The 115,343-nt window shown below is 58.3% G+C and carries 96 protein-coding genes and 2 pseudogenes (2 of these 98 only partly in view); 67 read left to right on the top strand and 31 right to left on the bottom strand.

Translation table 11 applies throughout. The annotated features are described in order from the left end of the window. Both NAV33_RS02460 and NAV33_RS02455 read right to left on the bottom strand, forming a co-directional pair. Nucleotides 1–328 carry the 5' portion of a CopD family protein gene (locus NAV33_RS02460; protein ID WP_255976555.1) on the bottom strand. Its footprint begins 86 nt before the window's first position, so 328 of the gene's 414 nt are visible here — the first part of the coding sequence; it begins with the start codon at nucleotides 326–328; its stop codon lies beyond the left edge, outside the window. A gap of 152 nt (nucleotides 329–480) precedes the next feature. Then, complete coding sequence (locus NAV33_RS02455; protein ID WP_255976552.1) at nucleotides 481–1,332, bottom strand: ion transporter; 852 nt, start codon at nucleotides 1,330–1,332, stop codon at nucleotides 481–483. A 333-nt stretch (nucleotides 1,333–1,665) separates the two neighbouring features. Here NAV33_RS02455 and moaA point away from each other — a divergent pair, with 333 nt between their 5' ends. From moaA to fliT, 17 genes are all read left to right on the top strand, one after another. After that, nucleotides 1,666–2,661 (top strand): GTP 3',8-cyclase MoaA, encoded by a 996-nt coding sequence (gene moaA / locus NAV33_RS02450; protein WP_255976550.1) that lies wholly within the window; start codon nucleotides 1,666–1,668, stop codon nucleotides 2,659–2,661. A 363-nt stretch (nucleotides 2,662–3,024) separates the two neighbouring features. After that, entirely contained in the window at nucleotides 3,025–6,513 is a 3,489-nt protein-coding gene (gene smc, locus NAV33_RS02445; protein WP_255976548.1) for a chromosome segregation protein SMC, read from the top strand. Nucleotides 6,514–6,698: 185 nt separating this feature from the next. Further along, complete coding sequence (zipA, locus tag NAV33_RS02440) at nucleotides 6,699–7,520, top strand: cell division protein ZipA (protein WP_255976546.1); 822 nt, start codon at nucleotides 6,699–6,701, stop codon at nucleotides 7,518–7,520. A 461-nt stretch (nucleotides 7,521–7,981) separates the two neighbouring features. Beyond that, a complete protein-coding gene (ligA, locus tag NAV33_RS02435) occupies nucleotides 7,982–10,348 on the top strand; it encodes an NAD-dependent DNA ligase LigA (RefSeq protein ID WP_255976544.1) in 2,367 nt (788 codons plus the stop codon). Nucleotides 10,349–10,387: 39 nt separating this feature from the next. Next, nucleotides 10,388–11,005, top strand: coding sequence for a class I SAM-dependent methyltransferase (locus tag NAV33_RS02430; protein ID WP_255976542.1), 618 nt, complete (start codon nucleotides 10,388–10,390; stop codon nucleotides 11,003–11,005). A 143-nt stretch (nucleotides 11,006–11,148) separates the two neighbouring features. Beyond that, nucleotides 11,149–11,607 (top strand): adenylyltransferase/cytidyltransferase family protein, encoded by a 459-nt coding sequence (locus tag NAV33_RS02425; protein WP_255976540.1) that lies wholly within the window; start codon nucleotides 11,149–11,151, stop codon nucleotides 11,605–11,607. 5 nt (nucleotides 11,608–11,612) lie between these two features. Further along, nucleotides 11,613–13,145 (top strand): CDP-glycerol glycerophosphotransferase family protein, encoded by a 1,533-nt coding sequence (locus tag NAV33_RS02420; RefSeq protein ID WP_255976538.1) that lies wholly within the window; start codon nucleotides 11,613–11,615, stop codon nucleotides 13,143–13,145. Continuing rightward, entirely contained in the window at nucleotides 13,142–14,425 is a 1,284-nt protein-coding gene (locus NAV33_RS02415) for an ATP-grasp domain-containing protein (protein WP_255976536.1), read from the top strand. The genes NAV33_RS02420 and NAV33_RS02415 overlap by 4 nt, the downstream gene beginning before the upstream one ends. Then, nucleotides 14,422–15,933, top strand: coding sequence for a glycosyltransferase (locus tag NAV33_RS02410; RefSeq protein WP_255976534.1), 1,512 nt, complete (start codon nucleotides 14,422–14,424; stop codon nucleotides 15,931–15,933). The genes NAV33_RS02415 and NAV33_RS02410 overlap by 4 nt, the downstream gene beginning before the upstream one ends. Nucleotides 15,934–16,062: 129 nt before the next feature. Beyond that, nucleotides 16,063–17,241, top strand: a complete 1,179-nt coding sequence (locus tag NAV33_RS02405) for a DegT/DnrJ/EryC1/StrS family aminotransferase (protein ID WP_255976532.1) — start codon at nucleotides 16,063–16,065, stop codon at nucleotides 17,239–17,241. A 56-nt stretch (nucleotides 17,242–17,297) separates the two neighbouring features. After that, on the top strand, nucleotides 17,298–18,587 hold the full coding sequence (locus NAV33_RS02400; protein ID WP_255976530.1) for a CDP-glycerol glycerophosphotransferase family protein: 1,290 nt from the start codon (nucleotides 17,298–17,300) through the stop codon (nucleotides 18,585–18,587). A 2-nt stretch (nucleotides 18,588–18,589) separates the two neighbouring features. Continuing rightward, nucleotides 18,590–22,114: a glycosyltransferase gene (locus tag NAV33_RS02395; protein ID WP_255976528.1), complete on the top strand. Its 3,525-nt coding sequence runs from the start codon at nucleotides 18,590–18,592 to the stop codon at nucleotides 22,112–22,114. Nucleotides 22,115–22,405: 291 nt separating this feature from the next. Further along, the gene (locus tag NAV33_RS02390) at nucleotides 22,406–23,569 is read left to right on the top strand and encodes a flagellin (protein WP_255976526.1); all 1,164 of its coding nucleotides are present in this window, start codon (nucleotides 22,406–22,408) and stop codon (nucleotides 23,567–23,569) included. Between the two features lie 72 nt (nucleotides 23,570–23,641). Next, nucleotides 23,642–24,001, top strand: a complete 360-nt coding sequence (locus NAV33_RS02385) for a flagellar protein FlaG (RefSeq protein WP_255976524.1) — start codon at nucleotides 23,642–23,644, stop codon at nucleotides 23,999–24,001. Between the two features lie 56 nt (nucleotides 24,002–24,057). After that, complete coding sequence (gene fliD, locus NAV33_RS02380; RefSeq protein WP_255976522.1) at nucleotides 24,058–25,473, top strand: flagellar filament capping protein FliD; 1,416 nt, start codon at nucleotides 24,058–24,060, stop codon at nucleotides 25,471–25,473. Nucleotides 25,474–25,572: 99 nt separating this feature from the next. Continuing rightward, entirely contained in the window at nucleotides 25,573–25,959 is a 387-nt protein-coding gene (gene fliS, locus NAV33_RS02375) for a flagellar export chaperone FliS (protein ID WP_255976520.1), read from the top strand. An 80-nt stretch (nucleotides 25,960–26,039) separates the two neighbouring features. Beyond that, the gene (gene fliT, locus NAV33_RS02370) at nucleotides 26,040–26,333 is read left to right on the top strand and encodes a flagellar protein FliT (RefSeq protein WP_255976518.1); all 294 of its coding nucleotides are present in this window, start codon (nucleotides 26,040–26,042) and stop codon (nucleotides 26,331–26,333) included. Nucleotides 26,334–26,436: 103 nt separating this feature from the next. Here fliT and NAV33_RS02365 read toward each other — a convergent pair whose 3' ends face one another. Then, nucleotides 26,437–26,718 (bottom strand): pyrimidine/purine nucleoside phosphorylase, encoded by a 282-nt coding sequence (locus NAV33_RS02365; RefSeq protein WP_255976516.1) that lies wholly within the window; start codon nucleotides 26,716–26,718, stop codon nucleotides 26,437–26,439. Between the two features lie 198 nt (nucleotides 26,719–26,916). Between NAV33_RS02365 and NAV33_RS02360 the strand changes: the two genes are divergently transcribed. After that, nucleotides 26,917–27,168: a YkgJ family cysteine cluster protein gene (locus NAV33_RS02360; RefSeq protein ID WP_255976513.1), complete on the top strand. Its 252-nt coding sequence runs from the start codon at nucleotides 26,917–26,919 to the stop codon at nucleotides 27,166–27,168. Between the two features lie 293 nt (nucleotides 27,169–27,461). Here the strand turns inward: NAV33_RS02360 and gltA are convergent, their stop codons facing one another. After that, nucleotides 27,462–28,733 (bottom strand): citrate synthase, encoded by a 1,272-nt coding sequence (gltA, locus tag NAV33_RS02355; protein WP_255976511.1) that lies wholly within the window; start codon nucleotides 28,731–28,733, stop codon nucleotides 27,462–27,464. Between the two features lie 349 nt (nucleotides 28,734–29,082). Between gltA and sdhC the strand changes: the two genes are divergently transcribed. The 18 genes from sdhC (at nucleotide 29,083) to sstT (ending at nucleotide 51,719) form a co-directional block, all read left to right on the top strand. After that, complete coding sequence (gene sdhC / locus NAV33_RS02350) at nucleotides 29,083–29,469, top strand: succinate dehydrogenase, cytochrome b556 subunit (protein WP_255976509.1); 387 nt, start codon at nucleotides 29,083–29,085, stop codon at nucleotides 29,467–29,469. Further along, a complete protein-coding gene (gene sdhD, locus NAV33_RS02345; protein WP_255976507.1) occupies nucleotides 29,463–29,831 on the top strand; it encodes a succinate dehydrogenase, hydrophobic membrane anchor protein in 369 nt (122 codons plus the stop codon). Before sdhC ends, sdhD begins: the two co-directional genes overlap by 7 nt. Before the next feature lie 3 nt (nucleotides 29,832–29,834). After that, nucleotides 29,835–31,607 carry a succinate dehydrogenase flavoprotein subunit gene (gene sdhA, locus NAV33_RS02340; RefSeq protein ID WP_255976506.1) on the top strand — a complete coding sequence of 591 codons (1,773 nt, stop codon included), beginning with the start codon at nucleotides 29,835–29,837 and terminating at the stop codon, nucleotides 31,605–31,607. A 10-nt stretch (nucleotides 31,608–31,617) separates the two neighbouring features. Beyond that, nucleotides 31,618–32,322 (top strand): succinate dehydrogenase iron-sulfur subunit, encoded by a 705-nt coding sequence (locus NAV33_RS02335; RefSeq protein ID WP_255976504.1) that lies wholly within the window; start codon nucleotides 31,618–31,620, stop codon nucleotides 32,320–32,322. A gap of 290 nt (nucleotides 32,323–32,612) precedes the next feature. Then, nucleotides 32,613–35,444, top strand: coding sequence for a 2-oxoglutarate dehydrogenase E1 component (locus NAV33_RS02330; RefSeq protein WP_255976502.1), 2,832 nt, complete (start codon nucleotides 32,613–32,615; stop codon nucleotides 35,442–35,444). Nucleotides 35,445–35,513: 69 nt separating this feature from the next. Continuing rightward, nucleotides 35,514–36,734 (top strand): 2-oxoglutarate dehydrogenase complex dihydrolipoyllysine-residue succinyltransferase, encoded by a 1,221-nt coding sequence (odhB, locus tag NAV33_RS02325; RefSeq protein WP_255976500.1) that lies wholly within the window; start codon nucleotides 35,514–35,516, stop codon nucleotides 36,732–36,734. Between the two features lie 96 nt (nucleotides 36,735–36,830). Then, nucleotides 36,831–38,267, top strand: a complete 1,437-nt coding sequence (gene lpdA / locus NAV33_RS02320; protein WP_255976497.1) for a dihydrolipoyl dehydrogenase — start codon at nucleotides 36,831–36,833, stop codon at nucleotides 38,265–38,267. Between the two features lie 175 nt (nucleotides 38,268–38,442). After that, complete coding sequence (gene sucC, locus NAV33_RS02315; protein WP_131651543.1) at nucleotides 38,443–39,609, top strand: ADP-forming succinate--CoA ligase subunit beta; 1,167 nt, start codon at nucleotides 38,443–38,445, stop codon at nucleotides 39,607–39,609. After that, nucleotides 39,609–40,496: a succinate--CoA ligase subunit alpha gene (sucD, locus tag NAV33_RS02310; protein ID WP_255976495.1), complete on the top strand. Its 888-nt coding sequence runs from the start codon at nucleotides 39,609–39,611 to the stop codon at nucleotides 40,494–40,496. The genes sucC and sucD overlap by 1 nt, the downstream gene beginning before the upstream one ends. A 287-nt stretch (nucleotides 40,497–40,783) precedes the next feature. Further along, nucleotides 40,784–42,094 (top strand): branched-chain amino acid transport system II carrier protein, encoded by a 1,311-nt coding sequence (gene brnQ, locus NAV33_RS02305; protein ID WP_255976493.1) that lies wholly within the window; start codon nucleotides 40,784–40,786, stop codon nucleotides 42,092–42,094. A gap of 88 nt (nucleotides 42,095–42,182) precedes the next feature. After that, nucleotides 42,183–42,908 carry a DUF599 domain-containing protein gene (locus NAV33_RS02300; protein WP_255976491.1) on the top strand — a complete coding sequence of 242 codons (726 nt, stop codon included), beginning with the start codon at nucleotides 42,183–42,185 and terminating at the stop codon, nucleotides 42,906–42,908. A gap of 57 nt (nucleotides 42,909–42,965) precedes the next feature. Beyond that, complete coding sequence (locus tag NAV33_RS02295; RefSeq protein WP_255976489.1) at nucleotides 42,966–43,436, top strand: PaaI family thioesterase; 471 nt, start codon at nucleotides 42,966–42,968, stop codon at nucleotides 43,434–43,436. Next, nucleotides 43,433–43,879 carry a PaaI family thioesterase gene (locus NAV33_RS02290; protein ID WP_255976486.1) on the top strand — a complete coding sequence of 149 codons (447 nt, stop codon included), beginning with the start codon at nucleotides 43,433–43,435 and terminating at the stop codon, nucleotides 43,877–43,879. Before NAV33_RS02295 ends, NAV33_RS02290 begins: the two co-directional genes overlap by 4 nt. Nucleotides 43,880–43,921: 42 nt before the next feature. Beyond that, a complete protein-coding gene (locus NAV33_RS02285; protein WP_255976484.1) occupies nucleotides 43,922–45,169 on the top strand; it encodes an MFS transporter in 1,248 nt (415 codons plus the stop codon). 156 nt (nucleotides 45,170–45,325) lie between these two features. After that, nucleotides 45,326–47,248: a molecular chaperone HtpG gene (gene htpG / locus NAV33_RS02280; RefSeq protein WP_255976482.1), complete on the top strand. Its 1,923-nt coding sequence runs from the start codon at nucleotides 45,326–45,328 to the stop codon at nucleotides 47,246–47,248. A 206-nt stretch (nucleotides 47,249–47,454) separates the two neighbouring features. After that, a complete protein-coding gene (locus NAV33_RS02275) occupies nucleotides 47,455–48,501 on the top strand; it encodes an amidohydrolase family protein (protein WP_255976480.1) in 1,047 nt (348 codons plus the stop codon). 155 nt (nucleotides 48,502–48,656) lie between these two features. After that, nucleotides 48,657–50,282, top strand: a complete 1,626-nt coding sequence (locus tag NAV33_RS02270) for a methyl-accepting chemotaxis protein (protein WP_255976478.1) — start codon at nucleotides 48,657–48,659, stop codon at nucleotides 50,280–50,282. A 204-nt stretch (nucleotides 50,283–50,486) separates the two neighbouring features. Then, nucleotides 50,487–51,719 carry a serine/threonine transporter SstT gene (gene sstT / locus NAV33_RS02265; protein WP_255976476.1) on the top strand — a complete coding sequence of 411 codons (1,233 nt, stop codon included), beginning with the start codon at nucleotides 50,487–50,489 and terminating at the stop codon, nucleotides 51,717–51,719. Nucleotides 51,720–51,884: 165 nt separating this feature from the next. Here the strand turns inward: sstT and fabB are convergent, their stop codons facing one another. Both fabB and fabA read right to left on the bottom strand, forming a co-directional pair. Next, a complete protein-coding gene (fabB, locus tag NAV33_RS02260) occupies nucleotides 51,885–53,102 on the bottom strand; it encodes a beta-ketoacyl-ACP synthase I (protein ID WP_255976473.1) in 1,218 nt (405 codons plus the stop codon). Nucleotides 53,103–53,113: 11 nt separating this feature from the next. After that, complete coding sequence (gene fabA / locus NAV33_RS02255; RefSeq protein ID WP_045161538.1) at nucleotides 53,114–53,629, bottom strand: 3-hydroxyacyl-[acyl-carrier-protein] dehydratase FabA; 516 nt, start codon at nucleotides 53,627–53,629, stop codon at nucleotides 53,114–53,116. Nucleotides 53,630–54,042: 413 nt separating this feature from the next. Here fabA and NAV33_RS02250 point away from each other — a divergent pair, with 413 nt between their 5' ends. The 9 genes and pseudogenes from NAV33_RS02250 to NAV33_RS02210 all read left to right on the top strand — a co-directional run bounded on the left by NAV33_RS02250 (nucleotide 54,043) and on the right by NAV33_RS02210 (nucleotide 60,413). Next, nucleotides 54,043–55,065: an NAD(P)H-dependent glycerol-3-phosphate dehydrogenase gene (locus tag NAV33_RS02250; protein ID WP_255976471.1), complete on the top strand. Its 1,023-nt coding sequence runs from the start codon at nucleotides 54,043–54,045 to the stop codon at nucleotides 55,063–55,065. 19 nt (nucleotides 55,066–55,084) lie between these two features. Continuing rightward, nucleotides 55,085–55,423 (top strand): DUF4389 domain-containing protein, encoded by a 339-nt coding sequence (locus NAV33_RS02245; RefSeq protein ID WP_255976469.1) that lies wholly within the window; start codon nucleotides 55,085–55,087, stop codon nucleotides 55,421–55,423. Beyond that, nucleotides 55,420–55,878, top strand: coding sequence for a phosphohistidine phosphatase SixA (gene sixA, locus NAV33_RS02240; protein WP_255976467.1), 459 nt, complete (start codon nucleotides 55,420–55,422; stop codon nucleotides 55,876–55,878). Before NAV33_RS02245 ends, sixA begins: the two co-directional genes overlap by 4 nt. Nucleotides 55,879–55,954: 76 nt before the next feature. Next, a complete protein-coding gene (locus NAV33_RS02235) occupies nucleotides 55,955–56,398 on the top strand; it encodes a hotdog fold thioesterase (protein ID WP_255976465.1) in 444 nt (147 codons plus the stop codon). A 117-nt stretch (nucleotides 56,399–56,515) separates the two neighbouring features. Then, on the top strand, nucleotides 56,516–57,322 hold the full coding sequence (locus NAV33_RS02230; RefSeq protein ID WP_255976463.1) for an alpha/beta fold hydrolase: 807 nt from the start codon (nucleotides 56,516–56,518) through the stop codon (nucleotides 57,320–57,322). Beyond that, nucleotides 57,319–58,176 (top strand): alpha/beta hydrolase, encoded by an 858-nt coding sequence (locus NAV33_RS02225; protein WP_255976460.1) that lies wholly within the window; start codon nucleotides 57,319–57,321, stop codon nucleotides 58,174–58,176. Before NAV33_RS02230 ends, NAV33_RS02225 begins: the two co-directional genes overlap by 4 nt. A 106-nt stretch (nucleotides 58,177–58,282) precedes the next feature. Continuing rightward, nucleotides 58,283–58,381 (top strand): annotated as a pseudogene (locus NAV33_RS02220) (glutathione S-transferase); the annotation flags it as partial. Between the two features lie 71 nt (nucleotides 58,382–58,452). Beyond that, entirely contained in the window at nucleotides 58,453–59,256 is an 804-nt protein-coding gene (locus NAV33_RS02215) for a DUF4892 domain-containing protein (protein WP_255976458.1), read from the top strand. An 80-nt stretch (nucleotides 59,257–59,336) separates the two neighbouring features. After that, nucleotides 59,337–60,413 carry an AI-2E family transporter gene (locus NAV33_RS02210; RefSeq protein ID WP_255976456.1) on the top strand — a complete coding sequence of 359 codons (1,077 nt, stop codon included), beginning with the start codon at nucleotides 59,337–59,339 and terminating at the stop codon, nucleotides 60,411–60,413. A gap of 25 nt (nucleotides 60,414–60,438) precedes the next feature. On the opposite strand, the gene NAV33_RS02205 is transcribed toward NAV33_RS02210, so the two are convergent. Continuing rightward, entirely contained in the window at nucleotides 60,439–61,428 is a 990-nt protein-coding gene (locus tag NAV33_RS02205; RefSeq protein ID WP_255976454.1) for a patatin-like phospholipase family protein, read from the bottom strand. A 194-nt stretch (nucleotides 61,429–61,622) separates the two neighbouring features. On the opposite strand from NAV33_RS02205, the gene selD reads away from it, so the two are divergent. The 8 genes from selD (at nucleotide 61,623) to NAV33_RS02165 (ending at nucleotide 69,784) form a co-directional block, all read left to right on the top strand. Further along, entirely contained in the window at nucleotides 61,623–62,657 is a 1,035-nt protein-coding gene (selD, locus tag NAV33_RS02200; protein ID WP_255976452.1) for a selenide, water dikinase SelD, read from the top strand. Beyond that, entirely contained in the window at nucleotides 62,657–63,763 is a 1,107-nt protein-coding gene (gene mnmH / locus NAV33_RS02195) for a tRNA 2-selenouridine(34) synthase MnmH (RefSeq protein ID WP_255976450.1), read from the top strand. The genes selD and mnmH overlap by 1 nt, the downstream gene beginning before the upstream one ends. A gap of 28 nt (nucleotides 63,764–63,791) precedes the next feature. Beyond that, nucleotides 63,792–64,070 carry a hypothetical protein gene (locus tag NAV33_RS02190; RefSeq protein WP_255976448.1) on the top strand — a complete coding sequence of 93 codons (279 nt, stop codon included), beginning with the start codon at nucleotides 63,792–63,794 and terminating at the stop codon, nucleotides 64,068–64,070. 89 nt (nucleotides 64,071–64,159) lie between these two features. After that, nucleotides 64,160–64,762 (top strand): flavin reductase family protein, encoded by a 603-nt coding sequence (locus NAV33_RS02185; RefSeq protein ID WP_255976432.1) that lies wholly within the window; start codon nucleotides 64,160–64,162, stop codon nucleotides 64,760–64,762. A gap of 194 nt (nucleotides 64,763–64,956) precedes the next feature. After that, nucleotides 64,957–65,874: an AAA family ATPase gene (locus NAV33_RS02180; protein WP_255976430.1), complete on the top strand. Its 918-nt coding sequence runs from the start codon at nucleotides 64,957–64,959 to the stop codon at nucleotides 65,872–65,874. A gap of 33 nt (nucleotides 65,875–65,907) precedes the next feature. Further along, a complete protein-coding gene (locus NAV33_RS02175) occupies nucleotides 65,908–66,870 on the top strand; it encodes a DUF58 domain-containing protein (protein ID WP_255976428.1) in 963 nt (320 codons plus the stop codon). After that, entirely contained in the window at nucleotides 66,867–68,888 is a 2,022-nt protein-coding gene (locus NAV33_RS02170) for a transglutaminase TgpA family protein (RefSeq protein ID WP_255976426.1), read from the top strand. The genes NAV33_RS02175 and NAV33_RS02170 overlap by 4 nt, the downstream gene beginning before the upstream one ends. Nucleotides 68,889–68,986: 98 nt before the next feature. Beyond that, a complete protein-coding gene (locus NAV33_RS02165) occupies nucleotides 68,987–69,784 on the top strand; it encodes an acyl-CoA thioesterase (RefSeq protein WP_255976424.1) in 798 nt (265 codons plus the stop codon). A 124-nt stretch (nucleotides 69,785–69,908) separates the two neighbouring features. Here NAV33_RS02165 and NAV33_RS02160 read toward each other — a convergent pair whose 3' ends face one another. Further along, nucleotides 69,909–70,721, bottom strand: coding sequence for a TatD family hydrolase (locus NAV33_RS02160; RefSeq protein WP_255976422.1), 813 nt, complete (start codon nucleotides 70,719–70,721; stop codon nucleotides 69,909–69,911). Nucleotides 70,722–70,897: 176 nt separating this feature from the next. Here NAV33_RS02160 and NAV33_RS02155 point away from each other — a divergent pair, with 176 nt between their 5' ends. Then, a complete protein-coding gene (locus NAV33_RS02155; protein ID WP_255976419.1) occupies nucleotides 70,898–72,307 on the top strand; it encodes a transglycosylase SLT domain-containing protein in 1,410 nt (469 codons plus the stop codon). Between the two features lie 5 nt (nucleotides 72,308–72,312). Here NAV33_RS02155 and NAV33_RS02150 read toward each other — a convergent pair whose 3' ends face one another. The 5 genes from NAV33_RS02150 to NAV33_RS02130 all read right to left on the bottom strand — a co-directional run bounded on the left by NAV33_RS02150 (nucleotide 72,313) and on the right by NAV33_RS02130 (nucleotide 78,395). Further along, nucleotides 72,313–73,335, bottom strand: a complete 1,023-nt coding sequence (locus tag NAV33_RS02150) for a lipase secretion chaperone (RefSeq protein ID WP_255976417.1) — start codon at nucleotides 73,333–73,335, stop codon at nucleotides 72,313–72,315. 46 nt (nucleotides 73,336–73,381) lie between these two features. Further along, on the bottom strand, nucleotides 73,382–74,323 hold the full coding sequence (locus NAV33_RS02145; RefSeq protein ID WP_255976415.1) for a triacylglycerol lipase: 942 nt from the start codon (nucleotides 74,321–74,323) through the stop codon (nucleotides 73,382–73,384). 315 nt (nucleotides 74,324–74,638) lie between these two features. Beyond that, nucleotides 74,639–75,136 carry a transcription elongation factor GreB gene (gene greB, locus NAV33_RS02140; RefSeq protein WP_255976413.1) on the bottom strand — a complete coding sequence of 166 codons (498 nt, stop codon included), beginning with the start codon at nucleotides 75,134–75,136 and terminating at the stop codon, nucleotides 74,639–74,641. A gap of 74 nt (nucleotides 75,137–75,210) precedes the next feature. After that, on the bottom strand, nucleotides 75,211–77,712 hold the full coding sequence (locus tag NAV33_RS02135) for an ABC transporter permease (protein ID WP_255976411.1): 2,502 nt from the start codon (nucleotides 77,710–77,712) through the stop codon (nucleotides 75,211–75,213). Continuing rightward, nucleotides 77,709–78,395, bottom strand: a complete 687-nt coding sequence (locus tag NAV33_RS02130) for an ABC transporter ATP-binding protein (protein ID WP_255976409.1) — start codon at nucleotides 78,393–78,395, stop codon at nucleotides 77,709–77,711. Before NAV33_RS02130 ends, NAV33_RS02135 begins: the two co-directional genes overlap by 4 nt. 10 nt (nucleotides 78,396–78,405) lie before the next feature. Between NAV33_RS02130 and NAV33_RS02125 the strand changes: the two genes are divergently transcribed. Then, on the top strand, nucleotides 78,406–79,011 hold the full coding sequence (locus NAV33_RS02125) for an arylesterase (RefSeq protein WP_255976999.1): 606 nt from the start codon (nucleotides 78,406–78,408) through the stop codon (nucleotides 79,009–79,011). A 945-nt stretch (nucleotides 79,012–79,956) separates the two neighbouring features. On the opposite strand, the gene NAV33_RS02120 is transcribed toward NAV33_RS02125, so the two are convergent. From NAV33_RS02120 to NAV33_RS02095, 6 genes are all read right to left on the bottom strand, one after another. Continuing rightward, nucleotides 79,957–80,496: an HNH endonuclease gene (locus tag NAV33_RS02120; RefSeq protein WP_255976407.1), complete on the bottom strand. Its 540-nt coding sequence runs from the start codon at nucleotides 80,494–80,496 to the stop codon at nucleotides 79,957–79,959. Nucleotides 80,497–80,554: 58 nt separating this feature from the next. Beyond that, complete coding sequence (locus NAV33_RS02115; protein ID WP_255976405.1) at nucleotides 80,555–81,205, bottom strand: BRO-N domain-containing protein; 651 nt, start codon at nucleotides 81,203–81,205, stop codon at nucleotides 80,555–80,557. A gap of 279 nt (nucleotides 81,206–81,484) precedes the next feature. After that, nucleotides 81,485–85,444 carry a transglycosylase SLT domain-containing protein gene (locus NAV33_RS02110; RefSeq protein WP_255976403.1) on the bottom strand — a complete coding sequence of 1,320 codons (3,960 nt, stop codon included), beginning with the start codon at nucleotides 85,442–85,444 and terminating at the stop codon, nucleotides 81,485–81,487. Between the two features lie 93 nt (nucleotides 85,445–85,537). After that, nucleotides 85,538–85,804 carry a hypothetical protein gene (locus NAV33_RS02105; protein WP_255976401.1) on the bottom strand — a complete coding sequence of 89 codons (267 nt, stop codon included), beginning with the start codon at nucleotides 85,802–85,804 and terminating at the stop codon, nucleotides 85,538–85,540. A 765-nt stretch (nucleotides 85,805–86,569) separates the two neighbouring features. Beyond that, entirely contained in the window at nucleotides 86,570–86,947 is a 378-nt protein-coding gene (locus NAV33_RS02100; RefSeq protein ID WP_255976399.1) for a hypothetical protein, read from the bottom strand. A gap of 88 nt (nucleotides 86,948–87,035) precedes the next feature. Further along, nucleotides 87,036–88,340, bottom strand: coding sequence for a tyrosine-type recombinase/integrase (locus NAV33_RS02095; protein WP_255976397.1), 1,305 nt, complete (start codon nucleotides 88,338–88,340; stop codon nucleotides 87,036–87,038). Nucleotides 88,341–88,549: 209 nt separating this feature from the next. On the opposite strand from NAV33_RS02095, the pseudogene NAV33_RS02090 reads away from it, so the two are divergent. From NAV33_RS02090 to NAV33_RS02080, 3 genes and pseudogenes are all read left to right on the top strand, one after another. Continuing rightward, nucleotides 88,550–88,840, top strand: a pseudogene (locus tag NAV33_RS02090) (arylesterase); the annotation flags it as partial. A gap of 44 nt (nucleotides 88,841–88,884) precedes the next feature. Further along, a complete protein-coding gene (locus NAV33_RS02085) occupies nucleotides 88,885–89,166 on the top strand; it encodes a hypothetical protein (RefSeq protein ID WP_255976395.1) in 282 nt (93 codons plus the stop codon). Nucleotides 89,167–89,236: 70 nt separating this feature from the next. Beyond that, nucleotides 89,237–90,202 (top strand): L,D-transpeptidase family protein, encoded by a 966-nt coding sequence (locus tag NAV33_RS02080; protein WP_255976393.1) that lies wholly within the window; start codon nucleotides 89,237–89,239, stop codon nucleotides 90,200–90,202. 85 nt (nucleotides 90,203–90,287) lie between these two features. On the opposite strand, the gene NAV33_RS02075 is transcribed toward NAV33_RS02080, so the two are convergent. Beyond that, nucleotides 90,288–90,542 carry an Lpp/OprI family alanine-zipper lipoprotein gene (locus tag NAV33_RS02075; protein WP_025241419.1) on the bottom strand — a complete coding sequence of 85 codons (255 nt, stop codon included), beginning with the start codon at nucleotides 90,540–90,542 and terminating at the stop codon, nucleotides 90,288–90,290. Nucleotides 90,543–90,968: 426 nt separating this feature from the next. On the opposite strand from NAV33_RS02075, the gene NAV33_RS02070 reads away from it, so the two are divergent. Further along, entirely contained in the window at nucleotides 90,969–91,259 is a 291-nt protein-coding gene (locus tag NAV33_RS02070) for a GNAT family N-acetyltransferase (RefSeq protein ID WP_255976391.1), read from the top strand. A 27-nt stretch (nucleotides 91,260–91,286) separates the two neighbouring features. On the opposite strand, the gene NAV33_RS02065 is transcribed toward NAV33_RS02070, so the two are convergent. Beyond that, nucleotides 91,287–92,363, bottom strand: coding sequence for a 3-deoxy-7-phosphoheptulonate synthase (locus NAV33_RS02065; protein ID WP_255976389.1), 1,077 nt, complete (start codon nucleotides 92,361–92,363; stop codon nucleotides 91,287–91,289). Between the two features lie 270 nt (nucleotides 92,364–92,633). Here NAV33_RS02065 and NAV33_RS02060 point away from each other — a divergent pair, with 270 nt between their 5' ends. Further along, entirely contained in the window at nucleotides 92,634–93,602 is a 969-nt protein-coding gene (locus NAV33_RS02060; protein ID WP_255976387.1) for a putative 2-dehydropantoate 2-reductase, read from the top strand. Nucleotides 93,603–93,918: 316 nt separating this feature from the next. After that, a complete protein-coding gene (cysB, locus tag NAV33_RS02055) occupies nucleotides 93,919–94,893 on the top strand; it encodes an HTH-type transcriptional regulator CysB (protein WP_255976385.1) in 975 nt (324 codons plus the stop codon). 215 nt (nucleotides 94,894–95,108) lie between these two features. On the opposite strand, the gene NAV33_RS02050 is transcribed toward cysB, so the two are convergent. Further along, nucleotides 95,109–95,843 (bottom strand): phosphoadenylyl-sulfate reductase, encoded by a 735-nt coding sequence (locus NAV33_RS02050; RefSeq protein ID WP_255976383.1) that lies wholly within the window; start codon nucleotides 95,841–95,843, stop codon nucleotides 95,109–95,111. A 185-nt stretch (nucleotides 95,844–96,028) separates the two neighbouring features. Here NAV33_RS02050 and thrH point away from each other — a divergent pair, with 185 nt between their 5' ends. Beyond that, nucleotides 96,029–96,646, top strand: a complete 618-nt coding sequence (thrH, locus tag NAV33_RS02045; RefSeq protein WP_255976381.1) for a bifunctional phosphoserine phosphatase/homoserine phosphotransferase ThrH — start codon at nucleotides 96,029–96,031, stop codon at nucleotides 96,644–96,646. Nucleotides 96,647–96,718: 72 nt separating this feature from the next. On the opposite strand, the gene NAV33_RS02040 is transcribed toward thrH, so the two are convergent. The 8 genes from NAV33_RS02040 to NAV33_RS02005 form a co-directional block, all read right to left on the bottom strand. After that, complete coding sequence (locus tag NAV33_RS02040) at nucleotides 96,719–97,564, bottom strand: DUF7281 domain-containing protein (RefSeq protein WP_255976379.1); 846 nt, start codon at nucleotides 97,562–97,564, stop codon at nucleotides 96,719–96,721. After that, nucleotides 97,561–98,781, bottom strand: coding sequence for a phosphoenolpyruvate carboxylase (locus NAV33_RS02035; protein ID WP_255976377.1), 1,221 nt, complete (start codon nucleotides 98,779–98,781; stop codon nucleotides 97,561–97,563). Before NAV33_RS02035 ends, NAV33_RS02040 begins: the two co-directional genes overlap by 4 nt. Continuing rightward, nucleotides 98,778–99,419: a hypothetical protein gene (locus NAV33_RS02030; protein WP_255976375.1), complete on the bottom strand. Its 642-nt coding sequence runs from the start codon at nucleotides 99,417–99,419 to the stop codon at nucleotides 98,778–98,780. Before NAV33_RS02030 ends, NAV33_RS02035 begins: the two co-directional genes overlap by 4 nt. Next, the gene (locus tag NAV33_RS02025) at nucleotides 99,420–103,094 is read right to left on the bottom strand and encodes an ATP-binding protein (protein ID WP_255976373.1); all 3,675 of its coding nucleotides are present in this window, start codon (nucleotides 103,092–103,094) and stop codon (nucleotides 99,420–99,422) included. It abuts the gene before it with no gap. A 120-nt stretch (nucleotides 103,095–103,214) separates the two neighbouring features. After that, nucleotides 103,215–104,570, bottom strand: coding sequence for an aminodeoxychorismate synthase component I (gene pabB / locus NAV33_RS02020; protein WP_255976371.1), 1,356 nt, complete (start codon nucleotides 104,568–104,570; stop codon nucleotides 103,215–103,217). Between the two features lie 48 nt (nucleotides 104,571–104,618). Continuing rightward, nucleotides 104,619–105,602: an alpha-L-glutamate ligase-like protein gene (locus NAV33_RS02015; RefSeq protein ID WP_255976369.1), complete on the bottom strand. Its 984-nt coding sequence runs from the start codon at nucleotides 105,600–105,602 to the stop codon at nucleotides 104,619–104,621. 3 nt (nucleotides 105,603–105,605) lie between these two features. After that, complete coding sequence (locus NAV33_RS02010; protein ID WP_255976367.1) at nucleotides 105,606–107,132, bottom strand: inactive transglutaminase family protein; 1,527 nt, start codon at nucleotides 107,130–107,132, stop codon at nucleotides 105,606–105,608. A 3-nt stretch (nucleotides 107,133–107,135) separates the two neighbouring features. Beyond that, the gene (locus NAV33_RS02005; RefSeq protein ID WP_255976996.1) at nucleotides 107,136–107,672 is read right to left on the bottom strand and encodes an ATP-dependent zinc protease; all 537 of its coding nucleotides are present in this window, start codon (nucleotides 107,670–107,672) and stop codon (nucleotides 107,136–107,138) included. Nucleotides 107,673–107,952: 280 nt separating this feature from the next. Between NAV33_RS02005 and NAV33_RS02000 the strand changes: the two genes are divergently transcribed. The 5 genes from NAV33_RS02000 to prpF all read left to right on the top strand — a co-directional run bounded on the left by NAV33_RS02000 (nucleotide 107,953) and on the right by prpF (nucleotide 114,740). Beyond that, nucleotides 107,953–108,675, top strand: coding sequence for a GntR family transcriptional regulator (locus NAV33_RS02000; protein ID WP_255976365.1), 723 nt, complete (start codon nucleotides 107,953–107,955; stop codon nucleotides 108,673–108,675). Beyond that, nucleotides 108,672–109,559, top strand: a complete 888-nt coding sequence (prpB, locus tag NAV33_RS01995) for a methylisocitrate lyase (protein ID WP_255976363.1) — start codon at nucleotides 108,672–108,674, stop codon at nucleotides 109,557–109,559. The genes NAV33_RS02000 and prpB overlap by 4 nt, the downstream gene beginning before the upstream one ends. A 77-nt stretch (nucleotides 109,560–109,636) precedes the next feature. Next, on the top strand, nucleotides 109,637–110,764 hold the full coding sequence (gene prpC, locus NAV33_RS01990) for a bifunctional 2-methylcitrate synthase/citrate synthase (protein WP_255976361.1): 1,128 nt from the start codon (nucleotides 109,637–109,639) through the stop codon (nucleotides 110,762–110,764). 75 nt (nucleotides 110,765–110,839) lie between these two features. Further along, nucleotides 110,840–113,437 (top strand): Fe/S-dependent 2-methylisocitrate dehydratase AcnD, encoded by a 2,598-nt coding sequence (gene acnD / locus NAV33_RS01985; protein ID WP_255976359.1) that lies wholly within the window; start codon nucleotides 110,840–110,842, stop codon nucleotides 113,435–113,437. A gap of 109 nt (nucleotides 113,438–113,546) precedes the next feature. Further along, nucleotides 113,547–114,740: a 2-methylaconitate cis-trans isomerase PrpF gene (gene prpF / locus NAV33_RS01980; protein ID WP_255976356.1), complete on the top strand. Its 1,194-nt coding sequence runs from the start codon at nucleotides 113,547–113,549 to the stop codon at nucleotides 114,738–114,740. Between the two features lie 301 nt (nucleotides 114,741–115,041). On the opposite strand, the gene ppsR is transcribed toward prpF, so the two are convergent. Further along, nucleotides 115,042–115,343, bottom strand: partial view of a posphoenolpyruvate synthetase regulatory kinase/phosphorylase PpsR gene (gene ppsR, locus NAV33_RS01975; RefSeq protein WP_255976354.1) — the 3' portion only. It continues 517 nt past the right edge of the window; the window shows 302 of its 819 coding nt (coding positions 518–819); its start codon lies beyond the right edge, outside the window — the gene reads right to left on this strand; its stop codon occupies nucleotides 115,042–115,044.

Below are 115,343 nucleotides of genomic sequence, written 5' to 3'. Positions count from 1 at the left end.
CGCTCTGTTCCGGCGAGCGTTCGATATGCAGTACAAGCACGCCGCACAGAGCGTGGCACAGCACCATACCGGCGACCGTGCTGAGTTTGACGATCAGCCAGCCGGCCATGATTCCGTCGCGTAGAAACAGGGCGGTTCCCGATCCGATAGCAATCAGTGCGGCCGGGGTACCTATGAGGTTGAAAACCATGCGGGTCAGGTGGGCATGGTCTCGATAAAAAAGCGCATCACTGCGTTTGGTACCGGCCGCGATGAGTGCAGGCAGATATAAGAGGGTGCCGCACCAGCACAGCAGGCCTGCGAAATGCAGCAGTTTGAGCAAGGGCATTCGCGTCTCCATCCGGCCCGCGGCAAGTCAGAGGTTGTGACAACCCTGTACCGAGGCGGTTCGGATGAAAGATTCTGGGCGACTGTCGATGGGCTTTGGCTTTATGAGAAGGCTTGCTCAACGCTGTTGAATGATCAGGTCGGTCAAGGAGATCAGCTTTCGGCGTCGCGTTCTGCTCGATTGAAAAGCTGGCTCCCACAGCGACTGCAAAAAGCCGCATTAGGCTCGTGGCTGAGCTTTTCACATGTGGGGCAGCGGTGTTGCAAGCTGTCGGCACGCATCGCGGTAGCCAGTTCCGCTGTAAAAATGCCGGTGGGGACGGCGATGATCGAGTAACCGGTGATCATCACCAATGTAGAAACCGCTTTGCCCAGCGCCGTATGCGGGACGATATCGCCGAAGCCCACCGTGGTGATGGTCACCACTGCCCAATAAATGCTCATCGGAATACTGGTGAAGCCGTTCTCAGGACCTTCAATCACATACATCAACGTGCCGTACACCAGCACCATCGTAGTGACGCTGAGCAAGAAGACGACGATTTTCTGCTTGCTGCCACGCAGCGCGACCAGCAGAAAGTTGGCCTGGCTCAGGTATTGCGTCAGCTTGAGGACGCGGAACACGCGTAGCATGCGAATGGTGCGCACCACCAACAGGTACTGTGCGTCCGGCAGAAACAGCGCGATAAATGCCGGCAAAACGGACAGCAGATCGATGGCGCCGTAGAAGCTGAAGATGTATTTGCGCGGCTCTGGGTGGCAATAGATCCGAACCAGGTATTCGATGGCGAAAATAGCCGTGAAACACCACTCCAGCCCAGTCAACAGCATTCCGTGCTGCTCCCGGTAGGAGGCAACGCTGTCGAACATCACCACGACCAGGCTCGCGAAGATAACGCCAAGCAGCCAGGTATCGAAGCGTTTGCCGGCGGGCGTATTGGTGAAGAAGATGATGATGTAGAGGCGCTCGCGCCAGCCCATCGATCGGAGGGCGTCGTTATCCATCTGCAAAAGCTCCGGTGAATCGGCGAAGGCGAATTATCCTAGAGTTCGAGTCGTGCCAACAAAGTATCGTTGCGCGTTCGCCGAAGGTTCATGCAGCCAGTGTTGCCGGTGCCGGACTTTGCCTTCGGGCGGGCCGCATCGGGTGTGTCGTGAACCGCGTCGCATGACGGCCGGCCCCCTTGTAGGCGCAACCCATCAAAACGTTCAGCTCGCGTTTGACGGATGCCCGTTGCGTAATGGCGTGCTGTTGCATGCCATTCGCCTCGCCACCTTTGCCTCACGTCACGTTCCGGCATAGTCTTGTCCGTGCGCATCAAGCCGTTGGAGAGCGACATGCCAGATTCTCAGTTGGTCGACCCGTTCGGCCGGCGCATCACTTACCTTAGATTGTCGGTTACCGACCGCTGTGACTTCAGATGCACGTATTGCATGAGTGAAGACATGGTATTCGCACCGCGTGCGCAGATTCTCACGCTCGAAGAGCTCTACGCGGTCGCCGACGCCTTTATCAGCCTAGGCGTCAAGCGCATCCGCGTGACCGGCGGCGAGCCGCTGGTGCGCAAGGGTCTGCCTAGTTTGCTGGCTCGCCTGGGTGCGCGTGAAGAGCTGGAAGACCTGGCGATCACCACCAACGGCTCGCAACTGCCAACGCTGGCGCCGGTAATACGCGATGCCGGCGTCAAACGCCTGAATATCAGCCTGGACTCGCTCAAGCGTGATCGTTTCGCCGAGCTCACCCGTCGTGACAAGCTCGATCAGGTGCTAGAAGGAATTGAGGCGGCGCGCAATGCCGGGTTCCGCCGAATCAAGCTCAATAGCGTGATTCAGAAAGGTCGAAATGATGACGAGGTACTCGACCTGGTGAATTTTGCCGTCGAGCGCGGGCTGGATATCAGCTTCATCGAAGAAATGCCGTTGGGCACCGTGTCCAGCCACGAGCGCCAGATCACCTTCTGCTCCAGCGAGGAAGTGCGCGAACGCATCGAAGTCGGCCATCAGCTGATACGCAGCAGCCACGCCACCGGCGGTCCATCGCGCTACTGGCAGGTGGCTGGTAGCGAAACTCAGGTTGGCTTCATTTCGCCGCATAGCAACAACTTCTGCGGCAGCTGCAACCGCGTGCGTGTCACGGCAGAGGGCAAGCTGGTGCTTTGCCTAGGGCATGAAGGCGCGCTGGACCTCAAGAGCCTGATGCGTCGCTACCCAGGCGACAGCGAGCGATTGCGCCACGCGCTGGTCGACGCGCTGCAGCTCAAGCCGGAAAAGCACGAATTCCGTACCGATGAGCAGGTTCAGGTAGTGCGCTTCATGAGCATGACGGGCGGATGAAGCCGGGCGGCGTAGGGTGGGCTAGACGGGGCTGGGCATCAGTAGGGCGGGCTTCAGCCCACCAGATGCAATTCCAAACCAGGCCGAAACGGAGCTAGCGTCGTTCACGCTTGGTGAGCGTCACTCCCGCCGCGATTTGTCGCCAGTTGCCACGTAAGCATCGCCGCGATTGGTGGGCTGAAGCGGAGCGCCGCCCGGCCGACCCTACATCGGTATCGCATGGGACCAGTAGGGTGGGCTTCAGCCCACCAGACGCCGTGATAAACTCCGCCGTTTCGCGTCAGCACCCCACTCGATGCCAGGAATTCCGATGCGGCGACCCTGCTTGTTCATTCTCCCGCTGATCGCCATGGATAGGCCCGCATGCGACTGAAAAGCATCAAACTCGCCGGCTTCAAATCATTCGTCGACCCGACCACCGTCAGCTTTCCGAGCAACATGGCAGCAGTGGTCGGCCCGAACGGTTGCGGCAAATCGAACATCATCGATGCCGTGCGCTGGGTGATGGGCGAAAGCTCGGCGAAGAACCTGCGTGGCGAGTCGATGACGGATGTCATCTTCAACGGCTCGAACACCCGCAAGCCAGTGACCCAGGCCAGCATCGAGCTGATCTTCGACAATTCCGACGGCACCCTCACCGGCGAATACGCTGCCTTCGCCGAGATATCCATCCGCCGCCGGGTCACGCGCGATTCGCAGAACACTTATTTCCTCAACGGTGTGAAATGCCGACGGCGGGATATCACCGACATCTTTCTTGGTACCGGTCTGGGGCCGCGCAGCTATTCGATCATCGAGCAGGGCATGATATCCAAGCTGATCGAGGCCAAGCCTGAAGACCTGCGTAATTTCATCGAAGAGGCGGCGGGCATCTCCAAGTACAAGGAGCGCCGTCGCGAAACCGAGAACCGTATTCGCCGCACCCATGAAAACCTGGCGCGCCTGACCGATCTGCGCGAAGAGCTGGAGCGGCAGCTGGAACGCTTGCATCGCCAGGCCCAGTCGGCTGAAAAATATCAGGAGTACAAGGCCGAAGAGCGCCAGCTGAAGGCGCAACTATCGGCATTGCGCTGGCAGGCCCTGAATGATCAGGTCGGTCAGCGTGAGCAAGTGATTGGCGATCAGGAGGTCGGTTTCGAGGCACTGGTCGCCGAACAGCGCAATGCGGACGCTAGCATCGAACGTCTGCGCGACGGTCATCACGAGCTATCCGAGCGTTTTAATCTGGTTCAAGGCCGCTTTTATTCCGTTGGCGGTGATATCGCACGGGTAGAGCAGAGCATTCAGCATGGCCAGCAGCGGCTTCGGCAGCTACAGAACGACTTGCGCGAGGCCGAGCAGGCGCGGCTGGAAACCGAATCGCATCTGGAGCATGACCGCACCTTGCTCGCCACCCTTGGCGAAGAACTGGCGATGCTCGAGCCTGAGCAGGACATAGCTGGTGCGGCAGCCGAGGAAACCGCGGCGCAACTCGAAGAAGCCGAAACCGCGATGCAGCTCTGGCAAGAGCAGTGGGAACGTTTCAACCAGCAGAGCGCCGAACCGCGCCGTGCGGCCGAGGTGCAGCAGTCCCGTATCCAGCAGCTGGAACAGAGCCTGGAACGCCTGGCCGAGCGCCAGCGTCGTCTGGATGAGGAACGCGCCTCGCTTGCAGGCGATCCGGAAGATGCCGCGGTAGCAGAGCTGAGCGAGCAGCTGGCCGTCAGCGAGGTGAGTCTGGAAGAACTGGTCGCCGAGCAGGAGCAGACCGATCGGCAACTTGAACAATTACGCGAACAGCTGCAGCAAGCCGGCCAGGCCGAGCAACAGGCGCAGGGCGAACTGCAGCGGCTGAATGGTCGTATCGCTTCGCTGGAAGCTTTGCAGCAGGCTGCGATGGACCCAGGCAAGGGCGTCTCCGAATGGTTGCGTGAGCAGAGACTCGATGAGCGTCCTCGCCTCGCCGAAGGGCTACGTGTCGAGCCGGGCTGGGAGCTGGCAGTTGAAACCGTGCTGGGCGCCGACCTGCAGGCGGTGTTGTTGGATGGATTCGACGGCCTCGATGTAAGCGGCTTCGAGCAGGGCGACTTGCGTCTGGTCACTCCGACACAGGGCGGTGCTCGCATGGCCGGCAGCTTGCTGGACAAAATCGAGTCAGCCGCCGATCTGTCGCCATGGTTGGGCCGGGTGCGACCGGTGGATGATCTTGATCAGGCGTTGGCTGCACGTGGCTCGCTTGGCGATGGCGAAAGCCTGATCAGCCGTGACGGTTACTGGGTTGGTCGGCATTTTCTGCGCGCGCGGAGCGCGGGTGATGCCGAGTCCGGGTTGCTGGCACGCGGTCAGGAGCTGGAGCGGTTACAGACCGAGCGTGACGAGCATGAGGCCAGTCTGGAGCTGCTAAGCGAGAGCCTAGACCAGCTCCGCGAGGCGCAACGCCAGCAGGAAGAAAACCGAGAGCAGCAGCGTCGCCGTCATCAGGACATGTCTCGGCAGCAGGGCGAACTGAAGGCTCGGCTATCAGCCAGCCACGCCAAGCTGGAGCAACTGAGCCTGCGTCGTCGTCGGCTGGAAGAAGAACTGGCCGAGCAATCCGAGCAGCGCGCGCTGGAAACCGAACAGTTGGGCGAGGCACGGCTGCAATTGCAGGACGCGCTCGATGCCATGGCGATGGATACCGAACAACGCGAGTCGCTGCTGGCGAACCGCGACGGCATTCGCGAAAAGCTCGATCGTATTCGCCAAGAGGCCCGCCAGCATAAGGATCACGCACACCAACTGGCTGTGCGAGTGGGTTCGCTGAAGGCGCAGCACGACTCGACCCGCCAGGCTCTTGAACGGCTTGAACAGCAGTTCGAGCGTGCCGTGGAGCGGCGCGAGCAACTCAACCTGAATCTGGAGGAAGGCGAGGCGCCGCTCGAAGAGCTGCGCATGAAACTCGAGGAACTGCTCGAGCGGCGCATGGGCGTGGAAGATGAACTCAAGCTCGCTCGGTTGGCGCTCGAAGACGCCGATCGAGAATTGCGTGATGCAGAGAAACGCCGCACACAGGCCGAGCAGCAAGCGCAACTGCTGCGCGGCCAGCTCGAACAACAGCGAATGGAATGGCAGGCGCTGAGTGTTCGTCGCAAGGCGCTGCAGGATCAGCTGCACGAGGATGGCTTTGACCTGCACGGCGTACTGGCGACATTGCCTGCCGGGGCGAGTGAAGGGGAGTGGGAGGCGGAGCTGGAGCGCTTGAGCGCTCGGATCCAGCGGCTCGGTCCGATCAACCTCGCTGCAATCGATGAGTATCAGCAACAGTCGGAACGCAAACGCTATCTCGACGCCCAGAACGACGATCTCACCGAGGCGCTGGAAACGCTGGAAAACGTTATCCGCAAGATCGATAAGGAAACCCGTAATCGCTTCAAGGAGACCTTCGACCAGATCAACGGCGGCTTGCAGGCGCTTTTCCCCAAGGTTTTCGGTGGCGGCAGCGCTTATCTGGAACTTACCGGGGAAGATTTACTCGATACCGGGGTGGCGATCATGGCGCGCCCGCCAGGCAAGAAGAACAGCACCATTCATCTTCTATCAGGGGGAGAGAAGGCGTTGACTGCTCTGGCGCTTGTGTTTGCGATTTTTCAGCTCAACCCGGCACCGTTCTGCATGCTGGATGAGGTGGATGCGCCATTGGACGATGCGAACGTTGGGCGCTATGCGCGTCTGGTCAAGGAAATGTCGGAGAAGGTGCAGTTTATCTACATCACGCATAACAAAATTGCGATGGAAATGGCTGACCAGCTAATGGGCGTGACCATGCATGAGCCGGGTTGCTCAAGATTGGTTGCGGTCGATGTGGAACAGGCAGTTGCACTTGTGGAGGCTTGAGCCGCGGCTTTGCCTGCCACGGGTTGTGGGTAGACAGGAGACCTATAAAAGAGCAGCGCCGGGCGGTGCAAATCTACCGTTCGTCGTGCTAGTTTAGAGCGCAAATTTTTTACGATGCGCAGAGGAGCCTGTTCAGCGGCTGTGAATCTGCGTCTTTATCATCGATTTCAGGGGTTCAAGCATTAATGGATATCGGTCTGCGCGAGTGGCTGATCGTCATCGGCATCATTGTTATTGCCGGCATTCTTTTTGACGGCTGGCGGCGGATGCGCGGCAGCAAAGGCAAATTGAAGTTCAAGCTGGACCGCAACATCGCCGACAGTTTCCCCGATGACGGCGAGTCCAACGAGCTACTGGGGCCGCCACGAGTCGTAAACCGCAACAACGAGCCCTCACTGGACGAAACTGATCTTCCCTCGATGAGCGCCCGCGAGACCGGAAAGCGTCGCGCCACCGCACCCCAGCAAGGCGATCTGCATTTTTCAAGCGATGAACCTGTCCCGACGCTGCTGAACCCTGTAGCCGGTGATGACGAGGAAGCTGAAACGAGCGAGTTCGGTCAGGACCTGCCGCCGGTTGAGGAGGTCCTGGTAATCAACGTCATCTCTCGCGATGCGTCCGGTTTCCGCGGCCCGGCGCTGCTGCAGAACATTCTCGAAAGCGGTTTGCGGTTCGGTGAGATGGATATATTTCACCGTCACGAAAGCATGGCGGGAAATGGCGAAGTTCTGTTCTCCATGGCCAACGCGGTCAAGCCCGGGACGTTCGACCTGGACGATATCGACCATTTCACCACGCCAGCCGTCAGTTTTTTCCTCGGCCTGCCTGGGCCGCGCCATCCGAAGCAAGCGTTCGACGTAATGGTCGCCGCCGCTCGCAAGCTCTCGCAGGAATTGAACGGTGAGCTGAAAGATGACCAGCGCAGCGTGCTGACTGCCCAGACCATCGAGCACTACCGCCAGCGCATCGTTGAATACGAGCGCCGGCAGATGACTATCAAACGTTGATCCCCGAAACCGCTCTCAGGAGCGGTTTTTTTTGGCCAGTACGCGGCCAAAAACATCACCCCGGGTCGGCCTCGTACAAGTGCAGCGGGCCACGAATCCTGTTCGAGATGCACCCCCAGAATCACTAGACGCACACACTAAACCGCGCTGATGGACGCCAACCGCGATGCGGCCGCAAGTCGAGCCGAGCGCGGTAAGCGCAACGGAGAGGCACACAATCGTAGGGTGGGCTTCAGCCCACCACAGGCGACGCTCGATGAAGCCCCCCGGTGGGCTGAAGCCCACCCTACGGAGCTTTCGCCTGCTCAACGCCGTGCAACACGCTGTCGATGCCATGAACAGCCTCAAAGCCAGCGCAAACCTGCCGCCAATTGCAGGATCGGCTAAAATCCCGCGCCTGATATCAACCAAGGCGCGCTGAGGCTGTCTGATCAGCATTGCCATAGCTACGGCTCCGTCATATGCCTTCCGCCCAAACCGCTGCAGAGCGCATCGCCGAACTGCGCAGCGAAATCGACGCCCACAACTACCGTTACTACGTACTCGACGAGCCCAGTGTCCCTGACGCTGAATATGATCGTCTGTTCAACGAGCTGAAAGCGCTTGAGGCCGAACATCCTGAGCTAATAACGGCCGAATCGCCGACCCAGCGTGTCGGCGGTGAGGCGCTGGCGGCCTTCGGCCAGGTCCGCCATGAAGTTCCGATGCTCAGCCTCGGCAATGCGTTTGAAGAGCAAAACTTGCTCGATTTCGATCGTCGCGTACGTGAGGGGTTGGATATTCCAGCCGGCGACCTGTTCGGTAGCGGCGCTGAAGTCGAGTACAGCTGTGAGCCGAAGCTTGATGGTCTAGCGGTCAGCCTGCTCTACGAAAATGGCCACCTGGTACGTGGCGCCACTCGTGGTGACGGCAGCACTGGCGAGGACATCAGCGCCAACGTGCGCACGATCCGCAATATCCCCTTGAAGCTGCACGGCAGTAGTTGGCCAGCAATTCTCGAAGTGCGCGGCGAGATCTATATGCCCAAGTCCGGTTTCGAGGCACTCAACGCCCGCCAGGTTGAAAGTGGCGGCAAGCCCTTCGCCAACCCGCGTAATGCGGCGGCAGGAAGCTTGCGCCAACTGGACTCGAAAATTACCGCGAGCCGCCCCCTGGAGCTGTGCGCCTATGGCATTGGCCGCAGCGACGATGGGTTGCCCGATACCCATATCGGTATTCTCAATGCTTTGAAGGGTTGGGGCCTGCCCATTAGCCGTGAGCTGAAGCTGGCCAAGGGCGTCGCCGAATGCCGTGCCTATTACCAGTCCATCGGTGAAAAGCGCGACGCATTGCCCTACGAGATCGACGGTGTGGTGTTCAAGGTGAATTCCGTGCGACAGCAGCGTGAACTGGGCTTCCGCGCCCGCGAGCCGCGCTGGGCCATCGCGCACAAGTTTCCGGCCCGAGAGGAAATCACCGAACTGCTCGATGTGGAGTTTCAGGTTGGCCGCACAGGCGCTATCACGCCCGTCGCACGCTTGAAGCCCGTGCAGGTCGCGGGCGTGACGGTCTCCAACGCCACGTTGCACAACATGGATGAAGTTGCGCGTCTGGGCGTGATGATCGGCGACACCGTAATCGTGCGTCGTGCGGGCGACGTGATCCCTCAAATCCTTGGCGTGATCGCAGAACGCAGACCTGAAAATGCGCGTGCGGTCCATGTACCCGAGCAATGTCCTGTCTGCGGCTCGGCTGTTGAACGCACCCAGCTGATCAAGCGCAGCAAGGGCAGGGAGTCGGTCAGCGAGGGCTCCATCTACCGCTGCGTCGGCCGCCTGGCCTGTCAGGCCCAGCTCAAACAGGCGATTATCCACTTCGTCTCGCGCCGTGCGATGGACATTGACGGTCTGGGCGACAAGATCGTCGAGCAATTGGTCGACACCGGCCTAGTGCACTCGCCAGCCGATCTCTATTGCCTGACGTATGACCAGGTTCTGGCATTGGAAGGTTTTGCCGATGTATCGAGCCGCAACTTGCTCAAATCCATCGACGCAAGTCGTGCGCCATCTCTGGCGCGTTTTATCTATGCCTTGGGGATTCCGGATGTTGGGGAAGGCACCGCCAAGCTGCTGGCGCGGGCTTTGGGCTCGCTCGATCGCATCAGCCGGGCGATGCCGGATGTGCTGGTCTATCTGCCCGATATCGGGCTGGAAGTCGCCCATGAAATCCATAGCTTCTTTGAGGACGAGCATAACCAGCTCGTTATCAAGCAGTTGCATGAGCGTGGCGTTCGGCTGCAAGAAGAAGGCGACGTGCATCCCGAATTCGCCGCCTGCGCGACGCTGGCTGGGCTGCTCGACAAGCTGAATATCCCTTTCATCGCTACAACCGGCGCTCAACGTTTATCGGATCGCTTCGGCAGCCTTGAGGGCATCATTGGTGCCGACTGGCTGGACCTGCGTCAGGTCGAGCGTCTCAATGAAAAGGCCGCCCGCGCGTTGCGCGACTACTTCGACGACCCTGGCAACGCCGAGCGCGCTCGTAGCATTGAAGCTCAACTGCGTGAGTTCGGCATGCATTGGCAGAGCGAACGCAAGGCAGCGGAAGGCCTTTCATTGGCGGGTCAGACCTGGGTGCTTACCGGCACGCTGGAAAGCATGAGCCGTGATGAAGCCAAGGCAAAACTGGAGGCGCTCGGGGCCAAGGTATCCGGCTCGGTATCGGCCAAGACGACATGCGTTGTGGCTGGACCTGGAGCGGGATCGAAGTTAGCCAGAGCCACTGAACTAGGCGTGACAGTCCTGGATGAAGAGGCGTTTGGCCGGCGGCTCAACGATCTTTCTCGCTGAGCAGTGCTAACGTATACGAGATCGAATCCGGGGGTGGTAATGAGCCTTTATTCAGAATTCATAGGCGAACTGCAGGGACAATTCAAAGATTTTGGCTACGGCTGGAGCAAATCCAAGGAGAACTCGTGCAATTGGATGCTGCACTGGTTGCAAGGTGGCGCCGGGGTTGACGTAGGCGGTACCGCCTACCTGGTCAAGCAAGCAGCTGCAAAGGGATGCGACATCACATATTTCGACTACTTTCCCCCGTCCGATCCGGCCATCGAAAAATTCGTTGCGGCTGATATGTCCGCCTTCGCCGAGCATTTCGCTGCCCGCAGTCTCGACTTCATCACCACTCGCCATACCCTCGAGCACTCGCTCAACCCGCTGTTTCAACTGTGGCAATACAACCGCTGCCTGAAGGACGACGGGCTGCTTGTAGTAGTAGTGCCCCAGCACACCAAGGGCTGGGTATGGTTCTACTCGCACTTTAACTGCCTGCCCCAGGAAAACTGGCTGATGCTTTTCCACCGTGCAGGGTTCGCCGTGGAGGAGGCCAATGCCGGCTCCTGGTGGTCCAAGAATCCTGACTACATTGAGTACCGCTTCGTCTTGAGAGTAGAAAGCAGGACTTTGCGGCTCGATAACCCGTTCGGCGACAGCACGTCGGACTAAGTGATCCCTGGCACCGTCCTTGCTACGCCTGTGTCGAGAGCGCGAGCAGCCAGCTTTTTGACATGTTGTTGCCCGCGCCGGCCCGCCGTTTCCGTTCAGCTTCAGCTGGCACCGCGTGGCCGCAGCAGCCCGCGAGGACAGCCATGCCTACCACCGTAATCACCTACGGTACCTTCGACATGTTCCATGTCGGCCACTTGCGTCTGCTCAAGCGCATGAGTGCGCTGGGTGATCGGATCATCGTCGGCGTCTCAACCGATGAGTTCAACGAACGCAAGGGCAAAAAAGCGCTGATCCCGTTCGTAGAACGCAGGGAGATCATCGAATCGCTGGATTGTGTCGATCTGGTTATTCCCGAAGACGACTGGGCGCAGAAGCCCGACGATATTCGCCGCCACGGCGTCGACCTGTTCGTGATGGGCGACGACTGGGCCGGTAAATTCGACCACCTCGGTGCGTACTGTGAAGTTAAATATCTGGAGCGCACCAGTGGCGTTTCCTCGACTGAGCTACGTGATTCGCTACGCAGTCTTCTGTCGAGCGAGCAAGAAATCACCAATATGCTCGGTCTGCTGAAATCGCTGCAGCGGGGGCTGGATTGATGACGATGCCGTTCGCCCTGTCGGTAGTACCCGAATCATCGGGCGATTTGAGCCTGGCTTTTCAGCCGCCCGGCGGCGAGAGCACACGTTGCGAGCTGCTGTTCACCCGGCGCAGCGACAAGCGCGAGCATCGGGTAGCCTGTTCGCGCGATGGCGACCAATTGGTCGCACGACTGGCTCTGGTACCGTTGCTGCTCGAACGTGAAGCTCGGTGGGATGTTCGAGTATGTGAGCTGTGCCGGGGAGGGGCGTCGAGCGAAACGCTGCTGCGCGGCGACCGCTTGGTACGTAACCAAGATCGGCATTTCCTCGTCTGGTCCACCGCGTCGCATGACCTATCCTGCTACCTGACCGAAAGCGCCCAGTCGCTAGCCCTTTACATCGCTCCAAGCAAGCGCCATGCAGGCGTCGTCGAAGCCGAAAACGCCCGCGAGCGCTACGCTCATCACCTGGCAGAAGCACCACTCGATGACAAGTTGGTGTTCTTCGAAAGCTTTTTAGGCAAGGCATACGCGGGCAATCCTCGCTATCTCTACGAAGCGTTGTTGCGCCTTCGCCCGGATCTGCGCTGCGTTTGGTCCTACGATGGTAACGACGCGATTCCCGGCAACCCGCAGGTGGTTACGCGTCGCTCGCCCGACTATTACCGCCTGCTTGCCCAGGCGCGCTATCGCGTCAACAACGTGATCTTCTCCGTCCACGGAAAGAAGCCGGAGACCTGCTATTTGCAGACCTGGCACGGTACTCCGCTAAAACGCATTGCCTTCGATATCGACAATCCTCAAGTCGATGCGAGGGACAATTTCTACAAAGAATCGCGTGACTGGAGTCTGCTGCTGAGCGAAAACGGCTATTCGACCACCATCTTCCGCCGTGCCTTTCGTTACGACGGTGAGGTGCTGGAGGCCGGCTATCCATTGACCGATCCGCTGGTGCAGCCCTGCTCGGATCGAGCCGACCGACTAAAGACACTCGGCCTGCCGCCGCAGGCTCGAGTCATTCTTTATGCGCCGACTTGGCGAGACCACAAACCGGTGGGTGACTGGCAGTACGGGCTGGATTTGCATCTTGACTTGGGCGCTGTCGCGCGCCGCCTGCCGATCGACCATTTTCTACTGATAAAGGCACATCACTTGGTGGCTGAACGGATTGACCGCTCGAGTTTGCCGTCAAACGTCCGGGACGTTTCGCACCTGGGCGACATCACCGAGTTGTGCCGTGTGGCAGATTGTCTGGTTACAGATTACTCATCAGTGTTTTTCGATTTTGCCGTCACCGGACGGCCGATTCTCTTCTACTGCTATGACCTGGCGCTGTACGAGAAGGCGCTACGCGGGTTCTACCTTGACATGCAGAGTGATCTTCCTGGGCCCGTTGTGCAGGACAGTGAGCAGTTGCTGGATCTGCTCGCAGACTTGCCCGCTGTCTCGCAGCGCTACGCCAATCGTTATGCGCACTTTCGTGAGCGTTTCTGTGCCCTTAATGATGGGCGTGCTGCCGAGCGGGTAGTTGAACGCGTTTTTGGAGCTATTAAATGACTGCGCTAAATGTGCTCGTATTTCCCTGCGGCTCGGAAATAGGGCTGGAGATCCATTCAGCGTTGAAATACAGCAAGGCCGTGCGGCTGTTTGGAGCCTCGTCGGTTGACGATCACGGTGCCTATGTCTACGCCCGTTACACCCAGATCGATGCCCATGTGCGCTCTCCCGATTTCATCGAGACGCTCAATGCCCTGATCGATAGCTGGCAGATCGACGTGGTGTTGCCCGCTCATGACAGCGTGGTGCTTGCGCTTGCGCTGGCGGCCGAGCGCATTGCTGCCACGGTGGCAGTACCGGATGCCGAGACGGCGAAGCTTTGTCGCAACAAGAACGTGACCTATCGCGCTTTTGCCGAGGAGGACTTCGTACCGGCTACCGTCGAGGGTCTCGCCGCGCATTATCCGATCTTCGCAAAGCCGGCCGTAGGGCAAGGCTCGCAGGGTGCCGAACGGATCGATTCTCAGGCGAGGCACGTACAGCTCCTTGGCGCGGGCACCGAATACGTATTTTCTGAGTACCTGCCGGGCAAAGAATATACCGTTGATTGCATTTCTGACGGCTCGGGGGGCTTGCTACATGCGTCGCCGCGAGTACGTGCACGCGTAAAGGCGGGCATCAGCGTCAGCACGAAACCGGTGCCGCTGGATGAAGAGATGAGCTCGATCGCCGAACGCATCGCCAAGCGTTTGCGGCTCAAAGGCGCTTGGTTCTTTCAGCTAAAGCGCAATGGGGAAGGCCGTTACAAATTGTTGGAGGTGGCACCGCGCATTGCTGGCTCCATGGGGCTGTCACGAAATCTTGGCATCAACTATCCGCTGCTGACGGTGTTGGCTTATCGCAATTTGCCGTTCAGCGTACAAACGCAGCAGTACCCGATTCAGCTCGACCGAGCTTTGAAGAATTGCTACCGGGTCGGGCTTAAGTACGACACCGTCTACCTTGATCTCGACGATACGCTGATCATCGACGGGCAAGTCAACGTCATGCTGGTAGCGCTGCTGTATCAGTGGCTGGGACGTCAGGTATCGGTCGTGCTGGTCACCCGTCACAACCGCTGCCCGCGCGCGACGCTCGAAGCGAACAAGCTGTCGCCCGCAATCTTCTCGCGCATCGTTCACATCGCTGACGGCTCGCCGAAGAGCACGGTGATCGACCGTCCCGAATCGGCGATATTCATCGATGACTCTTTCCGTGAGCGTATGGATGTCAGCCGCGAGACCGGCGTGCCGGTATTCGATGTCGATGCCGTAGAGCAGCTGATGGATTGGCGCCTGTGACGGGGCCTTCGGGCGAGACATCCGCACCGCTGCTGAGCGTAGTGGTGCTGGTATACAACACGGCTGAATACCTGAGAGCGTGCTTTGACTCGCTCTTGAATCAGGCGTGTCAGGACGTCGAAATCATTGCGATCGACGACGCGAGCACGGACGACAGTCTGGCGATCTGCCGGGAATACGAGCGCACCCGGTCTAATTTTCGATGCATCAGCAAAGCCAACGAAGGCGGCGCCGTGGCAGCCAATCTGGGTATTTCCCTCGCACGTGGTCGCTACCTGGCGCTGGTCGATTCGGATGATGTGGTAACGCCGCAGGGTTATGCGCGGCTTATCGAACGGGCGGAAACGACCGGGGCGGACATCGTGGTTGGGCGTGCCATGCGCCTGGTCGGCGATGTGTTGACCACAGAAGGCTTTGCCTACGAACCGTTTGCCTGGTCGCGACCGCGAGTCATCCACACGCCCGCAGCGCTCGATGATTTGATGCATGACGGCTTTTACTGGAACAAGGTGTTTCGTACCGGCTTTTTACGCGAGCATGGGCTTGGTATGGAGCCAGGGCTGCTGTATGCCGACCGGCCATTCGTGCATCGAGCCTATTGGCTTAGCCGGTGTACGGTGGTGGAGGGGCACGTTGTCTATCTTTGGCGTCAGCGTCCAGCCGGTGATTCGATTACCCAACGCAAGGCGCAGGTTGGCAACTTCAGGGATCGTGTCCGTTCCGCTCGACTGGAATGGACGCAATATGCCGATGAGCCTCTCGCCCAACAGTACCGACGCGCCATTGCGCTCAGCAACTTGCAGCGGGCGTTGCAGGTTGCACCTGAGGCCCTTGTTTCCGAGGTGTTCTGTGAGGCTTTCATTGAGGGAATGTCCGAGTTGATAGCGGACTTCGGTCCGCTGGACTTGGCACCCGTTGGCGTTCGGCGTTCGACTTATCTGACATTGATCCATCAGGGGCATGTTTCCGCCCTCAAGCATTTGCTGCAGACACCTAATGACTGCCGTGTCGAGCAGCGGGACGGTGCGACACATTGGGCACCTGCGGCTCTTGCATCGCCGCCGGCCGGATTCGATTCGAGCGCATTGCAGATCGAGATTCCAACGCTGGGATTTTTTGCATTGGCTCGGGTCAGCGTGGAGGGTGGTCAGTTGCGCATGACCCTGGACTTGCCGGCTGACGTACAGCAGCGAGCCGACGTGTGCTTGACGCTGTGGTCGTTTGGCTCGGGTGAGGAATTGCCGTTCACCCTGTATGAAAGCGGGTCGCGAGATCAAAGATTCGCGCTTCCATGCCGGGTTATTGACGAATGGATTGGGCGACAGCATGACGGACCGTTCGGCCTCGCATTGCGCTATCGCTATCGGGGGCAAATTGCGCGATACCGCTTGGGACGCTCGCTGATCGATCCGGCAGTCATCGCCCAGCTGCCGGTCGCAATCTCTTCCGCTCTGCAACTTGAGCTGACCCCTGAAACCGGTGCGCTAACGGTGACCACTCATCCATGATCGCCGGCCGCAGCATAATCGGGAACGGCTTTTGCAACTAGTCCTGCATGCGACGACTTGGCGCCAATGAACCGTCTGGGTTCTCACCGCGACTACCCGCCGCCTCGATCAGCTCATGCAGGTAACGACATGCGAAAGAATGTTCCGGTCACCAGTCCGCTGCTCCCGCCGCTTGAGGAATTCATGCCGTATCTGGAAAAGATCTGGCAGAGCCGAATTTTAACCAACGGTGGCTCGATGCATCAGGCCCTCGAGCAGGCTCTCTGCGAGTATCTTGGCGTCGAACATATTGCGCTTTTCGCCAACGGTACGCTGGCGCTGGTAACAGCGCTGCAGGCTCTGCGCATTACTGGCGAGGTCATCACTACTCCGTACTCATTCGTCGCTACTGCGCATTCGCTGCTGTGGAACGGCATTAAGCCGGTGTTCGTCGACATCGACCCGGTGACGCTGAACCTGGACCCGAGCAAGATCGAGGCGGCTATTACTCCGCAGACCACCGCAATCCTGCCGGTGCATTGCTATGCCAACCCGTGCGACGTAGAGGCGATCAGCCAGATCGCCGACAACTACAACCTGCGCGTCATCTATGACGCCGCTCACGCATTTGCCGTGCGCGACGAAGGCGGCAGCATCCTGCGCCACGGCGATCTGAGTGTGTTGAGCTTCCATGCGACCAAGGTATTCAACACGTTCGAGGGTGGGGCGATCATTTGCCCGGACCAAAAGACCAAGCAGCGCATCAATCATTTGAAAAACTTTGGTTTCGTCAACGAAACGACCGTAGTTGCGCCTGGCATCAACGGCAAAATGAGTGAAATCAATGCCGCGTTCGGGCTATTGCAACTGAACTACATCGATGCCGCGCTCAAACGTCGTGCTGAAATTGATGCGCTCTACAGAAGCCGGCTGGCGGGCGTGCCGGGACTGACCTGCGTTGCCCCTGGAAAACAAGCATTTCGCAACAATGCCTATTTCCCTGTGCTGATTGACGAGAATTTTCCGATTAGCCGTGACGAGCTAAATGCACGACTGCGGGAAAGCGGCATCCTCGCTCGACGCTATTTCTACCCGCTGATCAGCGATTTCCCAATGTACCGTGGCCTGCCTTCGTCGGTGCCATCGAACCTGCCGGTGGCGCAGTCGATATCGCGTCAGGTGCTCTGCCTGCCGATCTACCCAGATCTGTCAGATGCGGACGTCGAAGGCATATGTGAATTGCTCTTGATCCACGCCGGCATCGTTCCGCCTGTAGATCTCCTGGCGGGCCTTGATGAACAGCCAATGGCAGGCGTCATCGCGCGATGAGTCACACCGATTGTCCGTCCGACGCAGCGGGGGCTAAGCAAACGCAGGAATTTGGCATGCTTGATCGATGGTCGCAGGCGCAGATCGCATCCGTCTGGTTTGGTAAGTACCTGGCCTTACCCTTTTTCTGGATGATGGATCGACTTCTGCCCAAGCAGGATGACCATTGGGCATTCTTTGCCCACCCACTCAAACGCACCCAGTTCGTCGAGAACTCGCGTGCAGTCTTTGAAGAGGTTAAGGCGGACCCGCGTATCTGCAAGCGCATTTTCACCCGCGGACCGGGAGTGACGATCGAACTTGAGGGAGCCTGCAATACCGAGGTGGTTAACCTACAGAGCCTCGGTGGGCTGCTGGCGCTGACTCGCTGCGGCGTCTTGCTATTGACCAATTCCATCACCATGGATCTCGCGTTGCGCTGGTCCGACGGCTCACGCAGTTTTCCACGTCCAAGCCTGACGCGCCGTCTGGTTGTGAATCTTTGGCATGGCATTCCGCTCAAGCGACTGTTCGCGCTGGCGAACCCTGAGCAACGCAATCAGGGCGACCGGGTTCCTTATCGGCGTCGCGAGCGTGCGTTTTATAGAGGCCTGGTTGCGTCGTCAGACGTAGATAGCTACGCGATGACGGCGATCTTTCATCCGATTCCGTACGAGAACGTTTGGGTGACGGGTCTGCCGCGCAGTGATTTTCTCAAGCGTGCCGAGGCGCATTTGCCCGCCTTCCTGCGACGCGATTTAGAGCTCATCCGTAGCCTAAAGGGCGGACGGCGGCTGGTGGTCTATGCCCCGACCTACCGTGAAACCGCCATCGAATCGGCCAGCTATTACCAGTTCAGTGAACAGGAAATTACCGCGCTACGAGAGGTGCTCGAACGCCATGACGCAGTGCTGGGCTTTCGTATGCACTATTTCCGCAATGTCGAGGCGCTTTTCAATATGGAGCGCTTCGTCGACGGCCACACACTGATCGACCTGGGCCATGAGCAGATTGCGGAAATCGCGCCGATTCTGCGCGAGGCTGATGTGGTGGTCACTGATTACTCTTCGGTCTATATCGATGCGTTGTATTTGGACAAGCCGGTCATGAGCTTCGCCTACGACCTGGAGCATTACCGCAGCCGACAGAATGGCTTGTTATACGACATGGATTTGGCTTTTCCAGGGCCTGTCTCGACTCGCTTCGAGGCTTGGTTGAATGCGCTAGACGAGTTACTGAGTAGCCCTCAGCAACACCTGACCGAGCACTACCGCAAGACCCAAACGTTTTTCTTCGCCCATGGCGATGACTGCAATTCCCGACGCGTGATAGACCGTATCGCCGCGCTCACCCGGTACGAGAGGTAGCCATGGACAATCTGAAATCGCCCGCCCCGCTGGTCAGCGTGGTGATGCCCGCCTACAAGGCGCAGTTCTTGCCCGAGGCGCTCGATAGCCTTCTCGCCCAGTCCTATCGGCCCATCGAACTGGTGGTTTGCGACGACTCCACCACGCCGGATGTCGAGTTGACGGTGCAGGCATTCGCCGACCGGGCAGATTTCTCCGTTCGCTATCACCGCAACGAAAGCCGCCTATACGAGACTCGCAGTACTGCTCGAGCCATTGCGGTGGCGGAGGGCGAATACATCAAGTTTTTGCATGACGATGATGCCCTCGAACCATGCGCCATCGAGCGCCTGGTCGGTGTAATGCAAGCCTGCCCGCAAATCGCCCTAGCGGGCTCGAGGCGCCAACTGATCGACGAGCAGGGGCATTCGTTGCCCGATACGTCGGCGACTGTGTTTCCCTTCGGTGGCGATGTTGTGCTCGATGGCAAGACGTTGACCTCGTTTCTCGCTGAGCACACCTTCAACTTCATTGGTGAACCCAGCACCGTGATGTGTCGGCGTAGCGATGTGCTGTCGTTCGGTGAGGGCTTGTCAGCGCTCAATGGTGTCAAGATCACCTGGGTCGCTGACCTCGCGCTCTACGTCAAATTGTTGCAGCGTGGCCACTTGGCATTCCTATCTGCACCATTGACGCGTTTTCGCGTCTCGCGGATGCAGTTCAGCCAGATTGGCCGCGAACGGCCAGGTGTGGGTAACGAAGGTCATGCCAACTTCCGGCGCATGGTGCGCGAGCTGGGTTGGGCTAGCGACGAGAAAACAAGCCGGCACGTGGGTGTTGCGACGCTTTCCGAGCCGCTTCATTTCGAGCCTATCGATCTAGTGGCAGCGCTCAGCAATGCGCAAGCCGATAGTGAATCCCGCCAGCAGATCGATGGCTGGATCGCGGCTCGCGTGCCGACTGTCGCTCAGCGTCACCTGATCGAACAACGCCTTGAAGCAATCACCCCGCCCAGCTTCCGTGTGGTGGTGCGCTGGGATGGCGTCGTGGCCGATTCGCTGCGCAGAACGCTCGACAGCCTGGCCCAAGCGCGCGGCAGTTATGCGGCTATTCATGGCGTCGTGCTCACTGAACACGTCATACCTTTTGCGCTCCCAGGCGACATAGCACTGCTGCACTCATCCGAAAGCGAGTCGCACGCCGCCTTGAATGAATTCATTCAGGCCGACACTGCCGACTGGTTGCTGCTTCTGGATGCAGGCGACATGCTCACGCCCTCGGGATTGCTTGTCGCTGGTCTGGAGCTCGCTGCAGCCCCGGGCTTCCGTGCCCTTTACATGGATGCCGTGCAGCACGAGATGGATGGGACGAAAGGGTTGGTACTCAGACCTGATCTAAACCTGGATCTGCTGTTGAGCTTTCCATGCAGCATCGTGCGCCATTGCCTTTTCAATCGTCAGGCATTGGTGTCGTTGGGCGGCTTCGATCCGATGTACGCCGGAGCGCCTGAATTCCACGCGTTGCTAGGTCTGATCGAAGAGGGCGGGCTTGCTGGGCTCGGCCACGTTCCAGAGTTGCTGATTGCAGGTCAGCCACCGGTTCTGGCAGGCCATCCTGACGAGCGTAGGACGATAGAACGCCACCTGGCCACCCGCGGATATACCGAGGCCACAGTTTCTGAGCTAAGGCCGAATCACTACCGAATTCAATATGGTCATTCGCAGCAGGCCTCCGTATCGATCGTCGTTAGGGCAGGCAATGATTTGGCGCTACTGCAGCGCTGCGTGGAAAGCATTCTGGAATCGACTCAAGGCGTAGCCTTCGAACTACTGCTGCTCGATCACGGACAATGCTCGCCTGAGGTTAGCCAATGGCTTTGTGCCCTCGCATCGATGGGCGAGTCGCAGCTACGCGTACTCAACAGCCAAGGCAGTCGCGAGGCTGCTATCAACCAGGCTGCCGGCGCGGCGAAAGGAGACTTCCTGCTTTTACTCGCCGATAACGTTGCAGTGCTTGATGCCGATTGGCTGGCAGGCCTACTGAATCATGCACTTCGTCCCGAGGTCGGGGTCGTTGGCGGTACTCTGGTATCGGCTGAGGGTAAGCTGCGTCACGCCGGGCTTCTTCTTGGCTTGTGCGGCCCGGCTGGTCGCGCATTTTATGGGCGCAGTATCGATTCGATCGGATACATGCACCGAATGCTGGTAGATCAGAACTATAGTGCGGTCTCGCTTGAGTGCCTGATGATTTCACGGGCGTTGTTTGTCCAACTGGATGGACTTGACGAGGGTGAACTGGGCCAGGCCTGGGGCGACGTCGATCTCTGCCTGAAGGCGCGTGAGGCGGGTTACCTCACCGTGTGGACGCCACATGTGCGTCTCTTGCAAGACGATGCTCGGTGGCCTGCCAGCACCCCGGAGCAGGACGACCTGATTTATGCTCGCTGGTTGAGCGTACTGGCCCGCGATCCGGCATATAACCCGGGTTTAAGTCTGCAGCGGCTCGGAGGCTTCAAGCTTTCAGATGTCCGCCTGTCGTGGCGTCCAATGGGGTCATGGAAACCAGTTCCTCGCATCCTGGCGCATCCTGCCGACCTTTTCGGCTGCGGCCACTATCGCATCATTTACCCTTTCGAGGCATTGGAAGAAGCTGGCAAAGCGGAGGGGGCAGTGTCGGTAGGGCTCATGCATCCTGCGGACCTGGAGCGTTACGAGCCGGACGCGGTTATCCTGCAACGACAAATTGGCGACGAACGACTCGAGGCGATGCGGCGGCTGAAGGCTTTTTCTCGCGCATTCAAAATTTACGAGCTGGACGACTATCTGCCCAACGTGCCGGTCAAAAGTGTCCATCGTAAGCACATGCCCAAAGACATTGTGCGCTCCTTACGACGAGGAATGAGTTTCGTCGATCGTATTGTGGTTACTACCGATCCGCTTGCCGAAGCGTTTCATGGCTATCATCCGGATATCCGGGTTGTACCAAATCGGCTACCAACGGGACCGTGGGGCGGCCTCAAGGCGAACCGCCGTAATGGCGAACGGTTGCGTGTCGGCTGGGCAGGCGGGGCCAGTCACACAGGTGATCTAGAACTGATCGTCGACGTGGTCCGTGAGCTTGCTAAAGAAGTGGACTGGATTTTCCTTGGGATGTGTCCAGAGGTTTTGAAACCTTATGTCAAGGAGTGGCATCAGGGTGTCGGCATCGAGCGTTACGCCGAGAAACTCGCCAGTCTGGATCTAGATCTTGCAATCGCTCCGTTAGAAGACAACCCATTCAACATATGCAAGAGCAACCTCAAATTGCTGGAGTATGGCGCCTGCGGCTTCCCGGTCGTTTGCAGCAACCTCGCGCCTTATCAGGGAGCGCTGCCCGTTACGCGGGTGAAAAATCGTTTTGCCGATTGGGTGGATGCAATACGAGGCCACATGGCTGAGCGGGAAGCTACTGCCCGTCTAGGCGATGAGTTGCGTGTCGTGGTACGCCGCGATTGGCTTCTGGCGGGACAGGTCCTGGATCAGTGGCGTGATGCCTGGACGGGATACTGAATCGCTCATGTCCGATGTTGAAAGCCCTCTACGGAGGGCTTTTTTCATAGCTGGCTAAAGCTGTTCGCACTCTAGTCGATACAGGTCAGGACCCGATTGGATATACCGGGTCAAAAAGGGCTTTTGTGCAGGTACGAGCCGGCGATTTTCGAAGAACAGGCAGAAAGTTCTAAAGCTTCCAGATGAAGCGCCGATACAAAAGATGAATGCGAACTCACTGGTTGCCTGAGCATTGCAGGCTAGGGTCGCAACCCAGGCAAAACAAGCTAGGTCCGATGGAGGACAAATATCATGGCTTTGACCGTAAACACCAACGTTGCTTCCCTGAATACTCAGCGCAACCTGAACAATTCGTCTAACTCGCTTGCCACTTCTATGCAGCGTTTGTCGACAGGCAGTCGTATTAACAGCGCGAAGGATGACGCTGCTGGTCTGCAAATTGCGAACCGCCTTACCAGCCAGGTGAACGGCTTGGGTGTTGCGGTAAAGAACTCCAACGACGGCATCTCGATGGCGCAAACAGCCGAAGGCGCGCTTCAGCAATCTACAAACCTGCTGCAGCGTATGCGCGATCTGGCTCTGCAGTCGGCCAACGGTTCCAACAGTGATTCCGAGCGTAAAGCATTGAACTCGGAAGTAAGTGAGCTGAAGAAAGAACTTGATCGTATTTCGAATACCACTACCTTCGGTGGTAAGAAACTGCTCGATGGCAGCTTCGATACAACTACGTTCCAAGTAGGAAGTGCCGCTAACGAAACCATCAGCGTCAAGATTGACGAGATGAGCACCGATTCCTTGAAAGGTAAGTCTTTCGAAGGCTCCGTGGCTGCGGCGACCGGAACTGCGAGCGCTTCAGGCACAGTTACTGTAAGCGGGACCGTCAACGGTGAAAACTTCACTGTGACTACCACCATCGCGAGTGGTACTACAGCAGCTGACGCCACTCAGCAAATTGCGACTGCGATCAACGATGCGAACGTCGGATTGGGTGCTTTCGTGACTGAGGGCGGGGATACTAAAATCATCTCCGGGCTAGATACTGATGGCTCGGCGAACGCACTCACGTCTTTGAGCGTTAGTGCTCTGCCTGCAGGCCTGGCGGCGGGTGCCGCTTACACAGCTGCAACAGAGGCCACTGAGACTAAAGTATCTGGAATTGATGTAAGTACGGTACAGGGTTCTCAAGAAGCTGTGATGGTCATTGACCAAGCTATTCAAGACATTGATGCGCAGCGAGCAGATCTCGGTGCTGTTCAGAACCGATTCGAGAATACCATCGGGAACTTGCAGAACATCTCTGAGAACGTCTCTGCCGCTCGCGGTCGAATTCAGGACACGGACTTCGCCGCTGAAACCGCCAACCTCAGCAAGAACCAGATTCTGCAACAGGCTGGTACCGCAATCCTGGCACAGGCCAAGCAGCTGCCGCAGGCAGTCCTGAGCCTGCTGCAGTAATAAGCGGCTCTAAGATGGCGTAAGATGGGGAAGTGCTTGTCACTTCCCCATCGATTCATTTCGAGGTGAATCATGGACGTCGCAAAAATAGCCGGAGTCGCAGCGGCCTTGACCCCGCTCAGCCCAATACCCAGCCTTCCCAAGGAGTCTGGGTTTTTGTCGTCTGATCGGCAAGAGCCTGTCGCTCCCGGCGAGGGCCAAGCTGACCGGTCGGCAGCTGTCGGCGAGGCCGTGGAAAAATTGCTTGCGCAAATGCAAAGTGCGCAGCGTGATTTGAGTTTCAGCGTCGACGACTCGACAGGCGAGCTTGTCGTTCAGGTTGTCGATGGTGAGTCGGGCAAGATGGTTCGGCAAATTCCATCAGAGGAAATTCTTCGATTAGCCGAACGACTTGATGAGATGCGCAGCCTGTTATTCGAGACGAAGGCGTAACGGCACGGATCTTGATTGGGTTGTTCTAGAACGTTGTTTTCTTGACGAGGTAGGTTATGGCGGGCGTAACGGGCATCGGTTCCGGAATCGATATCGACAGTATCGTAGCCAGTATGGTGGCTGCGGAGCGCGCGCCAAAAGAGTCGCAGCTCAGCACGCTCGAGTCCAAAACCACCACTCGAATTACGGCGATCGGCACGCTGAAAAGTGCTATCAGTGAATTTCAGACTGCGCTGGGTAAGCTAAATAAACCAGAGCTGTTCCAGGCCAGAGCTGCGTCCTCTTCCAATGTTGATCTGCTTGGGGTAACGGCAGGCATCTCTGCAGGCACCGGCAGCTATAAAGTTGAAGTTAGTCAACTTGCAGCTGGGAGCAAGGTGGCGCTTCAGGCGATAGTTGATGATCCAAAAACACCTGTAACCTTGGGTAGCGGAACTCTTACTGTCAGCATTGGCGAAGTTGCGCTGCCTGCCATTACGGTGGGTGAGGGTAACAATACTTTAGCGGGTGTTCGGGATGCGATTAACAAAGCCGGCGCTAAGGAGGGTCTGAGCGCAACCATAGTGACTGACAGCTCCGGATCGCGGCTGGTACTTAACAGTTCTACTTCTGGCGCGAACGAAGACATTACCGTCGCGGTGAGCGGAGCGAGCGGTGATCTGTCCAAGTTGGCTTTCGCTGGTGGAACAGCGGCGCCTGGTGACGACGGTTCGGCAGGCATCATAACTAAAGCCAGTAGTGCCGAACTCACTATTGATGGCTTAAGTGTTATCAGCAAGACCAACAAGATCGAAACCGCCATCGAGGGGGTAACGTTGGACTTGAAAGGCGTAACGGAAGAAGGGAAGCCGTTGACGGTTGGCGTGAAACTAGATGAAGCGGGAGTTACGAAACAGGTCCAAGCCTTCGTCGATGCCTATAACAAGCTCATAGGTGTAGTGAATGCCCAAACAAAAGTTACTCCGGTGGGCGATGGCAAAACGCCGGTAACCGGCGCGCTGGTTGGAGACGCAACCGCTCGTACTTTGCTCAATAATATCCGTAATGAACTGGTCAAGACAGAGGGTTCGGGTACTATCCGAGCGCTTAGCGATATCGGTATCACCACCCAAAGAGACGGCTCACTCAAGATAGATAGCGATAAGCTAGCCAAGGTGACTGGCAGCAGCTTCGAAGAATTGTCCAACCTGTTTGCTGGAGAAAAGGGTTTAGCGACCCGGCTTGATGAGAAGCTCAAGCCATACACAGAAATTGGCGGTATCCTAGAGCAACGCAACAAGTCAATGACTGAGACCATCTCAAATATTGACAAGCAGAAGGAGGATCTCAATCGGCGCATCACCTCTTTGCAAGAACGCCTTTACAAGCAGTTCAATGCAATGGATTTGCTGGTTGGCCAGTTGAGCAATACATCGAGTAGCTTGATTGCTTCTCTGGAAAACCTCCCGTGGGCGGCAAGCAACTCAAAATAGCACTCATCGCATTAAAAAAGGTTAGCGCAACCATAAAGTTTGTCAGTCTTTGCCCGATACACTGATTATACAAATTGATGTGGCGAGGGGCTCATCCAAATGAACGCTATGGCAGCAATGAGGCAGTACCAGCAAATTGGTGTAAAAGTTCAAGTAAATGAGGCCGATCCGCACCGCTTGATCCAAATGCTCATGCAGGGCGGTCTAGACCGTATCGCTCAGGCAAAAGGCGCAATGGAGCGTGATGCTTTTGCGGAGAAGGGAGTGCTTGTTGGCAAGGCCATCAATATCATCGGTGGTTTGCGCGACGCGCTTGATAAAAGCGTCGGTGGTGAGTTAGCGGAAAATCTTGATCGGCTCTATGAATATATGACGATGCGTCTGTTCGAGTCGAGTCGACATAACGATATTGATAAGCTGAACGAAGTGAGCAAGCTGCTGGGCGAGATCAAGCTGGCCTGGGACAAGATTGCGCCGCAGGCGTAATCAGCCTATCAACGCTGGTTTCGATTGGGCTCTAGTTCTGAATTCAATGCTCCATCTATTTGCTTTTCGCCGAGGCACCCATGCTGTCACGCAAACAGGAGTTCGCCACGCTGACTGAGGCGCTTCGCGTTGCCCTGGCAGCAGGTGAGTGGGCTGCTATAACGGCGCTGGATAAGGAGTGTCTCGCCCTGGTTGCCGCATTGCGCGACGAAGATGGCCTTGATGCCGGCCTGCGCGAGCAGCTCGAAGAGCTGTCGCGCTTGTATGATGAGGTTCGGGAGCGCTGCCGTGCGGAGCGGGAGCGGTTGGTTGGAGAGCTGACTCGCTTGAGTCAATCAAAGCAAGTCAATCGGGCCTACAAGCTGCTAGGCTGAGGTGATTTTCAGAGCCTGGATGTTATTGCCGTACATCTAGGATAAATACTTAGCATCAGATCCGGGTACGGTTTCGCTTGTTTACAAGCATACGTATTTGCCCTTAGCGGTACTCGCACAAATAAGCCGTGTCCGTCGCGACCTTCAGATGAAACTTGCTGTTCGCCGGTACGGTAAATTGCGTGCCCGCATTAAAGGTTTCATAACGCTCGCTTCCCGGTAGTTTTACATCTAGGCTACCGGCAATCACATGCATCACCTCCAGCTGGTTGGTGCCGAATTCGTAATCGCCTGCAGCCATAACGCCCACAGTGGCCGGGCCTGCCGCCATGTCGAAAGCGATGGATTTGACGGTGCCGTCGAAGTACTCGTTAACCTTGAACATTCAGATACCTAAAGATGCTGAAAAAGGTCGGCCAGTATGCCCAAGCGGCGATGCGGCGTCATCTTTGACGGCGCACGGTATCCGATACGCCATGCCCTGGATTCCGTAGAGCAAGAGCCGATGCGCGGCCCGTAGTGCTAGTGCCTTTTGCTTTCACAACAACTATTATCGCCACCCGTTTTCGTCCGGATGATTGGGATGGATTGTCGCCCAGGTTGCGGTGCCTGCTGTATTGCCCCTTCGATCACTTCGCCGATTCCCGGCATGCCTTTCGGTAAGCCGGCCGGAACACCTTGTCTACATCTGTCCGAGATGAATCTGTGCGGTCTGTTTGGTCATCCTTCAAGGCCTGATGTATGTGCTGCTTTTCAGGCTGATCGTAGTGTCTGTGGCGATGTTCGGGAAGACGCGATTCGGCTGCTGGGCTGGATGGAGCAGGTTACGGCCTGACGGGTAGGGGCAAGGCCAATGTAGGAGCGAGCCGTGCCGCCGATTCACGCGCATGGCGCGCTCCTCCAGTACCCCTGCTTAGCTGAACGGTTGCTGGGCGAATCTGTTGATCGTCCCACGTTCCCGAAGATTGACGCTCCGAGTTGTCCAAGAGCCTGCAGACCAGACGCAAGCGTCCAGAGCAGGCGCTCCCGCGCGGACCGGGAAGCGATCAAGGTTGTACCCAGAAAAACGAAACCCCGCAATTAAGCGGGGTCCGTTAGCAGCCTAGGACTGTATTTCCAGCTAACGGCTCAGCGAGGAAGGTCGCGCTTCGGGTGACCGGTGTAGAGTTGACGTGGGCGGCCGATTTTCTGGCCCATCGAGATCATTTCTTTCCAGTGCGAGATCCAGCCAACGGTGCGTGCAAGGGCGAAGATCACGGTGAACATGCTGGTCGGAATACCGATTGCCTTGAGAATGATGCCGGAATAGAAATCGACGTTCGGGTACAGGTTGCGCTCGGCGAAGTAGGGGTCGTTCAGTGCGATCTCCTCCAGCTTCATTGCAAGCTCGAGCTGCGGGTCGTTGATGCCCAGCTCACTTAGTACTTCGTCGCAGGTCTGCTTCATAACCTTGGCGCGCGGATCGAAGTTCTTGTAGACGCGGTGGCCGAAGCCCATCAGTTTGAACGGATCATTCTTGTCCTTGGCCTTGGCCAGGAACTTCTCGATGTTCGACACATCGCCGATTTCATCGAGCATGGTGAGAACGGCTTCATTCGCACCGCCGTGTGCCGGACCCCAGAGAGCCGCAATGCCTGCCGCGATGCAGGCGAAGGGGTTGGCGCCGGTGGAACCAGCCAGGCGAACGGTGGACGTGGATGCGTTCTGCTCATGATCCGCGTGCAGAATGAAAATGCGGTCCATGGCTTTGGCAAGCACAGGGCTAATCGGCTTCACTTCACATGGCGTGTTGAACATCATGTGCAGAAAGTTTTCAGCGTAGTTCAGGTCGTTGCGCGGATACATCATCGGCTGACCCATGGAGTATTTATAGACCATGGCGGCCAGGGTCGGCATCTTGGCGACCAAGCGCACCGCGGAGATTTCGCGATGGTGCGGGTCGTTTATGTCTAGCGAGTCGTGATAGAAGGCTGACAGTGCGCCAACAACACCGCACATGATGGCCATCGGGTGTGCGTCGCGACGGAAACCATTAAGGAAAGACTTGAGCTGCTCGTGAACCATTGTGTGGTTTTTCACGGTGCTTATGAACTTCGCCTTTTCCTCGGCGGTGGGCAGTTCGCCGTTCAGCAGGAGGTAGCAAGTCTCGAGATAATCGGTCTTATCGGCCAGTTGCTCGATCGGGTAACCGCGATGCAGCAGAACGCCCTGATCACCGTCGATATAAGTGATCTTGGATTCGCAAGAGGCGGTGGACATGAAGCCGGGATCGAAGGTGAAGCGACCCGTGGAGGTCAAGCCTCGTACGTCGATTACGTCGGGCCCTACGGTACCGGTTAAAACGGGCAGTTCGATGGCGTCTGCGCCCTCGATGATCAACTGCGCTTTGTTGTCAGCCATGTATGGCCTCCTGTTTTATGCTTGGAATCATCATGGCCCCCCACGCAGGGCCCGCATCACTATAGTGAGATAAATCACAAAGTCAATTTGCGCGGGGCCCTGTCGCAGAGGGGGTTTTACGGGTGAATTCGCAAATACAGATAATCTGTTTACGGCATTTATAAATGGGTCGCCATGCGCCTTTAGTGGCACTTCACCACATTGTCATTAGCGACCTAACTGTTTATACTCGGCAACCGACCGGCAGGGGCCTAACAGGCAGTTTCCTGTGGGTTGTCACTCGTGGGTGGCGGGTACCGCTGCGTACTCTTCCCAACAACTTTGCCCTGCGTCTTCGGGGCTCTCAAGTGTGAAAAAAGCCGTGAAAAGCCAACGACCTGTAAACCTAGATCTTAGGACTATAAAACTCCCAATCACTGCCTACACGTCGATCCTTCACCGTATCTCCGGCGTGGTTCTGTTCGTCGGTGTGGCCATTCTGTTGCTTGCGCTGGATACCTCGCTTTCTTCTGCCAAAGGCTTCGAAGAGGTGAAGGCATACATCGGCAGTCCGCTGGCCAAGCTGGTGATTTGGGTGCTGCTGTCTGCGTTGCTGTATCACCTGGTGGCGGGTGTGCGTCACCTGATCATGGACACGGGGCATGGTGAGACGCTGGAAGGCGGCAAGCTGGGCTCGAAAATCGTTCTGGCCGTTTCGGCGGTGCTGATCGTTCTGGCGGGAGTCTGGATATGGTAACTAACGTCACGAACTTCTCGCGTTCGGGTCTTTATGACTGGATGGCTCAGCGTGTTTCCGCAGTGGTTCTCGCGGTTTATTTTCTCTTTCTGATCGGATATCTGGTTCTGAACCCAGGGCTGGAATATGCCCAGTGGCAGGAGCTCTTCTCGGCCAGCTGGATGCGTATCTTCAGTCTGCTGGCGCTGGTCGCCCTGAGTGTGCATGCATGGGTTGGTATGTGGACTATCTCCACCGACTATCTAACCAACATGGCAATCGGTAAGTGGGCTACCGGTGTACGTTTCCTCTTCCAGGCAGTGTGTGGCATCGCCATGTTCACATTCTTCGTCTGGGGTGTGCAGATTCTTTGGGGTATCTGATCCATGGCTAGCATTCGTACTCTTTCTTATGACGCCATCATTATTGGTGGCGGCGGCGCGGGTATGCGCGCTGCGCTGCAGCTGGCCCAGGGAGGCCACAAAACTGCGGTGGTGACCAAGGTTTTCCCGACTCGCTCGCATACCGTTTCCGCTCAAGGTGGCATCACCTGCGCTATCGCTTCGGCTGACCCGAACGATGACTGGCGCTGGCACATGTACGATACCGTCAAGGGCTCCGACTATATCGGTGACCAAGACGCTATCGAATACATGTGTTCCGTTGGCCCGGAGGCTGTCTTCGAACTGGAGCACATGGGGCTGCCGTTCTCTCGCACCGAACAGGGTCGCATCTATCAGCGTCCGTTCGGTGGCCAATCCAAGGATTATGGCAAGGGCGGCCAGGCTGCTCGTACCTGCGCTGCTGCTGACCGTACCGGTCATGCGTTGCTGCACACGCTTTATCAGGCCAACCTGAAAGCCGGTACTTCCTTCCTTAATGAATGGTACGGCGTGGATCTGGTGAAAAACCAGGACGGTGCCATCGTCGGTATCATCGCGATCTGCATCGAGAATGGCGAAACCGTTTATATCCGATCTAAAGCTGTAGTTCTGGCTACTGGCGGTGCGGGTCGCATCTACGCATCGACTACCAATGCGCTGATCAATACCGGCGACGGTATCGGCATGGCGCTGCGTGCTGGTGTGCCGGTTCAAGACATCGAAATGTGGCAGTTCCACCCGACGGGTATCGCGGGTGCCGGCGTGCTGGTTACAGAAGGTTGCCGCGGTGAGGGCGGTTACCTGATCAACAAACACGGTGAGCGTTTCATGGAGCGCTATGCTCCGAACGCGAAGGATCTGGCTGGTCGTGACGTGGTTGCTCGCTCGATGGTCAAGGAAATCTTGGCCGGCAACGGCTGTGGTCCCGATGGCGATCACGTGATGCTGAAGCTCGATCACCTTGGCGAGGAAGTGCTGCATAGCCGCCTGCCGGGCATCTGCGAACTGTCTAAGACATTTGCTCACGTCGATCCGGTTACTGCTCCGGTTCCTGTGGTCCCAACCTGCCATTACATGATGGGTGGTATCGCCACCAACATTCATGGTCAGGCAATGACCCAGGATGCCAACGGCAACGACAAGATCATCGATGGTCTGTTCGCGGTAGGTGAAGTCGCTTGCGTATCCGTGCATGGCGCCAACCGTCTCGGCGGTAACTCGTTGCTCGACCTTGTCGTGTTCGGCCGTGCAGCCGGACTGCACCTGGAAAAAGCCCTGAAGGAGGGTATCGAGCATCGCGGTGCTACCGAAACCGATCTGGACGTAGCGCTGAATCGTTTGGCCAGCCTGAACGAGCGGACTACCGGTGAAGATGTCGCTTCGCTGCGTAAAGAATTGCAGAGTTGCATGCAAAACTACTTCGGTGTGTTCCGTACTGGCGAATACATGCAGAAGGGCATTGCTCAGCTTGCCGATTTGCGTCAGCGCATCGCTACCGTCAAGATTTCTGACAAGAGCCAGGCCTTCAATACTGCGCGTATCGAAGCGTTGGAACTGCAGAACCTGCTTGAGGTCGCCGAAGCTACTGCTATTGCAGCCGAGAGCCGCAAAGAGTCCCGCGGTGCGCATGCTCGCGAAGATTTTGAAGAGCGTGACGATGAAAACTGGCTGTGTCACACCCTGTACTTCCCAGGTGAGAAGCGTGTAGCCAAACGTGCCGTGAACTTCTCTCCGAAGACAGTTCCGACTTTCGAACCCAAGGTCCGGACTTACTGAGGTCGCCGATATGTTGCAAGTGAGCGTTTATCGCTATAACCCGGATAAGGACGAAAAGCCTTACATGCAGGACTTCCAGGTCAATACCGACGGTAAAGACCTGATGGTGCTGGACGTACTGGCGCTCATCAAGGAACAAGACGAAGGCTTTTCATACCGTCGTTCCTGCCGCGAAGGGGTATGTGGCTCCGATGGCATGAACCTGAACGGAAAGAACGGTCTGGCCTGCATCACTCCGCTGTCAGACGTCGTCAAAGGCAACAAGCTGGTGGTGCGTCCGCTGCCTGGTTTGCCAGTTATTCGTGACTTGGCGGTGGATATGGGCATCTTCTATAAGCAGTACGAGAAGGTTCGCCCTTATTTGATGAACGATACGCCTGCTCCGGCTATCGAACGTCTCCAGAGCCCAGAAGATCGCGAGAAGCTTGACGGTCTGTACGAGTGCATCCTGTGTGCTTGCTGCTCGACCAGCTGCCCGTCCTTCTGGTGGAACCCGGACAAGTTCCTTGGTCCAGCTGCGTTGCTTCAGGCCTACCGCTTCTTGGCCGACAGCCGCGACACTGAAACCGAGAACCGTCTGAGTGCCATGGATGATCCGTTCAGTGTGTTCCGTTGCCGCGGCATCATGAACTGCGTGAGCGTTTGCCCGAAAGGGTTGAACCCGACAAAGGCGATCGGTCACGTGCGTAACATGCTGCTGCAGAGCGCGACCTGATATGCCATGGGTGTTTGCAACTATTTGCATAGTTGCAAGCCCGTAATGCTTCACCGCGACAGCTACGGCGCCGGAGTCTGACCTCGGCGCCGTAGTTCTAGTAGAAATCCCAGCTCACAAAGCCGGGATTTCACTCTGAAAATTTGATGACCAGCAGGAGCATCCGGGGTGGTTCTCGGAAACTATCTGCGCGGTCCGTGGTGGCTTTACCTTGGTCGCTGCTTCAGAACTTGGGAAGTCATGCTGCGGTCTCCACGCTGGTGGTGTCTCCTTATCGAAGGTGACCAGACATGCAAGAAAGCGTAATGCAGCGCATGTGGGACAGTGCCCACCTATCCGGTGGTAACGCTGCCTATGTGGAAGAGCTATACGAGCTCTACCTGCACGATCCCAACGCTGTGCCCGAAGAGTGGCGCACCTATTTCCAGAAGCTACCCGTCAGCGGTGGCACTGCGGCAGATGTATCGCATTCGACAATTCGCGATCACTTCGTCCTGCTGGCCAAGAATCAGCGTCGCGCCCAGCCTGTTTCCGCAGGTAGCGTAAGTAGCGAGCACGAGAAGAAGCAGGTCGAAGTCCTGCGTCTGATTCAGGCTTATCGGATGCGTGGCCATCAGGCTGCACAGCTCGATCCGCTTGGCTTGCAGCAGCGCACGGCGCCAGCTGATCTGGCGATCAATCACTACGGGTTGACCGATGCCGACCTGGATACGGTTTTCCGTACCGGCGATCTTGCCATGGGCAAGGATCAGGCAACCTTGCGCGAAATCCAGCAGGCGTTGCAAGAGACGTACTGTCGCACCATCGGTGCCGAATTCACCCATATCGTCGATTCTGAGCAGCGCAACTGGTTCCTCCAGCGTCTGGAAAGCGTCCGGGGGCGCCCGGCGTTTTCGCCGGAGATCAGAAGCCACCTGCTTGAGCGCCTGACCGCTGCCGAGGGCCTTGAAAAGTACCTGGGTACCAAGTATCCGGGAACCAAGCGCTTCGGCCTGGAAGGTGGTGAGAGCCTGATTCCGCTGCTGGACGAAATCATTCAGCGGTCCGGATCGTACGGCACCAAGGAAATCGTCATCGGCATGGCGCACCGCGGCCGTCTAAACGTGCTGGTCAATACTTTTGGCAAGAATCCGCGCGACCTCTTCGACGAGTTCGAAGGCAAGAAGGTTGAGGGCCTTAGCTCCGGCGACGTCAAGTATCACCAGGGTTTCTCGTCAAACGTTATGACGCCGGGTGGTGAAATTCACTTGGCAATGGCTTTCAACCCGTCTCACCTGGAAATCGTTTCTCCGGTGGTTGAGGGTTCCGTTCGTGCTCGTCAGGACCGTCGTAGCGATGCGGTTGGTGACAAGGTTCTTCCGGTAACCATCCATGGCGACGCCGCGGTCGCGGGGCAGGGCGTGGTCATGGAAACCTTCCAGATGTCCCAGACCCGAGCCTATCGGACTGGTGGCACCATCCGTATCGTGATCAACAACCAGGTCGGCTTTACTACCAACAAGCAGGAAGACGCGCGCTCTACCGAGTACGCTACTGACGTTGCGAAGATGATTCAGGCACCGATCTTCCACGTGAATGCGGATGATCCGGAAGCTGTACTATTTGTCACCCAGCTGGCTGTCGATTACCGCATGCAGTTCAAGCGCGACATCGTCATCGATCTGATCTGCTACCGTCGCCGCGGCCACAACGAGGCCGACGAGCCGAGCGGTACTCAGCCGCTGATGTATCAGAAGATCGCCAAGCAGCGCACCACCCGTGAGTTGTATGCCGATTCGCTGACCCAGTCGAAGGTGCTAGAAGACGCGCAGGTGCAGGCGAAGGTCGATGAGTATCGCACCGCGCTGGACAATGGTTTGCACGTGGTCAAAAGCCTGGTCAAGGAACCGAACAAGGAGCTTTTCGTCGATTGGCGTCCTTATCTGGGCCATGCCTGGACTGCCCGTCATGACACGCGTTTCGACCTGAAAGCCCTGCAGGAGTTGTCCAGCAAAATGTTGGCGACCCCCGAAGGTTTTGTTGTTCAGCGCCAGGTTTCGAAGATTCTCGAAGACCGTCAGAAGATGGGTGCTGGCGCGCTGGCAATCAACTGGGGTTACGCTGAGACATTGGCTTATGCCACCTTATTGTTCGAAGGCCATCCGGTGCGCATCAGCGGTCAGGACGTCGGACGCGGTACCTTCTCGCACCGCCATGCGGCGCTGCATAACCAGAAGGACGGCAGTACCTATATTCCGCTGCAGCATCTCTATGAAGGGCAGCCGCGCTTCGACTTGTACGATTCCTTCCTGTCGGAAGAAGCCGTGCTTGCGTTCGAATACGGTTACGCCACGACCATGCCCAACGCGTTGGTGGTCTGGGAAGCTCAGTTCGGTGACTTCGCCAACGGTGCACAAGTTGTCATCGACCAGTTCATTACCAGCGGCGAACACAAGTGGGGCCGTCTTTGCGGCCTGACCATGTTGTTGCCACACGGCTACGAAGGGCAGGGGCCTGAGCATTCGTCCGCTCGTCTGGAGCGCTACCTGCAATTGTGTGCCGAGCACAACATCCAGGTCTGCGTACCGACTACGCCGGCACAGGTCTACCACATGCTTCGTCGCCAGGCGATTCGCCCGCTACGCAAGCCACTGGTTGCCCTGACGCCGAAGTCGCTGCTGCGCCACAAGCTGGCGACTTCGACACTGGAAGAACTGACTCAGGGCTCGTTCCTGACGGTGATCCCAGAAATTGATCAGATCGAGCCGAGCAAGGTCGAACGCCTGATCATGTGCAGCGGCAAGGTCTACTACGATCTGCTGGACAAGCGCCGCAACGAAGGTCGCGAAGATATCGCGATCATTCGTCTGGAGCAGCTGTATCCGTTCCCGGAAGATGATCTGGCCGAGGTGCTTGCGCCTTATCAGAATCTCAAGAGCATTGTCTGGTGTCAGGAAGAGCCGATGAACCAAGGCGCGTGGTACTGCAGCCAGCACCACATGCGTCGCGTTGCTGTTGCGCACAAGAGGGAGCTGTTCCTGCAATACGCGGGTCGTGAAGCCTCTGCTGCGCCTGCGGTCGGTTACGCCTCCATGCACGCGGAGCAGCAAGAAAAGCTGCTGCAGGACGCGTTCACCGTTTAATCATTCTTGCAAGAGGCCGCGAAAACCGCGGCCTCGATGTAAAAACCGAATCAAATAGGACCCCAGCTAATGGCTATCGAGATCAAAGCCCCCCAATTTCCGGAATCGGTTGCTGACGGCACTGTTGCCACCTGGCACAAGCAGCCGGGCGAAGCGGTCAAGCGCGACGAACTGATCGTCGATATCGAGACCGACAAGGTCGTAATGGAAGTATTGGCCGAAGCGGATGGCGTACTGACCGAAATCGTCAAGAACGAAGGCGACACCGTGCTCAGCGGCGAACTGCTTGGCAAACTGGAGGCGGGTGCTACAGCTTCGGCCGCTCCTGCTGCCGCGCCTGCAGAAACTTCCGCACCGGCTTCCGCTTCCGCTCCGGCTGCCGGCGGCGAAGATGCCATTCTCGCGCCTGCTGCTCGCAAGCTGGCTGAAGAGAACGGTATCGACCCGAACAGCGTCAAAGGCACCGGCAAGGATGGACGTGTAACTAAGGAAGACCTGGTCGCCGCTATCGAAGCCAAGAAATCCGCCCCGGCTGCAGCCAAGCCTGCCGCCAGTGCTGCCGCTGCACCTGTCGTAGCCGCCGGTGATCGCACCGAGAAGCGCGTGCCGATGACTCGCCTGCGTGCCAAGGTCGCAGAGCGCCTGGTCGAAGCACAGTCGAACATGGCGATGCTGACCACCTTCAACGAAGTCGACATGACCGAAGTCATGGCTCTACGTTCGAAGTACAAGGATCTGTTCGAAAAGACCCACAACGGCGTGCGCTTGGGCTTCATGTCCTTCTTCGTGAAGGCTTCCGTCGAAGCGCTGAAGCGCTTCCCGGCAGTCAACGCCTCGATCGACGGCACTGACATCGTCTACCACGGCTACCAGGACATCGGCGTCGCTGTCTCCAGCGACCGTGGGCTGGTCGTGCCGGTCCTGCGCAATGCCGAGCTGATGAGCCTGGCCGAAGTCGAAAGCGGCATCGCCACCTTCGGTAAGAAGGCCCGCGACGGCAAACTGTCAATCGACGAAATGACTGGCGGTACCTTCACCATCACCAATGGTGGTACTTTTGGTTCGATGATGTCGACCCCGATCGTCAACCCGCCGCAAGCCGCCATCCTGGGCATGCACAACATCCTGCAGCGTCCAATGGCCATCAACGGTCAGGTGGTCATCCGGCCGATGATGTACCTGGCCCTGTCCTACGATCACCGCCTGATCGACGGCAAGGAAGCGGTCAGCTTCCTGGTGACCATCAAGAACCTGCTGGAAGATCCTGCCCGTCTACTGCTGGATATCTAACAAGCAGCCGCAGGCTGCAATCGCAAGCTGCGAGTGTTAGCAGCTTCGTTCGACTTGCAGCTTGTGGCTTGTAACTCTGCTTAAAGAGGATTCGTAATGAGCCAGAAATTCGACGTCGTCGTCATTGGTGCCGGTCCCGGCGGTTATGTAGCAGCGATTCGCGCTGCACAGTTGGGGCTAAAGACCGCCTGCATCGAAAAATACCAGGGCAAGGAAGGCAAGACCGCACTGGGCGGCACTTGCCTAAACGTTGGTTGCATTCCGTCCAAAGCGTTGCTGGACAGCTCGTACAAGTTCCATGAAGCCCATGAGAGCTTCAAGGTTCACGGTATCAGCACCGGCGACGTCAAAATGGACGTGCCGACCATGGTGGCACGCAAGGACCAGATCGTTAAGAACCTCACCGGCGGCGTTGCGGGGTTGCTGAAAGCCAATGGCGTCACCGTTTTTGAAGGCCATGGCAAGCTGCTCAGCGGCAAGCAGGTCGAAGTCACCAAGCTCGACGGTAGTACCGAAACGCTGGCGGCCGAGAACGTGATCCTGGCCTCCGGCTCCAAGCCGGTGGACATCCCGCCGGCGCCGGTCGATCAGAACATCATTGTTGATTCAACCGGCGCGCTGGATTTTCAGAGCGTTCCGGCGAAACTGGGCGTAATTGGTGCCGGCGTTATTGGCTTGGAGTTGGGCTCGGTATGGGCTCGTCTGGGCGCGGAAGTTACCGTGCTGGAAGCGATGGACAAATTCCTGCCGGCTGCTGACGAGCAGATCTCCAAAGAGGCGTTCAAAGTCCTCAGCAAGCAGGGCCTTAAAATTCTGCTGGGCGCTCGTGTCACCGGTTCCGAAGTTAAAGGCGACCAGGTCACCGTCAACTTCACCAATGCCGAAGGCGAGCAGCAGCAGACCTTCGACAAGCTGATCGTTGCCGTCGGCCGTCGTCCGGTCACCACTGACCTGCTGGCTGCCGATGCCGGCATCGACATGGATGAGCGTGGCTTCATTTTTGTTGACGATCAATGCGCGACCAGCGTTCCGGGCGTTTACGCCATCGGCGACGTGGTACGCGGCGCCATGCTCGCGCACAAGGCCTCGGAAGAGGGCGTGATGGTTGCCGAGCGTATCGCCGGTCACAAGTCGCAAATGAACTACGACCTGGTTCCTTCGGTCATCTATACCCACCCGGAAATCGCGTGGGTCGGCAAGACTGAACAGGCGCTCAAAGGCGAAGGCGTAGAGATCAATGTCGGCACTTTCCCGTTCGCCGCGAGCGGCCGTGCTATGGCGGCTAACGACACTGCCGGTCTGGTCAAGGTTATTGCCGATGCCAAAACCGACCGTGTCTTGGGGGTACATGTAATGGGCCCGGCCGCAGCTGAACTGGTTCAGCAGGGCGCTATCGGGATGGAATTCGGCACCAGCGCCGAAGACCTCGGCATGATGGTGTTCTCACATCCGACCATGTCCGAAGCGCTGCATGAAGCCGCATTGGCAGTGAATGGTCATGCCATCCACATTGCCAACCGCAAGAAGCGCTAAACCGCACTGCGGAAACGGCGGCTAGCGCTGACTTTCATGTCCTGCGCGGGCCGCCGGGATACCTTCCAGCAAGGTATGACAGGTCTCTGAAAGGTATTTTGGATAGTTTTCAGCGACTTGAGGCGACGCCGCTTGAGGTGGCGTCTGATGCACACCAAACCGAACGGTAGCTAAGATGAATCTTCACGAATATCAGGGTAAGCAACTGTTTGCCGAATACGGATTGCCGGTTTCCAAAGGCTACGCAGTCGATAGTCCTAAGGAAGCGGCAGAAGCCTGCGACCACATTGGTGGCACCGAGTGGGTGGTCAAAGCCCAGGTACATGCTGGCGGTCGCGGCAAGGCGGGTGGCGTTAAGCTGGTGCGTAGCAAGGACGAAGCCCGTGCTTTTGCCGAGCAGTGGCTGGACAAGCGTCTGGTGACCTACCAGACCGACGCCAACGGTCAGCCGGTGAGCAAAATTCTCGTAGAAGCCTGCACCGACATCGACAAGGAGCTTTACCTGGGTGCTGTGGTTGATCGCGCCACCCGCCGGATCGTGTTCATGGCGTCCACCGAAGGTGGCGTAGACATTGAAAAGGTTGCTCACGACACCCCCGAGAAAATCCTTAAGGCCACCATCGATCCGCTGGTGGGCGCGCAGCCGTTCCAGGGTCGCGAGCTGGCGTTCCAACTCGGTCTCAAGGGTGATCAGGTCAAGCAGTTCGTTCATATCTTCGTAGGTCTGGGCAAGCTCTTCGTCGATTACGATCTGGCTCTGCTGGAAGTCAACCCGCTGGTAATCAAGAAGGACGGCAACCTGCACTGCCTGGATGCCAAACTCAATATCGACAGCAACGCCATCTATCGGCAGCCCAAGCTGCGCGGTATGCAAGACCCGTCGCAGGACGATCCACGCGAAGCCCACGCTGCCAAGTGGGAACTGAACTATGTAGCCCTGGACGGCAACATCGGTTGCATGGTCAACGGCGCAGGCCTGGCCATGGGTACCATGGACATCGTCAACCTGCACGGCGGCAAGCCAGCCAACTTCCTCGACGTAGGCGGCGGTGCTACCGAGGAACGGGTTACAGAGGCGTTCAAAATCATTCTTTCCGACGAAAACGTCGCCGCTGTTCTGGTGAACATCTTCGGTGGAATCGTCCGTTGCGACATGATCGCTGAAGGCATCATCGGCGCGGTCAAGGAAGTTGGCGTAAAGGTGCCGGTAGTCGTTCGCCTTGAAGGTAACAACGCCGCGCTTGGAGCGAAGATGCTGGGTGAAAGTGGTCTGAACATCATCGGTGCGACCAGCCTGACCGATGCGGCCATTCAAGTCGTCAAAGCCGCGGAGGGCAAATAATGAGCGTCCTGATTAATAAAGACACCAAGGTTATCTGCCAGGGCTTTACCGGCTCGCAGGGTACCTTCCACTCCGAACAGGCCATCGAATACGGCACCAAGATGGTTGGCGGCGTGACACCGGGCAAAGGTGGCACCACTCACCTGGGCCTGCCGGTCTTCAACACCGTCAAGGAGGCCGTAGCGGCTACTGGCGCGGATGCTTCGGTAATCTACGTACCCGCGCCGTTCTGCAAGGATTCGATTCTGGAAGCTGCGTTTGGCGGCATCAAGCTGATCGTCTGCATCACCGAAGGCATCCCGACCCTCGACATGCTTGAAGTGAAGATCAAGTGTGACGAGCTGGGTGTGCGTCTGATTGGACCGAACTGCCCGGGCGTCATTACCCCCGGCGAGTGCAAGATCGGTATCCAGCCAGGGCATATCCATTTGCCAGGTAAGGTCGGTATCGTTTCGCGCTCCGGTACGCTCACCTACGAAGCGGTCAAGCAGACCACGGACGCCGGTTTCGGCCAGTCCACCTGCGTTGGCATCGGTGGCGATCCTATTCCGGGATCGACTTTCATCGACATCCTCAAGCTGTTCCAGGAAGACCCGCAGACCGAAGCGATCGTGATGATCGGTGAAATCGGTGGTTCCGCTGAGGAAGAAGCCGCAGCCTTTATCAAGGCCAACGTCACCAAGCCAGTGGTTTCCTACATTGCTGGCGTGACTGCGCCTGCCGGTAAGCGTATGGGCCATGCCGGTGCGATCATCTCAGGCGGTAAGGGTACCGCTGACGAGAAGTTCGCTGCGCTGCAGGATGCCGGTGTCAAGACCGTCCGTTCTCTTGCCGATATCGGCAAGGCGCTTGCCGAAGTGACCGGTTGGGAAGTCAAGCAGGGCTGATATAGTCGCTGCGACACAAAAAAAATGCCAGTCAGATAATCTGACTGGCATTTTTATTTGCACGCGGATCTATCGACATTCGTAATGGGCGATAGCGGACAGAAAGTACTCTGGATGGAGTCGTTATCGGCTTTTCGGCGGAACGGTCTCGAATCCTCGCTTGCGGCATGCAATTCCATTAAGGTGCGACCTTTTTTACGGGCAGCCTGGCATTGCTGTGTGTGGCCGTTACGAAAAATACTTGGGTGCGTTCGTCGTACCAGAACTCTGCTGCAGTGGTGAAACCGATGATTCGCTTGAAAGGCCAGGATCTGCTGGCTCTTGGATTCATGACATTCGCGCTGTTCCTTGGCGCCGGCAACCTTATCTTCCCTCCCAGCGCCGGATTGGCTGCGGGACAATCTATTTGGCCCGCGGCAGCTGGCTTTCTTCTAACGGGGGTCGGCTTGCCGTTGCTCACCGTGGTTGCGCTGGCACGAGTCGGCGGTGGCATGGATCGGTTGACGGCACCCCTTGGTCGCGGTGCTGGAACGCTTCTGGCGGTTGCCGTGTATCTTGCGATCGGGCCACTCTTCGCCACGCCTCGCACTGCTGTGGTTTCGTTCGAGATGGGCGTGGCCCCGTTCACTGGCAACTCCGCAATGCCTTTGCTCGTTTATACCGCGCTATTCTTCGCTGCGACTCTGTTTTTAGTGCTCAATCCGGGCAAGCTGGTCAACCGGGTCGGTAAATTCATTACTCCGGTACTGCTTGCGGCCTTGCTGGTTTTGGGCGGGGCAGCATTTTTCGCGCCGGCCGGCGATATCGGCGTTACCGCCGAAAGCTATCGCAGTGATCCGATGCTCAAGGGTTTTCTCGAAGGCTATCTGACCATGGATACCCTTGGCGCGTTGGTGTTCGGTATCGTGATCGCGACGGCCATTCGTGATCGTGGTGTGTCGGAACCTGCACTGATAACTCGCTATTCGATGATTGCCGGAGCGATTGCAGCCATCGGGTTGTCGCTCGTCTACTTGGCACTTTTCTATCTCGGGGCCACCAGCCAGGGCATCGCAGGTGATGCGCAGAACGGCGTACAGATCCTGACTACCTATGTGCAGCATACCTTCGGAGTTGCGGGTAGCCTGTTGCTGGCGGTGGTCATTACTTTGGCTTGTCTGACGACCGCGGTGGGGCTGACTGCCGCTTGCGGTGAGTTTTTCAGCAGCCTCCTCCCTGTCAGTTATCGCACCGTGGTGATCGTTTTCACACTGTTTAGCCTGCTGGTGGCGAATCAGGGGCTCACTCAGCTGATCAGCGTTTCGGTGCCGGTGCTGGTTGGGCTCTATCCACTGGCGATCATGCTGGTAGCGCTGAGTCTGCTTGACCGCTGCTGGATCTCGCCGAGCCGGATGTTCGTTCCGGTAATGGCAGTGACGCTTGTGTTTGGCGTTGCGGATGGTCTCTCGGCTGCTGGCTTTACTAATCTAGTACCGAGTTTTTTTAAAGGATTGCCGCTGGCGGCCCAGAGTATGGGTTGGTTGGTGCCGGTGTTGGTCACTCTGGTAATCGCGTTTGTTGCAGATCGACTAATCGGTACACGTAGGATCGCCACATAGGATCGAACGCCGCAGCAAAAGACACCTGGCGGTCAGGCCGTCAGGTTTGGCTGGCTATAATCAGATGCCAGTGTTCAGAGGGATTTTCATGTCGATTCCGAGTCATCTGCTACCGCACCTGATCGCTGTCGTCTGGTTCATTCTTTGTTGGGCAGGGTATACCCGTTATGCAAGTTGGCGTGGCAGGGATACCGCTTGTCTGGCCAGTGTTCTGCATTTGTACCGCCAGGACTGGATGCGCCGCATGTTGCAGCGTGACAATCGAATCGCCGATGCAAACGTCATCGGCAATCTTGAGCGAAATGCTGGATTTTTTGCGTCGAGCACTCTGATTATTCTGGCCGGTATTCTTACCGCGTTGGGAGCATCTGATCGAGCCATGTCGCTGTTAGCCGACCTGCCGTTCGCCCAGCCGGTGAGCCGAGGTCTTTCCGAGATCAAGCTGCTCGGATTGGGGGTGGTCTTCGTTTATGCATTCTTCACTTTCAGCTGGTGCATGCGACAGTACAACTTCGCGGCCGTACTGGTCGCGTCTGCGCCGATGGCGGGCGAGCGCAACGTTAGCGATCAGGAGCGCAAGTCATTCGCCGAACGCGCGGCGCGGGTGATCTCGATGGCCGCCAACCAGTTCAACTTCGGTTTACGCGCGTACTATTTCGGTATGGCAGCGCTGTCCTGGTTTATTCACCCCTGGTTCTTTATGGGGGTAACGGCCGGCGTCGTGCTAATCCTTTATCGTCGCGAGTTCCATTCCGATGTGCTCAAGGTAATGGTATTTACGCCAACCTTGCCTATCGAAAATCCGAAGGAATAGGGAAGATATCTTCGGGAGGGTTAAAATACCCGGCTTGATTCGGTCTCGAGAATTCGCATGAGCGATAGTCTGATACTGGAGCGTACTCAGCGCTTCCTTTCCTTGTTACGCCATTGTCAGGTGCTTGGTATGAGCGTCGAGCACGCTGATGCCAAAGGGCTCACGCTGCGCCTTCCCTACAGCGAGAAAATTGTCAGTAATCTGGAAAGCGGACTCGTCCATGGCGGGGCGATCACAACGCTTATGGACACGACGTGCGGCATCTCGACGGCATGCGCGCTGCCCGAGCTGGAAATCTGCCCGACGCTCGATTTGCGCATCGATTACATGCATCCGGCCGAGCCGAACCATGATGTGTTCGGCTTTGCCGAATGCTATCGCGTCACACCGACGGTGATTTTCACCCGTGGAGTGGCGTACCAGCACGATGTCAATCAGCCGATCGCACATGTCGTGGGCGCTTTCATGCGCATGGGCAAGAACACCCAGGCTTCAGCGACTTCAGGTGAGTCGGAGGTGCGCAGGTGAGCAGCCTGGATCTTGATGCGCTGGTTCGTGAAGCTCACGCCAGCAACAGCTACGATGCGCTTCTGCAGATGGTCCCGTATGCCAGACTCATTGGCATAGAGTGTCTGCGCCTGGGTGACGAGATGGTCTTCCGGCTGCCTAAGAACCAGGACAATATCGGCAATCCGACGCTTCCAGCAATCCATGGTGGAGTGATCGCCGGCTTCATGGAACACGCAGCGATGCTCCATCTGCTGATGTTTATGGGCGCGCCACATTTGCCTAAAATCATCGACTTCTCGATAGATTATCTTCGGGCGGGTCACTATCGTGACACCTTTGCCGCCTGCCAGGTCTGGCGCCAGGGGCGCCGCGTAGCCAATGTTGCCGTTACAGCCTGGCAAACCAATCAGGCCGAGCCCATCGCCACTGCGCGTTGCCATTTCAAGGTCAACGAGCCCTGATACGTCTGGCGGTCGCCACTGTAGATGTCTCAAGGATGTTGAATGGATGCGTTGTTGATACTGGGCGGACTGCTGCTGATAGTTGCAGGTATCGTCTGGTTGGTTGTTCTGGCCTTCGGTACCAGCTTGTTGTGGGGAATTGGAAGCCTTCTTCCGCCGATTACGTTGATCTACGTCGTCCGTCACTGGAACGTCGCTCGAAAGGCCGTTGGCCTTTCGGGGTTGGGGTTCGTTCCCCTTGTCGTAGGCTTTACGCTGCTCGCAAATCATGAGCCGGAGCGCATCGAGGCGATTGCCAGCCTGAAATGGCTTGAGCCAGACGAACAAACGCAGAACCGTCATCTGGCTATCGGTCTGTACGGCCAGCTTGATGATCGCCCGTTCAACCCTCGGATCGGCAGGCTTATCGATGGGGTGCTGACGCTGCGTGAAGGCGACGATCTGTCTGCCAGACAGGAGGTGAGAATCAACCTTGGTGCAACTCAGCCCGGCGCATTGCGGGTAGATGTGCTGCCTCAGGATGCCAATCCCGCACCCGAAATAGAGATCAGCTGGATGCGTCCGGAACAGGAGCTTCCCGAGGCACGTAGAGTCCAGAGCGGCTATACGCTGCATCTGGATCTGCAGCCGGTGCCGCCGAACAAGCTGGCCGGCGACTTTCATCTGGTCTTGCCAGCCCACTACCACACGAGTCTTAGCGGCCACGTTGAGCTGTTCACGGACGAATTGCGTTATCGCGCGGGCGAGGTGGACCTCCGCCACGATTCAGCTGACACACTCGCTTATCTTGTCAAGGACTATCTGCAGCGACGTTTCAAGACGCGAGCCGTAACGGTTGAGTCGCTGGCGCCAATGACTTTTCCTGCGACAACTCTGACGATTGTCGTGAAAGCTAAAGTGAATAGTGAGCTAGGAATTTTTGACCTGGATATTCAGAAAGGCGAGCAGGGCTGGATGGTAAATGATGACGAATACCCGCCACTGCCTGAGTCCGAAACCCCATCCAACGTTGTGGCCGCTCAGCCGCAATCTTCGTTCGACAGCACTCCATCGCCACATATCGACCGTCGACAGCGGTTCTCCCTCGAACGGTTATTACGCAATCCGGCGCGCTACGAGCAGCTGCAGATGCGGGCGCACACGGAGCGTGGCGGGGTGGCTGAAGGACACTTCATCGGTGTTGATAGAGATGGCAACCTGGCGATCAGACGAATACTGAAAGGGCCGGGGGAGGCAACCTACAATCTCGCTCCAGAAAATATAGTCCTGCTCGAATTGCTAGAGCCATAGCTGCGCAGGCTGAACCAGGCTCGGCGATGTGCCAATTGAATGATTCAACGTCGCCCAGCCGCCTGCGCGCACTTGAATTCCTTGTCGAAGCCCCCATCTGCTTGTCATTGCCGCATTCGCGGCCCGTGCCATTGACGATGTGGAGTTTGCAAAACGATGAGTGTGGAGACTCAAAACAAAGAAACCCTGGGCTTCCAGACCGAGGTGAAGCAACTGCTTCACCTGATGATCCATTCCTTGTACTCGAACAAAGAGATCTTTCTTCGAGAGCTGATTTCCAACGCCTCCGATGCTGCCGACAAGCTGCGCTTCGAAGCGCTGGCCAAGCCTGAGCTGCTTGAGGGCGGTTCTGATCTGAAGATCCGCGTCAGCTTCGACAAAGAGGCCAAGACCGTTACCCTCGAGGACAACGGCATCGGCATGAATCGTGAAGACGTGATTACCCATCTCGGCACCATCGCCAAGTCGGGCACTGCCGACTTCATGAAGCACCTGACTGGTGACCAGAAGAAGGACTCGCACCTGATCGGCCAGTTCGGCGTCGGCTTCTATTCGGCATTTATCGTCGCCGATCAGGTCGAGGTGTACAGCCGCCGTGCGGGAACGCCAGCCGAAGAAGGCGTGTATTGGTCATCGAAAGGCGAGGGCGATTTCGAAGTCGCTACCATCGAGAAATCGGAGCGTGGCACGCGCATCGTGTTGCATCTCAAGTCCGGCGAAGAAGAGTTCGCCGATGGCTGGCGCCTGCGCAACATCATCAAGAAGTATTCCGATCACATTGCCCTGCCGATCGAGTTGCCGAAGGACATCCATTCTTCTGGCGAGAGCGACGAAGAGAAGGAAAAACCGGCCGAGACCGAGTGGGAAACTGTCAACCGCGCCAGTGCGCTCTGGACTCGCCCGCGTACCGAAGTGAAGGATGAGGAATACCAGGAGTTCTACAAGCACGTCGGCCATGACTTCGAGAATCCGCTAGCCTGGAGTCACAACAAGGTCGAGGGCAAGCTCGAGTACACCTCGCTGCTATTCGTGCCTGGTCGCGCACCGTTCGATCTGTACCAGCGCGAGGCACCCAAGGGGCTCAAGCTGTACGTGCAGCGCGTATTCATCATGGACCAGGCTGATGAATTCCTGCCGCTGTACCTGCGCTTCATCAAGGGTGTGGTTGACTCCAACGACCTTTCGCTGAACGTTTCTCGCGAAATCCTGCAGAAGGATCCGGTGATCGACTCGATGAAGTCGGCGCTGACCAAGCGTGTATTGGACATGTTGGACAAGCTGGCCAAGGACAAGCCGGAGGACTACAAGAACTTCTGGAAGCAGTTCGGTCAGGTGCTCAAGGAAGGCCCGGCGGAAGACTTCGCCAACAAGGAAAAGATCGCCGGCCTGCTACGCTTTGCCTCCACCAGCGACGCTTCGGGCGAGCAGTCTGTGTCGCTTGCCGATTACCTTGGCCGCGTCAAAGAAGGTCAGGACAAGGTCTACTTCTTGACAGGCGAATCCTATGCCCAGGTCAAGAACAGCCCACACCTAGAAGTCTTCCGCAAGAAAGGCATCGAAGTGCTGCTGTTGACGGACCGTATCGACGAGTGGCTGATGAGCTACCTCACCGAGTTCGACGGCAAGCAGTTCGTGGACGTGGCGCGTGGTGATCTTGATCTCGGCCAGCTGGACTCGGAAGAGGACAAGAAAGCCCAGGAAGAAATCGCCAAGACGAAGGAAGGCTTGGTCGAGCGTCTCAAAGGTGCGCTGGGCGAGGCAGTGGCCGAAGTGCGCGTGTCTCATCGCTTGACTGACTCGCCAGCCATTTTGGCGATCGGCGAGCAGGATCTTGGCTTGCAGATGCGCCAGATTCTCGAGGCGAGCGGGCAGAAGGTGCCTGACTCCAAGCCGATCTTCGAGATCAACCCACAGCATCCGTTGATCGAGAAATTGGACGCTGAGCCGGATGAGGATCGCTTCGCTGATCTGTCGCACATCCTCTTCGACCAGGCCGCACTGGCCGCCGGTGATAGCCTCAAGGATCCGGCTGCCTATGTGCAGCGTCTGAATAAGCTGCTGGTGGAGCTTTCCGCCTAACTCGCTGAAAACGAACAAAAGGCCCGTCAATGACGGGCCTTTTGCGTTCAGAGCTGTCTCTGAGTATCCCGCCTCGCATGATGTTCGCCATTACCTGTGCGATGTACATCGTTGAGCATCGTTGGGAATGAGCGGCATCGAGTAATACGGGCCGCTGGGATACGTCGGTCAAACAGCCGAAGCGGACAGCCATTTTATGAACCGCCATGCGGCCGGAGGGTCTATCCGCTTGGTTGTCAGGAGGACTTTGGTTGTTATTACGAAACTGTTTTGTCTCAATTTGCCTAATCGCTTCGATTGCACCGGTGCAGGCACGCGACTATCGCTACAGCGACGCGCACCTGCATTTCGTTGATTTCTTTCAAGAAAGCGATGGCATGGGTCAGTTGCTGAAAGCCATGGACGCTGGCGACATCGATCATGTGATGATCAGTGGTATCCCAGTTGCAAAAAAATGGCACGAAAACGAGCCCAAGCGGCCTCGTTACTACGCTGGCGACGATGCGCCCGTTTACTGGTACAGCGCTACTGATGTGGTAGTTGCTGCGGCGCTGAAAGAGTTGAATGAAGACCAGCGACGTCGATTCCATCCGTTTCTGTCCGGCTTCAACCCCAACGATAAGAATGCTGATGCGCACATCCGTAGGATGCTCGATCTCGACCCGGGTCTTTGGCAAGGGATCGGGGAAATCTTTACCCGGCATGACGACGTAACCGCGTTAACCCAGGGCGACACCCCTCGAGCAAACAATGAAGCGTTGACACGGGTGTACCACCTTGCGGCTGAATTCGATCTGCCCGTGATGCTGCACTCAAATATCACCTCTAAGCGCGAGCGTAATCCTTTATATCTGACGGAGTTGGAAGAACCGCTACGTAACCATCCGCACACTCGTTTCATCTGGGCTCATGCGGGTACGAGCATGGAGCTGCATCGCCATCAGAAGAAACTGGACTTTCTGCTTCCGACAGTTGCGCGTCTGCTCGATGACTATCCCAACTTATATATTGATTTGTCCTGGACTGTGCTCGAGCCCTATTTGCTTGACGGAAAAGGGCGGCCAGATCCGGCCTGGATAAAGCTCGTGGAGCGCCACCCGAGCCGTTTCATGTTGGGATCGGATGTAGTGGGGCGCTTCGATAACCTCGGTGAGACCATGCAGGCATTCGTTCCCTTCCTTGATGCACTGTCCGCCGATACTGCGCGTATGGTGGCGCGGGACAACTTCTTGGCACTGCTACCTAAGCATTGATTAAGCGTAAGTCCGTTCATCTAACACAAGGGTGTTGGCGCCGAACGGTTGCGTGTCTCCCTTAAGAAAAGCTACGCCGTGACGATATGGCTACTAAGTGCATCGGCTGGCTGGTCGATGTGTAAAAGTACCTGTTCATGGTGTGGAGAAGTCCCATGTCCCTGCGAAAATTAACCATTTCCCGACGCTCTGCGCTGGGATTTGGCCTTATTGGCTTGATTGTTCTAGTTCTGGGTCTGCTGTCGTTAAAACAGATGGGACAGATGAATGCTGAGTCGAAAGATGTCAATGAAGGCTGGCTGCCTAGTGTTATCGCGTTGGGCGATCTGAATCAGCACATCCTGCGAATCCAGCTCTACAACCTACGACTGGCAGTGAATCGCGATGTGGGGACATTGGAAAGTACAAGGGCAAGCTTGGCCCGCTTCGATGATCAGCTCGAAGATATGGAGAACGCTTACAAGAAAACCATCGATACTTCTGACGACGAAGAGCTGTTTCGCCAATATCAGGCCACACGGGAAAGTTACTATCAGATAGTCAAAGAAATTATCCCACTGGATCGCGAAGGACGAGTAGAAGAGCTGGTTTCGATCATCGAAACCAAGTTGAATCCTGCAGCCAGCCGCCTAGCTGAGGCCTTGGACACGCTGGTTGCTTACAACAATCAAGGTGCCGCTCGTTCTGCTGAGCGGTCGTCCCAAATCTTCGACTCCGCCAAGCTATGGACAATCTTCACGATCGCGCTGGCGGCCCTGCTTACTTTCGGCCTAGCTTGGTTGTTCACTCGCAGTATCGTACGGCCACTAAACCAAGCGGTGCTAATTGCCGAGACCGTAGCCTCCGGCACTCTGACGCAAGACTTCACCATCGAAGGCAACGACGAGCCTGCTCGCCTGCTGACGGCGCTCAAAGCCATGCAAGAAAATTTGCGCAGCACCATTCAGGGTATTTCCCATTCCTCCAATCAGCTTGCCTCTGCGGCGGAAGAGCTCAATACCGTAACTGAGGACTCGACCCGCGGCCTGCACCAGCAGAATCACGAGATCGAGCAGGCCGCCACTGCAGTGAATGAAATGACCGCAGCTGTGGACGAGGTTGCCCGTAATGCGGTGGCAACTTCAGAAGCATCACGTGAATCGGACACAACAGCGCAACATGGTCGTCAGCAAGTGATCAAAACGGTCGAGTCGATCGGTCTGCTCGCTGGCGATGTGACCGCGACCTCAACCCAGGTGGAAAAACTGGCCGGCCAGGTACGGGACATCAGTAAGGTACTGGATGTGATTCGCTCGGTTGCCGAGCAAACTAATTTGTTGGCGCTCAACGCCGCCATCGAGGCGGCACGTGCCGGCGATGCCGGACGAGGGTTCGCGGTAGTTGCGGATGAGGTTCGTGCACTGGCTCATCGGACTCAGCAATCCACGCAAGAAATCGAGCAGATGATCGGCGATGTACACCAAGGGACCGATAGGGCCGTGCAGGCCATGCAGGCCAGTAATGAACGGGTACGCAGCACGTTGGAGGTAGCGCGTACCGCCGGTGAGGCGCTCGATGACATCGCTCGGGCGATCAGTCAGATCAGCGAGCGCAATCTGGTCATCGCCAGTGCGTCGGAAGAGCAAGCCCAGGTCGCTCGTGAGGTGGACCGCAACCTGATTAACATTCGTGACCTGTCGCTGCAATCTTCGGCAGGTGCCAATCAGACTAGTGCGGCGAGCCAGGAACTTGCAGGGCTGGCCGTCAACTTGAACGAGCTGGTTGCGCGTTTCCGTATCTGACTATGATCGATGGCACCCCGACCTGTTGGGGTCGCTGTTCTTGCTACCGTAAGCGGCATCGTCGCTAGCCTGTTCGTGTCGCAAAGCTGGGCATATCGGACCTAGATGCGTACCATTCGGCGTTTTTAGTCGGGCTACGCTGTGCCGCTCACGAAGCGGCCTGGCGTAGCTTCCGGCCTAGCCTCCCACGCCGAGACTCCAGTCATGTCCAACCTTTCAAGCCGTTTTTTCAGCGCCTATAACCGCGTCAGCTTGGTAGCGCAGATCATTGTAGGGCTCGTTGCCGGCTGCGTGTTGGCATGGGTATCGCCTCAGGCGGCAGCTTCGGTAAGCTTGCTGGGCGATCTGTTCGTATCCGGGCTGAAGGCGGTCGCGCCGGTGCTGGTGTTCGTATTGGTGACAGCATCGCTTGCCAACCATAAGCGCGGGCAACCGACGCACATCCGCCCGATCCTGCTCCTCTACGCGCTTGGCACCGTAAGCGCCGCTGCGGTGGCGGTGATAGCCAGCGCACTGTTTCCTACGAGCCTCACATTAATCAGCCAGGCGAACGACGTCGTGCCTCCGTCGGGGGTTGGTGCCGTCTTGAGAACGCTGTTGTTTAGTGTGGTGGACAACCCGGTGCATGCGCTTATTGAGGGTAACTTCATTGGCATTCTGGCATGGGCCATCGGCCTTGGATTCGCGTTTCGCCATGCTCGTGAAAGTACGCGTGATCTGATCGTCGATATATCAGATGGTGTGACGCTAATCGTCAGAGTGGTGATTCGTTTCGCGCCGCTGGGCATATTCGGATTGGTATCCGGAACGCTCGCCAAGTCCGGTTTCTCAGCACTGGCCAGCTATCTTCAATTGCTGCTGGTGTTGGTCGGCAGCATGCTGTTCATGGCGCTGGTGGTGAATCCGTTGATCGTGTTCTGCCAGATCCGCAAGAATCCATATCCGTTGGTTTTTACCTGTCTGCGCGAAAGCGGCATCACAGCATTCTTCACCCGCAGCTCGGCGGCGAACATACCGGTCAACATGCAGCTGTGTGAGCGACTCGGGTTACACAAAGACACCTACTCGGTGTCTATTCCGCTGGGTGCGACCATTAACATGGGCGGGGCGGCCATCACCATCACGGTACTGACCCTGGCGGCGACAAATACGTTGGGCATCGTGGTGGACATTCCCACCGCGATCCTGCTCAGCCTGCTCGCCGCCATCTGCGCCTGCGGTGCATCCGGTGTGGCAGGTGGCTCGCTGTTATTGATTCCGCTGGCTTGTAGCCTGTTTGGTATTTCCAATGACCTTGCGATGCAGGTGGTGGCCGTCGGGTTCATCATCGGCGTGGTGCAGGATTCGGCCGAAACCGCTCTGAACTCTTCCACCGACGCGCTATTCACCGCGGCATCGTGCATCGCTCATGGCGACAGCGCCGAGGTATTGAGCTGATCGATCGCGGCTCGTGACCTTGCCAGCGTCCGGCAGGCGCAGGGTGGGTTGCGGCCCACCAAAAGGAGGGGTGCCAGTGCGCCGGCGGGTTTCACACATACGTTTCTGAACAAACAACAACGGCGCCATGAGGCGCCGTTGTTTTTACTCTTCAGCTGTTGACGATCAGCCTTTCCAGCGCTTGAGTACCAGCGTGGCGTTGGTGCCGCCGAAACCGAAGCTGTTGCTCATGATCGTATCGATCTTTGCGTTCTCGCGGGTTTCGCGAACGATCGGCAGGTCAGCGACTTCTGGGTCCAGCTCGTCGATGTTGGCCGATCCAGCGATGAAGTTGCCCTGCATCATCAGCATGCAGTAGATCGCTTCGTGAACGCCTGCTGCGCCCAGTGAATGTCCGGACAGGCTCTTGGTTGAGCTGATGGTCGGGATTTTGTCGCCGAACATGTTGCGTACGGCCTTGCTTTCAGCAACGTCACCCACCGGGGTGGAGGTCCCGTGGGTGTTGAGGTAATCGATGTCGCCTTCGACAGTCGCCATCGCCTGCTGCATGCAGCGCAGCGCACCTTCACCGCTCGGTGCAACCATGTCGTAGCCGTCGGAAGTGGCGCCGTAGCCGACGATTTCCGCATAGATCTTGGCGCCGCGCTTGAGGGCATGTTCCAGCTCTTCGACAACTACCATGCCGCCACCGCCGGCGATGACGAAACCGTCGCGCTTGGCGTCGTAGGCGCGGGAGGCCTTTTCAGGCATCTCGTTGTACTGGCTGGACAGAGCACCCATGGCGTCGAACAGGCAGCTCTGGCTCCAATGCTCTTCTTCGCCGCCGCCGGCGAAGACGACGTCCTGCTTGCCCATCTGAATTTGTTCCATCGCATGGCCGATGCAATGCGCGCTGGTGGCGCATGCCGAGGCGATGGAATAGTTGATGCCCTTGATGCGGAACGGCGTGGCCAGACAGGCGGAAACCGTGCTGCTCATGGTGCGCGGCACGCGGTATGGGCCGATACGCTTGACGCCCTTGTCGCGCAGAATGTCGATGGCTTCCATCTGATTGATGGTCGAAGCACCACCGGAACCGGCGATCAGGCCGATGCGCGGATTGGAGATGTCTTCGGCGCTAAGGCCCGAATCTTCCAGCGCCTGTTGCATCGCCAGATAGGCATAAGCTGCAGCATCGCCCATGAAACGCAGGACCTTGCGGTCGATCAGCTCCTCGAGGTTCAGATTGACTGATCCCGAAACCTGGCTGCGCAGACCCATGTCCGCATAGGCCTGGTTGAAGCGGATGCCAGGGCGACTGGCGCGCAGGTTGGCGGAGACGGTGTCTTTGTCATTGCCGAGGCAGGAAACGATACCCAGGCCGGTGATCACGACGCGACGCATGCGGAAGTCCTTCAAAAGCTATCGGTAGAGGTAAACAGGCCGACGCGCAAACCTTCGGCACTGTAGATCTCGCGACCATCTACGCTGACGGTACCGTCGGCTATGCCGAGGATCAGCGAGCGACTGATGGTGCGCTTGATATGAATGTTATAGGTGACCTTCTTGGCGGTCGGCAGGACCTGGCCGAAGAACTTCACTTCGCCAGAACCCAGCGCACGACCACGGCCGGGATTGCCCTGCCATCCAAGGTAAAAGCCGACCAGCTGCCACATGGCATCGAGGCCCAGGCAGCCAGGCATGACCGGGTCGCCTTCGAAATGGCAGGCAAAGAACCAGAGATCAGGATTGATATCCAGCTCGGCGACCAATTCGCCCTTGCCGTATTTGCCGCCCACTTCGCTGATATGAACGATGCGATCGACCATCAGCATGTTCGGCGCGGGCAGTTGCGCATTACCGGGCCCGAAAAGCTCGCCGCGGCTGCAGCGAAGCAGATCTTCCCGAGTAAAGGCCTGTTGTTTGGTCATGCGTATTCCTCAATGGCCCCGTTGTGGAGGGCTTGCTGCTTTCATCCGACCCGAGAGTCCGATCATAAAGACTAGTCATAGACTGCCGCCTTGCGCCTAAAGTCACAGGTGCAAGGCATGGATACCTCGTTTCAACCACCCCACTGGGAGACCATGGTGGAAACGGCCCGATACTTTAACACTCCTGACCTTTGACAACGACCTTGTGACGCTCTGTCCCTTATAGACCGTGGGCAGCGTCCGCAGTGATGCCGTAATGCAGAAGGACAGACGAAAGGAAATCTCGCGGACTAGAGGCTCTGCTGGAAACTGTAACCTGATGATTCCATTAGCGGTTGCTTTACGCTAGCTGTGTCTGAATCGCTACGTATAATGCCGAACATTGCCACCGGGTGGCTCAAAACGGATACCCCATGACTGAACAGCAACCCATTGCGGTGCTTGGTGGCGGCAGCTTCGGCACCGCCATTGCGAATCTGCTGGCCGAGAACGGTCACGGCGTCCGGCTGTGGATGCGCGATCCGGATCAGGCCGAGAGCATTCGTACCCACCGTCAGAATCCGCGCTATTTGAAGGGCGTGACATTGCTTCCTCAAGTGGAACCGGTCACGGACCTCGAACAGACACTGAGCGACTGTGAGCTGGTTTTCGTGGCGTTGCCATCCAGTGCGCTGCGCCAAGCGCTATCGCCTTTCGCTGCTCAGTTGGCGGGCAAGATGCTGGTTAGTACAACCAAGGGCATCGAGGCGCAGGGTTTCATGCTGATGAGCCAGATCCTGGAAGATATCGCGCCACACGCCCGCATCGGCGTGATTTCCGGTCCCAATCTCGCACGCGAAGTTGCGGAGCATGCGCTTACCGCGACGGTGATCGCCAGCCATGATGAGGCGCTTTGCCGGTCCGTGCAGCAGGTGCTGCACGGACGAACCTTTCGTGTTTATGCCAGCGCCGACCGTTTTGGGGTCGAACTCGGCGGCGCGCTGAAAAACGTCTATGCAATCATGGCCGGCATGGCCGCTGCCCTGGGTATGGGTGAGAACACCCGCAGCATGCTGATTACCCGTGCCCTTGCCGAGATGACACGCTTTGCGGTCAAGTTGGGAGCTAACCCAATGACATTTCTGGGGTTGGCTGGTGTGGGTGATCTGATCGTCACCTGCACTTCTTCGAAAAGCCGCAACTTCCAGGTCGGCTATGCGCTGGGTGAAGGGCTGAGTCTCGATGAAGCCGTGTCCCGCCTGGGAGAGGTGGCCGAAGGGGTCAACACCATCAAGGTATTGAAAACTAAGGCGGAAGAGCTGCAGGTCTACATGCCACTGGTCGCTGGGCTGCATGCCATTCTGTTCGAGGGGCGTACGCTGGAACAGGTAATCGCGCTCCTGATGCGCGGCGAGCCGAAAACCGACGTGGATTTCATTTCCACCGACGGCTTCTGAGAACGATACGGAGATAACAATGAGCACATTACAAAGCGGCGCGGATCGCGAATCGCTGATTCTGCGCGCCATCTGGATGCTGGTTTTCTTTTTCGTCTGGCAATTGGCCGAGCTGGTGCTGCTGGTGGTCGTGGTTGCGCAGCTGGTGCTGCGCGCAGTGAACGGCAAGGCCAACGAAAGCCTGCAGGGCCTGGGTGACAGCCTCAGCCAGTATGTGGCGCAGATCGGCCGTTTCGGCACCTTTAACACTGATCGCAAACCCTGGCCAATGTCCGACTGGCCCAAGCCGCGTCCGGCGGATATCGAAACAGCTCCTCCGGTCACGCCTGCACCGCCGAAGCAGGAGCCGCAGGTATGAAGTTGTGGCTGCTGCGTCACGGTGAGGCTGAGCCCAGGGCTCGTACCGATGCCGAGCGCAACCTGACCGCGACCGGGCGGCTCGAAGTGCAAAACAGTGCCGCACATCTGCATGGTCAGCCGATAGAGGTCATTCTGGTCAGCCCTTATCGGCGTGCGCAGCAGACCGCTGAGATCGTTCGTCAGGCGCTTGGCTTCACCGGGACCGTAGAAACCGTACCCTGGCTGACGCCGGAATCCGATCCAAACGATGCGATGCTCTATCTCGACCGCCGCGATGAGCAGAGCCTGCTACTCGTAACTCATCAGCCTTTCGTCGGTGCGCTGGGTGGTTGGCTGGTCCATGGTCACCGCGACACGCCGCTGCCGATGGCGACTGCCAGCCTGGCCGAACTGGACGGTGAACATCTGGCCGCGGGTCTGATGCAGCTCGCCGGGCTGCGGCATCCACGTTGAGCTGCGACTTGCCTTGCCGGTTCAATAAGAGCGCAGCAGCGTTGCGCGGAAATAAAAATAATACGGAGAGCGACACTTGAGCATTTGGCACCATCAACCGGAACTCGAACAACTCAACGCCAGGCGCGAGAACACTATCGTCGAGCTTCTCGATATCCGTTTCGAGGCCGTCGATGACGATTCCCTTACCGCCAGCATGGTAGTCGATTCACGCACCCACCAGCCCTATGGCTTGCTGCATGGCGGCGCTTCGGTGGTGCTGGCCGAAACCGTTGGCTCTACGGCCAGCTATCAATGCATCGATCCGAGCCGGTATTACTGTGTTGGCCTTGAGGTGAACGCCAATCATATTCGCGCGCTGCGTAGCGGTCGTGTGACTGCGGTCTGCCGTCCGGTGCACCTGGGGCGCTCCACCCACGTCTGGGATATCCGCCTGAGCGGCGATGATGGCAAGCTCAGCTGCATTTCCCGGCTAACCGTAGCAGTCGTGCCTGTGGGCGAGAGCATCCCGCGACCCTGAGGGGCGCCGAAGGCGTCTTGTTTGGCATGACTGCCGTTCATTCTGCCGCTCCGGCCGATTGCCGCGAGGGGAAGGGGACCAGACAATGGTTGCCTTTCCTCCTGTCGCATCGAGCCCATGACGCAACGCATTTTTTTCGCCCATGCCAACGGCTTTCCCTGCGGTACTTATCGCAAGCTGTTCGATTTACTGGCGCCCGACTACAGCGTTACTCATCTGGACCAGCACGGCCACGATCCACGGTTTCCGGTGGATGACAACTGGCAAAACCTGGTGCAGGAGCTGATCGAGCAGCTTGTGACGGTAAAAGAGCCGATCTGGGGTGTCGGACATTCGCTGGGCGGCATGCTGCATTATCACGCGGCCTTGCAGAGGCCCGAGCTTTATCGCGGCGTGGTCATGCTCGATTCACCGATGCCGACCTGGTTCGACCAGACGCTTATCTGGGCAGCCAAGCGCTTTGGCTTTATCGATCGTCTGACACCCGCTGGTCGCACGCTCGGACGCCGCGAGGAGTTCGCTTGTGTGGACGAGGCGCGGCAATATTTCGCCAGTCGGACGCTGTTCCGCGCGTTCGATCCCGATTGCCTGGATGCTTACGTCGAGCACGGACTGGAGCCGACCGCCAAGGGGCTGCGTCTGCGCTTCGACCCGGAAACCGAAATCCGCATCTACCGCAGCGTGCCGCACGTCACGCCCGGCTGGCCGCATGCGTTGAAGATTCCGCTTGCGGTAGTACGTGGACGCCAAAGCCGGGTAGTGATGCCCCATCATGCTTATCTGCTGCGACTGGTTGCGCACGGTGAAGCGCATACGTTGCCCGGCGGTCATATGTTTCCGCTCGAACATCCGGGGAATACCGCGATGCTGCTCAGACAATTGTTCGGTCGCTGGAGCGAACTGGATCAACGAGGTGCTGCATGACCGTCGCGTTCGAGGAGATCCGCCTGAGCCTGCCGCATATCGAAGTTGCGGCGCATCTCTATGGCCCCGAGGATGGTTTGCCGGTGATCGCCCTGCACGGTTGGCTGGACAACGCCGCGACGTTCTCACGCTTGGCGCCGCTACTCGATGGCGTCCGCATCGTCGCGCTGGATCTGCCGGGGCACGGTCACTCCGATCATCGACCCGTCGGCGCTGCCTACAATATCTGGGACTACGCCCATGATGTGCTGCAGACGGCCGAACAGTTTGGTTGGCAGCGATTCTCCCTGCTGGGCCATTCGATGGGCGCGATCGTTTCCGTGCTGCTGGCGGGTGCCATGCCCGAGCGAGTCGAGCGCCTGGCGCTGATCGATGGGGTGATTCCTTATACCGGCGAAGCCGAAACCGCACCGCAAAAGCTCGGTGAGTCGTTACAGGCACTGCTCGCCGTTGATGACAAGCGCAAGCCGGTCTATGAAAGATTCGAGCAAGCCGTCGCGGCACGCATGAAGGGCGTCGGTGCGGTCAGCCATGAGGCGGCCGAATTGCTTGCTCAGCGTGGTCTGATGCCGGTTCCCGGCGGTTATACCTGGCGCACCGATGCGCGGCTGATGCTGCCGTCACCGATGCGCTTGAGCCGCGCACATGCGCTGTCGTTCGTACAGCGGGTGGCGTGCCCCGCGAGCCTAGTGCTGGCGGAGCAGGGCCTGATGACCCAGTCGGCGATGCTGGAGCTATCCGAGGCCTCGCCGTTCACGCTGCACAGGCTGCCGGGCGGGCATCATTTGCATCTGGATGATCTGCGGGGGGCCGAAGCGGTGGCGGCTGTTTTCAATCCCTTCTTTGCGGCTTAGCCAGGGAGTGACGCGGTTACGCAAGAATCTGTCGCAAACCCTCGCTTGACTTGCTTTTGCCAACTGGTGAGGCTGGGCTATCGCCTCAGCAGGGAACAACATCGCAATGATCGATCTTTACACCGCCGTCACGCCCAACGGTTACAGGATCTCGGTCGTGCTCGAGGAACTCGGCCAACCCTGTCGGATGCAGCTGCTCAGCTTCGTGCAGCGCTGGGTCGACAGTCGCACGCAGGTACAGACTGCTCAGTCGATGCTGACCCGGTGAGGTCTTGTATGCGAGATGTATGGATAGCCGGGCTGACTATGCTCGCGAGCGCAGCGAGTGCCGCTGATTTGCCAGGCAGCAGGGATTTCGATTCGATTGCGCGATACCCACAGGCGCAGATAGTCGCCTTCAAGAAACAACAGGTGCTGGAACGGACTTATCCGCTGGATTCGATCCGTCGCATCAGTGGTCGCCTGAGGATGAGTGCCCAAGTCAGCGCGTCCGGCCAGCTGACTGCCGTCACCTATCAGTTACCGGAGGTGCATACGGGTATCGAAGCATTCGAGCGGTCGCGCAACCAACTGCTGGAGGATGGGGCCGAATTGCTGTTCTGGTGCGAAGGGCGCGATTGCGGATCGAGCAGTCTGTGGGCCAACGCAGTGTTCCAGCGATCCACGCTCTACGGCCCTGATGCGCGGCAGGCTTATCTGCTGGCGCGATTGCCCGGCGATTCCGATCGCCTTATGGCGCTCTATGGCATCACGCGTGGCAATGGCCGGCCCTACTTGCAGGTGGAGCAGTTCGAACCGGACGAACCACTCGGCGTCATCCTGCCGAATCCGGCTACCCTGTTGCGTCAGTTGAAGCGCACCGGCGAACTTTGGCTGCAGCGATTGCCGGAAGAGCCAACGGCCGAGTGGGGTGCCTTGCTGGCGAACGTGCTGCGGCTCGACAGCACCATGCGGGTAATGCTGGAAGGTAAAGGTGCTGCGGCTTGGCATGAAGCGCTGATCCATGAGCGGATCAAGGCGCGGCGTCTGGACCCGAAGGTTTCCGATGAGGATGGCCTGCGTATCAGGCTATTGCGCTGAGGGTGCGTTTCAGTCTGCAATAGAACTCCAGCCTGGTGCGCTTTGCTCAAGGCGCACCGCGTTTTTCGATGGGTATTCTGATGCTTAACAATGATCGTCTGCTGGTGCAGATTCTGCTCCTGGTGCTGCTCGGTGCCTGTGTGTGGGTACTGGCTCCATTTGCCTCCGCGTTGTTCTGGGCGGCGGTACTGGCGTTCGCCAGTTGGCCGATCATGCGCTGGCTGACACGCTTGCTGAAGGGGAATTCGACACTCGCCGCGACGCTGCTGACGTTTGGCTGGATGGTGTTGGTGGCTGTGCCGTTGGTATGGCTGGGGTTCAACGTTGCCGACCAGATTCGCGAGGTCAACGCACTGCTGCATAACATTCAGGTGCAGGGCCTGCCAGAGCCACCTGCTTGGCTGGGTGAGGTGCCGTTGGTTGGCGACAGATTGCTGGCCTTCTGGAACACCGTTGATGAACAGGGCACGGCGTTCTTCGCCACCGTGCGTCCGTATATCGGGCAGGTCGGCAACTGGTTGCTGGTGCGCAGCGCCCGTATCGGTAGTGGAATGCTGGAACTGGCACTGAGCTTGGTGCTGGTATTCTTCTTCTATCGTGACGGGCCGAAACTCGCAGCCTTCGTCCACAGTCTGCTGCATCGGCTGATTGGCGATCGCGCAGACCATTACCTGGAGTTGGTTGCGGGTACCGTGCAACGTGTCGTCAACGGCGTTATTGGTACGGCTGCTGCCCAGGCGATTCTGGCGTATGCCGGTTTCACCATAGCCGGTGTACCGGGTGCGCTGATTCTTGGCCTGCTGACGTTTGCGTTCAGCTTTTTGATGGTCCCGCCGCTGATCTGGGGGCCGGCGGTCGCATGGCTCGTCTGGCAAGGCCAATACGGAATGGCAGTGTTTCTCGGCATCTGGGGCATGTTCATCATCAGCGGTGTGGACAACGTGCTGAAACCTTATCTGATCAGTCGCGGCGGCAACCTGCCGCTGGTGGTGGTGTTGCTAGGTGTGTTCGGTGGCGTATTGGCGTTCGGTTTTATGGGTCTGTTTCTCGGCCCGACGCTGCTGGCGGTCGCCTACAGCTTGCTGGGTGACTGGCTGATCAAGGAAGTGCCAAACGCCGCGACACCGGAGAACTTGCCGGGCAGTCGATTCGACTGACACTCTCGATGGGAGCAGCAGCCTGTTAGTGCCGCTGTTCTTCCTCGTACCTGTCGAGCGCATCGCTCGCGATGATCTGCCCCAGCTTGATCAACTCAGGCGCTTTGTAGAACTCGTAGAAACGGCAGGCGCGCTTGGGGATGTTGATCAGCACGTTCGGCGGATAACCGGCGATCTTGTATTGCGTCAACGAAGACTGCATCACTTCGAAGCTCTGGTTGATCAGCTCCAGCAGCGAAGCTGGCCCACCAACATCCACCACCATCGAACCTTCTGCCGACTTCGGTGCGCTCTGTCCTGTTGAAGCTGCCTGTGGCTGACCGTCTGCGGTCGCTTCGCCGGTCTGAAGCGCGGCGACCTGCTCATCCAGACTGTCGTGCCGCCAGAACGGAATATGCGAGCTGATCGAGCTGACCATGGCATCGAAACGGCCTGGGCGAATGATCTCCGGCAAAGGATATTGTCGATGGTTATTCGCGTTGAGGTTGACCGCGATGATGATATCGCTGTGGCTGGAAACGACCGGCACAATCGGCAGGGGATTCAATATCCCGCCGTCGACCAGCATGCGGTTGCCTTGCATGACGGGCGTGAACAGGCTCGGAATGGCGGCAGAGGCGCGCATCGCCAGCTCCAGATTGCCTTCCTGAAACCATATTTCCTGCTGATTGGTCAGGTCCGCGGCGACTGCGGTAAAGGGGATCGGCAGATCTTCGATATTGATCGAGCCAAGCATTTCGCGGATACGCCCGAAAATTTTCTCGCCACGAATGGCGCCGAGACTGAAGCTCGGGTCGACCAGGCGCAGCATGTCGAAATAGTCCAGACTTTCGATCCAATCGCGATACTCGCCCAGCTTGCCAGCCGCATAGATACCGCCGACCACCGCGCCCATCGAACAGCCTGCGATGCAATTGATTTCGTAACCTCGAGCGGTGAGTTCTTCGATAACGCCAATGTGCGCATAACCCCGCGCGCCTCCCGAACCCAGTACCAGCGCGACCTTGTTGCCCATGTGATTCTCCCTATGGCAGGAGCGATAGCTTCAAGCTTCAACGCGCAAGCTTCAAGTAGAAGCCAAGGGCAGAGAACCGTATGGCAACGAAAAGTGGCAACGAAAGCTCATCAATGCCGCGGCGGAGCAATGCCGGCTCCAGCCTTTGCTACAATCGGCGCCCGTTTTTGCCAGCGTCACGAGAGCCTTTCCAGATGAGCGAACCCATCCGCCTCACTCAGTACAGCCATGGCGCCGGTTGCGGCTGCAAGATTTCGCCCAAGGTCCTGGATGTGATCCTCGCCGGCAGCGGCGCGCAGAACCTCGACCCGCGATTGTGGGTCGGTAATGCGTCGCGCGACGACGCTGCCGTTTATGGCATTGATGAAGAGCGCGGCGTGGTGTCGACCACCGATTTCTTCATGCCCATCGTCGACGATCCGTTCGATTTCGGTCGGATCGCCGCAACCAATGCGATCAGCGATATTTACGCGATGGGCGGCGATCCGCTGATGGCCATCGCCATTCTCGGCTGGCCGGTGAATGTGCTGCCGCCTGAGGTGGCCCGAGAAGTCATCGCTGGTGGCCGTTCGGTATGCGACGCAGCGGGCATCCCACTCGCGGGCGGGCATTCGATCGACGCGCCCGAGCCGATTTTTGGCCTGGCGGTGACCGGCCTAGTCAATAAGAGCCAGATGAAGCGCAACGACACGGCAACGGTCGGCTGCAAGCTCTACCTGACCAAGCCGCTGGGCATCGGCATTTTCACCACAGCCGAGAAGAAGGCCAAGCTGCGCCCCGAGGACGTTGGTCGAGCCCGTGATTGGATGTGCACCTTGAATACGCCCGGCAGCCGCTTCGGCAAGCTTGCAGCCGTGCGCGCCATGACTGATGTCACCGGTTTTGGCTTGCTCGGGCATCTGGTAGAGATGGCCGATGGCAGCGGCGTTACCGCGCGTATCGACTATGCCCGTGTACCGCGTCTGGAAGGCGTCGAGTATTACCTGGAGCAGGGCTGCGTACCGGGCGGTACCGGGCGTAACTTCGACAGCTACGGTGAGCGCATTGGGACGCTGGACGAGGCCCACAAGCAATTGCTCTGCGATCCGCAGACCAGTGGCGGGCTGTTGGTCGCAGTGGCACCGGAAGGCGAGGCTGAATTTCTCAAGGTCGCGACCGAACTCGGCCTGACACTCGAACCTATCGGCGAGTTGGTCGAAGCCGGTCCCTTTGCTGTCGAGGTTCGTTGATGCGCGGCGATACCGATAACTTCCGCGAGTTGTTTCTCAACGATGTACCAATGATGGATGCGCGAGCACCGGTGGAATTTGCCAAGGGCGCGTTTCCCGGCGTGATCAACCTGCCACTGATGGACGATCTCGAGCGGCAGAAGGTCGGCACCTGCTACAAACAGCACGGCCAGCAGGCGGCGATCGAACTGGGTCATCGACTGGTCAGCGGCCAGCTCAAGGCCGAGCGCATCCAGGCCTGGGCCGATTTCGCGCGGAACAATCCCCAGGGCTATCTCTATTGTTTTCGCGGCGGTCTGCGTTCACAGCTGGTTCAGCAGTGGCTCAAGACCGAGGCGGGCATCGACTACCCGCGTGTCACGGGCGGCTACAAGGCGATGCGCCACTTTCTGCTGGAAACCATCGAGCACGCGGCGGCGAATTATGACTTCGTGCTGGTCGGCGGCATGACCGGCACTGGCAAGACCGAAGTGCTTGCGCGCCTGGACGACAGCGTCGATCTGGAAGGTATCGCCAATCATCGCGGCTCAAGCTTCGGCAAGCGTGCCACGCCGCAACCGGTGCAGATTGATTTCGAGAACGCGCTGGCGATTCGCCTGCTAAAGATGCAAGAGGCGGGCGTCGGTCAATTCGTCCTTGAGGATGAAGCGCGGCTGGTGGGCCGTTGTTCCATACCGCTGCCGCTGTTCCAAGGGATGCAGCAGTATCCGCTAGTTTGGTTGGAGGACAGCTTCGAAGGGCGCGTCGATCGAATCCTCAAAGATTACGTAATTGACCTCTGTGCCGAGTTCGTCACGGAGCAGGGCGAGGCGGGATTTGCCGCGTTCAGCGAGCGTTTGCAGCAAAGTCTGGTCAATATCAGCAAGCGGCTCGGAGGCGAGTGCTACAAGCAGTTGGCCGCGATCATGGACCAGGCGCTTACCGAGCAGGCCAATACGGGTGCGGTCGATCTGCACCGCGGCTGGATCGAGGTGTTGCTGAGGCAATACTACGACCCGATGTATGCCTACCAGCGGGAGAGCAAGGCGTCCCGAATCGAATTCGCTGGCGAGCAAGATGCTGTAGTCGAATTTCTCCGCGAGCGTATTGCAGGTAGTCAAAACTGAGCAGGTCTCAAAAATTGAGGATGTGTCGATGAAAAATTTGATCTGTTTATCTCTGTTGGCGTTGGCCCTGACCGGTTGCGCCGCGAAAACCGCTTATCGCGACAACTGTGCGTCCCAGCTGAACGCTGCTTGGGAAGAGCAGAGTCTGGCAGAAGCGGAAGGCTTTGCCGGCACCGTGAGCTATTCCAAAGCAATCGCCTTGCTTACCGGCGCTAAAACCCAGCAACAATTCGAGGGTTATCAAGGCTGCGTGGAAAAGGCCAAGAAGGCCCGCTTCTATCTGCGCGAATCGCGCGCGGGGCGCTGACAGCGCGGCGCTGAGTGGCAGCCGCTTCGGTTGCCACGTCCCATCCGTCGGTTCTGGCCAATTGCAGGCCGACTCCGCAGAGAACCCTTATGCAACTCGACTTCTCCACCTTGGCGCCGGTCGAGGCCTATCGTTGGCTGGCGTCCACCGTTACACCGCGACCGATTGCCTGGGTCTCGACATGCTCGGCATCGGGCATCAGCAATCTTGCACCGTTCAGTTTTTTCCAAGTAATCAGTAGCGAGCCTCCGACGTTGCTTATCAACGTCGGCCTCAAGGATGGGCTGCCCAAGGACACCGCCCGCAATGCGCTCGATACCGGTGAGCTGGTCGTTCAGCTCGTCAGCGCTGAGCAGGCCGAGGCGATGAATGCGTCCGCCGCCGCACTGCCCCACGGTCTTAGCGAATTCGAGCACTGTGGTATCGCCAGCGAACCGGCCCGTCTCGTGAACGTGCAGCGGGTGGCTGGCGCGCCGGTCGCCTTTGAATGCCGCGTCGCGCAGATCCTGCCGTATCCGGCTGAGGCGCCCAACTGCCAGCTGATCTTCGCCGAAGTGCTGCTGGCGCATATCGATGACCGCGTGCTCGACGAGCGCGGACGTATCGATTCGGCCAGGCTCGATCTGGTCGGGAGACTTGGCGGCGCGACTTACAGCTATACTCGCGAGCGTTTCGATATGCAGCGGCCGTAGTCGCGCAGCCGCGCTTGATTGCCTGCAGGTTACCGACGCGCCCATAGCTCGCGCTCGGGCGGTTGGCGATACGCGGCATCCCCACCGGAGCAAGGACCAAGCGCCGGGTCACAACTTCGTCACCGCAGATTTCCATCGCTTTGCCTGAGCTTGCCGGGTCAGTAGGATCGACGGAACAAACAAAGGAGAGTTGCATGCGTGCGCGATTGGACGTCTGTCTCAGAGCGGTGAACGAAGTCCTGCTCGGCAAGCAATCACAGGTTCGATTGGCCATGGCCTGCCTGCTGGCGAGGGGGCATCTGCTGGTCGAGGATTTGCCTGGCATGGGCAAGACCACCCTCAGCCATGCGCTAGCCAGGGTGATGGGATTGGAATTCCAGCGTATCCAGTTCACCTCGGACCTGTTGCCGGGCGATATCCTCGGTACCTCAGTGTTCGACAAGGACAGCGGCCAGTTCGTCTTCCATCCAGGACCGATCTTTGCCGAGCTGATCCTCGCGGACGAAATCAACCGGGCGACGCCGAAAAGCCAGAGCGCACTGCTCGAAGCGATGGAAGAGGGACAGGTCACCATCGAGGGCGCGACCCGGCCCTTGCCTGATCCATTCTTCGTCGTCGCCACGCAGAACCCTGTCAGCTCCGGCGGGACCTTCGCGCTCCCCGAATCGCAACTGGATCGTTTCCTGATGCGCCTGTCTTTGGGCTATCCAGCGAAGGCAGCGGAGAAAGCGCTGCTGCTCGGCGACTCGCGCCGCGATCTCCTGGCGCGCCTGGAACCCATGCTCGTTCATGCCGAACTGGTGGAGATTCAGAATGCGGTGGCGCAGGTGCGGGTCAGTGATGCGTTGGTCGACTACGTGCTGCGATTGGTCGAGGCCACCCGCACGCAGCCACAGTTCGCTTGGGGGCTTTCGCCTCGTGGTAGTTTGGCGCTGTTAGCGGCGGCACGGGCGTGGGCTTTTCTCGACGGTCGCGACTATGTGATTCCGGAAGATGTTCAGGCCGTGCTGCCGTCGGTGGTCGGGCATCGCCTTCGGGAGCAGGCGGACGCCACTGGCCATGGTGGCGGCGCGTTGGTGCAATGGCTGCTGCGCGAAGTGCCGGCGCTCTGACGCCGTATCGCGAGAATCGCCGAGAGGACGAGCATGCGACTGCTACCACGAGTACGTGATCGCTGGTTGTTGAAGCGTATTCCGCCCGGGCCGAATGTGCGGCTCGATCAGCGGCGCATATTTATCATGCCGACTGCGGTGGGCATGTCGTTTCTGCTGGCCCTGCTGCTGATGCTGCTTGCCGCGATCAATTACCAGAACAGTCTCGCCTATGCGCTGACGTTCCTGCTCGGCTCGGTATTCGTGGTTGCGATTCTGCATACCTGGCGGAATCTAGCGGGCTTGGTTCTACAGGCAGGCGGAGCGGAGGCTGTCTTCCTAGGTGAGCAGGCGCGTCTGCGGGTCAGGCTGGAAAGTCGTGGCCGTCTCTATCAGGCTGTCGCGTTGGGCTGGCCCAGGAGCGGCCTGCAACTGATCGATGTACCAGCGAGCGGAACCTGTGAGGTCGAGCTGAGCCTGCTGAGCGAGCGCCGCGGCTGGCTGAAGCCGGGGCGGATACGTGTCGAAAGTCGTTTTCCACTGGGAATTCTCGTGGCTTGGAGTTGGGTCGATCTGCAACTGGCTGCGCTGGTCTATCCGCGTCCATCAGCAGGCGATTTACCACAAGCCGGCGGGCTGACCGAAGAAGAGAGCGAGGGGGCCCGCGCAATTGGGAGTGGCATCGATGATTATCAAGGCTTGAAACCATGGCAGCCTGGCGACTCGCGGCGTCGACTCAACTGGAAGGCATTTTCCCGAGGCCAAGGCTTGCTGGTGAAGGATTTCACCGCGTTGGCTGGCCAGGAGCCGCTACTTGATCTCGATGCCATCGACGGCGATATCGAAGCGCGGTTGTCGCTACTTTGTCACTGGGTCGTCGAATTATCTGCACGCCAGCAACCTTTCGCCTTGCGCATCGCGTCGACAACCATTGGCCCGGACGGCGGCGCCGATCACCGCAACCGTTGCTTGCGCGAATTGGCTTTGTTCGGTCTGGAGCGGGAGCGCGATCAGTGAACACTGCGCAGGCGATTCCGCGCAACGGGTTGGTCTGGCTGCTGGTAGCGCAAGTGCTGGTAATTCTTCCTCATCTCGGTCATCTGCCGTTATGGATCATCGGCCTCTGGCTCGCTTGTGCGACGTGGCGCGTACAAATCTTCCGCATGCGCGCCCGCTATCCAAAGGGCTGGGCGAAAGCCCTGATGATGATTGGTGCCGGGTTTGGCGTGTACTTTTCGCGTGGCAGCGTAATCGGACTCGACGCCGGGGTGGTGCTGCTGATTGCCGCGTTCATTCTCAAACTGGTGGAGATGCGTAGTCGCCGCGATGCACTGGTGCTGATCTTCCTTGGTTTTTTCGCCGTGGTGACCAGTTACCTGTTCTACGACAGCTTGCTGGCCGGGCTGTACAGCCTGTTGCCAATCACCGCGCTGCTGGCCGCGATGATCGGTCTGCAGCAGAATACCGTGGCCACGCAACCCTGGCCGACAATGCGGCTGGCGGGCTCGCTGTTGCTTCAGGCCGTGCCGCTTATGCTCGTGCTGTTCGTACTGTTCCCGCGGTTGGGTCCGCTCTGGTCCTTGCCGCAGCCACAGGATCGCGGTGTAACCGGGTTGGCCGACAGCATGTCGCCAGGTGATATCGCCGAACTGAGTCGCTCCGCCGAACTGGCGTTCAGGGTCAGCTTCGAAGGTCCGATCCCCGAGCGGGACCAGCTGTATTGGCGAGCGGTCACCTTCGAGCGCTTCGATGGCCGACGCTGGTCGCAATCATTCGCTTCACAAGCGCCGCAGGCGCCTGATTGGACTCCGCGAGGCGAGCCGGTGCGCTACAGCGTCGTAATGCAACCCAGTGGCCGGCCGTGGTTATATGCGCTGGACGTGCCGCAAGTGGATGCAGACAACGTACGGCTGATGGCCGATTTCCATCTGCAACGACAACGCCCAATTGACCAGCCATTACTTTACCGGGCAACTTCATGGACCGAATCGCTGCGCGAGCCTGAGGCCGTGCCCTCGATGCTTGAGCGCGCCTTGCAGCTTCCCGCTACGGGCAATCCGCGCAGCCGGACATGGGCCGCGGAGCTGCGCCGCAACCACCGAACTCCAGAGGCGACCGTGCAGGCGCTGCTGCGGCATTTCAATCAGCAGCCATACGGTTACACGCTGCGGCCACCATCGGTGGGTGCCGATATCGTCGATGGCTTTCTTTTCGATACGCTGAACGGTTTCTGTATTCACTACGCCGGGGCGATGACCTTTGTGCTGCGCGCGGCTGGCATACCCGCACGCGTCGTAGCCGGTTATCAGGGCGGAGAAATCAACCCTTCGGGTAACTATCTGTCGGTTCGTCAGCTTGATGCTCATGCCTGGGTTGAGTACTGGATCGCCGATCGTGGCTGGATCGCCGTGGATCCTACATTCCAGGTTGCACCGGAACGCATCGAGCTGGGGCTCGAAGAAGCGCTTGCCGACGAGCAGGGGTTTCTTGAGGACTCGCCACTTACGTTGCGACGCTACCGTGATATCGGCTGGCTGAACGAGCTGCGATTCGGCTGGGACAATCTCAACTACGGCTGGCAACGCTGGGTCCTCGGCTACCAGGGCGAGCGTCAGCTGGAAATTCTGAAGGGACTGTTCGGCAAGATCGATGAGCGCAAGCTCGGATTGCTGATGGTTGCCTTCGGGGCGCTGCTGATTTCGCTTCTGGCGCTGATGCTGCTGAAACCCTGGCGGCGCGAACGCGACCCTCAGCTGCGTCTGTTTCAGCGTTTCGAAGGGTTGCTGGCACGCCAGGGAATCGCGCGGCAAGCGGGCGAGGGCGCGCGCGATTTTGCCGAGCGGGCGGCGGGTTTGGCTCCGGCCGTTGCCGAGCCGATTCGTGATTTCGCTCGGCTCTACGAGATGACACGCTACGCTGGCCAACCGGCGAACATGGCGACGATGCGGGCTTCGCTAGCCAGACTGAAGCGCCAATTGCCGTGGCGCCCCGATATCCTCAGGCGTCGGCGCACGGATGAGCGCAGCGATCCATAGGTGCGCGCGATAGCGCCTTATCATCGAAGCCCAGATATGCGCGCCCATCAGCGAGCCGGCTATAAGATAGCTGCCGATAACAACGATCCGAGGTGGGCATGACCTTTTCCGAACTGATACACGCTGTGCGTGACAATCCACAGAACGTCGTCGTACCTGCCAGCTGGGGCCAAGGCCGAGCCGGTTTCGGCGGGGTCGTTGCAGCCCTGGTGTACGAAGCAATGCAGGCGCAGGTGCCGGAAGGCCGTCCGGTGCGCTCGCTGGCCATCACGTTCGTCGGTCCGCTGCTGGTCGATACGCCGGTCAGCTTCGAGGCCGAGGTACTGCGTGAGGGCAAGGCGGTCAGCCAGGTGCTCGGGCGTGCCGTGCAGAACGGCCAAGTGGTGACCGTCGTTCAGGGCAGTTTCGGCGCTGCTCGCGCTTCCGCCGTCGAGGTGGCAGCGGAGCCGGCGCCAGCGATGCCGCCGGTGGAAGATTGCCAGGAGTTGCCTTACGTGCCCGGCGTGGCGCCAGAATTTACCCGCTACCTGGCGATGCGTTGGGGCATCGGTGGGCTGCCGTTTAGCGGCAATACTTCGCGGGAGATGGGCGGCTGGGTGCGACAGCGCGGAGAGATCGAGCGCGAGCCGGTCACTGTCTCGCATCTACTGGCGCTGGTAGATGCATGGCCACCTGCGGTGCTGTCGCATCTGAAGGGCTTCGCGCCCGGCAGCTCGCTGACTTGGACCATTGAGTTCGTTCAGCCGACACCGCAGATCGACACCCATGAATGGTGTCAGTACCGTGCGGTGATCGAATATGCGCAGGATGGCTACGGCCATTGCGCAGCGGCGCTGTGGACGGCCAAGGGCGAGCTGGTGGCGTTGAGCCGTCAGACGGTAACGGTGTTCGGCTGACCGGACGAGGTTGGTTGGGGGCGTATCTGCGGATAGTCGACCGGTGCGCTGCTGTGTGTGCCGTGGTCGCTGGTGTTTGCCGGCCAGGGCCATAACCGGCGTGAGTGGTTGGCTTGGAGGCCTTTCAGTCTTGATCCAAGGGCGCGATACCGAAGAACTGCTGGGCACAGGCGGTGGTGCTGGCGGCCAGCTCGTCTTCGCTCATGCCGCGATGGCGGGCCACTTCCCGCAAGACTTCAGGGAGGAAGGCAGGTTCGTTCTGTCCGCCCTTGGGTTTGGGGCGCAGCGTGCGCGGCAACAGGTAAGGTGCATCGCTTTCGAGCATCAACCGCGTCACTGGAATCTCGCGTACCAAAGGGTGCAAGTGAGTACCGCGGCGCTCGTCGCAGATCCAGCCGGTAATGCCGATGTGCAGGTCGAGATCCAAATAGGCGTAGAGCGCATGTTTCTCGCCGGTAAAACAGTGCACCACTGCGGCGCTGAGTTGATCGCGGAATGGCCGGAGAATATCCACCAGACGTTGATCGGCGTCGCGCTCATGTAGAAATACCGGCAGGCCGGTTTCCACCGCCAGCTGCAGGTGCTCCTCCAATACGCGTTCTTGCTGCGCGCGAGGAGACAGGTCGCGATTGAAGTCCAGGCCGCACTCGCCGACCGCTCGCACTTCGGGTTCGGCGAGCAAGTCTTTCAGCTGCGTAGCGGTTTCCGACGTCCATTGGCTCGCGTCGTGGGGGTGAATACCGGCGGTGCAAAACAGCCGTTTCCGGCTTTCATCCAGGTCGCGGCAGAGTGCCGATGCCGCTTCGCTCTCGGCGAGATTGGTGCCAGTCAGCACCAGCTGCGTGACGCCGGCTGCATAGGCGCGATCCAGGACGGCACGCGGATCACGGGCGAAAGTCGGGTGGGTCAGATTGACACCGATGTCGACAAGCTGCATGAACTGCCTCGCTTATAAAATCAAATTATAACTATAAAAATCAGTTATTTAATGGATATGCCTAACGTTCGACGACAGCTTCGGCTGGCGGCGTCTTTCATGCTGTGAGAGTCTTCGCCCCTTTGCGGCAGAGTGACCGCGTTTCATCCTGTCCGATTCGAGCCGATAAGCCGAAGATGATCCGATTATTTCCCCTGCTTTTTTGCCTGCTGGCGCTCGCGTCCTGGCCCGCCGTCGCGCGCGTGATGGGTCCTCAAGCCTGGCAGTCGGCGGATACGGTACGCGATCTGGCGGAAATTCGCCGCAGTGGGGTTTTGCGCGTGCTGGTGAACCAGAGTCGCAACAGCTCCGGCGAGGTCAAGGGTGAAGCTATCGGCGTGGAATACGTCCGCCTGCGTGCGTTCGAACAGTTCCTTAATCGCGGCTCCAAGGGGCAACCGATCACGTTGGAAATGATTCCGAAGGCCAAGGACCAACTACTTGCCGCACTGCAAAGAGGCGAGGGCGATCTGGTCGCGCCCGGCGAGTTGCTGGACCTGGGAACGATGCGCCGGGTGAGCCGCAGCCGAGCTGTCGTCGATGATGTTCCGATGGTTCTGGTGACTCGCCAGGGCAGTCCACACTACAAGCGCTTCGAGCAGCTGTCGGGGCGCGGCTTGGCGTTGTCGGCCGGCAGTGCTGCCGGGACTGCCCTGGAAGGAATCAATCGTGAGCTGATGCAAGCCGGGCGCGCACCGATCGCCGTGGAATGGGTCGACCCGACGCTCGCCGTGGAAGATGTGCTGGAAATGGTGCAGGCCGGTATCTACCCGGCCACTGTCGTCGAGCAAACAATCGCTGAACGCTGGGCGAAAGTGTTGCCAAAATTGCGCATCGAGCCGCAGCTGGCGCTGGGTAAGCGTGCCGACATGCATTGGTTCGTTCGAAAAGAGGCGAGCATGTTGCGCGCAAGTGCCGATCGTTTTCTCAAGAGTTACAACGTGCCGGATAACCAGGACGCAGCATTCGTTCGGGTCTATCGGCGTCTTTATCGAGTGCAGTATCCACTCGATCGGGTCGGGCGACAGCGCTTGGAAAAGGTGCGTTCGACGCTGCAACGGCATGCCCAGCAGCAGGATATCGACTGGCTCAATCTAGCGGCGTTGGCATTCAAGGAGTCGACCCTGAACCCGGCCGCCCGCGGCGCTTCTGGGGCCACCGGACTGATGCAGATGACACCTGCCGCAGCCCGCAGCATGGGGGTCAGCAATATCGGCAAACTGGACAATAACGTGTTGGCCAGCGCGAAATATCTGGCCAGTATTCGCCGCAAATTCTTCGCCAGTGCCAGGCTCAATGAGCGCGAGCGCATGGCGTTCATCCTGGCCGCCTACAACATGGGGCCGCAACGGGTGCAAAGCATGCGTGCCGAGGCCAGGCGCCGTGGTCTCAACCCTGATCAATGGTTCTTCCAGGTCGAGCGTATCGCCATGGAGACCATGGGGATGGGCGTGGTCAGCTACGTCAATGCGGTGAACAAGTATTATCTGGCCTACACGCGGGAGCGTTATCTGCTCGAAGGCGGGCCGCAAAGCGCGTCCAACTGAGCGTCTTAGCTATTTTTCGCGGCGAGTAGCTGTTCGGCTGCCTCGAGACGCAGGCGCTCATGTTCGTCGAAACGTTCGGCTGCCATCCGACTAATTGCCGCGCGCTTGTCGGTTTCGCCAAGCCCCCGGCTGTTCTCTATTCGCACCTTCTCTTCTCGATAGGCCTTCACTCGCCGCTGCCAATCCTGGCGTTTACGGTCGAGTTTTTCCAGGCGGGCGGTTGCGACATTGCCGACCAGCTGTTGGCGCAGCTGGCGAATTTCGCTCGGTGTTGCGCCGTTGGCCTGTAGTGTCCGGGTCTGTTCGTGCAATTCGGTCTGCAGTTGCGGCGCCAGGCTATCCAGCAATTCGGCTGGCAAGCTGTTCTGTAGCCTGTCGATGGCAGCTCCCTTGGCTGCGGCATCAAGAGTCGGATCGCGGCGAATCGCTAACCTTTCGAGAGTGAAGCGATCGGTCGCCTCGTCCAATGCGAAGAATGCTTGGTGCACCGGTTCGCTGAAGATGCCGGCGCGTAATTGCTGAACCGCGCGCAACCGTTCACGCATGGCGTCAATATCAGCGCGCTGAGCATGGGTCTTCTCGAGCATCAACAATTGCCGCTTGTAATCCAGATACTGCCCCAGCACCTGCAATGCCTGGCCTTTCGCGGGTTGGGAAAGTTGCTCTTCGATATAACGGCGTAGACGGGTGACGCTGGCCTCAACCGACTCTTCGCCAATGGCTGCCAGAAAATAGTCGAAGACGCGCCGGACATTGCCATCGACGATCAGATTGCCGGACGGGTCCGCCTGGAGCCGGCCGTCAACCTGCGTTCCGGCAAATGAGCCAGGCAGACGGTTAATCTTCGTGCTCGGCCGCTGCTGCGGATCTAGCGAACGAAACTTCGTTTTTTGTAAGGTTGGTGAGCTGGCTATGGCTGGCTCGGCGAGCGCCTTTGCCTGAGTCAGCGTCGGTTCGGTCGGCTCATGCCAGATTGCCGCGACACCGATGGTGACAACCAGCAAGAACAGCAGTGCGAGTTTTTTCATCGACATGCCTTGTGGCGGAGCCGGGGCCGACTAGCCCCGGCGATCTTTAGAGACCTGCGTTCTTCAGGCGATTGGCGTGTTGGCGGTAGACGGTCAACGGATCAGTCTCGAACAGACTGGTCAGCCCAAGCACCTGGTTGACCTCGTCCAAGTGATTCATCCGATAGTTGTCGCGGATGACCATGCCCAGGTGCGAGCTGCAGCGCCCAACCAGACCATCGTTTGCCTCGTCGAAGGCGAGTGAGCCGGCGCCCAACATCGCATCGCTGATGTCCAGTGGGTTGGTCAACGGGCTGGTGCCGCCCCAGGAGTAGTAGCGCACGCCGTTGACTTTGTATGCCCCTTCGCCACATTCGCTGGTCGGGATCCCCTGCGGATATTTGGCGTTGAAGCGTGCGGCGCCCTCGCTGTTGAGCGATTCGAGTGTTCCAAGCGCGTTCTGTGGTTCGGTGCTGGGACTGCCGGAGAGGAAATGGATTAGCGCGCCCATGCCGTTGACCAGCCCGGCAACGATGGTCTCGCCGCCGGATCCCTCGGGTATCTTGCGAATCAGGTCAGCAACGTCCGAACCTTTGTGAGGTGCGCCGACACTGGTGACAGAGGCAATCAGATCGGGCCGCACAGCAGCGACGTAGCGTACAGTCGGTCCGCCGTGGCTGTGGCCGATCAGATTGACCTTGGGTTTTCCGCTTATCGCGACGATTTCTTCGACTTGGTCAAGCAGTTCTTCACCGCGGAGTTCCGAGGTGTTGAGCTGACTTACTTCGGTCACGTAGACCTGCGCGCCATCACGGCGAAGCGCATGCGGGATGCCATACCAGTAGTCGATGCCGAGCATACTGTCGAAGCCCAGCATGCCGTGGGTAAGAACGATCGGGTAACGGGTCTGGGTGTAGCCGCTGGAGCTGAACAGGCCGGCATGCACCTGGCTGGAAAGCGCCATGGCGGAACCGAGGCAGAGAGCAAGCAACGTTTTCTTGTTGTTCATGGATGCACTCAATCAGTTGGTGAATCGGGCATTGGGCAATCCATCGCCATTCACCGCGCGCTGCGCGTACTGCAGGCGCAACAAGCGCAGCAATCGTGCCAGGAGTGAGGCCAACGACAAATAACCGCTCTGGCATGGCGTATCGAAGATGATTGATAGCAAAAGGCTTTTAGCGGTGACCCGTTTTGCCTGTTACCAGACGGAACGTTGTGTGAGTAGGAAAGTGATGATGTTCGAATATTTGCGCTTATCTCACGATAATCGCTGCATTTTCGCAGAATTTAGCGACTGTATAGTCGCAATGAAACTGGCGAGTCACGCGTAGTCGATGGCGACGACATACCAGAGCTTCGGGCCGGTGGGTGTTTGTACCTCTACTTCGGCATCCAGCGACTTCCCCACCAGTGCTCGTGCCAATGGCGAGTCGATGCTGATCAATCCCTGGCGCAGCTCCAGCTCGTCGGGACCAACGATGCGATAACGGGCCTGTTCGCCATTCTCATCTTCAACCGTCACCCAGGCGCCGAAGTACACCTTGCCCGGGTCGCTTGGCTTGTCGCTGACGACCTTGAGTTTTTCCAGTCGCTTGGTGAGAAAGCGTACGCGGCTATCGATTTCCCTCAGCATCTTCTTGCCGTAGGTGTATTCCGCATTTTCGGAGCGATCGCCTTGCGCTGCCGCTTCGCTGACGGACTGGGTCACCTGAGGGCGTCGCACGTGCCAGAGTTCATGCAGTTCGGCCCGCAGCCGCGCCTCGCCTTGGGGCGTGATCAGTGGAGTGCCAGCAGGGCGAGGCGGGCGATAACGGCTCATGAACGATCCAGGTCAGTGTGAAAACGACCATTCTAGAGGCAGTTATCGCCATTCGGCGAGCCGGGTTACCTCGCTCAGCTTTCTCGGAGCACGTTGAGCGGGCTGGCGTTAAGTGCTCGACGCGTACCAATTACGCCGGCCGTACCGACCAGTAGCGCGCCGATCAATGGCAACACCAGAAGCCAGGGATGAGGTTGCCAGCGCAAATCGAACGCAAAGTGATAGAGCAGGGCGCTGACCAGCTCACAGCCCAGTGCGGCAAGCAGACCACTGGCCGCGCCGAGCACGCCGAACTCGGTACGTCTGGCTTTGAGCAGCAACTTGCGCTCGGCGCCTAGCGCTCTTAGCAGCGCGCCTTGTTGAATGCGTTCGTCAAGGGTTGACTGCAACCCTGCGAACAGCACGGCCAGTCCCGCCGCCAGCACGAACATCAGCACGTACTCCACGGCCAGCGAGACCTGCGCCAAGATGCTGCGCAGCTGACTGAGCAACGCCTCGACCTGCAATATGGTCGCAGAAGGGAAGTCTCGTGCGAGTCGCACCAACTCGCGATCCTTGCCGTCAGGTAAATGAAAGCTCGTCATGTAAGTGGCCGGCACATCCTGCAGCGTTTGCGGCTCGAAGATCATGTAGAAGTTGGGCTGGAAACTGTCCCAATTCACTTCGCGCAGGCTCGTCACGCTGACGTCGCGGGTAAGGCCGCCAACGGTGAAGCTGAGCCGGTCGCCCAGCTCTACTTGCAGGCTTTCCGCAAGCTCCGCTTCCACCGATACGCCGGGCAGCTCACTGCGTTCACCATTCCACCAGTGGCCGGCGGTCAGGCGATTATCAGAAGGCAGGTCGCTTGCCCACGTCAGGCTCAGGTCCCTGCGAATCGCTCGCTCGCCCTGGCTTTCCTTGCTAACGAGCTGGCGCACCGGCTCACCATTGATCGCGACCAGGCGGCCCGGCACAACGGGGTACAGCGGTGCGGCGTGGTCCGAGAGCGCCGCAATGCGCTCGGCGAAGGCATCCCGATCGGCTGGCAGAACATTTAGTACGAAATGGTTGGGCGCGTCGTCCGGTAGCTGGTTCTGCCAAGTATCGAGCAGTTCGCCGCGTAGCAATGCGATCAATGCCATGGCCAGCAGTATCAGGCCGAAGGCCAGCGACTGACCGGCGGCCGCCAAGGGGTGACGGAGCAACTGCCCGAGCCCCAGACGCCAGCTCAGGGATGCGCCAGAAAGCCCTCGGCGTAGGCCCTGCAGCGCCAGCAACAGCAGCCCACCGAGTATCAATGTGGCAAGCAGGCCGCCACCCAGTAGCGCGAGGGTGATTTTCAGATCCAGGCTCAGGCGCCACATGATCAGCCCAAGGGCTACCACGGCCGCGCCGTAAACCAGCCAGGAGCTCGGAGGAATAGGCAGCATGTCACGTCGCAGTACCCGAAGGGGCGGTACGCGTCCCAACGCTGCAAGTGGCGGCAGTGCGAAGCCAGCTAGTGCTACCAGTCCCGTTGCAATGCCCGCCAATGCCGGCCAGAGCGTCGCTGGCGGTACTTCGCTGACCACCAGATCACGCAGCAGGAAAAACAAACCATGCTGCGCCGCCCAACCCAGCAAAGCGCCCGCTGCGCTTGCAACCACACCAAGATAACCAAGCTGCAGGGTGTAAAGCATCAGCGCCTCGCGCCGTGATAACCCCAGGCAACGCAGCAGGGCGCTGGCATCGAAGCGGCGTGCGGCGAAGCGCGCAGCCGAGAGTGCGACCGCGACGCCTGCGAGCAATACAGCGGCAAGGCTGGCCAGGTTCAGATAGCGCTCGGCGCGTCCCAGTGCACCGCCGATCTGACGATTGCCGTCTTTCGCAGTCTCGATGCGCTGATGCGGTTGTAACGCGGGTTTGATGGCTTGCTCGTAGGCTTCGAGCTGCTCCGGTGAGCCGCGCCAAAGCTCGCGATAGCGCACGCGGCTGCCGGGCTGAACCACGCCGGTCGCGTCAAGATCGTCGAGGTGCATCAGTACGCGTGGCGTCAGGCTGTAGAAATCACCCACGCGATCCGGCTCGTAGGTCAGGACGCGGGTCAGTTGCAATTGCTTGTTGCCTACTTCGATGCGATCGCCGATTTGCAAGTCCAGCGCCGCGAACAATCGTGCCTCTGCCCAGGCTTCGCCTGGTTGCGGTCCCGGTCCGGGTTGTTCGGGCTGATACGGTGCGGCTGCGCTGCGCAGTTCACCACGCAACGGGTAGCTGCTATCGGCGGCCTTGACGCTTGCCAATTGCAGGTTGTCATCGGTCGCGATGACGCTGGAAAACTCCACCGCACGAGCATGGTCGAGCTGTAGGCGGGTGCCCGCTGCGATCTGTTCCGGTTCGGCGGGTGCACTGCCGCGCAATACGAGGTCGGCCCCGAGGAATTCCGTGGCACGCATCATCATGGCGTCGTTCAGGCGCGCGCCGAAATAGCCAATGGCGGTGCTCGCCGCTACGGCGATCAATAGCGCGAAGAACAGGACGCGAAGCTCTCCGGCACGAGCGTCACGCAATAGCTGGCGCAGCGCCAGAGCAGCCAGTCGGCTGGCGGGCACACGCTTCATCGAGTTTGCTCATCGCGGAGCTGGCGACCGCCTTCCAGGCGGAGCAGATGCTGGCAGCGTTGGGCCAGGCGCTCGTCATGGGTAACCAACACCAGCGTGGTGCCGCGCTCTCGGTTCAACTCAAAGAGCAACTCGGTGATATTCGCGCCGGTATGACTATCGAGATTGCCGGTTGGCTCGTCGGCAAACAGCACTTCAGGCTCGGCGGCGAATGCGCGGGCGACGGCAACGCGCTGTTGTTCGCCGCCGGACAGCTGGCGAGGGTAGTGATGCAGTCGTGCACCGAGTCCGACTCGTTCGAGCAGCTCGGTCGCTTTCGCCTGTGCATCGTGGCGGCCATGAAGCTCGAGCGGCAGCATCACATTCTCCAACGCATTGAGACTGTCGAGCAGTTGGAATGACTGAAAAACGAAGCCGACGTGCTCGGCGCGCACCCGCGCCCGTTGGTCTTCATTCAGCTCGCCGAGCAGATGGCCGGCCAGGTGCACCTCGCCGGAGCTGGGCAGATCCAGGCCGGCCAGCAGGCCGAGCAGGGTTGATTTGCCGGAACCGGAAGTGCCGACGATGGCCAGGCTGTCACCTTTGTCGATACTCAGGGATACGTCGTCGAGTATCGCCAGCTCGCCTTCCGCGCTGGGTACCGCTTTGCTAAGGTTCCGGGCGTAGAGAATGCTGGCATTCATGGAGATTCCGATGCGAAAGTGGCTAAAAATTGGAGTTCTGGTGCTGCTGTGCTGGGCTCAGGGAGCCCTGGCGGGGACGGTGCTGGTAGTCGGGGATAGTATCAGCGCGGCTTTCGGGCTGGAAACCAGCCAGGGATGGGTGCATTTACTCCAGCAACGCCTCGATGCGGAGACACCGGACTATCAGGTGGTGAACGCGTCGATCAGTGGCGACACCACTGCCGGCGGGCTTTCCAGGCTGCCCACTCTGCTCGAAGAACATGAGCCGGAGGTGGTGATTTTGGAGCTTGGCGGCAATGATGGCTTGCGTGGCCAATCGCCGGCGCAATTGAAACAGAATCTTGCGGCGATGGTTGAGATGTCACAGGAAGCGGGTGCTAAGGTGCTCATTTTGGGGATGCTTATGCCCCCTAATTTGGGCAAGAGATACACCGAGGCGTTCGCCAAAGTGTTCCCCCAAGTAGCCTCTGAGCACGATGTCCCGCTGGTCCCGTTTCTGCTGGAGGGCGTGGCTGGTGTGCCTTCCATGATGCAGGGTGACCAAATCCATCCAACTGCTGAAGCACAATCGAAACTGTTGGATAACGTCTGGCCTACTCTCGAACCGCTGCTCTGATTCAATCGTAAGGATTGAGCGAGTGTGCCAAGCGTAGCGGCATCATATCCCTAATGTCTAACACTGACTGAACAGAGTTCTAACACTTACAGCCCCAAGGCAGTGCACGGAATAGGCGAGCGGGGCACCCGTTTGATTGCCCAGACGACCCACGGTTTACCTTAGAGACCCAAGGAACCGAGGGGGCGGCACGGGGGATTGGGCGCTGGGTTTCATATTGATATGGGCTCTCTGATTTTTCTGCCGGATTCTCACGGCCATCCCAGCGGCTAAAGAGATGACCCAGGGCAGAACCACCAGCAGCCAGTAAGCAGCCTTTAGCTTGCCCATAGGAATATCCTACTGTAATTGTCAGGTATTGCGAAAAAAAGCCCCAAGACCCGTTACGGTCGAGGAGCTTCTGGTATTTCAGTGGTGACAAGTGGGGTCGATGGTCTGAGCGGTCTTGTCTAAGGTGCCCAGGCTCAACCCTTTGGACTGACGCACCGGGCCACCTAAGCTGTCGCTTTGACGCCCGTGAGATATGAGGGCTCCGACCTTTAGCAATCAGGGTCATGGTCTGGCAAGACCTGCCCAACTTTAGGAGAACCAAAGGTCTCAGAGAACCTCAGAGAAATCACTGAGTTAAAGATTATTTAAAGAGAATAAGAAGATGATCTCTCAGTAATCTTTAAGTAAAAGCCACCCGCGTCTGTAAGCGTCACTGGGGCCACCACCTCCCAAAGACGACCGGGACACACCCGGCTTACTTACAGCTCACCCCGGCTCGACTACCGGGCCTGAGGTCAACCGTAGTCAACGGCTTGAGCGCTGTCACGGTCGGACGATCAGGTATGAAGGGTCACCCTGAGTCAGCTTATTGGCTGACCTTGGGAAGTCGAAGGGAGGGCACCAAGGGCCTCTCCTTTTAGTGAGGACTTTTGGCTACTGGCGTGCTACTGCCGCTCAGTCGTGCCGTGCAAACTCACCATGTAGCTCATCGCGGACCTGTCGGGCATAGTCATGAGCGGCCTTTGAGTTCGCCAGCTCAGCCACATGGACCTCCCCACGCACCATGATCGTGAAGACGTAAACGTCCCCCTTTCGTTTCACGCCTTTAGGGAGCCCCACCGAGACCGCGCCGTCTCGCCGTCCAGGGGATCGCTTGTTCTGAAGGTTCTCAGCTTCGGTACAGGCCCTCAGGTTGTCAGGGTGATTGTTCAGAACGTCCCCGTCCCGATGATCTACCACAAGCTCCAGCGGGTCCCGGTTATGAGTAAGCGCCCAGATTATCCGATGGATACGGTAGCTTGAGCCCTTGAAGTTGACGCGCCAGTACCCGTCAGAGCCAATTCCCCCAGTCGCTCCGAGCTTGCCAATACGAGCACGCCCACCCGGCACGGGGCTTGGTGCGCCGATCCGTTCTAAGCCGGATGGGCACTCTGGGTTAACTTTGAAGCAACGTCGCAGTTCTTCAAGATCGGGAAGCGGTTTGATTGTTTTCATGTTGTCCTCCAAAGGTGAGGACTGTTGTGTCCTCCTTTTAGTGAGGACTTTTGGCTCATCAAGTGACCGGCAGGACATAGGGTTCCAGCTTGTCGATCCCAGGGCGAACCAGCCCGATAGACTCACCGACTTCACGGAAGGTACGGCGGTCGAATAGGAGGTTGTCCGAAAGAGAGGACATAGTGGTCCCCTCGTAGGGACTTGGCTCAGCAGCACCGGCTACAGGACGCCCCAGAAGCTCCTTGAGCATCGCCTCCAGTCCATTGATCTTGGCGTGAAGCGCTGCGAACTCCCCGGAGAACTGCATGCCCTCCTTGGTGGTGGACTCGTTGACGTTGTAAGAGCCCTTCTTGCGGATCGATGGGAGCACCTCACCGAAGACCCAATCGCGGAACGGCTGGGACTGAGGCGCGTTACCCCTTGCGAGCATCTCGTAGGTTTCACGCTCGGTGAATAGCACGGTGGTAGAGCGTAGGCGATGCCCCTGATCGTCTGCTGGAATACCACAAGTGGCGGAATGCGCCACCAGCACATCGCTAAGAGAGACCCCATAGTGGCTCAGTCTTCTGGCCTTGTTCACGGCACCTTTTGGGTCCTTCAAGCCCGCTGCCCGTGCCACCTGAGTAGCAATGAACAGGATGTCATGCTCTGGGTGACCCACGAGTATGTCCAGCTCTATCCCCATGAAGGACTGCTTGGTGAACTGCATAGCGTTGTTATTGGTTTGCGTTGTGTTGGCGTTGTTTTTCATTTTGGTTGTTATCTCGTGATTTCGATCCGACCCAGTATGTCGGCCAATTGATAGATAAAGACCTTGGCGTCTCCGCTTGTGGTCCATTGGTGAATCTCAACGGTTGCCTGAGGCCCAGGCGTTGTGGTGACCACTTCGAGGCGATCAATGCGAGGCCGAAAAAAAAACGGAAGGGGCCGCAACGATTTCTCGCACGGCTTACCTTCCGTTTTCATTGAGGGGCGTGGAACCTGTGGCTTACCGGGCCTTATCGACCCCGTGAGCCTCAGCCAATCGAAGCATTAGGTTTTGGCTACCTGGGTCGTTCGGAACGAAGTGACGCAAGGCGTTCCATAGAGCCGTTCGGTATCCCTGAGCATCACTGCCACGCTTATCAGCCATCAGGCCCAGCGCTGAGTTGACCCCTTGGAACCCGTTCGCCACCACTTGAGCCGCTGGGACCTGCTCAGCCAAGCGTGACCCGAAGTCCTGAATGTCGCTGGACCGTAGGGCACCATACTTGATGGGCTGGTCGTCACGCTCCTTGTGATCCTGTCTCGGTAGGATTGACGTTCGCACTGCTGCCGCCATGTCCATACCAAGGGGAGCCGCCAGGAAACCAGCAGCACCCAAGGGAGCCCCAACGTGCGAACTCCGCGACAATGCCGCATAGGCCAGCATGTTGGGATCAAGGGCTTTCTTCAGGTAGTCACCACGTTCCCGCTCGGGCATCCCGAAGGACTTCATGTGCGCCTGGGCCGCATAGAACCCAGTAGCCAATCCAACCGACACGATGCCTTTTAGCGCTTGGTCGAAAGCCTGCTGCTTTCCGCCTTGGGTCGACTCCCACCATCCGCGCATCACTCGGGCATTGATGCTTCGTAGAACGAACATCTTGAATTGCAGAGCTGCCGCCCAGTAAGCCGATTTCTGTTCGACCATCTGATAGGAAACCTTATGCGGCCTTAGGATCGTCTCATCGGCCACAGCATCACCCAGACGCCAAAGGTCCATTGAGCGGGGGTCCGCTGCGAGAGCCTCAGGGTTCTCCAAGCTCCACTTACCGTCGGCGGCACGCCTGAAGTGAGACCTGATGAGCTCCTCAATGCCTGCCATCTGCTCCGGTGTGATGCTCGCTGAGCGAAGCCGAGCGTCAGTGAACAGACTGGACCTCGTGCCATTAAGCACGTTATCTGCAAGGTCCACGATGACCCCTTGGCGTCCAGCGTCCATGATGTAGTTGCTGGTTTCCCGGAGGAACGCCGTGAACGGAGAGCGAGCTGCAAGTTCTCCCGTTGCCCACTTGGTTGCCCCAGCGGCTTGCGCCCAGAACTCCCCATGACGCTCCCTCAGGCGATCCACGATGTCCATCCGGGTTGGTCTAATAAGGTCATCTAGCTCCTTGCCGAAAACTATGGTGTGCACCTGCTTGATATCTTCAGGGCTCAGATTAGTACCAGCAGTTGTCAGGTTCTTGAGATACGGAACACCATGGGTGAGCATCTTCAGGTGCCCCTTGACCACCAGACTGGCCGCTTCAGTGAAGTTCTGAATGCCCATGAAGGCGTTCTTCGTGACGAACCCAACATCCATGGTGGCCCGCAGCATCGTCTCGAAGGCATCCTCTGGCTTGGCCCTACGGGAGCGCCCGGTGAGCAACTTGAGGGCACCCATGAGGGCATCTGCCTCTTGGTTACCATCAGCGCCGCGCGCGCGCTGCTTGGCCTTCTCTGCGATTGCTTTGAGTTCCTCAGTGGACTTCCCAGTGCCGCCCATGATGGCGATGTCACCGTTAACACGGCGATCGTACTGAGGGACCACACGCATCACAGCGAATTCACGGAGGTCATTCACGGAGAACAGCGTCCCATCTGGCAGGTTTACCTTAACGTCCGAATCGAACAGGTTCCGCGCTTCGAGGTACGCATTGTTTCCCAGCCCAGCGCCGTCCTTTAGGTGTTCCTCAATGATTGAGCTACTGTTGAATTGGTCGGTGTGACTGATACCGTAAGCCTTATCCTTGGCGTACTTCTGGACTGCCTGCATGACTTCCTCAGCGGTCGGCTTCTCGATCCCTTCGGCCTTCAGCTTCTCCTCGATCATCTTCTCCACACGGGCTCGCGTGGCCGGACGCTTGGCGTAACTGGTAAGCCAGGACCGGGCGATAGCTTCCTGTAACCCATCAGCACCACCAAGCTTTTGAATCATCATCTGCTTGGCGTGGGTGCTGTATCGCTGAGGGAAGTAGCTGCCTTGGTGCCTCGTCTCGCTGAGGAGACTTTTAGCTCTCGGGTTGCCGAACTGGCCGGGGTTCTCGATGAACAGCCACTTCTGTTCCATGTGCTTCTTGAGCGACTGAAGTAGCTTTTGCTCAGCTGGGTTTAGCCGGTGATTGCCAGTAGGGTCCTCCATAGCCTCAACCACCTTGCGGCTGATTACTTCCTCCTTGGCTGCTGCTGATAGTGACTGGTTGTGCCAGTAAGGGTCGCTCAGTGTCTCATCAAGAATCCCACGGAACTCGTTATGCGCCACGTTATCCTGAGCCCTGAGGCGATCCACGATGTCCGAAGCGGTAGCCCCGAACTTACCATTAGAGGCGTCCTGATACCCTGTAGGTGACCGGAACAGATCATTAGCGAGACCCCGAATCTCAAGGTCCTGAGACCGGCCAAGCATTAGGCCAATTTCGGTGATGTTCCCCAGGCGAACCCCAGCGTTAGCACGTACAGGCTCGGGGTCAATCTCGCGGAAATCCTTGAGCGTCTTTGGATTCAAGGGTGACCCACCACTAATGATGGTGCCGTCTGGCATCCGAGCCGCTGCGGAATCGAATGGGACATCCATGTAGGGAACCGCTGCGTCCTCCTTGATTACGTCTATATCGACCCGGTACGGCATTGCCGCTGGGTCTTCCTCAAGACCCTCAAGACGGGCTTTCTCGCGGTTCTGAAGGCGATGCAAGCTACCGGAGAACGACCGGAAGTCGTACTCGTCGATCATCTCAAAAGCCTTGGTAGTCGACGGACGAGGCCCGAAGATGCCATTGAGGACCCCACCGAAAGCAGCCCCACCCGCAATAGCCATCAGCAGGTTCTCCTCTCGACCTGACGCCTTGGCCGAATCGTATTCAGAAAAGCCATTTATCGGCCCACCTGTAATGGCCCCGCCAGCAATCCGGGGCCCAAGTTTCACACCTGTGGCCCTTGCTGGGTTCACCAAGGTCCAAGGGTCACCAAACGACCCTGCGGCACCTCCTATGACCTGAGCGCCGAATCCCTGAGAACGGATCATCTGATCAGTTCGCTGGTTCTCCTGGGCCAGATTTAGGTTCGACTCGAAGTTCTCCCGGCGACCACGGAGAACGACATCATAGAACTGTGGATCGAGGCCAGAAGCGCGGACCTTGTCATAATCATCCTCGGTCCAGTCGGTGAGTTTTCCGCCTTGAAACGGATCATTACGGGCATCGTGCAACATCGCGAACGACTCACTGAAGTCCAACTCATCGCTTGCTAAAGCGGCACGAATAGCCATCCCAAGCGGGGACAGCTCCAGTTCACCTTCAATCGCCATGCCGGTGCCCTCGAAGAACCGAGGGTCCTCATTATCATCAGTGCGGCCAGTGGTCTCGTGGAGCAGCTCCTTGAAGCCCTGGGTTTTCTCGGGGACTTCCTTGCCACCCATGTGCATGGACGAGCCATTAAACGGGATAGCTCCGGCCTCGACGGAGGCGCTTGAGGGCTTTACGAAGTCGGTAAGCTCAGTCGTTTTGCCGACCTTAGCGACATCCGCCAGCTTCGCCATGTAGTTCCGGCCCTCCTCCGAGATGGACCCAAAGTCCCCTCGGTCATATGCTTCGAGCTGGGGGCGACCCAACTTGCCAGCCCCTTGGTTGTACGCCAAGAGAGCCTTCATCTCATCACCACCGGCGAGCTTCAGGTTGTCCTTCATGTGCCGAGCGGCTGCGTCGATTGACTTGGCAGGATCGTAGAAGTCCTCCTCGTTGACCAAGCCATAAGCCTTGCCGGTGGCCTTGGTGAACTGACCGATGCCTCGGGGACCCGTTGGGCTCTTAGCATTCGGGTCGAAGGAGGACTCAAGGAATAGCTGCTTGTGGAGTAGCGCGTAGGAAACCCCGTGGGTGTCAGCGGCTTCCTTGATGAGGGTGTCAAACGGACCACCCTGGGACTTGATCTTTGTGTACGGGTCGTTGCTCATTTGGTTACCTCACTGAGTTGGTGTCTTTCAGTGAGGACTTTTGGCCGTCTGCATAACTGAATGCGCTCAGCAGTCCGACGAGGCCGAGCGTTTCTACTCTTGAGGTGGCTCCCGGCGTGTCCTGCTGGTTAGCCTTTCCAGCGTACGGATGGTTAAGTTATCGAATTCCTCTTGGGTCATTCCCTGAAGAACTTTCCAGCGTAGAGCTTGCTTGTCGAACTCTTGCTGGTGCATCTCCACCAGCGTCCGTTTTCCATCAAGCCTGCCGTATAAATGGTAAGCCGAGCGCTTTTTAGCCGCCGCGTGGAGGCCAGCGAGATGCTCTCGGATGCCTCGAAGCTCCTCAACAATTTCTCGCATATCACAACCCATCACCAAGCCGCTCGGAGCTGCCGACGCTCCCGAAGGTCTCGCATGTCGCGGAGAGCCCTAAGCATCCTTTCGGTACGGGGTGAGCCCTCCGCAGCATCATCTCGAAGACGCCGAGCTGGCGGATGTCTCACTGGCGCTCGACTCGTGGTCTTAGGGTTCAACGCGAAGGAGCCGCAGTCGGTCCCATCCTGCCGAACCGTGATGATCCCGGTAGAGTCTGCGAGCATTGTGATTAAGGTCGTTCCTACCAGACGCGAACATCTGTGGAACTCGTCCTCATCAGCGATGCGTGGGCAATTAGACAACTCCAGGGAGAAACCGCCAAGAAAATCAGCAAGCTCCGCGATTGGCGTTGGCCTGAAGTCTGGCCGGAACCAGCCCATGGTGAAGTTAACCGTATCGGTAGCGGTCGATTGAGGGTCGAACTTTTCGAGGTAGGAGAGTGCTTCGTGCGCCCCAGGGCCTAACGCTTTCTGGTCGGACAGCCAGTTACCGAAGTGCTCAACGAAACGAGGCACTAAGGCGGCACGGAGACGGCTTTGAGAGGACAGCGGGATACCAATGTTTGCAGCAGGCATAGGTAAAGCTCCTATAGAACGACATTAGGAAATTGCTTTACGTTGCGTTGCATTACGTTGGTGCCAAGCCCTTGGGTGGACCTGGGTTCCCTTTGGGAACTCTCGGTGTGGTACTACGGAAGCAGTGAGTCACACCGAGCGAGGGTAGCATATAGCCACTATATTTCGCCGTTGTCTACTGTTTCAACATAAATGCCGTCGCTCTGCCTCCAAGAACATACCAACAGTTACGGTTTAAGCCGGAATCCTTGGACACGTTGATGCTGGTTATTCCATCTGCGCCTTGGGCATACGCCGCTACTTTCAGGTCGGTAATAACAGTGGCTTCGCTTGGAGCTTGCTCTACAAAGCTCCGATGGCAACGTCCCGCCGAAACCTCACCCAGGACTTCCGCGCCGCTGGGCAGAGCATCGTAGACTTTCACCAAGCGCACCGCTTCGCGCTGATCCTTCAAGCTCAGGTACGACTGACCGTTACCCACCTGCAAATTTGATGAGTAGGACGAGCAGCCAGATAAGGCCAACAAGGTGAGGCTAATAGCTAAAGAGCGCATACAAGGTCCATCTATGGCGTAACGATGGTGTCAGTATGCCATCAGTCCGTTCGACCCAAAAGACCAAGGGCCCCAGCGTGTCTACCGTTCAACAGTAGATGTCCTCCAGCACCTCAGCGAGCGCCTTTATCGGGATGCTGTTGCCATAGGCATCGTATGAAATAGCCCCTGACGCATGACCAAGGATCGCCTGAGCGAAGGGCAGAGGTGTCCCTTTCGACTGGAGCCTGGAGGCCATCGAATGACGCAAGGAGTGGAGCGTCTGGTTCTCTGCTCGATTCTCCCCAAGCGCCTCCCTGAGGAGTGCGCCGAGACCACGGCTGGCGTTCATCGGGTTGATGCCATTGTCAGATGGCAAAGCCCCCGCTTTGATTGCTTCAAGAAAAGCCGTCAGGTCAAACCCCAAGGCCCCGTCGATCAGCGGGACCAGACGCGAGCTGTAGCTATTCTTTAGGCTCTTGGAGCCCCTCTCGTTGATGTCGATACACCAGCAGCCATCGACCTGCTTGATATCTTCCTTGGTGAGCTGTGCGATTTCCCCCACACGAGCCCCAGTGATAGCCAGTAGAGACAGGCCCCAGCGTTGCCACGAGGTTGAAGGGAGCCCATTGGCATGACTCATGGCTTTCGCTACCTGGGACTCAGTGAAACCCTCTCGTTCGCTCGTGGTGGACTTTGTGAGCTTGAGCTTGGTTGTATACGCCTTCTTGATCAGGTCATTCGCCTCAGCCCACTTTAGGACTGTCGAGAGGGTGGCGAGCAGGTTGTTCACGGTGGACGGCTTGCGGGATTCCAGCAGGTTCGTCCGCACGGCTATTAGGTCTTCCCGCTTGTGCTTGCTTAGGTCTGAGACGCCGACAGCCTCAAAGGCCCTTCCAATGACCGTATGAGCCGTCCGAAGGGCTCCCAGCGTGGAAACCTTCACATTGACCGAGTGTTCAGTCATGTAGCTGTCCGACAGGTCTTCCCACGATAGGGGCTTGGGTTCCTCAATGGTCGCTGGGAGTCCCTGAGGTGGACTTACAGATAGGGAGGCAGAAGCGAGTCTTTCTCTATCAGAAGCAGAATCGTGATCGAGCTCGTCTATGATTGATGCGAGGCCTTTAGGGTGTCCGTCAATACGTCTCTCCGCTTCGTGCATGATCCGCCTGCTTATCTCCACGGCTTTCGCTTGAGGAGCGGTAAGTGGGGCAGTGCGCGCAAACTTATGGAGGTCCTCGCGCATATCTGAGTAGACGAGCCCCATCGTGTCGAGCAGTTCCCAATCAGTTGGGGATGCCAGAAGGTCCTCAGCGGTAGCCCTGAGGTGGTCGCGGAGTTCCTCCCAGGTTGCCTCTGGGTTGTCAAGGTGGAAGGCCCTGAGTGTCGATAGGAGCTGTTTGCTGGTGGTCATCGCGGTCGGTCTATCAGTGGAGCGTAGGGATAGCGTACAGGAGCCCTTGAGGCTAAGCGGTCGGACCCTGAGATAGTACGTACCTGAGCGGCGATAGTGCCACGGCTTGGCGAGCGGAACTTCTAACACATTTCTAACAATTGACGGTGCAGCTTGAGCATTCATTTGGCTGAAACCCTTGTGGTTACTGGGTCTCGCCTCTATCCTTCAGATTGAAACAGAATCTTGCGGCGATGGTTGAGCAGTCGCGCCAGGCAGGTGCCCAGGTTCTGCTGCTCGGCATGCGTTTGCCGCCGAACCTGGGGCAGCGCTACACGACTGCGTTCGCCAACGCGTTCGATTCGCTTGCAGAGGAAAAGGAGCTGCCCTACGTACCGTTTTTTCTCGAAGGTATAGGAGGGGTTGCCGGAATGATGCAATCCGATGGCGTACATCCCGTGGCCGGCGCGCAGCAACGGCTGCTGGACAACGCCTGGGTGGCGCTCGAACCCTTGCTTTGAGGTCTACGCGCGGCTACTGTCGCGCCCTTCGATCGGAGCCTCAGATGCCGCGCCCAGCCTGGACCCTATTTGCCTATCGCCTCATCGTTCCGGACGAGCAGTTCGACCTGTTTGCTTGCCGCGAGAACCGGCTGCATCTGGCGCTGCGGCAACTGGAATTGAGCGGCCGGGTCGATCGCACGCTTTGCGGCGGTTTCTTGCCTGCGCAACCGCACTGGCAAGATCTGGAGCGCTCGGTGCTCAAGGATCGGCGACTTTGCACGGCATGCCGTGAGGTGCTCAGCGCGCAGCGCAAAGGCCTTCCGTCTGCCATCAGCGCCTGGTAACTCGGCGGCCGCTGCCCCTTCGAGTACAATCGATAGCAACACCGATCACCCATTCCCAAGGAAACCCTGAATGCTCTCGCGCGCGTCTGCAGTCGCCTCCTGTATTTCATTCGCTGCTTTACTGTTGGCCGGGCAGTGCGCGGCTCTTGAGTTGCCGTTACCTCCGGAAGGTGAAGACGTGGTCGGCCAGATTCAGGTGATCAAGGCCAAGTACGAGGACACTTTCGCAGCGTTAGGCGAGACGCATGACCTTGGCTACCTGGAACTCATCGCGGCTAATCCGGGCGTGGATCCCTGGCTGCCGGGCGAGGGTACCGACATCATTTTGCCGACGCGTTTCATTCTGCCACCGGGACCGCGTGAAGGCATCGTGATCAATCTCGCTGAGTACCGTCTGTATTACTACCCGGAGGGCAAGGGTGTGGTTCATACCTTCCCGCTAGGAATAGGTCGCGAAGGTTGGGGGTCACCGGTGGGCGCGACCCGTATTTCGGCCATGACCAGCAATCCGGCCTGGTATCCGCCGCAGTCGATTCGAGATGAGCATGCCGCCGAGGGCGATCCGCTGCCGAAGGTCGTTCCGCCAGGGCCGGATAACCCGCTGGGGCCGTACAAGATGAGCCTGGCGCTGCCGGGATATCTCATCCATGGTTCGAATAAGAAATTCGGCATCGGCATGCGTGTTAGCCACGGTTGTTTCCGCATGCTCAATCACAATGTTCTCGAGCTGGCGGGGTTGGTCAAGGTCGGAACCCAGGTGCGGATCATTGATGAGCCGTACAAGTTCGGTGTTAGTCAGGGCAAGGTGTATCTGGAGGCTCATACGCCGCTGGAAGACGAGGACGGGCATATGACTCTCATGGACAAGCACGCGGTGGTAATCAACACGCTGCTGAAGCGTGACGAGGCCGCTGGTGCGCTGCAATTGGATTGGGAGATGGTTCGCGAAATCGTCGCAGGTGAAGATGGCTTGCCAATTCAGATCGCCGAACAGGGACAGGCGTTGGCCAGTAGCCACGAAGAGCCGATATTCTGAATTGCGTGAATTGTCGGGTGGTTGTTAATCGGTAGCCCATAAAAAAGCCGACCTGTTGCAGGTCGGCTTTTTTTCGCCTGAAGCTTTACTTGCGGCTGGCGCGTTCCAGCATACGCAGTGCACGCTCGTTGGCTTCATCAGCAGTCTGCTGAGCCTTCTGAGCCGCTTGCATAGCCTCGTCGGCCTTGCTGTACGCTTCGTCGGCACGAGCCTGAGCACGGGCAGCGGCGTCTTCAGTCGCGGTCAGACGGGCTTCGCTTTCTTTGGTCATGCTGTTGCTGCAACCAGTAGCCAGAACTGCGGCGAAAGCCAGAGCAGAAAATTTCAGAACGTTGTTCATCGTGTTCCCCTTAAGGATGAAATCCATGGCAACTTCCGTTATGGAAAGTTGGCGCGCACATACTACCGATAAGTTGCGCTAAGTAAACGGAGGCAAGCAGCGGCTACTACAATTTTTCTGCAAGCTCATTTCTTTTTCGGCACGCACCTGGCTAAGTTGGTTGAAAAACAATCAGAGCCAGCCGTTGCACTCGTTACATGGACCGATGTCGGGGCCAAAAAGTTGCACTTTTCTAAACGCGCCCGCAACTGAGTAATGTATCGTCGACAGCGTTGGCTGCGCCGCAGTGCAAAACTTCAAAGCATTTGTAGCCATGTCTTGCATGGCGGTAGCATGCGCTGTCCAACTAATAAGAAACGAGGGGGTGCGGACTTCGCATGACCTCAAGGCGATGACAGGGCAGGGCGAGCCTGCAGAGGAGGCGAGATGAGCGACAAGCTGACCATCCATCATGATCGGGCAGGCCATCAATTCGAGACCACCGTGGATGGTTATCGCGCTTATCTCGCTTATGTCGATCTGGGTAAGCAAACCCTGGATATCTACCGAACCTTCGTACCTGACGCTCTTCGCGGTCGTGGCGTTGCCGCGGTGCTAACCCAACATGCGTTGGATTACGCCACGCGTGAAGGCTATACGGTGATTCCGTCCTGTTCGTATGTGGAGAGTTATATCGAGCGCCAGGGCAACCCGGCGAACACATCTGATAAGGAATAAAAAACGCCGGCAAGCGGCGTTTTCTCATTAGCTGCGGACGCGTTTGGGCAGTATGTCCTTCAGCTTGGCATGCATGCCAAGAACGGCTTTCTCAGTTGCTTCCCAATCGATACAGGCATCGGTGATCGATACGCCATATTTGAGGTCGGCCAGGTCTTTGGGGATCGATTGGCTACCCCACCCTAGATGACTTTCTACCATCAACCCGACAATAGAGTTGTTGCCCTCGAGAATCTGATTGGCCACGTTATCCATGACTAGCGGTTGTAGCGCTGGATCCTTATTGGAGTTGGCGTGGCTGCAGTCGACCATGATGTTGGGGCTGATGCCGGCCTTGTTCAGTTCCTGTTCGCAGACAGCCACGCTGACCGAATCGTAGTTGGGCTTACCATTGCCACCACGCAGCACAACATGGCCGTAGGCGTTGCCCTTAGTGGTGACGATGGAGACGCCACCCGACTGGTTGATGCCGAGGAAACGATGCGGGCTGGACACGGATTGCAGCGCATTGATCGCGACGGTCAGGCTGCCATCGGTACCGTTCTTGAAACCCACCGCCGAAGACAGACCAGACGCCATTTCGCGGTGGGTCTGGGACTCAGTGGTGCGTGCGCCGATCGCCGACCAGCTGATCAGGTCCTGCAGGTATTGTGGTGAAATCGGATCGAGCGCTTCGGTGGCCGTCGGCAAGCCCATTTCAGCCAGATCTAGCAACAGCTTTCGGCCGATGTGCAGGCCGTCTTGAATTTTGAAGGAGTCATCCATGTACGGGTCGTTGATCAGGCCTTTCCAGCCGACCGTGGTCCGTGGCTTCTCGAAATAAACCCGCATCACCAGAAACAGGCTGTCGGATACCTTGCTGGCCAGTCCTTTAAGGCGCTCGGCGTATTCATGTGCGGCCTTGAGATCATGAATCGAGCAGGGGCCTACCACGACGAACAGGCGATGATCCTTGCCGTCGAGAATGTCGCGCACCACCTGGCGTCCTTCCGAAACGGTCCTCAATGCGGAGGCGGTAAGCGGGATTTCACGCTTCAACTGATCCGGCGTAATCAGGGTCTCGTTGGAGGAAACGTTAAGGTCATCGATCGGTAAATCAGCCATCGTGTTACTCGTCAGGGTCACGGATGCCGTCCGCCAGCCATCCCGGTGCGGCGGAGCAGGGCTTAAGGGGCGCAACGGGGAAGCGGAACCTTATCGCGTATTGCGTCGCCTCGACAATGACCTTGAAGGCGTACGGGCTAATCAGCGACACCTCAGGCGTCGAAGGAACAACTGATAACAGCGACTGGGCGGCACTCCGGGACGCTGATAAGGTTGATTTGCGTCCGCTGGTCAATGGCGTATTACTTAAACTGAAGTTGGAGTTCTTTCATGACTGCACCTAGTCCACGAATCGGAATCATCGGCACCGGTGCCATTGGAGGCTTTTACGGCACGATGCTCGCCCGTGCCGGCTATGACGTTCATTTTTTGCTGCGCAGTGAATACGAGGCGGTGCGGGAGCATGGTCTGCAAGTAAACAGTGCGGTGCACGGCTCGTTGCATCTGGACGCCGTGCAGGCCTATCGCAGCGCCAGTGATATGCCCAAGTGTGATTGGCTGCTGGTTGGAGCGAAAAGCACCAACAATTCGGAGCTTGCGCCATTAATCATTGAAGCGGCTGCGGATGGTGCGAAGGTAGTGGTATTGCAGAATGGTCTTGGAATAGAAGAAGGCCTGCGCCAAATGCTGCCTGAAAACCTCCACTTGCTGGGCGGCCTCTGTTTCATTTGCGCACACCGCTCGGCGCTGGGTGTCGTCGAGCATCAAGCACTTGGTGGGGTCAATCTTGGCTATCACTCGGGTTCGGCAAAACTACCGGAGCAACAACAGGCGCTGGTCGAAGAAGGCGTGGCGATGTTCCGCGCGGCTGGTGTCGACGCCAATGCAGTCGCCAATCTGGCTCAGGCGCGTTGGCAGAAACTGGCGTGGAACATGCCTTACAACGGTCTCTCGGTCGTGCTGGGCGCCGGCACTGCGCCGTTGATGGCTAATCTGGACAGTCGAGCCTTGGTAAAGGCGATCATGCTGGAAGCTTGTGGAGCGGCGTCGGCTTGTGGCTATCCGCTGCCTGACGTGCTTGTGGACCGGATGATGATGTCCACCGATCACCTGCCCAACTACCTGCCTAGCATGTACCACGACCATGCACATGGCCGCCCGATGGAACTCGACGCCATCTACGCTGCTCCGCTGGCTGCAGCCAAGAGTGCCGGTTTTGCGATGCCGAAAACCGAGGCGCTATATCAGGCGCTGCGTTTCATTTCCGCACGAATGGAAAGCGAGCGCGGTCACCAATGAAACGTGCGCTACCGGCAGCCGAGCGGGCGTTCGAGGTGGTAGTGGTTTTTTGTCGGGCTGCTAAGCTCAAGCGGGGCCGCCAGATTCATTGCACGCTGGCGGCTTAGCGCCAAGAGACGATTGGAGCGGGCATACCGAGTGGCGTATGGCCGGATGTGCTCGTTAATCCTGGTTCACAAATATTGCATCGCGGCTACCACGACGCTATTCCCTGACAGGCGGTACATAAGGAAATGCCCTAGAATTCTGACCTTCTGATGCAGAAAGTTATAAAAATAGTGATGTTCAGGCGCCACTGGCCTTTTGAGGGATCTCTATGAAGCTTCAGCAACTGCGTTACATCTGGGAGGTAGCGCATCATGACCTCAATGTCTCGGCAACGGCACAAAGCCTGTTCACGTCCCAGCCCGGTATCAGCAAGCAGATTCGGTTGCTCGAAGATGAGTTGGGGGTCGAAGTCTTCGCCCGCAGCGGCAAGCATCTGACCAGAGTCACTCCGGCTGGCGAGCGAATCATTACCACTGCTGGCGAAATTCTTCGCAAATGCGAAAGCATCAAGCAGATCGCTCAAGAATTTTCCAACGAAAAGCGCGGCACCCTGAGCATCGCGACGACCCACACCCAGGCTCGCTACGCATTGCCGCAGGTAATCAGTGCATTCATCAAGCAGTACCCGGATGTTTCACTGCATATGCATCAAGGCACACCGATGCAAATCGCGGAGATGGCGGCTGACGGAACTGTAGACTTCGCCATCGCCACCGAGGGACTGGAGCTGTTTGGTGACCTGGTGATGATGCCGTGCTATCGCTGGAATCGCTGCGTTGTGGTACCGCAGGGTCATCCTCTGGCGAAGCTGGAAAAACTCACCCTCGAAGCGTTGGCGGAACACCCGATCGTGACTTACGTATTCGGCTTTACCGGACGCTCCAAGCTGGACGAGGCTTTCAACCACAGAGGACTTTCGCCTAAGGTCGTGTTCACCGCGGCGGATGCGGACGTCATCAAGACTTATGTGCGTTTGGGCTTGGGCGTGGGAATCGTCGCGCGCATGGCGGTCGATGCCAAACTCGATCCAGACTTGGTAGTACTCGATGCCAGCGAGCTGTTCGAGGCCAGTGTCACCAAAATTGGCTTCCGCCGCGGCACGTTCCTGCGCGGCTTCATGTGTGATTTCATCGAAACCTTTGCGCCGCATCTCGATAGGGAGATGCTCGAGAAGGCAGTGCAATGCCGCAACAAGATTGAGTTGGATGAATTATTTCAGGACGTCCAACTGCCTACTTTCTAATGGGGCGCGAGATTCGGCCCGAGTCAGTGGCTGACAAGATGCTGCGGTCGGAGACGATAGCGGGGTGTCGGTAGGGTGATCGACCCCTATCACTGTGGCAGTGAGAACAACGCTTCGAATTTAGCCGGCTCCGGCCAGGGTCCGAGGCGATCCTACGAGCTGGCCGGTGAAATCAGCTCGTAGGCGGCTATTACTGGGGACGCGAAACCAGGCCGTCAGCTTTTCGCGATCAAGTTACCGGCATGCAGGCCGCACTCTTTCTGCGTGGACTCCTCCCACCACCAACGACCTTCGCGTTCGTGCTGGTTCGGCAAAACAGGACGGGTGCAGGGTTCGCAGCCAATGCTGATGAAACCGCGCTCATGCAGGCTGTTGTAAGGCACTTCGAGCATGCGGATATAACCCCAGACTTCCTCGCTGGTCATCTGCGCCAATGGATTGAACTTGTATAGCGTGTGCTCGGGCGTCGAAAAGGCGCTGTCGATTTCCAGCACCGATACCTGGCTGCGCGTGCCAGGGCTCTGGTCGCGACGCTGGCCGGTAGCCCAGGCGCGGACGCCGGAAAGCTTGCGCCGCAGTGGCTCGATCTTGCGGATGCCGCAGCATTCGCCATGGCCGTCGCGATAGAAGCTGAACAGACCTTTTTCGTTGACCATTGGCTCGAGCAGTTTGGGGTCCGGCGTCATGATCTGAATCGGAATGCCGTAATGCTCCCGAACCTGCTCGATAAACCGGTAGGTTTCGCCGTGCAGGCGACCGGTATCCAGGCTGAACACTTTGACGTTCTTGTTCAGTTTCCAGGCCATATCGACCAGCACTACATCTTCAGCACCGCTGAACGAGATCCAGAGATCGTCGCCGAACAGATCGAAGGCGAGCTTGAGAACTTCCTGTGGGGACTTGCTGGCATAGGCGGCTGCCAGCTCGGCTACATCAATAGATTGGCTCATCAGGCGGCTTCCTTGGTTGGCGCTTGGCGCGCTCTGCTGGCCGCGGATGTTAACAAACTGGCTTTATGACTCTAAATAACGTTTGAGGTTGATCTACCGCTGTTTAGGGAATAAGCGTTGCGTTGCGTCCCTCGGCCACTGCCGTTAGAGTGCCGCTTCAATTTTTCTGCTTTGAGGAGTGGCCCGTGGAAATAGCCTGTCTCGACCTGGAAGGTGTTTTGGTTCCGGAAATCTGGATCGCCTTTGCCGAGGCCACTGGAATCGAATCGCTGCGGGCGACCACGCGGGACATTCCAGACTATGACGTGCTGATGAAGCAGCGGCTGCGCATCCTGGACGAGCATGGCTTGAAGCTGTCAGACATTCAGGCCGTCATTAGCACTCTGAAGCCACTGGACGGCGCCGTCGAATTCGTCGACTGGCTGCGTGAGCGTTTCCAGGTCGTGATTCTGTCGGATACGTTCTACGAATTTTCACAGCCGCTGATGCGTCAGCTGGGCTTCCCGACGCTGCTTTGCCATCGCTTGATCACTGACGAGTCGGGTCGCGTCGTCGATTACCAACTGCGCCAGAAGGATCCCAAGCGTCAATCCGTGATTGCGCTGAAAAGCCTGTATTACCGCATCATTGCCGCTGGTGACTCGTACAACGACACCACCATGCTTTCCGAGGCGCATGCCGGCATCCTGTTCCATGCGCCAGACAATGTTATCCGCGAGTTTCCGCAGTTCCCGGCTGTGCATACGTTCGAGGCGCTTAAGCAGGAATTCCTCAAGGCATCGAATCGCAACCTTAGCCTTTAGTCCAGCTTTGCATCAAAAACGAGGCCCGCTTATGCGGGCCTCGTTCGTTCTAGTCATTGTTACCATCAACAGCTAACGCGAGCCATCTGCCTGGCGCGCCACCACTTGCAATGTTGTACCCAAAGCCAGCATATGTTGCTGCTTGATGCTGACGCCTCTTTCCTTCATTTCCTCCCACACATCTTGCCAGTTGCCCAGTTCGCTGCGGTCCAGATAGCGAGTGGCCCTGTACTGACGGCCAGAATGTTCTCTGCTGCCTTTTCTTATCAGCGTCTCGTCGAGGTGCGGTATCAGTAGCGCATCGGCACGGGGTAAGGTCGCGGCGATGAACAGGCCGGCTGGATCATAGTCGGGGAAGACGATGACTCTAGCGGTCGTGGGCAGGCTGGCGAGCAGCCGTCGGGTGCCTCTGGCCCAACCGCCATGGCCGCGATAGAGCAGCAGGCTGTCGTTTAACTCTGTGGGCGCATGGTATTGCTGCCAGTCGTCGAAGCTGTCGAGGTTTTCGATAACCAGAACTTGAGCGATCGCAGCGAGGTTCAGACTAGCCAACGGCACGCGCAGGCTCAGCTCCGGGCTCAGCTCCGGGCTCAGCGTTGGCAAGGGGAAGGGGAGGCGGCCTTTGATCAGTACATAACCGTCGTCAGGACGCTGACGGGCGATTTTTTCATCGATAGCCTGGGCGGCAACTTCAAGTCGTGTACCGTCTGGAATACCTTCCAGCGGATCGAAACCCCAATCCATGAAGGCTTGTTGACGCAGTATTTCCCGCTGTTCCCGATCGAACTTCAGCCATTTGCCTTCGGGCACGCCAATGTCGAAATGGCTGTGGATTTTCTTCCAGGTCGTACTTAACGGGACTCGTTCCTGGCGCTCGCGAAGCAGTTGACGGACAGCTTCATATAATTTCCTCTTCATGCCAGTCCCAACGCCACATCCCTCACAATGAAGTTGCCGGAAAATACCGGATGCACCTCGCCGATGGGGTCCAGCTCAAAATCCCGCTTCTGCTCATCCGGCAGGCCTTCGTAGCCGGCGATAACTTGATACAGCCAGCTTTCCGCATTCCAGGGCAGGTTGTGCTGCTGGCGATATTCCAGCGCCGAAACTGCCTGGCCTCTGTCGATGACATGGCAAAAGTAGGTCGCCACAGCGTCGCGGATCGGATTGCTGACAACTTCGAAGGCGTCCACCTCGCCGAGCATGAACTCCGCCGCCTCGACCGGCGCTGTGCTGAATTGCTCCTGCGACTGATTGAGGCGCAACTGAGCAACGAGCTCCAGCAGGTCGGGTTCGTGTAGCGGGTTATGAACGTCCACCGCTGCAGGCGCCAGGATCGGTCCGGCGAGGTTGAACAGCTGCGGTACTTCCAGATGAACGGCGTGGTTGCCCACCTGATAGTCGGGCTGCTGATTCGTGTGTAGCAGCCAGCCCTTTAACAGGCGTGTGCGACCTCGGATTTGCCGGAAGCGGCCAAGCAACTCCAGCAGGCGTCCCTGCACGATGCTCAGCTCCTGAGCGCAGGCACTGACCGTATGCTGCAGGCTGGCGACCAACAGGCGGCGCAGCTCACGGAGCTCGCCCGCAGCTTCGGCCAGCTCCTCGAAGCTGATCATTTCCAGCCCAGCGAGCAGCTCACTTACCTGAGCCTGGGCTAATTCGTTTTCTCGGATCTTGGCATTCAATGTGCCGACGTAGCCGAACTCGTTGTTGATTCGGCTCCATAGCACGCGAATGCTGTGGCTCAGGGTTTCACCGAATGCGTAGACGTGTTCCTTAAGGTCCGCCAGGTAGGCGTCTGCGGCAGCATAATCACCCTGGTGGCGAGCTTCTTTGTAATGTGCAGCCAGCGTCTTGAAGGTAGCTAGCGCCGAGCCGGTATTGGCGTCGATCTGCCGGTTGCGATCATCGCGCAGGGCTTCTTCGAGCAACGCCCGCACCACTCGGCGCAGGTGCAGGTCGGCGCCTGGTTCGGGACGATAGAGGATGCCGTCCTTTACCAGTCGATCCTGTACTGCTGGCTCCAGCGTGTCGTCCGGCAACGAGCCGGTCAGGTAAGCATCCATGATCGGTTCGGCATGGCGGCCGAGTTGGCGCAGGAAGCGCACCCCACCCTGATGAAGGTTGCTGTTCATAACAGGTGGCCTTGGCTAGCCTCGTCGGCGCGATCTTCCAGCCCCAGGCTTTCGGTTTCGTCGATGAAACGGATTACTTCATACAAATAGTCCAGCTTGCCGGTGGCCAGATAGATCTGCTTGTCGGGATTCGGGCGAAACAAGTAACCCATCTCACAGAGGCGTTTGAAGACCTGTTTGATCTGCCCATCGGTATTCACACTGGTCGAGCCGAATAGCCGGTAATGGCTGATGCGCGCCAGCTGTTCGCGAAACGCCGGAGTGTCTTCGACCACGCTTTGCAGCTCGTTGAGACGCAAGGCGCTGCCTTCGGTGAGTGGAGCGTCTTGCGCGCTTGCCTCCTGCACGAGAACCAGCCACTCCACCAGCGGTGTCAGCGCACTGCAGATGTCACGAAACTGTTGGCTGACAACTCTGCGCTGATCTTCACCAAGCTGGCGATAGCCGCAGAAGAACACATCGCTGTCGGCGCCGGTGCCGACCGTGGCGACAACGCGGTTGAGCGTGCCCAAATAATCGTCCAACTGTTCACGGTTGGCAGGATTTTTCAGGAAGCGCCAGCCATCCTCGTTGGTGATGCGGCAGATGAAGTCGCCTTTGAGTAGGCATTCGATGACCTGTCCTTTCGTCGAGAGCATTTAAACCACCTCTCCGGTTCTGCGTGCCATGAGTTTCGCCGCGATGAGATCCACCTTCGGCTTGACTACCTGCAACTGGCGGGTCTGCTTGTTGACGATGTAGCGATTGGTGAACAGTGATAGCACCTCGGAGTCCGGATTGGGGAAGGCGCCGAGGACGCGGATGTTGTTGTTGCTACAGGCGTCGAAAATCTTCTTTACGTTGTTGTGGTGCAAGGTACCCAGTTCATCGATCGGCCAATGGATGGTGGCCGGCGAACCTCCGCGCAGCAGGCGGGTGAAAGCCAGCAGAAATTTGCAGAGGATCAGATAGGCCATGCCGTGGCTGGAAGATTCGTTGAGCTGGCGGTCGGTACGGATCACCAGATCACTGTTGCCCTCGCGCAGGCGCAGTTCGATTTCCAACAGGCCGGCAATGCCGTTACTCACCGCCGAGCGGCCAATGATGTCCAGTGCTCGGCGCATGCTGGCAGTGTATTCCTCGCTGGGCAGTTCGCTAAAACCGTCCTCCCGCCATTCGCGGAATGCCGAGATGAACGCTTTAAGCTCCGGCCAGAATTCCAGTTCGCTGATACGCGAGCGGATGCGCACCGCCGAATCGGAGACGCCGTCCAGGAACAGCTCCTCGCTCACCTCGCGAGTAATACGCGCGCTCTGGGTGGCGATGCGTCGATCGATGTCAGCCAGCACCTCGTAGTAGCCATGAAGGTCGATACCGAAAATCTTGCCCTGTTCACGCAGGGCGGTAAGGCTTTGCGGCACCAATACATTAAGCAGCTGTGCCAGATGAGGCACTAGCTTGCGGTAATCGAGGCTGGAAATGCCTCGAACATTGACCAGGGTGCATTCCTCGCGGCTGCGCTCCCAGGTTTCCGCCAGGTTGGAGCCGGACTGGCCAACGATGAGGTTATCGAAGTGCTCAACATGGCTCTTGATCGCGGAAAGCATCTGCTCGCGAGCATGCAATTGCTCCTCACCTAAACGCAGACGCTCATCCAGTTCGCCCTCGGCGATTTCGCCATCACGGGGCAGCTTGAGCTCGCCGAGGCGCTTGAGCAGCGATTTCAGGCGGGTCAGCGCATCATCGAGGCTGCCCTTCAATTGGATGGCCTTGAGGCGCTCATCTTCGAAGCGGCTGCGTTCACTCTTGTAGCTTGCCGTGGCGGTTTTAAGCTGCTGCTCCAGCTCGCCCATGCAGGTGCGGCCCTGACTTAATTCGCTCTGTAGTTTGGGCTTGCGTTGCAACCAACTGTGCCGGTACCACTCCTCATAGCGCAGGACATCGGAGCGGCGCTGCTCGGCGCGAGTGATCCGTTCGCCGAGGGTTTTAATCTGGCGCTTGAGATCGATGATTGCGGCTTCGTCGACACCGCGGGAGGTCAGTTCTGCTTGATACCAAAGCTCGCACTCGTCGAGCTCGTTTTTTGCCTTCTCCCGGCGCTCGTCGGCGTTGGCCTTGAGCTGGCGAATCTGACTGTCGAGGCTGCCGATTACCTGCTGCCAATGGGCAGACTTTTCCAGGCGCTCCTCATGATGCTGATTCTTCAATTCGTCCAGCCAGTCCTGATGCTCGCTGGCTAACTGCTTGAGCTGGGCCTCCAGTTCGGCCAGTTGCTTCCTGGCCTTTATGCGGCGTTCGGCTAGGGCGGCATCGAGCTTTTCTTTCTGGTTCCGACGCTCTTCCTTGAGACGCTGGCGATCGTCACGGCGATTGTGCGAATCGGTGCGGGCGACTACCAGCTGGTGTTGCTGCTCATCCAGGGCCGCGGTGGCCTCGATCAGCTGTTTTTCCGCTTCCTGTTGCTGGTTCTGTGCATCCTCCAAGGCATCCTTGGCGAGCTGCACTTGCCGGCGAAGCTCCGCTTCGCTGGCGGCATGAGCGGGGACGTCCAAAGTAGACAGATCCAAGTGCAGGCCAAACAGGCTGTCCGGATCGGTCTCGCTCAATGCCGGCTTGAGATCGGCGCGCTGCAGTAACGCAGGCTCGATCACCTTGCCCAGGCGGCTTTCCCAGCCAGGTTGTTCGCGGCGCAAAAATTCCAGCAGGGTGTGCTGCCCGGGGTAAAGCAGGCGTTCCAGGTCGTCGAGTTGTTCCTGGCGCTCGTTCAGTCTCCGCCTGCATAGCGTAAGCGTATTGTTGGATTCATCGCGCCGATTGCGCAGCAGGCGTTCCTGGTTTTGGAGCTGTTGGACGAGGGATTCGGCAGCTTCGACTTTCTCGTCGGCTTCGTCCAAGCGGCGGTCAAGGATCGCGAGGCTGAGGTTTTCGTCCTCGGTGTAGCCGGAATTGTCGATGAGCTGCTGCAGTCGATTCTGCTCAAGGTGCAGTTGGTGCTTGCGCTCGCCGAAGGCCTCTACGCCTTGCTGGCGGCGGCTGTTGAAGGTTTGTTCCAGCGTATTCAGGGCGTCATCTTGCAACGCTTTTTGCGAATCACGCTCCTCGCGCAGGGCATCCTGTTGCTCGCGCAGCTGATCTAGAGCCGCCTCGCGCTGATCTTTGATCGCCTGCTGGCGTTCCAGGTAGGCGTGTTCCACGTCCCGATGCTGTTCGGTCAGTAGACGGTGACGGGCCTGCAGGTTATTCAGATCGTCGCGCCAGACGCCGACCTGCTCCAAGTCGGCCTTGGCCTGATCCATGTCGGCATCGAGAAAAACCTGATATTGCTCCTCGATTTGATCCAGCTCCTCCTCGATACGCGAAACATCACCCTTGGCCGCAGAAAATTCCTGGTTGAGCGTGTCGCGCTGATCCTTCCACTGCTCCTCCAATTGCTTTAGCTGACGACCGGTCTGTTCGATGACCGAGGCGGTTTCTTCCTGGCGCTGGAACAGGCGCGAATCGTCGGCGCGATAGCCGAGCAGCAGGCCACTTAGGCGATGTTCGCTGGCGAGCAGGTCCTGATATTCACGCTCGAGTTTGTCGAATTCCGGTCGGATCGCGTTGAAGCCTTGAATTAATCGGCTGTCACGAATCCAGTCCTCGACCCGCTGCAGGTTGAGATGGGTGGACGGGGGGCTGACGCCGTCTTCCTCGAGGATCGCGGCGACCATCGATTTGACGGTTTCCATCTTGCCTTCGCGCGAGTGCACCGCGCGGGCGAGTTTTTCAATGTGGCGCAGTGAGTGCTCGCTGTCGCACAACGAGAATTGCCGCGCCCAGGTCCGCAATTCGGCGCGCTGGCCGTCTGCTGCAAGTAGGCTGCGGTCATTCTGGATAATGGCGCGGAACTGGCGAGTGTTGAGTAGCGTGGTGATGGGCACTCCAGCTTGCTTTAGCTGACGCCCCAACTCCGCCATGCTCAGACAGGTGATGGCCTCGCCCTGGCGGCTCTTGGTGTAGTCCTCTAGATCAAAGCCTTTCTGCACCAAGCGATAAACGACGCCTTTGCCATCGCTGGCGCTGGCCAGGACGACTTGGCAAAGATGGTCGTCCATGCGCCGGTATTCGTAAATGATGAAGCTCTGCTCGGTGGGCAGATACCAACGCTCGAAGCTGTCACGCGTGGCCGGCACCACGCGGCTCGGGTACTCGCCATAGAACACCGGTACCAAGCGCTGCAGCGTGGTTTTACCGGAAGCATTGGTTCCACAAATATTGGTATGACCGTCCACGACCAGCTCTACCACACCCTGAAGGTGGGTATTGATCAGAATGATGCGGTTCAAGCTGGGCATAATTTTCCTTCTTAAATGGAGCGGAGTCGCATAACCGTGCGGCCTCTCATGGGTACTTATTGGCCTGTTTGCAAAACGCTTGCGTTGGGTTGGGCGCATGCGTGAAGAGGATTCGTTCTTCTATGGCAATTCGGAAAAGGCTGATTCAAGCGCTTTCATCAAGATATCAACCTTATCCATCGATTCCCGGTATTCGGCCTGCCAGCTCGAATCCGCGACGATCCCTCCGCCGCCCCAGCAGCTTGCCTGCCCGTCGCTTATCAGGAGCGTACGGATGGCGATCGAACTGTCCATTTCGCCCCGCACGTCGAGATAAAGCAATGAGCCGCAGTAGATCGAGCGGCGGGTGGCTTCCAGCTCATCGATGATCTGCATGGCGCGGATTTTCGGCGCGCCAGTTATCGAACCGCCCGGAAAGCTGCCTGCCAACAGGTCCAATGCGTCTTTGCCGGCGGCCAGGGTACCGGTGACGCTACTAACCAGATGATGGACGTTCGGATAGCTTTCCAGCGAGAACAATTCGGGAACCCTTACGCTGCCGATCTCGCAGCTGCGCCCGAGATCGTTGCGTAGCAGGTCGACAATCATCAAGTTTTCCGCACGGTCCTTCTCGCTCGCAAGCAGTATCTGGGCCTCGGCCTGGTCGGCCTGCGGATCGTGCCGACGAGGACGCGTGCCCTTAATGGGGCGGGTTTCAACGGTGCCGTCGGTAAGACGAAGAAAGCGTTCGGGGGACAGGCTGACGATTGCTCCATTGTCCAGGGTCATAAAACCGGAGTAGGGCGTTGGACAGGCGGCGCGCAGGGCTCGATAAGCCTGCCAGGCATCACCGGTGCAGGGCGCGCAGAAGCGCTGCGCGAAGTTGACCTGATAACAGTCTCCAGCCTGGATGTATTGCTGGATACGTTCGACCGCACGCTGATATTCGGCAGGCGGCAGGTCTGGGGCAAAGGCCGAGGAAAGGCTGAAAAAACCGCCCGCTGGTTGCCGCTCGGATTCAAACAGCTCGATCAGACGAATCCGATCCGCATCGCCAAGCTTCGGGTGAAAAATCAGATGAGTCGCTTGGCGGCGGTGATCGCTGATCAGTGCCCAGGCGTATAGGCCGAACCGCGCGACAGGCAGCTGCAAATCCTGCGTGGCGGTCGCAGGGAGCCGCTCCAGCCGCGTGCCGAAGTCATAGCTGAGAAAGCCCAGCAGGCCGCCTGCGAAAGGAATCTCAAGACCTGCTGGTACTTCCGCTTCGCCGAGCGATAGCAAGGCGCCGCGAAGGCGTGCGAAGAAGGTGGCGCCGCTTTCTGTCGCGCCGGGCTCCAGCAGATCCATTGGCCAGGCGCTCAACAGGTCATAACGGCCGCGCTCGGCGATCGGCCGTCCGGAGTCGAACAGTACCGCTCCGGGCGCATGGCGAATGCGCTCGAACCAAGTGGCTGGATCAGGCTGATAGGGAAGGGGGTGTACCGTGCAGAGGAGCATTCAAGTGTTTCGATTTGAGAAGGGCTCGGCCATCTGACCGAGCCTGGATCACACGTGGGCTGGAATGTGGCCGAAGAGCTCCTGGGCGAATCGAACTCGCTCTTCAGGCGTTTCCTGTATGCCTTTTTCCTTGAGCTCCTCGATCCGGTTCTCCACGGCGTGTGCACGATGGGTCAATCCGCAATCGTTGGCAATCTGGATGTTCAGGCCCGGCCGTGCGTTGAGCTCGAGAATCAGCGGGCCCTTGTCCTGGTCAAGCACCATGTCGACACCGATGTAACCCAGGCCGCATAGCTCATAGCAGCCGGCGGCGAGCTTCATGAAGCCGTCCCAGTTGGGCAATTGCACGCCGTCCACCGCGTTGGTGGTATCGGGGTGCTTGGTAATCTTGTTGTTCAGCCAGGTGCCGCGCAGAGTGATGCCGGTCGCCAAATCCACGCCGACGCCTATCGCGCCCTGGTGCAGATTGGCTTTGCCGCCGGATTGCCGTGTCGGCAGACGCAGCATCGCCATCACGGGATAGCCCATCAGTACGATGATGCGTATATCGGGCACGCCTTCGTAGCTGATGCTCTTGAAGATCGGATCCGGGGTCACGCGGTATTCGATCAGCGCGCGGTCGCGGTGTCCACCAAGCGAATAGAGGCCGGTGAGGATGTTGGAGATCTGATGCTCGATCTCTTCATGCGTAATGATTTTTCCCGACACCGTCCGGTAACGACCCTCGAAGCGATCGGCGATAACCAGGATGCCGTCGCCGCCGGCTCCCTGCGCCGGCTTGACTACGAAATCATCATGATCCTTGACGATATCCTTGAGCTTGTCGATGTCCTTCTCGGTTTCGATGATGCCGTACATTTTCGGGACATCGATACCAGCCTCTATGGCCCGTTCCTTGGTGATGATCTTGTCGTCGACGATCGGGTAAAGGTTGCGCTTGTTGTACTTGAGCACGTAGTCCGCATTGCGGCGATTGATGCCCATGATGCCCTTGGCTTCGAGGGCCTTCCACGTCTTGATCAGACCGAACATGGCTCAATCCTTCAGAAAGGCTTTGAAACGAAACAGCTCGGTCAGGCGATAGCCGCGGTAGCGACCCATTGCCAGCATGAAGCCCACCATGATCAGCAGCACCGCTGGGAAGGTGAAGATGAAATAGGTCAGCTCCTGGATGTTCATCAGCAGGAAGGCCAGGCTCGCGGCAATCAAGGTGCCGACCGCAACTTTGAAGGCATGGCCGCCGCCGCGTTCTTCCCAGGTGATGGACAGACGCTCGATGGTCATGGTCAGGATCACCATCGGGAACAGCGACACGGACAATCCGCGTTCGAGGCCGAGCTTGTGGCTGAACAGGCTGATCACCGCAATCAGCACTACGACGAAAGTCAGCACTACCGAGAGGCGTGGCAGCATCTGCAATTTGAGATGTTCAAGGTACGAGCGCAGGGACAAGCCTAGCGCGGTGATCAAGGTGAACAGAATGATGCCGAAGCCGATCTGGGTTTCGCGGAAGGCCAGGGCGATCAGCACCGGCGTGAACGTGCCCAGGGTCTGCAGGCCTCCAAGGTTGCGCAGTATCAGGATCACCAGCACACCGATCGGGATCATGATCATGATCTGGTAGGTCTGCTGAGTCTGCAGCGGCAGGCCGTACAGCGAGTATTCGAGGAAATCCGCGTCGGTATTTTCGTCGGTCAGTTTTGCCAGGCGGATGGCGTTCATTTCGCTGCTGTTGAGCGTGAAGGTTACCTGCGCATTGCGCCCACCTTCGAGACTAAGTAGGGGCTCATCACCGGTCCACCAGACCAGGCGATCTTTCGGCAAACCCTGTTCGCCGGTTTCCGGGTTGAAATACAGCCACTTGTCGCCATTGAAGCTGCGCAGCCAGAGTTCTGGCGTTTGTGCTACGTCGGGTGAAAGCAGCACAGTGTGGACGCGCTCCATCGGGACGTGCGCAATGGAGAGCAGCAATTCGATCACGCTTGCCTTGTTCGCGGTCGAGGCGTCGCCACCGAGCAACAGCTTTACGTTGTCGTCATTGGCATTGTTGACCCGCTTGATGGCTTCGCTGATGAAGGTCTCGACGTCGGCCGAATGCTGGCGGATTGGTGAGAGCAATGCTTCGGCGGCAATTTTTTCGGGACCTTCGACCGGAATGCTGTCACGGAAAATCGGTCCGGTGGCCTTGGTTTGTTCACCGCTGTAACGTCGAGTCAGCACCAGGCGGTAGTAGAGGGTCTGATTGCCGCTGACGCGCCGCGCCGACCAGGTCACCCGACGATTACCGTCGGCACGGTTGATGCTCACGCCGTAATTGTTGGAAATGAAGCTCTCGTTGAGGCTGACGAACTCCTGATTCAACGGCGGCACATACATCTGCAGCTTCACCGGTTCACGTGCACTGGCCTGAAATTCGACTTTGGCGTCGATATTCCACAGATCATCGGTTTCGTCTTCGGTAACCGGGATGCCGAGAATGAAAATCTGGTACGCGGTGATCGCGATGCCCAGCGTGACGAGTATAAAAATCAGTACTTTCAGGTGCAGGGTTAGAGCGCGCATGGGTTACTCGTCAGCGTCGGATTCGATAATGCAGCCGGGCTTGCCAGCAGCGTAAGTAAGGCTTGGGTCAACCAGAGCTCCGAAGCGAGTAAGAGCAACGGAACCGATTAAAAGTGGGTATTGGAATGCACTTCGGTCCGTGAGGTTCACTTCAATGCTGCGTTTAGCCTTGCCCATGCATAGGTCGAGCTTGACAACAGGACGTGGTGTGTAGGTTTTTTCTTCTTCCGGATCGAAGTCACCGGCACGACGCTTGATCTTGCTGATGCGCTGCAATGGCAGCTCGATGGGGCGCTGGTGGGCCTCATCAATGGCCAGGTAGAAGCGGACCCATTCTTTCCCGTTGCGTTTGAAACGCTCGATATCACGCGCGCTGATCGAGGCGGTCTGCGCGCCCGTATCGAGCTTCGCCTGCACCTCGAGCCCAAATTCAGGCAGTGCGACATGCTCGTTCAGACCGTAGACGGTTTTCTCATCGGCATGGACGAATAAGGGAGAAGCCAGCAGGCAGAGCAGCAGAAGATTAGATTTGACGCTCATAGATCCAGGCGTAGTCGAGTCGGAAAGCATGGGCGTAACGGCGGCCCATGAGCTTGGTGAGCGCGGCGAGACGAGCGCCAGCCGCGGCAATAATGCGGCGCATTCTAGCATGGCACTTTAAGGGGTCGCGACTAGGCTTGCACCATTGTGTATTGCTGTCTTGCCTTCTTTTGTAATCAAGTGCTGCTTGTTAACTGTCGACAATCTACCTTCTTGTAATTGACGGCTCGAGTGTTTTAGGCGTAAATTTCGAGCACTTCCACTAGAAGTGTCAACAATAATGCTCGATAGCTTAGATATCTCGTCTCCTGTTCAGGTCGACAACGGAACGCTCTCGGAGCACGTTTTTCGGCTGATTCAGGCTGCCATCGTCAAAGGCGAGATCGCCCCAGGCAGCAAAATTTCGGAACCCGAGCTGGCGCGTACTTACGGCATCAGTCGCGGCCCATTGCGCGAGGCGATACATCGACTCGAAGGGCAGAGGCTGCTCGTGCGCGTGCCGCATGTTGGCGCTCGCGTGGTGTCGCTTGATCACGCCGAGCTGATCGAACTCTACGAGATTCGCGAATCGCTGGAAGGCATGGCCTGCCGGCTCGCCGCTGAGCGTATGAGCGAGGCCGAGATCGGGGAGCTGCGTCGGGTGCTGGATACCCACGAGCGCGATGAGGCGTTTCAGGCTGGGGTCGGTTACTACCAGCAGGAAGGCGACTTCGATTTCCATTACCGGATCATCCAGGGCAGCGGCAATCGAACCTTGACCCAAATGTTGTGCGGCGAGCTGTATCAGCTCGTGCGCATGTACCGCATCCAATTTTCAGCGACACCGAATCGCCCGCGTCAGGCGTTCGCCGAACACCATCGGATCCTCGACGCGATCGCCGACCGCGACGGCGAATTGGCCGAGCTGCTGATGCGTCGTCACATCTGTGCATCCAAGCGCAACATCGAGCGCCACTATCAGGCCGCTCAGGAACAGACACCACAAACAAGAGGTGAGGCATGACACTTCCTACCCCCGGCCAGCGTTTCCGTGATGCAGTGGCCAGCGAGCAACCCCTGCAGGTGGTCGGCGCGATTAATGCCAACCATGCGCTGCTGGCCAAGCGTGCCGGTTTCAAGGCGATTTACTTGTCGGGAGGCGGCGTCGCAGCCGGTTCGCTTGGTTTGCCTGATCTCGGCATCAGCGGGCTGGATGATGTGCTCACGGACGTGCGCCGCATTACCGATGTCTGCGATCTGCCACTGTTGGTCGATGTCGATACCGGCTTCGGTTCGTCCGCGTTCAACGTGGCGCGTACCGTCAAGTCGATGATCAAGTTCGGTGCAGCGGCGATTCACATCGAAGACCAAGTGGGCGCCAAGCGCTGTGGTCATCGCCCCAACAAGGAGATCGTCTCGCAGCAGGAGATGGTCGATCGGATCAAGGCGGCAGTCGATGCGCGTACCGATGACAGCTTCGTGATCATGGCGCGTACCGATGCGTTGGCGGTTGAGGGGTTAGAGTCAGCGCTGGAGCGCGCCCAGGCCTGCATCGAGGCGGGTGCCGACATGGTGTTCCCGGAGGCTATTACTGAATTGTCGATGTACAAGCTGTTCGCTGAAAAGGTGAAGGCGCCGATTTTGGCCAACATCACCGAGTTCGGCTCGACGCCGCTGTACACAACCGAGGAATTGGCCGGTGCCGACGTTTCGCTGGTGCTGTACCCGCTGTCGGCGTTCCGCGCGATGAACAAGGCGGCGGAAAACGTCTACACCGCCATCCGCCGCGACGGTACGCAAAAGAACGTCGTCGACACCATGCAGACCCGCATGGAGCTGTACGAGCGCATCAATTATCACGCATTCGAGCAAAGCCTCGACGCGCTGTTTGCCCAGAAAAAAAGCTGAAGCGCGAGCGGGCAGCCTGACAGCTTACTAATGAGCGACTTTGCAGTATCCAGAACAAATCCAATAAGGAGAGAGCAATGGCTGAAGCAAAAGTATTGAGTGGCGCCGGCCTGCGTGGCCAGGTTGCCGGGCAAACAGCGTTGTGCACGGTTGGCAAGACCGGGGCGGGCCTGACTTACCGTGGCTACGATGTGCGGGAGCTGGCTGCTCAAGCCGAATTCGAAGAGGTGGCCTACCTGCTGTTTTATGGTGAGTTGCCAACGGCGCAGCAACTGGCCGATTACAAAGCACGGCTGAAAACCATGCGCGATCTTCCGACTGCGCTGAAGGAAGTGCTGGAGCGTATTCCGGCCGACGCCCATCCGATGGATGTCATGCGTACCGGCGCCTCGTTGCTCGGTACGCTGGAGCCCGAGCATTCATTCGAGCAGCAGCGCGATGTTGCCGAGCGATTGATGGCCGCGTTTCCGGCGATCATGTGCTACTGGTATCGCTTCACTCATGAGCAGACGCGGATCGAGTGCAGCAGTGACGAAGACACCTTGGGTGGGCATTTCCTGGCCCTGCTGCACGGCAAGAAGCCGAGCGACCTGCACGTCAAGGTGATGAACGTTTCGCTGATTCTATACGCCGAGCATGAGTTCAACGCCTCGACCTTCACCGCTCGCGTCTGTGCTTCGACGTTGTCGGACATGTATTCCTGCGTTACCGGGGCGATCGGTTCGCTGCGCGGCCCGCTACATGGCGGCGCTAACGAAGCGGCAATGGAAATGATCCAGCAGTGGGATTCGCCGGAATCGGCAGTGCAGGGCATTCTTGGCATGCTCGAGCGCAAGGACAAGATCATGGGCTTCGGTCACGCGATCTATAAAGAGTCCGACCCGCGCAACGAAGTCATCAAGGTCTGGGCGAAGAAACTGGCCGACGAAGTGGGTGACACCGTTCTCTACCCGGTGTCGGTCGCCGTCGACGAAACCATGTGGGCGCAGAAGAAGCTCTTCCCCAACGCCGACTTCTATCACGCCTCCGCGTACCACTTCATGGGCATCCCGACCAAGCTGTTCACACCGATCTTCGTGTGCTCGCGGGTCACTGGCTGGGCATCCCATGTTATCGAGCAGCGCGCCAATAACCGCATCATCCGTCCGAGTGCCGACTACGTCGGGCCGGAACAGCGCAAGGTCGTACCCATCGCCGAGCGCTGATCGAAAGAGGAGGGGGTCGCGACGCCGGCCTCCGAACCTCTCCACCGAACATTTACTGGATTGAGTCCTTCCGGCATGAATACTGAACATCGCAAACCCTTGCCCGGCACCCAGCTGGACTACTTCGATACTCGCGAAGCGGTCGAGGCAATCCAGCCGGGCGCTTACGTCAAGCTGCCCTACACTTCGCGCGTACTGGCCGAGCAGCTGGTTCGTCGCTGCGACCCCGCCATGCTGACCGACTCGCTGAAACAGATCATCGAGCGAAAGCGCGACCTCGACTTTCCTTGGTATCCGGCGCGCGTGGTCTGTCATGACATCCTCGGACAGACCGCTCTGGTGGATCTGGCCGGCCTGCGCGATGCCATTGCCGAACAAGGCGGTGATCCGTCCAAGGTCAATCCGGTGGTGCCGACCCAACTGATCGTCGATCATTCCTTGGCTGTGGAGTTTGCAGGGTTCGACCCGGATGCGTTCGAGAAGAACCGTGCCGTGGAGGAGCGCCGTAACGAGGATCGCTTTCACTTTATCGAGTGGACCAAGACCGCGTTCAAGAACGTCGATGTGATTCCGGCCGGCAACGGAATCATGCACCAGATCAACCTCGAGAAGATGTCACCAGTCATTCAGGCCCGAGGCGGCATCGCCTTCCCGGATACCTGCGTCGGAACCGACAGTCACACTCCTCACGTTGATGCACTCGGCGTCATCGCCATTGGTGTTGGTGGCCTCGAGGCTGAAACAGTGATGCTTGGTCGCGCCTCGATGATGCGATTGCCCGACATCGTCGGCGTCAAGCTGACCGGTAGGCGTCAGCCCGGGATCACGGCGACCGATATCGTCTTGGCACTGACCGAGTTTCTTCGCAAGGAACGTGTGGTCGGCGCGTATGTGGAGTTTTTCGGTGATGGTGCGGCCAGCCTGACCATCGGTGACCGCGCCACCATTTCCAACATGTGCCCGGAGTACGGCGCAACGGCCTCGATGTTCTATATCGACGAGCAGACCATCGATTACCTGAAATTGACTGGACGCGAGCCAGAACAGGTGGCATTGGTAGAGAATTACGCCAAGACCACCGGGCTGTGGGCCGATGCGCTGGTTGATGCTGAATACGAGCGGGTGCTGGAATTTGATCTGTCCAGCGTCGAGCGCACCATGGCCGGGCCGTCCAATCCGCATCGCCGTCTGCCGACCTCAGCGCTGCATGAGCGCGGTATCGCGACTGACCTGGACAAGGCATTGGCTGAAGAGGCGCAGGGCCTGATGCCAGATGGTGCGGTGATCATCGCCGCCATTACCAGCTGCACCAATACGTCCAACCCGCGCAATGTGGTTGCGGCTGGCCTGCTGGCGAAAAAGGCCAATGAGTTGGGCCTGGTGCGCAAGCCTTGGGTCAAGACCTCCTTCGCGCCAGGCTCCAAGGTCGCCAAGTTGTACCTGGAAGATGCGGGCCTGCTGTCGGAGCTGGAAAAGCTCGGCTTCGGCATCGTCGCCTACGCCTGCACCACCTGTAACGGTATGTCCGGCGCGCTGGATCCGAAGATCCAGCAGGAAATCATCGACCGAGATCTGTACGCCACGGCGGTGCTGTCCGGTAACCGCAACTTCGACGGCCGTATCCATCCGTACGCCAAGCAGGCATTCCTGGCTTCACCGCCCCTGGTGGTCGCCTACGCCATCGCCGGCACCGTGCGTTTCGATATCGAACAGGACGTGCTGGGGCATGACTCGGCCGGCAATCCCGTGACCTTGAAAGACCTGTGGCCGAGCGACGAAGAAATCGATCGCATCGTTGCCGCGTCGGTGAAGCCGGAGCAGTTCAAGCAGATCTATATTCCGATGTTCGATCTCGGGACCGTGGTCGAGGCGGAAAGCCCGCTTTATGACTGGCGGCCAACGTCCACCTATATCCGTCGTCCGCCGTACTGGGAAGGCGCGCTGGCAGGTGAGCGTTCGCTCAAGGGGATGCGTCCTCTGGCGGTTCTGCCGGACAACATCACGACTGATCACCTTTCGCCTTCCAACGCGATTCTGCTGGACAGCGCTGCTGGCGAATACCTGGCGAAAATGGGCGTGCCAGAGGAAGACTTCAACTCCTATGCCACACACCGTGGCGATCACCTGACCGCGCAGCGTGCCACCTTCGCCAACCCGCAGCTGGTCAACGAGATGGCCGTGATCGACGGCCAGGTGAAGAAAGGATCGCTGACCCGCGTCGAGCCGGAAGGCAAGGTGATGCGCATGTGGGAAGCCATCGAAACCTACATGAGCCGCAAGCAGCCGCTGATCATCATCGCCGGTGCCGATTACGGCCAGGGTTCGTCCCGAGACTGGGCGGCTAAAGGCGTTCGGCTGGCGGGTGTGGAGGCGATCGTGGCCGAAGGCTTCGAGCGCATCCATCGCACCAACCTGGTTGGCATGGGCGTGCTACCGCTCGAATTCAAGCCGGGCACCACACGCCTCACGCTGGGTATCGACGGTAGCGAAACCTATGACGTGCTCGGTGAGTGGACGCCGCGCGCCACGCTGACGTTGGTGATTACGCGCAAGAACGGCGAGCGGCTTGAAGTGCCCGTGACTTGCCGCCTCGACACTGGCGAAGAGGTATCGATCTACGAGGCGGGCGGCGTATTGCAGCGCTTCGCGAAGGATTTCCTCAACCAATCCTGAGGGCGTCGCTAGGCGGCACTGCTGCGCTCAAGGCAGCAGCGTCGCCTCCCTATGATGTTGAATCCGTGCTGTGGCCAGTAGGCCATAGCATTTGATGAGGAAGGTCTTCATGGCTCATGCACCGCAACTGAAAATTCCGGCTACCTATATGCGCGGCGGCACCAGCAAAGGCGTGTTCTTCCGCCTGCAGGATCTCCCGCCCGCTGCGCAGGTGCCGGGCGAGGCGCGTGACAAGCTGTTTATGCGCGTCATTGGCAGTCCCGATCCATACGGCAAGCACACCGATGGGATGGGCGGCGCTACGTCCAGCACCAGCAAATGCGTCATTCTGTCCAAGAGTGAGCGCCCTGAACACGATGTCGAATACCTCTATGGCCAGGTGTCGATCGACAGTGCCTTTGTCGACTGGAGTGGCAACTGCGGAAATCTCTCCACAGCTGCCGGCGCGTTCGCGCTACATGCGGGGCTGGTCGAGCCGGATCGAATTCCCCGGGACGGTGTCTGCGCCGTGCGCATCTGGCAGGCCAATATCGGCAAGACCATCATCGCTCACGTGCCGGTCAGCAAAGGCGAGGTGCAGGAGACCGGCGATTTCGAGTTGGACGGCGTGACCTTTCCAGCCGCTGAAATCGTGCTGGAATTCATCGATCCCGCCGATGAAGGCGAAGGCGAGGGCGGCGGTTCGATGTTTCCCACGGGAAATCTGGTCGATGACCTGGACGTGCCGGGCGTTGGTGTCCTGAAGGCCACCATGATCAATGCGGGTATTCCGACCGTTTTTATCAACGCTGAGGACATCGGCTTCGCCGGCACGGAGCTGCAGGATGCTATCAACGGGGACCCCAAGACGCTGGCCATGTTCGAGGTCATTCGTGCCCATGGGGCACTGCGCATGGGCTTGATCGCGACGCTCGATGAAGCCGCTAAACGTCAGCACACGCCAAAAGTGGCTTTTGTCGCCAAGCCAACCAACTACGTTTCATCCAGTGGCAAAGCCGTGAGCGCCTCTGACATCGACCTGCTGGTGCGCGCGCTTTCAATGGGCAAGCTGCACCACGCGATGATGGGCACTGCCGCAGTCGCCATTGGAACCGCGGCCTCGATTCCAGGCACGCTGGTCAATCTGGCAGCCGGAGGCGGCGATCGCTCGGCGGTGGTGTTTGGACATCCGTCCGGCACCTTGCGAGTGGGTGCTGAAGCTCGTCAGGTAAACGGTGAATGGACGGTGCTGAAGGCAAGCATGAGCCGGAGCGCGCGGATCCTGATGGAAGGTTGGGTGCGCGTGCCGGGTGATGGGTTGTGATTGCCAACGTCGGAATCGGTAGCGTTAAAAAACGAGAGGCCTGACGCAGAAAGTCCGCACTAAGCGAAATGCCGTTCACCCATGAGCGCCGCACCCTGTGCAGGGTTGCGGCGTTTTTTCTGGCCTAAGCGAATTCCACTGCTCCGTAGGAACGAGCTTGCTCGCGAACCAGGCCACGCAAAGCTTCGTGAGCAAGCTCGTTCCTAAAGCAGGGCCATTACGCCGTGGTGTTTTGCCGAACCGCCTAAAGTGAACAGCACTACGCACTAAGCGGATTTTTCGTTGTCTAGCGAAACGGCACTTATTTGAGTCGGCGCTCGACGCCTTTCTCGACAAGAATCTTGGCAGATATCTCTTCCACCGAGAAATGTGTGGAGTTGATGTAGTTGATGTTCTCGCGGCGGAAGAGATTTTCCACCTCGCGAACCTCGAATTCGCACTGCGCGAAGCTGGCATAACGACTGTTCGGCTTGCGCTCGTTGCGGATGGCGGTCAGGCGATCCGGGTCGATTGTCAGGCCGAACAGCTTGTCGCGGTGGGTTTTGAGAGCGGTCGGAAGTTGCAGGCGCTCCATGTCGTCTTCGGTCAGCGGATAGTTGGCTG

Origin of the sequence: Stutzerimonas stutzeri (genome assembly GCF_024448715.1) — a bacterium.
GTDB lineage: Bacteria > Pseudomonadota > Gammaproteobacteria > Pseudomonadales > Pseudomonadaceae > Stutzerimonas > Stutzerimonas stutzeri_AR.
The sequence above is the reverse complement of the archived record's forward strand: the minus strand, read 5'-3'. Positions and strand labels throughout refer to the sequence as shown.

Excerpts from the sequence above, each read along its gene's own strand:
- NAV33_RS02025 (WP_255976373.1), bottom strand. The coding sequence starts at position 103,094 with ATGCCCAGCTTGAACCGCATCATTCTGATCAATACCCACCTTCAGGGT.
- NAV33_RS02095 (WP_255976397.1), bottom strand. The coding sequence starts at position 88,340 with ATGACCACCAGCAAACAGCTCCTATCGACACTCAGGGCCTTCCACCTT.
- NAV33_RS02330 (WP_255976502.1), top strand. The coding sequence starts at position 32,613 with ATGCAAGAAAGCGTAATGCAGCGCATGTGGGACAGTGCCCACCTATCC.
- NAV33_RS02120 (WP_255976407.1), bottom strand. The coding sequence starts at position 80,496 with ATGAAAACAATCAAACCGCTTCCCGATCTTGAAGAACTGCGACGTTGC.
- smc (WP_255976548.1), top strand. The coding sequence starts at position 3,025 with ATGCGACTGAAAAGCATCAAACTCGCCGGCTTCAAATCATTCGTCGAC.
- NAV33_RS02070 (WP_255976391.1), top strand. The coding sequence starts at position 90,969 with ATGAGCGACAAGCTGACCATCCATCATGATCGGGCAGGCCATCAATTC.
- sdhD (WP_255976507.1), top strand. The coding sequence starts at position 29,463 with ATGGTAACTAACGTCACGAACTTCTCGCGTTCGGGTCTTTATGACTGG.
- odhB (WP_255976500.1), top strand. The coding sequence starts at position 35,514 with ATGGCTATCGAGATCAAAGCCCCCCAATTTCCGGAATCGGTTGCTGAC.
- NAV33_RS02050 (WP_255976383.1), bottom strand. The coding sequence starts at position 95,843 with ATGAGCCAATCTATTGATGTAGCCGAGCTGGCAGCCGCCTATGCCAGC.
- sstT (WP_255976476.1), top strand. The coding sequence starts at position 50,487 with ATGTCCAACCTTTCAAGCCGTTTTTTCAGCGCCTATAACCGCGTCAGC.
- gltA (WP_255976511.1), bottom strand. The coding sequence starts at position 28,733 with ATGGCTGACAACAAAGCGCAGTTGATCATCGAGGGCGCAGACGCCATC.
- NAV33_RS02225 (WP_255976460.1), top strand. The coding sequence starts at position 57,319 with ATGACCGTCGCGTTCGAGGAGATCCGCCTGAGCCTGCCGCATATCGAA.
- NAV33_RS02180 (WP_255976430.1), top strand. The coding sequence starts at position 64,957 with ATGCGTGCGCGATTGGACGTCTGTCTCAGAGCGGTGAACGAAGTCCTG.
- acnD (WP_255976359.1), top strand. The coding sequence starts at position 110,840 with ATGAATACTGAACATCGCAAACCCTTGCCCGGCACCCAGCTGGACTAC.
- NAV33_RS02270 (WP_255976478.1), top strand. The coding sequence starts at position 48,657 with ATGTCCCTGCGAAAATTAACCATTTCCCGACGCTCTGCGCTGGGATTT.
- NAV33_RS02135 (WP_255976411.1), bottom strand. The coding sequence starts at position 77,712 with ATGAAGCGTGTGCCCGCCAGCCGACTGGCTGCTCTGGCGCTGCGCCAG.
- moaA (WP_255976550.1), top strand. The coding sequence starts at position 1,666 with ATGCCAGATTCTCAGTTGGTCGACCCGTTCGGCCGGCGCATCACTTAC.
- NAV33_RS02250 (WP_255976471.1), top strand. The coding sequence starts at position 54,043 with ATGACTGAACAGCAACCCATTGCGGTGCTTGGTGGCGGCAGCTTCGGC.
- prpB (WP_255976363.1), top strand. The coding sequence starts at position 108,672 with ATGACACTTCCTACCCCCGGCCAGCGTTTCCGTGATGCAGTGGCCAGC.
- NAV33_RS02430 (WP_255976542.1), top strand. The coding sequence starts at position 10,388 with ATGAGCCTTTATTCAGAATTCATAGGCGAACTGCAGGGACAATTCAAA.
- ligA (WP_255976544.1), top strand. The coding sequence starts at position 7,982 with ATGCCTTCCGCCCAAACCGCTGCAGAGCGCATCGCCGAACTGCGCAGC.
- NAV33_RS02030 (WP_255976375.1), bottom strand. The coding sequence starts at position 99,419 with ATGCTCTCGACGAAAGGACAGGTCATCGAATGCCTACTCAAAGGCGAC.
- NAV33_RS02425 (WP_255976540.1), top strand. The coding sequence starts at position 11,149 with ATGCCTACCACCGTAATCACCTACGGTACCTTCGACATGTTCCATGTC.
- NAV33_RS02000 (WP_255976365.1), top strand. The coding sequence starts at position 107,953 with ATGCTCGATAGCTTAGATATCTCGTCTCCTGTTCAGGTCGACAACGGA.
- NAV33_RS02455 (WP_255976552.1), bottom strand. The coding sequence starts at position 1,332 with ATGGATAACGACGCCCTCCGATCGATGGGCTGGCGCGAGCGCCTCTAC.
- NAV33_RS02385 (WP_255976524.1), top strand. The coding sequence starts at position 23,642 with ATGGACGTCGCAAAAATAGCCGGAGTCGCAGCGGCCTTGACCCCGCTC.
- NAV33_RS02335 (WP_255976504.1), top strand. The coding sequence starts at position 31,618 with ATGTTGCAAGTGAGCGTTTATCGCTATAACCCGGATAAGGACGAAAAG.
- fabB (WP_255976473.1), bottom strand. The coding sequence starts at position 53,102 with ATGCGTCGCGTCGTGATCACCGGCCTGGGTATCGTTTCCTGCCTCGGC.
- brnQ (WP_255976493.1), top strand. The coding sequence starts at position 40,784 with ATGATTCGCTTGAAAGGCCAGGATCTGCTGGCTCTTGGATTCATGACA.
- NAV33_RS02205 (WP_255976454.1), bottom strand. The coding sequence starts at position 61,428 with ATGGGCAACAAGGTCGCGCTGGTACTGGGTTCGGGAGGCGCGCGGGGT.
- NAV33_RS02155 (WP_255976419.1), top strand. The coding sequence starts at position 70,898 with ATGATCCGATTATTTCCCCTGCTTTTTTGCCTGCTGGCGCTCGCGTCC.
- cysB (WP_255976385.1), top strand. The coding sequence starts at position 93,919 with ATGAAGCTTCAGCAACTGCGTTACATCTGGGAGGTAGCGCATCATGAC.
- NAV33_RS02065 (WP_255976389.1), bottom strand. The coding sequence starts at position 92,363 with ATGGCTGATTTACCGATCGATGACCTTAACGTTTCCTCCAACGAGACC.
- sucC (WP_131651543.1), top strand. The coding sequence starts at position 38,443 with ATGAATCTTCACGAATATCAGGGTAAGCAACTGTTTGCCGAATACGGA.
- NAV33_RS02105 (WP_255976401.1), bottom strand. The coding sequence starts at position 85,804 with ATGCGAGAAATTGTTGAGGAGCTTCGAGGCATCCGAGAGCATCTCGCT.
- NAV33_RS02420 (WP_255976538.1), top strand. The coding sequence starts at position 11,613 with ATGCCGTTCGCCCTGTCGGTAGTACCCGAATCATCGGGCGATTTGAGC.
- lpdA (WP_255976497.1), top strand. The coding sequence starts at position 36,831 with ATGAGCCAGAAATTCGACGTCGTCGTCATTGGTGCCGGTCCCGGCGGT.
- fliT (WP_255976518.1), top strand. The coding sequence starts at position 26,040 with ATGCTGTCACGCAAACAGGAGTTCGCCACGCTGACTGAGGCGCTTCGC.
- NAV33_RS02145 (WP_255976415.1), bottom strand. The coding sequence starts at position 74,323 with ATGAACAACAAGAAAACGTTGCTTGCTCTCTGCCTCGGTTCCGCCATG.
- prpF (WP_255976356.1), top strand. The coding sequence starts at position 113,547 with ATGGCTCATGCACCGCAACTGAAAATTCCGGCTACCTATATGCGCGGC.
- NAV33_RS02040 (WP_255976379.1), bottom strand. The coding sequence starts at position 97,564 with ATGAAGAGGAAATTATATGAAGCTGTCCGTCAACTGCTTCGCGAGCGC.
- fabA (WP_045161538.1), bottom strand. The coding sequence starts at position 53,629 with ATGACCAAACAACAGGCCTTTACTCGGGAAGATCTGCTTCGCTGCAGC.
- NAV33_RS02085 (WP_255976395.1), top strand. The coding sequence starts at position 88,885 with ATGCCGCGCCCAGCCTGGACCCTATTTGCCTATCGCCTCATCGTTCCG.
- NAV33_RS02230 (WP_255976463.1), top strand. The coding sequence starts at position 56,516 with ATGACGCAACGCATTTTTTTCGCCCATGCCAACGGCTTTCCCTGCGGT.
- zipA (WP_255976546.1), top strand. The coding sequence starts at position 6,699 with ATGGATATCGGTCTGCGCGAGTGGCTGATCGTCATCGGCATCATTGTT.
- NAV33_RS02185 (WP_255976432.1), top strand. The coding sequence starts at position 64,160 with ATGCAACTCGACTTCTCCACCTTGGCGCCGGTCGAGGCCTATCGTTGG.
- NAV33_RS02405 (WP_255976532.1), top strand. The coding sequence starts at position 16,063 with ATGCGAAAGAATGTTCCGGTCACCAGTCCGCTGCTCCCGCCGCTTGAG.
- greB (WP_255976413.1), bottom strand. The coding sequence starts at position 75,136 with ATGAGCCGTTATCGCCCGCCTCGCCCTGCTGGCACTCCACTGATCACG.
- NAV33_RS02245 (WP_255976469.1), top strand. The coding sequence starts at position 55,085 with ATGAGCACATTACAAAGCGGCGCGGATCGCGAATCGCTGATTCTGCGC.
- NAV33_RS02365 (WP_255976516.1), bottom strand. The coding sequence starts at position 26,718 with ATGTTCAAGGTTAACGAGTACTTCGACGGCACCGTCAAATCCATCGCT.
- NAV33_RS02275 (WP_255976480.1), top strand. The coding sequence starts at position 47,455 with ATGCGGCCGGAGGGTCTATCCGCTTGGTTGTCAGGAGGACTTTGGTTG.
- fliD (WP_255976522.1), top strand. The coding sequence starts at position 24,058 with ATGGCGGGCGTAACGGGCATCGGTTCCGGAATCGATATCGACAGTATC.
- NAV33_RS02395 (WP_255976528.1), top strand. The coding sequence starts at position 18,590 with ATGGACAATCTGAAATCGCCCGCCCCGCTGGTCAGCGTGGTGATGCCC.
- NAV33_RS02110 (WP_255976403.1), bottom strand. The coding sequence starts at position 85,444 with ATGAGCAACGACCCGTACACAAAGATCAAGTCCCAGGGTGGTCCGTTT.
- sdhA (WP_255976506.1), top strand. The coding sequence starts at position 29,835 with ATGGCTAGCATTCGTACTCTTTCTTATGACGCCATCATTATTGGTGGC.
- NAV33_RS02360 (WP_255976513.1), top strand. The coding sequence starts at position 26,917 with ATGGATTGTCGCCCAGGTTGCGGTGCCTGCTGTATTGCCCCTTCGATC.
- NAV33_RS02010 (WP_255976367.1), bottom strand. The coding sequence starts at position 107,132 with ATGCGCGCTCTAACCCTGCACCTGAAAGTACTGATTTTTATACTCGTC.
- NAV33_RS02190 (WP_255976448.1), top strand. The coding sequence starts at position 63,792 with ATGAAAAATTTGATCTGTTTATCTCTGTTGGCGTTGGCCCTGACCGGT.
- mnmH (WP_255976450.1), top strand. The coding sequence starts at position 62,657 with ATGCGCGGCGATACCGATAACTTCCGCGAGTTGTTTCTCAACGATGTA.
- NAV33_RS02075 (WP_025241419.1), bottom strand. The coding sequence starts at position 90,542 with ATGAACAACGTTCTGAAATTTTCTGCTCTGGCTTTCGCCGCAGTTCTG.
- NAV33_RS02080 (WP_255976393.1), top strand. The coding sequence starts at position 89,237 with ATGCTCTCGCGCGCGTCTGCAGTCGCCTCCTGTATTTCATTCGCTGCT.
- pabB (WP_255976371.1), bottom strand. The coding sequence starts at position 104,570 with ATGCTCCTCTGCACGGTACACCCCCTTCCCTATCAGCCTGATCCAGCC.
- NAV33_RS02295 (WP_255976489.1), top strand. The coding sequence starts at position 42,966 with ATGAGCGATAGTCTGATACTGGAGCGTACTCAGCGCTTCCTTTCCTTG.
- NAV33_RS02415 (WP_255976536.1), top strand. The coding sequence starts at position 13,142 with ATGACTGCGCTAAATGTGCTCGTATTTCCCTGCGGCTCGGAAATAGGG.
- NAV33_RS02175 (WP_255976428.1), top strand. The coding sequence starts at position 65,908 with ATGCGACTGCTACCACGAGTACGTGATCGCTGGTTGTTGAAGCGTATT.
- NAV33_RS02300 (WP_255976491.1), top strand. The coding sequence starts at position 42,183 with ATGTCGATTCCGAGTCATCTGCTACCGCACCTGATCGCTGTCGTCTGG.
- NAV33_RS02060 (WP_255976387.1), top strand. The coding sequence starts at position 92,634 with ATGACTGCACCTAGTCCACGAATCGGAATCATCGGCACCGGTGCCATT.
- NAV33_RS02400 (WP_255976530.1), top strand. The coding sequence starts at position 17,298 with ATGCTTGATCGATGGTCGCAGGCGCAGATCGCATCCGTCTGGTTTGGT.
- prpC (WP_255976361.1), top strand. The coding sequence starts at position 109,637 with ATGGCTGAAGCAAAAGTATTGAGTGGCGCCGGCCTGCGTGGCCAGGTT.
- NAV33_RS02005 (WP_255976996.1), bottom strand. The coding sequence starts at position 107,672 with ATGAGCGTCAAATCTAATCTTCTGCTGCTCTGCCTGCTGGCTTCTCCC.
- sucD (WP_255976495.1), top strand. The coding sequence starts at position 39,609 with ATGAGCGTCCTGATTAATAAAGACACCAAGGTTATCTGCCAGGGCTTT.
- NAV33_RS02285 (WP_255976484.1), top strand. The coding sequence starts at position 43,922 with ATGGATGCGTTGTTGATACTGGGCGGACTGCTGCTGATAGTTGCAGGT.
- NAV33_RS02215 (WP_255976458.1), top strand. The coding sequence starts at position 58,453 with ATGCGAGATGTATGGATAGCCGGGCTGACTATGCTCGCGAGCGCAGCG.
- NAV33_RS02015 (WP_255976369.1), bottom strand. The coding sequence starts at position 105,602 with ATGTTCGGTCTGATCAAGACGTGGAAGGCCCTCGAAGCCAAGGGCATC.
- htpG (WP_255976482.1), top strand. The coding sequence starts at position 45,326 with ATGAGTGTGGAGACTCAAAACAAAGAAACCCTGGGCTTCCAGACCGAG.
- NAV33_RS02160 (WP_255976422.1), bottom strand. The coding sequence starts at position 70,721 with ATGCAGCTTGTCGACATCGGTGTCAATCTGACCCACCCGACTTTCGCC.
- NAV33_RS02125 (WP_255976999.1), top strand. The coding sequence starts at position 78,406 with ATGCGAAAGTGGCTAAAAATTGGAGTTCTGGTGCTGCTGTGCTGGGCT.
- NAV33_RS02115 (WP_255976405.1), bottom strand. The coding sequence starts at position 81,205 with ATGCAGTTCACCAAGCAGTCCTTCATGGGGATAGAGCTGGACATACTC.
- NAV33_RS02390 (WP_255976526.1), top strand. The coding sequence starts at position 22,406 with ATGGCTTTGACCGTAAACACCAACGTTGCTTCCCTGAATACTCAGCGC.
- fliS (WP_255976520.1), top strand. The coding sequence starts at position 25,573 with ATGAACGCTATGGCAGCAATGAGGCAGTACCAGCAAATTGGTGTAAAA.
- NAV33_RS02150 (WP_255976417.1), bottom strand. The coding sequence starts at position 73,335 with ATGAAAAAACTCGCACTGCTGTTCTTGCTGGTTGTCACCATCGGTGTC.
- sixA (WP_255976467.1), top strand. The coding sequence starts at position 55,420 with ATGAAGTTGTGGCTGCTGCGTCACGGTGAGGCTGAGCCCAGGGCTCGT.
- NAV33_RS02165 (WP_255976424.1), top strand. The coding sequence starts at position 68,987 with ATGACCTTTTCCGAACTGATACACGCTGTGCGTGACAATCCACAGAAC.
- NAV33_RS02100 (WP_255976399.1), bottom strand. The coding sequence starts at position 86,947 with ATGCGCTCTTTAGCTATTAGCCTCACCTTGTTGGCCTTATCTGGCTGC.
- NAV33_RS02035 (WP_255976377.1), bottom strand. The coding sequence starts at position 98,781 with ATGAACAGCAACCTTCATCAGGGTGGGGTGCGCTTCCTGCGCCAACTC.
- NAV33_RS02210 (WP_255976456.1), top strand. The coding sequence starts at position 59,337 with ATGCTTAACAATGATCGTCTGCTGGTGCAGATTCTGCTCCTGGTGCTG.
- selD (WP_255976452.1), top strand. The coding sequence starts at position 61,623 with ATGAGCGAACCCATCCGCCTCACTCAGTACAGCCATGGCGCCGGTTGC.
- NAV33_RS02130 (WP_255976409.1), bottom strand. The coding sequence starts at position 78,395 with ATGAATGCCAGCATTCTCTACGCCCGGAACCTTAGCAAAGCGGTACCC.